The organism is Parachlamydia sp. AcF125 (assembly GCF_018342475.1).
GTDB lineage: Bacteria > Chlamydiota > Chlamydiia > Chlamydiales > Parachlamydiaceae > Parachlamydia.
Map to the genome: position 1 here is coordinate 1038086 of NZ_JAEMUD010000001.1, position 85372 is coordinate 1123457.

At 41.6% G+C, this 85372-nt stretch carries 68 protein-coding genes, 2 tRNA genes and 1 other RNA gene (1 of these 71 only partly in view); 40 read left to right on the top strand and 31 right to left on the bottom strand.

The genetic code is table 11. From position 1 onward, the window contains the following. Window positions 1-532, bottom strand: the beginning of a protein-coding gene (locus tag PARA125_RS09955) for a hypothetical protein (protein ID WP_213157418.1). 2000 nt of this gene lie to the left of the window's left edge; only the first 532 of its 2532 coding nucleotides appear in the window; the start codon lies at window positions 530-532; its stop codon lies off the left edge, out of view. A gap of 352 nt (window positions 533-884) precedes the next feature. On the opposite strand from PARA125_RS09955, the gene cdsZ reads away from it, so the two are divergent. Next, entirely contained in the window at window positions 885-1652 is a 768-nt protein-coding gene (gene cdsZ / locus PARA125_RS04045; RefSeq protein WP_213157419.1) for a zinc ribbon domain regulatory protein CdsZ, read from the top strand. Window positions 1653-1660: 8 nt separating this feature from the next. Beyond that, window positions 1661-2020: RNase P RNA component class A (rnpB, locus tag PARA125_RS04050), an RNA gene on the top strand. A 296-nt stretch (window positions 2021-2316) separates the two neighbouring features. Here rnpB and hemG read toward each other — a convergent pair. The 7 genes from hemG to PARA125_RS10070 all read right to left on the bottom strand — a co-directional run bounded on the left by hemG (window position 2317) and on the right by PARA125_RS10070 (window position 11755). Then, the gene (hemG, locus tag PARA125_RS04055; protein WP_213157420.1) at window positions 2317-3723 is read right to left on the bottom strand and encodes a protoporphyrinogen oxidase; all 1407 of its coding nucleotides are present in this window, start codon (window positions 3721-3723) and stop codon (window positions 2317-2319) included. Beyond that, a complete protein-coding gene (gene hemE, locus PARA125_RS04060) occupies window positions 3713-4732 on the bottom strand; it encodes a uroporphyrinogen decarboxylase (RefSeq protein ID WP_213157421.1) in 1020 nt (339 codons plus the stop codon). Before hemE ends, hemG begins: the two co-directional genes overlap by 11 nt. 13 nt (window positions 4733-4745) lie before the next feature. Then, a complete protein-coding gene (gene tkt / locus PARA125_RS04065; protein ID WP_213157422.1) occupies window positions 4746-6749 on the bottom strand; it encodes a transketolase in 2004 nt (667 codons plus the stop codon). 499 nt (window positions 6750-7248) lie between these two features. After that, entirely contained in the window at window positions 7249-8343 is a 1095-nt protein-coding gene (locus PARA125_RS04070) for a glycosyltransferase family protein (protein WP_213157423.1), read from the bottom strand. A 16-nt stretch (window positions 8344-8359) separates the two neighbouring features. Then, complete coding sequence (locus PARA125_RS04075) at window positions 8360-9958, bottom strand: hypothetical protein (protein WP_213157424.1); 1599 nt, start codon at window positions 9956-9958, stop codon at window positions 8360-8362. After that, window positions 9955-10623 carry a polysaccharide deacetylase family protein gene (locus PARA125_RS04080; RefSeq protein ID WP_213157425.1) on the bottom strand — a complete coding sequence of 223 codons (669 nt, stop codon included), beginning with the start codon at window positions 10621-10623 and terminating at the stop codon, window positions 9955-9957. Before PARA125_RS04080 ends, PARA125_RS04075 begins: the two co-directional genes overlap by 4 nt. Further along, entirely contained in the window at window positions 10601-11755 is a 1155-nt protein-coding gene (locus tag PARA125_RS10070; protein WP_213157426.1) for a glycosyltransferase family protein, read from the bottom strand. The genes PARA125_RS04080 and PARA125_RS10070 overlap by 23 nt, the downstream gene beginning before the upstream one ends. Window positions 11756-11974: 219 nt before the next feature. Here PARA125_RS10070 and PARA125_RS04090 point away from each other — a divergent pair, with 219 nt between their 5' ends. The 6 genes from PARA125_RS04090 to dnaK all read left to right on the top strand — a co-directional run bounded on the left by PARA125_RS04090 (window position 11975) and on the right by dnaK (window position 21857). Continuing rightward, window positions 11975-12736, top strand: coding sequence for a VIT1/CCC1 transporter family protein (locus PARA125_RS04090; RefSeq protein ID WP_213157427.1), 762 nt, complete (start codon window positions 11975-11977; stop codon window positions 12734-12736). A 1-nt stretch (window position 12737) separates the two neighbouring features. Beyond that, window positions 12738-14753: a heavy metal translocating P-type ATPase gene (locus tag PARA125_RS04095; protein ID WP_249274162.1), complete on the top strand. Its 2016-nt coding sequence runs from the start codon at window positions 12738-12740 to the stop codon at window positions 14751-14753. A 113-nt stretch (window positions 14754-14866) separates the two neighbouring features. Beyond that, complete coding sequence (locus tag PARA125_RS04100) at window positions 14867-17986, top strand: NAD-glutamate dehydrogenase domain-containing protein (RefSeq protein WP_213157428.1); 3120 nt, start codon at window positions 14867-14869, stop codon at window positions 17984-17986. Between the two features lie 75 nt (window positions 17987-18061). Beyond that, the gene (gene hrcA / locus PARA125_RS04105) at window positions 18062-19207 is read left to right on the top strand and encodes a heat-inducible transcriptional repressor HrcA (protein WP_213157429.1); all 1146 of its coding nucleotides are present in this window, start codon (window positions 18062-18064) and stop codon (window positions 19205-19207) included. A 45-nt stretch (window positions 19208-19252) separates the two neighbouring features. Then, the gene (gene grpE / locus PARA125_RS04110) at window positions 19253-19879 is read left to right on the top strand and encodes a nucleotide exchange factor GrpE (RefSeq protein ID WP_213157430.1); all 627 of its coding nucleotides are present in this window, start codon (window positions 19253-19255) and stop codon (window positions 19877-19879) included. Window positions 19880-19907: 28 nt separating this feature from the next. After that, entirely contained in the window at window positions 19908-21857 is a 1950-nt protein-coding gene (dnaK, locus tag PARA125_RS04115; protein WP_213157431.1) for a molecular chaperone DnaK, read from the top strand. A 124-nt stretch (window positions 21858-21981) separates the two neighbouring features. Here the strand turns inward: dnaK and PARA125_RS04120 are convergent, their stop codons facing one another. From PARA125_RS04120 to gap, 3 genes are all read right to left on the bottom strand, one after another. Beyond that, window positions 21982-22869 carry an MORN repeat-containing protein gene (locus tag PARA125_RS04120; protein WP_213157432.1) on the bottom strand — a complete coding sequence of 296 codons (888 nt, stop codon included), beginning with the start codon at window positions 22867-22869 and terminating at the stop codon, window positions 21982-21984. A 326-nt stretch (window positions 22870-23195) separates the two neighbouring features. Continuing rightward, window positions 23196-24335: a hypothetical protein gene (locus tag PARA125_RS04125; RefSeq protein WP_213157433.1), complete on the bottom strand. Its 1140-nt coding sequence runs from the start codon at window positions 24333-24335 to the stop codon at window positions 23196-23198. Between the two features lie 134 nt (window positions 24336-24469). Continuing rightward, on the bottom strand, window positions 24470-25495 hold the full coding sequence (gene gap / locus PARA125_RS04130; protein ID WP_213157434.1) for a type I glyceraldehyde-3-phosphate dehydrogenase: 1026 nt from the start codon (window positions 25493-25495) through the stop codon (window positions 24470-24472). A gap of 333 nt (window positions 25496-25828) precedes the next feature. Between gap and PARA125_RS04135 the strand changes: the two genes are divergently transcribed. The 4 genes from PARA125_RS04135 (at window position 25829) to PARA125_RS04150 (ending at window position 31389) form a co-directional block, all read left to right on the top strand. After that, window positions 25829-28798: an insulinase family protein gene (locus tag PARA125_RS04135; RefSeq protein ID WP_213157435.1), complete on the top strand. Its 2970-nt coding sequence runs from the start codon at window positions 25829-25831 to the stop codon at window positions 28796-28798. A gap of 121 nt (window positions 28799-28919) precedes the next feature. Then, window positions 28920-29002 (top strand) — tRNA-Leu (locus tag PARA125_RS04140). Window positions 29003-29359: 357 nt separating this feature from the next. Beyond that, window positions 29360-30502 carry a phosphodiester glycosidase family protein gene (locus tag PARA125_RS04145; RefSeq protein WP_213157436.1) on the top strand — a complete coding sequence of 381 codons (1143 nt, stop codon included), beginning with the start codon at window positions 29360-29362 and terminating at the stop codon, window positions 30500-30502. A gap of 14 nt (window positions 30503-30516) precedes the next feature. Further along, entirely contained in the window at window positions 30517-31389 is an 873-nt protein-coding gene (locus PARA125_RS04150) for an N-acetylmuramoyl-L-alanine amidase (protein WP_213157437.1), read from the top strand. Between the two features lie 302 nt (window positions 31390-31691). Here the strand turns inward: PARA125_RS04150 and PARA125_RS04155 are convergent, their stop codons facing one another. From PARA125_RS04155 to PARA125_RS04170, 4 genes are all read right to left on the bottom strand, one after another. Then, the gene (locus tag PARA125_RS04155) at window positions 31692-34343 is read right to left on the bottom strand and encodes a hypothetical protein (protein ID WP_213157438.1); all 2652 of its coding nucleotides are present in this window, start codon (window positions 34341-34343) and stop codon (window positions 31692-31694) included. A 121-nt stretch (window positions 34344-34464) separates the two neighbouring features. After that, window positions 34465-34698 carry a hypothetical protein gene (locus tag PARA125_RS04160; RefSeq protein WP_213157439.1) on the bottom strand — a complete coding sequence of 78 codons (234 nt, stop codon included), beginning with the start codon at window positions 34696-34698 and terminating at the stop codon, window positions 34465-34467. A 29-nt stretch (window positions 34699-34727) separates the two neighbouring features. After that, on the bottom strand, window positions 34728-35024 hold the full coding sequence (locus PARA125_RS04165) for a metal-sensitive transcriptional regulator (RefSeq protein WP_213157440.1): 297 nt from the start codon (window positions 35022-35024) through the stop codon (window positions 34728-34730). A gap of 475 nt (window positions 35025-35499) precedes the next feature. Continuing rightward, complete coding sequence (locus PARA125_RS04170) at window positions 35500-36720, bottom strand: cation:proton antiporter (protein ID WP_213157441.1); 1221 nt, start codon at window positions 36718-36720, stop codon at window positions 35500-35502. Between the two features lie 341 nt (window positions 36721-37061). On the opposite strand from PARA125_RS04170, the gene PARA125_RS04175 reads away from it, so the two are divergent. Continuing rightward, entirely contained in the window at window positions 37062-38420 is a 1359-nt protein-coding gene (locus PARA125_RS04175; protein ID WP_502920493.1) for an amino acid carrier protein, read from the top strand. Here PARA125_RS04175 and PARA125_RS04180 read toward each other — a convergent pair. Continuing rightward, a complete protein-coding gene (locus tag PARA125_RS04180; RefSeq protein WP_213157442.1) occupies window positions 38417-39220 on the bottom strand; it encodes an inositol monophosphatase family protein in 804 nt (267 codons plus the stop codon). The two genes, PARA125_RS04175 and PARA125_RS04180, sit on opposite strands and share 4 nt — an antisense overlap. A gap of 464 nt (window positions 39221-39684) precedes the next feature. Here PARA125_RS04180 and PARA125_RS04185 point away from each other — a divergent pair, with 464 nt between their 5' ends. From PARA125_RS04185 to rpsJ, 10 genes are all read left to right on the top strand, one after another. Beyond that, on the top strand, window positions 39685-41232 hold the full coding sequence (locus PARA125_RS04185; protein ID WP_213157443.1) for a glycine--tRNA ligase: 1548 nt from the start codon (window positions 39685-39687) through the stop codon (window positions 41230-41232). Between the two features lie 741 nt (window positions 41233-41973). Further along, window positions 41974-42648 carry a TIGR00153 family protein gene (locus tag PARA125_RS04190; RefSeq protein ID WP_213157444.1) on the top strand — a complete coding sequence of 225 codons (675 nt, stop codon included), beginning with the start codon at window positions 41974-41976 and terminating at the stop codon, window positions 42646-42648. Further along, window positions 42648-44060 (top strand): inorganic phosphate transporter, encoded by a 1413-nt coding sequence (locus PARA125_RS04195; RefSeq protein WP_213157445.1) that lies wholly within the window; start codon window positions 42648-42650, stop codon window positions 44058-44060. Before PARA125_RS04190 ends, PARA125_RS04195 begins: the two co-directional genes overlap by 1 nt. A gap of 16 nt (window positions 44061-44076) precedes the next feature. Then, on the top strand, window positions 44077-44625 hold the full coding sequence (locus PARA125_RS04200; RefSeq protein ID WP_349305655.1) for a hypothetical protein: 549 nt from the start codon (window positions 44077-44079) through the stop codon (window positions 44623-44625). A 14-nt stretch (window positions 44626-44639) separates the two neighbouring features. Continuing rightward, entirely contained in the window at window positions 44640-45338 is a 699-nt protein-coding gene (locus PARA125_RS04205; RefSeq protein ID WP_213157447.1) for a hypothetical protein, read from the top strand. Window positions 45339-45598: 260 nt separating this feature from the next. Beyond that, window positions 45599-46912, top strand: coding sequence for an ankyrin repeat domain-containing protein (locus PARA125_RS04210; RefSeq protein ID WP_213157448.1), 1314 nt, complete (start codon window positions 45599-45601; stop codon window positions 46910-46912). Window positions 46913-47197: 285 nt separating this feature from the next. Then, the gene (gene rpsL / locus PARA125_RS04215) at window positions 47198-47569 is read left to right on the top strand and encodes a 30S ribosomal protein S12 (RefSeq protein ID WP_013924496.1); all 372 of its coding nucleotides are present in this window, start codon (window positions 47198-47200) and stop codon (window positions 47567-47569) included. 170 nt (window positions 47570-47739) lie between these two features. Further along, on the top strand, window positions 47740-48213 hold the full coding sequence (gene rpsG / locus PARA125_RS04220) for a 30S ribosomal protein S7 (protein ID WP_213157449.1): 474 nt from the start codon (window positions 47740-47742) through the stop codon (window positions 48211-48213). 15 nt (window positions 48214-48228) lie between these two features. After that, window positions 48229-50316 carry an elongation factor G gene (fusA, locus tag PARA125_RS04225; RefSeq protein WP_213157450.1) on the top strand — a complete coding sequence of 696 codons (2088 nt, stop codon included), beginning with the start codon at window positions 48229-48231 and terminating at the stop codon, window positions 50314-50316. A gap of 12 nt (window positions 50317-50328) precedes the next feature. After that, entirely contained in the window at window positions 50329-50664 is a 336-nt protein-coding gene (gene rpsJ / locus PARA125_RS04230; protein ID WP_213157451.1) for a 30S ribosomal protein S10, read from the top strand. 124 nt (window positions 50665-50788) lie between these two features. Here rpsJ and PARA125_RS04235 read toward each other — a convergent pair whose 3' ends face one another. Continuing rightward, window positions 50789-51229 (bottom strand): hypothetical protein, encoded by a 441-nt coding sequence (locus tag PARA125_RS04235; protein ID WP_213157452.1) that lies wholly within the window; start codon window positions 51227-51229, stop codon window positions 50789-50791. Continuing rightward, a complete protein-coding gene (locus tag PARA125_RS04240; protein ID WP_213157453.1) occupies window positions 51229-52371 on the bottom strand; it encodes an FtsW/RodA/SpoVE family cell cycle protein in 1143 nt (380 codons plus the stop codon). Before PARA125_RS04240 ends, PARA125_RS04235 begins: the two co-directional genes overlap by 1 nt. A gap of 93 nt (window positions 52372-52464) precedes the next feature. On the opposite strand from PARA125_RS04240, the gene PARA125_RS04245 reads away from it, so the two are divergent. Further along, window positions 52465-53196 carry a biotin--[acetyl-CoA-carboxylase] ligase gene (locus PARA125_RS04245; protein WP_213157454.1) on the top strand — a complete coding sequence of 244 codons (732 nt, stop codon included), beginning with the start codon at window positions 52465-52467 and terminating at the stop codon, window positions 53194-53196. Window positions 53197-53233: 37 nt separating this feature from the next. Here the strand turns inward: PARA125_RS04245 and PARA125_RS04250 are convergent, their stop codons facing one another. Continuing rightward, window positions 53234-53824 (bottom strand): hypothetical protein, encoded by a 591-nt coding sequence (locus PARA125_RS04250; protein ID WP_213157455.1) that lies wholly within the window; start codon window positions 53822-53824, stop codon window positions 53234-53236. A gap of 351 nt (window positions 53825-54175) precedes the next feature. Here PARA125_RS04250 and PARA125_RS04255 point away from each other — a divergent pair, with 351 nt between their 5' ends. Next, window positions 54176-54547, top strand: a complete 372-nt coding sequence (locus PARA125_RS04255; RefSeq protein WP_213157456.1) for a VOC family protein — start codon at window positions 54176-54178, stop codon at window positions 54545-54547. Here the strand turns inward: PARA125_RS04255 and PARA125_RS04260 are convergent. After that, window positions 54544-55587, bottom strand: coding sequence for a hypothetical protein (locus tag PARA125_RS04260; protein ID WP_213157457.1), 1044 nt, complete (start codon window positions 55585-55587; stop codon window positions 54544-54546). The two genes, PARA125_RS04255 and PARA125_RS04260, sit on opposite strands and share 4 nt — an antisense overlap. 226 nt (window positions 55588-55813) lie before the next feature. Between PARA125_RS04260 and PARA125_RS04265 the strand changes: the two genes are divergently transcribed. From PARA125_RS04265 to PARA125_RS04285, 5 genes are all read left to right on the top strand, one after another. Beyond that, entirely contained in the window at window positions 55814-56848 is a 1035-nt protein-coding gene (locus PARA125_RS04265) for a S49 family peptidase (protein WP_213157458.1), read from the top strand. A gap of 72 nt (window positions 56849-56920) precedes the next feature. Beyond that, window positions 56921-59593: a DNA polymerase I gene (gene polA / locus PARA125_RS04270; protein ID WP_213157459.1), complete on the top strand. Its 2673-nt coding sequence runs from the start codon at window positions 56921-56923 to the stop codon at window positions 59591-59593. Beyond that, a complete protein-coding gene (gene coaE / locus PARA125_RS04275) occupies window positions 59587-60189 on the top strand; it encodes a dephospho-CoA kinase (RefSeq protein ID WP_213157460.1) in 603 nt (200 codons plus the stop codon). The genes polA and coaE overlap by 7 nt, the downstream gene beginning before the upstream one ends. 84 nt (window positions 60190-60273) lie before the next feature. Then, entirely contained in the window at window positions 60274-61596 is a 1323-nt protein-coding gene (gene rho, locus PARA125_RS04280) for a transcription termination factor Rho (protein ID WP_349305670.1), read from the top strand. Between the two features lie 248 nt (window positions 61597-61844). Continuing rightward, on the top strand, window positions 61845-62687 hold the full coding sequence (locus PARA125_RS04285) for a PepSY domain-containing protein (protein WP_213157462.1): 843 nt from the start codon (window positions 61845-61847) through the stop codon (window positions 62685-62687). Here PARA125_RS04285 and PARA125_RS04290 read toward each other — a convergent pair. From PARA125_RS04290 to tsp, 6 genes are all read right to left on the bottom strand, one after another. Continuing rightward, on the bottom strand, window positions 62684-63082 hold the full coding sequence (locus PARA125_RS04290) for a thioredoxin family protein (RefSeq protein ID WP_213157463.1): 399 nt from the start codon (window positions 63080-63082) through the stop codon (window positions 62684-62686). The two genes, PARA125_RS04285 and PARA125_RS04290, sit on opposite strands and share 4 nt — an antisense overlap. A gap of 57 nt (window positions 63083-63139) precedes the next feature. Continuing rightward, window positions 63140-64150, bottom strand: a complete 1011-nt coding sequence (gene obgE / locus PARA125_RS04295) for a GTPase ObgE (RefSeq protein ID WP_213157464.1) — start codon at window positions 64148-64150, stop codon at window positions 63140-63142. A 139-nt stretch (window positions 64151-64289) separates the two neighbouring features. Further along, on the bottom strand, window positions 64290-64541 hold the full coding sequence (gene rpmA / locus PARA125_RS04300; RefSeq protein WP_213157465.1) for a 50S ribosomal protein L27: 252 nt from the start codon (window positions 64539-64541) through the stop codon (window positions 64290-64292). Between the two features lie 11 nt (window positions 64542-64552). Further along, the gene (gene rplU / locus PARA125_RS04305; RefSeq protein ID WP_213157466.1) at window positions 64553-64867 is read right to left on the bottom strand and encodes a 50S ribosomal protein L21; all 315 of its coding nucleotides are present in this window, start codon (window positions 64865-64867) and stop codon (window positions 64553-64555) included. Window positions 64868-65410: 543 nt separating this feature from the next. Continuing rightward, a tRNA-Phe gene (locus tag PARA125_RS04310) sits at window positions 65411-65483 on the bottom strand. Between the two features lie 105 nt (window positions 65484-65588). Further along, window positions 65589-67643, bottom strand: coding sequence for a tail-specific protease Tsp (tsp, locus tag PARA125_RS04315; RefSeq protein ID WP_213157467.1), 2055 nt, complete (start codon window positions 67641-67643; stop codon window positions 65589-65591). Window positions 67644-67785: 142 nt separating this feature from the next. On the opposite strand from tsp, the gene PARA125_RS04320 reads away from it, so the two are divergent. The 3 genes from PARA125_RS04320 to PARA125_RS04330 all read left to right on the top strand — a co-directional run bounded on the left by PARA125_RS04320 (window position 67786) and on the right by PARA125_RS04330 (window position 70799). After that, complete coding sequence (locus PARA125_RS04320; protein ID WP_249274165.1) at window positions 67786-68574, top strand: segregation and condensation protein A; 789 nt, start codon at window positions 67786-67788, stop codon at window positions 68572-68574. A gap of 3 nt (window positions 68575-68577) precedes the next feature. Continuing rightward, on the top strand, window positions 68578-69231 hold the full coding sequence (scpB, locus tag PARA125_RS04325) for an SMC-Scp complex subunit ScpB (RefSeq protein WP_213157468.1): 654 nt from the start codon (window positions 68578-68580) through the stop codon (window positions 69229-69231). 317 nt (window positions 69232-69548) lie between these two features. After that, window positions 69549-70799 carry an MFS transporter gene (locus PARA125_RS04330; RefSeq protein ID WP_213157469.1) on the top strand — a complete coding sequence of 417 codons (1251 nt, stop codon included), beginning with the start codon at window positions 69549-69551 and terminating at the stop codon, window positions 70797-70799. Here PARA125_RS04330 and PARA125_RS04335 read toward each other — a convergent pair. From PARA125_RS04335 to PARA125_RS04345, 3 genes are all read right to left on the bottom strand, one after another. Then, window positions 70796-72619, bottom strand: coding sequence for a hypothetical protein (locus tag PARA125_RS04335; RefSeq protein WP_213157470.1), 1824 nt, complete (start codon window positions 72617-72619; stop codon window positions 70796-70798). The genes PARA125_RS04330 and PARA125_RS04335 overlap by 4 nt on opposite strands. A gap of 82 nt (window positions 72620-72701) precedes the next feature. Next, window positions 72702-73862, bottom strand: coding sequence for a methyltransferase domain-containing protein (locus PARA125_RS04340; RefSeq protein WP_213157471.1), 1161 nt, complete (start codon window positions 73860-73862; stop codon window positions 72702-72704). A gap of 14 nt (window positions 73863-73876) precedes the next feature. Then, the gene (locus PARA125_RS04345; protein ID WP_249274166.1) at window positions 73877-74581 is read right to left on the bottom strand and encodes a pseudouridine synthase; all 705 of its coding nucleotides are present in this window, start codon (window positions 74579-74581) and stop codon (window positions 73877-73879) included. A gap of 161 nt (window positions 74582-74742) precedes the next feature. On the opposite strand from PARA125_RS04345, the gene PARA125_RS04350 reads away from it, so the two are divergent. The 5 genes from PARA125_RS04350 to PARA125_RS04370 all read left to right on the top strand — a co-directional run bounded on the left by PARA125_RS04350 (window position 74743) and on the right by PARA125_RS04370 (window position 78171). Further along, window positions 74743-75054: a hypothetical protein gene (locus PARA125_RS04350; RefSeq protein ID WP_213157472.1), complete on the top strand. Its 312-nt coding sequence runs from the start codon at window positions 74743-74745 to the stop codon at window positions 75052-75054. 177 nt (window positions 75055-75231) lie between these two features. Further along, complete coding sequence (locus tag PARA125_RS04355; RefSeq protein WP_213157473.1) at window positions 75232-75906, top strand: 2,3-bisphosphoglycerate-dependent phosphoglycerate mutase; 675 nt, start codon at window positions 75232-75234, stop codon at window positions 75904-75906. Between the two features lie 5 nt (window positions 75907-75911). Continuing rightward, window positions 75912-77075: a cysteine desulfurase family protein gene (locus PARA125_RS04360; RefSeq protein ID WP_213157474.1), complete on the top strand. Its 1164-nt coding sequence runs from the start codon at window positions 75912-75914 to the stop codon at window positions 77073-77075. A 10-nt stretch (window positions 77076-77085) separates the two neighbouring features. Next, window positions 77086-77871 carry a NifU family protein gene (locus tag PARA125_RS04365; RefSeq protein ID WP_213157475.1) on the top strand — a complete coding sequence of 262 codons (786 nt, stop codon included), beginning with the start codon at window positions 77086-77088 and terminating at the stop codon, window positions 77869-77871. A gap of 39 nt (window positions 77872-77910) precedes the next feature. After that, on the top strand, window positions 77911-78171 hold the full coding sequence (locus PARA125_RS04370) for a hypothetical protein (RefSeq protein ID WP_213157476.1): 261 nt from the start codon (window positions 77911-77913) through the stop codon (window positions 78169-78171). A gap of 74 nt (window positions 78172-78245) precedes the next feature. On the opposite strand, the gene PARA125_RS04375 is transcribed toward PARA125_RS04370, so the two are convergent. Further along, complete coding sequence (locus PARA125_RS04375; protein ID WP_213157477.1) at window positions 78246-78431, bottom strand: hypothetical protein; 186 nt, start codon at window positions 78429-78431, stop codon at window positions 78246-78248. 758 nt (window positions 78432-79189) lie between these two features. On the opposite strand from PARA125_RS04375, the gene PARA125_RS04380 reads away from it, so the two are divergent. Next, window positions 79190-79930 (top strand): hypothetical protein, encoded by a 741-nt coding sequence (locus PARA125_RS04380; protein WP_213157478.1) that lies wholly within the window; start codon window positions 79190-79192, stop codon window positions 79928-79930. A 710-nt stretch (window positions 79931-80640) separates the two neighbouring features. Then, window positions 80641-82722, top strand: a complete 2082-nt coding sequence (locus PARA125_RS04385) for a sodium-translocating pyrophosphatase (protein WP_213157479.1) — start codon at window positions 80641-80643, stop codon at window positions 82720-82722. A gap of 33 nt (window positions 82723-82755) precedes the next feature. Here the strand turns inward: PARA125_RS04385 and abc-f are convergent, their stop codons facing one another. Continuing rightward, the gene (gene abc-f, locus PARA125_RS04390; RefSeq protein WP_213157480.1) at window positions 82756-84681 is read right to left on the bottom strand and encodes a ribosomal protection-like ABC-F family protein; all 1926 of its coding nucleotides are present in this window, start codon (window positions 84679-84681) and stop codon (window positions 82756-82758) included. Window positions 84682-85372: the final 691 nt, after the last annotated feature.

Sequence of the window (85372 nt, forward strand, 5' to 3'; positions counted from 1 at the left end):
CGGTTGCACCGGTAGCTCCTTTTGGGCCAGTAGATCCAGCAGGACCTGTTTCACCTGTAGGCCCGGTAGGACCAGCAGGGCCGGTAGGGCCAGTCTCACCGGTTGCACCGGTAGCTCCTTTTGGGCCAGTAGATCCAGCAGGACCTGTTTCACCTGTAGGCCCGGTAGGACCAGTAGGGCCGGGTTCGCCTGTCGCGCCTATGGCACCCTTCGGGCCAGCAGGTCCAGTTGGTCCTATATCGCCTGTAGGTCCTGTAGGACCCGCTTCACCGGTTGTGCCGGTAGCCCCTGTTGGGCCAGTGGGTCCAGGAGCTCCAGTGTTACCCCGTGTGCCAGGGAGGCCTGTTGCACCAGTAGCGCCGGTTGGTCCGGTAGGGCCAGAAGGTCCTGTAGGCCCTGGAGGTCCTCTTTTAGGTTGTTTGCAGCTAGCTTCTAAATAGAATTGTAAAGGATCAGCTGTCTCTGCAAAATAATCGGCATAACTCAAATTCGAAAGCAGGCAAGCAGAAATCAGCAAAGTCAATTTTTTCATTTTTTACCTCTTTGGAAAGAACAAGTATCAGTAAAAGAATTTTTTAGTCAAAAATTTAATTGAAATTTTTTGTGTAAACCAGGAACGGCTAGAGAAAATGAGGGCGTATGAAAAAGGGTTAGATAGAAAGGATAGAAAATATTAAAAATTTTTTGCCTATCGGAATAAAGCCGGCTTCCGTTATAGAAAAATAATTTCTAAACTACCGTCGGTGTGGCTATTCTAATTATGGAAATCGTAAGCAGGAAAGCTTAAGTTTTTGATTGAAAATTATAAAGAACTGAGGTATAGTTCCTCTATAGTCAAAATTCTCTTTAGTATGATTCTATTATCTTAAATTTTAGGAATCCTCATGGCACATGCTCTTCATCAGATCTTAGATATCCAAGAACTGGATATGCAAATGATCCAACTTATGCGTTTAAAAAAAGAAAGACAAAACGAGTTGGCAAATCTGCAAGCAATAAAAGCAGATCTTCATAAAAAATCTTCGGTTAAAGAAGGCGAAATTATCGAATTAAAAAAAGCAATTCGCTTGGCTGAAGGGGAGATCTCCTTAATTCAAGATAAAATTAAAAAATTTGAGTCTCAGCAGCATTCCATTAAAAAAGTGGAAGAATTTAATGCTTTAAGCCATGAGATTTCCCAAGCTGAAAGAGAAAAACAAGCCAAAGAGCAGCGTCTAAGTGATTTATACGATAAATTGGCCGCTGAAGAAGATATGATGAAAGGCTTGTTAGAAAGTCTCAAGTCGACAGAAGAAAATTCTAAAGTGCTAGAAGAGGAGATTCGCGAAGGAATTGAGCGGATAAATGCAGAAGGAAAAGAGCTAAAAGCTGAAAGGGACAAATTCGTCGCACAAGCGGATCCTGAAATATTTAGCATTTATGAAAGGCTTTTACGCAATAAGCGAGATCGAGTGGTTGTGGCTATTGAAAATCGTTGCTGCAGTGGATGTCATATTATGTTGACTGCCCAAGATGAAAATCTTGTTCGCAAAGGTGAGCGGATTGTTTTTTGCGAACATTGTTCTCGCATTCACTATTGGCCAGAAAGCCAAGCTTTGGAAGGAACGGTAGCGGCTCCAAAACAAAGACGCCGCCGTTCAGTAAAAGCTTAATATTTATTCTGAGAAGACAAGCAATCGCTTTTACCTAAAGAGGTAAAAGAGGAAAGTCTGGACTTTACAGGAGAGGATGCCAGTGAAAGACTGGGGGCCGCAAGGCTACGGAAAGTGCCACAGAAAACAAACCGCTGCAGGCTTTGCTTGCAGACAGGGTGAAATACCTGCTTTAAGAGCACGGTCTTACCTAAAGAAATTTAGGAAGTGGTAAACCCCATCCAAAGCAAGACGGAAATAAAGCTATACAGTGCTCCGCTGTGCTTTTAAAAAGTCGCTTGAGGGTTTCGGTGACGGCGCCCCTAGAGGAATGATTGCTCGTTTGCTGTGCAAACTGACAGAATCCGGCTTATCGTCTTCTCAGATCTTTTTATTTGTTGGTGAATGTTAGGGGTAAGAGTAGTATTTCCTAAAATGTTCTTTAGCACAAGTACGTGATTCTTTCTTTTTTAAATCATTTCTGAGCAAAGTTTCTAGATTCCCATTAAGGCTTTTTTGGTTTTATTGTCCGGCTTTGCACGCTCATCCCCAAAAAGAAGGGGTAGTTAATCGATCTCTTTCGAAATCTTTTTGCTTGCTTTTCGTTCAATAAGGCGACAAAAGAAACCGATTGAAGAAGTTCTATTTTCAAAATCAAATGGAGCGCAAAGCTTCCAAACTATATTTAAAATGAACAGATAGATAATGAAGAAGGTTGAAAACTTTCGGCTATTTGCACCGACTGTGCGATACAGTCATTAAGGGAGACCCCAAAAAAGGAAGACCCTATAATTTGAAAAGGGGAGCGCATTTGGGAAACGATATTTTGTATGGTCTCTACTTTTTGATGGTGCCCTACTAAATATTGGGGAATTGCTTGAGGAATAACTTTAACGACAGAAGTATCTGGAGGTTGAAGAATGTTCAAATATTTTTTTAGGGCTTTGATAGCAATAGAGTTAAAGAGAGAAGTGTCGAGGGTATTAAAAAGATGAGGGCAAAAATGCGCTCCTCCTATCATGACAGTTAAACGGGTTTGACTAGGATGAGCATTTTGGGAGGGGAATACAGAGGAATCCCAGACTATGCCTAGAATTTGTTCTTTTTCACTAGAAGGAATTAAGAACCCAAATCCTTGGTGACTTAAAACAGGTTGATGCCACCCTAGGTTAACCACAGCAATAGGTGTGTGAGGGATAGAATTTAGCTGTTTAGCTAACTCTGGATGAGTGATTAACTTAGCTAAGGCATAAGAAGGAAGGGTAGAAAATAAATAATCCGCTTCTATCATAGGTTGGTTGTGAAGGTGGATTTTTATTTTTTTTTGACTAAATTCTAACGCAGCAACTAGGTGATTTAATTTAAGCTCTGAATTCAAATAGCCTGAGAGAACTTTAGGAAGCGTTTCCATCCCCTTTTGAAAGGAAAAAAGACTTGTTTTTTGCATTTTCTCTTGAAAATCGGTGAGGTTCTTCCTTTTCTTTGGAGAGAATAGTAAACCTTTTCCAACTGAGCCATATGTTTGCTCCCATTGGTATAAAAGGGGAAAACATGAACGGATAGAAAGCTGGTCGATATCTCCTGCATAAATGCCGCTAACTAAAGGATCGAGCAATGTTTTAGCTATCTCTGAGGAGAAGCGGCGACTAAAAAAGGAAGAAATACTTTCATCACAAGAAAGAGCTTTTGGTTTTAAAAATTCCCGCACGATTGGCCATATAGTTGTGCGCGTCAGAGGAGAAGTGAAGAAAGAAAAAAAGCTTGAGGGAAAGGGGTGTAATTTTTGATTTTTCCAAAGATACCTTTTTTTAGCCAGGGGGCTTTCAGCAATCACTTCCTCTTCTAATTTTAAGGCTTCGATAAGTTTGAGGGTTTCTAGTCCTGTTCCAGAGGGTCGACAACTTCGAGGGCCGTATTCAAATAAAAAACCATCTTGATGATGGGTGTGTATCGATCCTCCGGTCCGATTTCCTTTTTCAAGAATAGTCATTCTTATGCGGTTTCCAAAACGTCGTTTTAAAGACCATGCGAGAGTCAATCCACTAATTCCTGCGCCTAAAATGACAATATGGGAAGAATTTTCATTTACCATTTTGTACACACTCAACTAAAGCATACACCGATTCCATGGGGGTATCAGGATGAATGCCATGGCCTAGATTAAAGATATACCCAGGGTCCCGTTGCATGCCCTTAAGCATCTGCGAAACTTGTTGTCGTATTGCGTGGGGAGAGGCATATAAGATATCGGGATCAAGGTTGCCTTGAAGGGCAATCATAGATGGAAGGGTTTGGCGTACTGTTTTTAAGTCGCTATTCCAATCCAGGCTGATAGCTGCGGGTTTTAGAGATGCTAAGGAAGAGGCAAATACGGAAGAACCTCGGCAGAAGAGGATGATAGGGATCGTTGCTGAGGCAAGTCCTTCTAAGATTTTTTTAAGATAATGGAGAGAAAACTCTTGAAAATGACGATAGCTTAAAACATGGGCCCAAGAGTCGAAAATTTGAATGGCTTTTACCCCTGCCTCAATTTGTAGGAGGAGATACTCAATGGTTAAGTTTGCAAGACGATTCAAAAGTTGGTGAAAGCTGGAAGGTTCTCGAAGCATCCACTGTTTTGTTTTTTTTAAATTTTGACTTGCCCTTCCTTCTATAAGATAGCTGGCGAGCGTAAATGGCGCGCCGCTAAAGCCAATCAAAGGAACCTTTAAGTGAGGTAAGACGGTTTTGATTGCTTGAGAGACATAATCGAGGGCTTCAGGAATATGGACATCGGGGAGATTGTGGATATCGTTTAAGGTATTCAAAGGTCGCTCGATAATAGGGCCTTTAGTTTCCTCAAATCGAAGTCCTACTTCAAGGGCTTCTGGAATGACAAGGATATCGGAAAAAAGAATGGCTGCATCCATGCCAAACGTTTTAATGGGCATTAAGGTGACTTCTGCTGCCAGTTCTGGTTGATGGCACATCTCTAAAAAGGAGTATTTTTCCCGCATCGTTCGATATTGTGGCATATAGCGCCCCGCTTGGCGCATAAGCCAAACGGGTGGACGATTTTGATTTTTACAGTTTAGAGCGTCAAGAAGAAGGGAATTGTACATTAAGTCCTTCAATTTAAAGAATTTGTTCTAAAATTGCGTTGACCGTAAAGCCAAACTCAGTTGCTAACACACTTGCAGGGGCCGATGCTCCATAGCTCTCTATGCTAATGGCAATGCCAGACCTTCCAATGTATTTATGCCAACCTTGCTCCACACCGGCTTCAATGCTGACTCTTTGGCCTAGATCCCCCCCGAAAATAGAATCTTTGTATTCGGGATTTTGTTTTTCAAAAAGCTCCCAGCAAGGCATCGAGATGACCCTTACTGATTTGCCTAATTTTTCTAGCTCTTTTGAAACATCTAAAGCTAGTGAAACTTCTGAACCAGTAGCCACTAGAGTAAAGTTTGGAGGAGAAGATGCTTCTTTTTTAAGGATATAGGCACCTCTTGCTACCCCTTCCATATAGGAGACATTCGTCGCCTCTAAAGTAGGAAGATTTTGCCTGGATAGGATAAGGGCGGTGGGGCCTTTATAAGTGAGGGCTGCAATCCAAGCCATGCGCACTTCATGCGCATCTGCAGGGCGAATAACGTGCAAGTTAGGCATTGCTCGCAAAGCTGCTAAGTGTTCAATCGGTTGGTGCGTAGGGCCATCTTCGCCAAGAAAAATAGAATCATGGGTAAACTGGTAAATCACTTGTTGTTTCATCAAAGAGGCGAGCCGAATAGCATTTCGCATGTAATCAGAAAAAGTTAAAAACGTGCCAATGAAAGGAATAATCATCCCCGTTTGAGACATCCCCGTGGCCATGGTGGCCATTCCAAATTCGCGGATACCAAACTTGATATTGCGCCCTTTAAAATTTCCGGGAGTTATAAAAGAGAATTGTTTGATCATAGTCAAATCTGAAACAGACAAATCTGCAGAACCTCCGTATAAGAAGGGAAGAAGATCGGCCAACTTTTCCAAAACCTTTTGTGAAGCTTTTCGGCCAGATATAGGACTTTTGATTTCTAATCCCTTGAGCTGTTCTTCTAGATTTTCTGGGAGGTTTTTATGGGCCATGCTTTCCAGCTCTTCTAAAAGCTGAGGATTTGCTTTGCCCCATTCTCCAAATACTTCTTTCCACTCTCCTTCCAATTGCTCTTGATGCTTTTGCCTTGCCTTAAAAAAATCATAAACAGCTTGAGGGACAAAAAATGGTTCTTGGGGGATCCCTAAAGCAATCTTAGCGGCTTCCACTTCTTCTGTTCCAAGGGGAGATCCATGAGCGTGGGAGGTGCCAGCCTTATGGGGAGATCCTTTTCCAATAACTGTATGAGCAATAATTAAGGTAGGCTTGGTTTGATTTTCTCTTACATGGAAAATAGCGGTATGCAGTTCATCTAAATTATTGCCATCGATTTCGTAAACATCCCATCCATAGGCTTTATAACGTTCAAATGTATTTTCGGAGCACGACTCTTGGATGGGGCCGTCCAAGGTCACATAATTAGAATCGTAAATAACAATCAAATTGTCGAGCTGCAGATGTCCAGCCAATGAAGAGGCTTCTGCAGTCACTCCTTCCATCGCGCACCCATCGCCCATTAGAACAAAGACTTTAGGCGAGAAAATTTTTTGTTCAGGTGTATTAAAGCGCGCCTCTAGTAGCTTTAAGCCTAAGGCTTGTCCCACTCCGTTTCCTAGCCCTTGGCCAAGAGGGCCAGTTGTTGTCTCCACACCTTCCGTCTCAATGGATTCGGGATGCCCAGGAGTTCTAGAGCGAAGCTGCCTAAATTTTTTGATATCTTCAAGACTTACATGATAGCCTGCTAAATGCAAGCAGGAGTAAAGGAGCATAGAACCATGGCCAGCTGAAAGAATAAAACGGTCCCGATTCAACCATGTTGGATTTTTGGGATTATGTTGAAGGGCATGACCCCATAAGTAAGCCCCAATTTCTGCGCATCCCATGGGAAGACCTGGATGGCCGGAGTTCGCTTTCTGAACTGCATCCATGGATAATCCACGGATTGTGGTTGCAATCTTGCTGAGGGTTTGTCTAAGGGCGGGGTCTAAAGTCTTTTTATCCATGGGGGCTCCAGCTAAGTGAGTATAAGTGAAAAATTGTTAAATGAGAGTAATTCCTACACTGTAGCTGCCTTCTCTAAATCCGGCAAGTACGTTTTTCTTTTTGAAAGGTTCATAATTAAGGGGGCAAGCAGCCATCTTAAAACTAAAGGTAGGGAGCTTAGAAAATTTATGGGATTTAAATTTAATTAAAGAAGAGGGATAATTTTTGCTATTTTAAACAGAATGGGGCTTATTGAGAAAATATCTTCTTGCGATGCAAAAATTGTCTATGTGGATCGCAAAAGCTTAATTAAATGGCTAAACCGCCATAAGCGTGAGGTACCAAATCAAGTAGAAATAGTGAATTTGGAACAGCATAAAACCATCCGCTGCTATTATGCCCATTTTCCGTATAACACTGGAATGGGAGGCCGTGGAGAATCAATTTTACGCAACCCACTAGTGATGGGGTTCAATTTAAAGAAGGCTCTTTCTCAAGTAACTAGTGATTAAAAAGGTCCTATGTTTTTAAAAGTTTTTGGATACCCCTTCGCATATTCTCAGCCCCATTTAAGTTGATCTCTATGGGTGGAAAAGGAGAACTCAAGGTTTTTTCAATGATGGTACGGAAACGATGGGGGGCTAAATCAGGGGGAGAAATGACCTGTACGATACCTTTTGAGGCAAACTGTTCGGCTCTTTGACGTTGTTTGCTGAACTTAGAAGGATAAGGATAAATAATTCCTGGGGTTTTAGTTTCGCATAAGTCAATAATCGTGCTTCCTCCTAAGCTAATCGAAAGAGCGCACTGTTGCAATTCTTCGGTAAAATTGGGTAGAAAAGGCACAAGGCGGATATTGCTTCCTCCTATCTTTTGAAAGAGGTGCAAATCGTTAGCCAACTTAGGGGAAGATTGGGGCCCCAAAACTAGCATAAATTCATAATCGGGGAAAAAAATAGATACTTCTGCAGCTGCTCGGAGTAATTCCTCACCTACCGATCCTCCTCCCACAGTGACGAGGATTCTTTTGACACGCTCAGAGGACGGTCGAATCAACTTTCCACTGGAAACATAGCCTGTATAAACCAGCTTATCTCCTAATTTTTGGGCAAGGACAGACGTCTCGTGAAGATTGAGGATTTGGGGATCGCAATGAATGAAAACCTTGTCATAGTACCGATCGAGAAGGGGATAAATCCATTCGATGTGTTTAGGGTCGGTTGGCACATAATCTAAACAGGAGCACACCACCAGGCAAGTGGGATTAATTTTTTTCACTCGCGCAATGATATTTAAGACCTCATGAGTAAAATCATGCTTTCCCATGGGAAATGATTGGGACACGAAAAATTGGTAGGGGAGAGTTAAGAAAGAATCCAAAAAATCGTGCCGTTTTTTTAAGATTTCCTCATAGGATTCTGCCGGATTTAAGAGGTGGGAAAGGGGAGACAGAGGAATTTTATGGAAGCGAGGGGAAGAGAGTACTTGATGCACTTCTCGCCCTCCTTGAAGAAAATCGATCTCAAAGTCTTGAATAAGACTTTGACACAGGCGTAGCCCCCGTACTAAATGCCCAATTCCCAAAAGATACTGACACCAAAAAAGCCCACGCATGGATGATTCCTTTTTGCTAAGAAATAGGGATGACTTTTAAAAGGTTGTCATTGACAAGTACAATCTTCTTCCCATCGCAATATTCTTCTCTGAAAAAGATAAGTACTTGCGAAGCAGGCTCTTGCCCTTCAAAGGGCGGAAGCTGACCCCAATAGTAAAACTGTCCACCAGGAGCTTTAAGCCAGGGGGGAACGACACGTTTCGGCTTTCCTGCATTCAAATTCGTAAAGAATTTCTTGATATAATCGTCATGGGCTTTTTCGAGCTCAGGATGGTAAACATAATACCCACATTTTTCTCTAAGGAGGTCGATGTGTCTCGGATCTCCATTGGCGGCGATAATGGCATCCCGCAATTTGGGAGAATTGACTTCGCCAAGGTGGCCGTGAAACATGAGATGAGGAATTAAGAAAAAAGGAGTATGCCGTCCAAAAAATCGTTCATGTGGGTCCAAAAAATTGTTGTAAAGCTCATACCGCTTGCCGCTTTTCCCTATCACGTACCAGTGAATTCTTCCGGCAAACGGGGAATCCCACCACGCCAGTTTTTGTGCCTTCCACAAAATGTGCCTAGGCAAAAGAAAAACTAAGAGGATGGCAAAAATTAGAGCGTTCCACCCATTAAACAACGCCTGTGAGGTCTCGAGAGGAAGAAAATAAAGGACATTTAAAAAAATGAAATGTACGCAAATAGACTGCCAAAAAAAAATTCCCGACAAAATAAAAACCAGGGAATGAAAAAAGATCCCTTGGATACACCACAGTTGAGCTAAAATGGGCGAATATCCGCATATGAGCCACCCGCACTCAAAAAATAGGGCGGCAAATTGAAAAAGACGATCATAGGGGGCGATATGTTGAATCCATTGCATCCTTGTTTGCGCGTTTTGCTTGCGCATCCATCCCCACAGATAAGCTGAAAGCGCTAAGTAGTGAATGCGGTTATCTAAAGCCCAGCTATACCAATGTTTGCCTAGCTTCATTTTAGCCACACCTGAATAAAAATAATGGGCCGCAATCACCCACAAAAATAGGAAGAGGGGAACTGCTAAGTGAGGTGGATAGGGAGTTTGTAGAGAAAACTGCCCTAGGCTGGCTAAAGCGGTTATAGCAAGTAAAGAGGCAAACATTTGTAGAATGCGTAGAGCCATCAGTTGGTGATGATACCATGAGCGGCAATAGTGAATAGCCAAGAATAAAAACAAAACGATAAAGCCAGGATACACATACACGCCGCAGAGGGTGGCTAATAAGGCAATCCTAGAGGGAATGCTTGGCTTATCAGTGACAAGATCGCGATCTAATGAGACCGCTTTCCAAGTGATCATTCCGCAGATAAAAACAATGAACCCTCGCACAATTCCTGTAGTGTCAAAGGTATTCCAGTTTAAATAAGAGTGAAATAGGCTGCTAAGAGCGGTTAAAAAAAGGGGAGGGATCCAACGGCTATAGAAAATCTGGTCGATTTTGGCCAGTTGTTTTTCAGTCTGCATTCTAAAAAGGTCTGATTCGGAATGGAGTTTTGTCAGGTCGCCCGAAAAGCAAAGGATCCCCCTATTGACAAGGGGGAATAGCACAAAAGAAGAGAGAAGAAGAATATAATCGATTGGATTCATGTTTGAAGCTCGCTAAAAAAGTAAGCTGTTATGCGTCGTTCTTGAAATTTTTTGAGTAGCAGATCGAGAAAAGAAAAGTCTAAATCATCCATCATCGCATGGTGTAAGAGGATACCGTAAGGTTGTAAGGAGCCTTCTCTTTTTTTTATTTCATCTAAGATAAAGGTATGGGGGATATAGAGCTTGCGCTTGCTCGAATGTAGGCTCAGTGAAACATCCAGATTTTGGATATCTAAGGCAGGCGTTGTATGAGAAACATCGCTTCTCGATAAAATTTTATAGCCTGTTTTAAGCAAGGCCGGTACAAATTTGTCTGGCAAATTGTTCCAAGGAGGCGTAAAAGCTGGAAAATAAAGGTTTGGAAATAATTTTTCCAAAATTGTTTTCCCCGCTTGCATTTCTTTTTCCACCTCTTCGCATGAGCGTGTTTCATCAAATTCGCACCGTTTACCGATTTGAATGCGGTTGACATGTGCATAACCGTGTGTATGGATCTGGAGGAGACCTTGATATTCTGCGAAGGTTTTGGGCAGATAAAGTTCTAGGCAGCTTGTGGGAATCGCTGCTACATTAAGCTTAGTGTGGTGGGAAGCAAAAAGATTGAGCAGCTTTTGAAACCGTTCTCGATCCCATCCTAAATCATCATTGCGGAAGAAAACTTTCATTTTTTCTTAAAAGCTCAATTAATAGATTAGCGGTATTTTCGGCTCCATTTGCGTTAATTTGGATATCAGGAAAAGGGGCGGCGATACGATCCCGAATTAACTTAGTCAATCTTTCCGGCTTTAGATCTTCCTTACTGAGCATTGTCACAACCCCTTTTTCAGCAAATTTTTCGGCACGAAAAGGTTGTTCGCGAGTTTTTGGAGAGATGTAAGGATAAACAAGTCCAGGTGTCCTAGTTTGGCACATATCAGCTAAAGTACTTCCCCCAAGGGTGATGAGCAAAGCACTCCGGCTTAAGTGCTCTGTGAAGTTGGGTAGAAAATGGGAAATCCGGATATTGGAAGGATGAAGCATTTTTTGCATCATTTTTAAGTCTTGATCCAATGTTTTGGGAGAATTAGGACCTAGCACAAACCAAAATTCGTAATCAGGAAAGTAAATGGTCACTTGGGCAACTGCGCGTAAGAGCTCCTCACATACTCCGCCGCCGCCTGCTGAAATTAAAATTTGCTTAGTTTTTTCGTGGAAAATCTTTTCAGGGGGAGGAGTGGCGACATAGCCTGTATAAGTGATCATATGTTGGGATTCGCGAGCGACACTTGAGGTTTCTTCCAGACGGATAAAATTGGGGTCAGAGTGAATAAATAAGCGATCGTAGTAAGCGTGTAAAATATCCACAGCTTCTTTACAGTTTCCCCCTAGATTAGAGCTGACATCATTCACTGAGCTAATCACTAAGCAAGTTGGATTAGCTTTTTTGAGAATGTCTATAATTTCCAAGATCTCTTCAGTGAAGGCGAGCTTTCCCAAAGGAAAGGAATCGGTGAAAAAAAAAGAGTAGGGCTCTTCCGTTTTTTCAAGAAAGGAGCGAATTAAACGTCTCCTTACTTCAAAAGTGTTGAAGATATTGCGTTTAGAAGCGAGCACTCCTACAATCGGTTCTTGATCGTTATTTGAAACTGCAGGGAGAATGCATTTTTTAAAACGGGGAGATTCAAAAGATAAGTAGACCTCTCTTCCCCCTTGAAAAAAATCGATGTCAAAATGTTTGGTGAGTGCCTGACAGAGGCGTAGGCCACGGACGAGGTGCCCAATTCCTAAGACATATTGACACCAAAAAAGCCCTTTCACCGTTTATCCCTCATAGCTGTTTTTCTTGCTTGCCAATTAAAAACGTTACTTTGAGGATTGCAAATTTTAAAATCAAATTAATTTTAGCTAGAGGAGGGGGTGCCAGCTCAAACGCTTTCGCGGTTGGTAATCTAGCACATCTAAGAGGTTTCTACCAATTTATTCTATCGATTAGGTATATTCAAAAGGTGTGAAAATAAAATAATTAGGAATAAAAAGATGCCAGATAATCAGCCTCCCTCCCATTTTAGAGGAAAAGATGCACTTGATCATGTAGTGGAAGCCCAAGCTCAAGGCCTGATAGCTTCTGCTGAAATTCATGGGGTAGAAATGCCTGGATATTTATCAGCAGCCATAGATGCCGCAAGAGAAACAGCTCTTGTGCTTCTCCTGATCGAAATTGTGTTATTTAAAAATGGATTTTATCTAGCAACAGCTTGGAAGTTACTGCTCATTTTTGCTTTAGCTTGGGCCCTTTGGAAAGTTGGGCGGAGCGCTTGGTTGGGATGGTCAAGATTGGAGCGTTTACATCGCGTGCTCAAACAAGAAAAATGGGAGATTGAACACAATCGGGCTCAAGAAAAGAAAGAGCTTAAAGACTTATATGCCGCAAAAGGATTTGAAGGGCAATTATTGGAAGATGTGGTGGATGTATTAATGGCTGATGGCGACCGTCTTTTACGGGTGATGGTAGAAGAAGAGCTTGGTTTATCGTTAGCAAAAACGGAACATCCTTTAATGCAAGGACTAGGCGCCTTAATTGGGGTTGTTCTCAGCGCGATGTTTTGTTTACTGGCAGAATGGTTTGCACCTCAATATGGCTTAATTTGGGGAAGTTTTATTGTGGGCGGGGTCACTTCAGCTTACGCTGCCCATCAAATTGGCAATCGCTATATCCCCGCTATGATTTGGAATTTAGGTCTATTTTGTTTAAGTGCTGGCTTCGTCTATTTTCTAATCCCCTATGTTCTAGGTCCATAAAATGATGATTCCTTCTAGTTCTACTGAATCTAATTTAGCAAAACATCCTGTGGTATTTGATGACTTTTTTGACTTGGATGAACAAGAATCAGCAAGCCCTTTTTTGACCCCCCACTCGAGAGTTTGGGCAGTCAACCTTCCCTTAAAAGCCTCGATTTTTGCTGCGTGTTTGCTTGCCCTTTCTTTTATTTTCTCTTTTTTTCCTTCCCTACTTTCCCTCTCCCATTTTTTTCTCATTTCTGTGTATTTTTTAGCAGGCATTCCTGCCTTAATCGAATCTTTGGAAGATTTGGCCGTCCTGGATATTAACATTGACATCTTGATGACCCTAGCGGCTTTTTCCTCTGTTTTGATTGGAAGTGGAATGGAGGGAGGATTGCTACTAGTTTTATTTGCTTTATCAGGATCGATGGAGGAGGCTGTGACAACCAAAGCGAAAGGGGCGATGAGCAGCTTATACAAACTCTCCCCCACCTTGGCTTGTGTGATGACTCCCCAAGGAACTTTAATCGAGAGGTCGGTAAAAGAAATTAAGGTAGGGACACATATCCTAGTTAAAGCAGGTCAAGTTGTCCCATTAGATGGCAAAGTGGTCGAGGGGACTTCCTCTGTAAATTTAGTGCATTTAACGGGAGAAAATTTCCCTGTGATTAAAAAAGTGGGGGATTTAGTTCCTGCCGGAGCGCGCAATTTGGATGGCTTTTTAACTTTGGAAGTCTTTCGCACAAGCAACGATTCTACCTTAGCAAAAATTATTCAGCTTGTGACACAAGCTCAAGAAGCGCGTCCGCGCTTGCAAAGATGGTTTGATACAGTGAGTCGTCGGTATGCGATTACGATTATTCTACTTTCTTTGCTGTTTGCCACGAGTTTGCCCTGGCTGCTTAACCTCCCCTTTTTAGGAACGGAAGGGTCTCTTTATCGCGCCTTGGCTTTTTTGATAGCAGCTTCTCCTTGTGCCTTAATTATTGCCATCCCCATTGCTTATTTAAGCGCGATCAGTGCTTGCGCTCGCAGAGGTATTCTGCTTAAGGGAGGGCTTAGCTTAGATGCTTTAGCGTCTTGCTCTGCCATTGCCTTTGATAAAACCGGAACTTTAACGACTGGGGATCTAACGGTAGAAGCCATAGAACCTATCGGACAAACCGCTCATTCACTTGAAGAGGCTTTGAAAATAGCTTACACGCTGGAAATGAATGCCGTCCATCCCATTGCAAAAGCCATTTTAAAACACGGGCAACAAGCAAACATTACCCCGTTGTTATTGAGTGCTTTTAAAAGTATCCCTGGCTATGGATTAGAAGCGCATGTGGCAAGCTCGCAAGGAGAGGTGAAGATATATTTAGGGCGGCCCGAATATATGATGGCTCATTTATCCGCTGAAAAAGCGGAAGCCCTTCGAGCTAAGATCGAAGAATTTCAACAAAAAGGAGAGTTGCTGACAGTTCTTTTAATCGAGCAAGACCTATTTCTATTTCGATTTCGCGACACCCCTCGCAATTTGATTAAAGAAACTTTACAAAAGATTAAGAAAGAATGGAATTTAATTTTGGTCATGTTAACTGGAGATCATCGAGCCAGTGCGAAGCGTATAGCAGAAGATCTTGGTATTCTAGAATACCATGCAGACTTAACCCCTGAAGGTAAGCTTAGACATGTCTCGCATTTGGCCCAATCAAGGGGATTGGCCATGATTGGAGATGGGATCAATGATGCGCCGGCGTTAGCTCGCGCGACTGTGGGCATTTGCATGGGGAAAGTGGGGAGTACAAGTGCTATAGACGCCTCCGATATTGTTTTATTACAAGATAATATCGACCAATTGCATTGGCTTATAAAAAAAGCCCATCAAACGCAAAGAATTGTGCGTCAAAATTTAACCTTAGCTGGCTTGGCCATTGTATTGGCAAGCTTGCCTGCTTTATTAGGGGTTATCCCGCTGTGGCTAGCGGTTATTTTGCATGAAGGGGGAACCGTGTTAGTGGGGCTAAACGGCTTACGCCTTATGCGCGATTAAAGGGATGGAGGGCCTATTTAATTTTCATCGGACAGATTGAACAAATTGCCATGGATAACTATGATCCCAATTAGGATTAATCGTTAGAAAGACTCTCTGCTGCCGGAGCTTTTATGGAAAGAACAAGGCCTCTCACGCTAACTCATGAGCAACTCGAAATCGCTGTAAAGAACGAAAGTCAAAAATTTCAAGGGTATTATCAGTGGCTTGAACAGGCTATGCCTCATACCTTTTTTGAGGATATCAGCGAAGAAAATATTATGCTGATTACCCATAGTTTAATGGGATTTCACGTTCAAGAGTTTTTTTCCACTATTCAGTTAAAGCATGCAGCTATTGTGATGTGCCTAGACAGCGCGGATGCGGATTTACGTATCTTGAAAGACTATGCCCTTTATGGAATCAAAAATTACCAAACGTATGTCTCAAAAATGGCTCTCCCTTTTCCGGGCGTCTCCGCTAATTTGCGCGTTGCCTCCCTTTATTTTACCGAAGCCATTGAACCTGCTATTCCTGCTTATCCCCAAAAAGAAAAAGAAGAGCTGCGAGCGCTCGTCAAAGAACGCAACCCCCAAGTTTCAGATGAGGAATTTGAACGCCTTTTGTCAGGCATCAACAACCGCTTTTTAAGAGCCTTGCCAGTTGAGCGCTTAATTTTAGCACTCGGTATGTTTTTCCGGGCCAAAACGCGCGACAATTGCCAATATGAAGTGCGCTATAATGAAGATTGGCAAGAAAAAGGTGTGGCTTCGATGCAAATCGTCTTGGCATGGCGCAATACGCCCAAATACCACTTTTTATATCGGTTGGCACGCACGATTCAGCGGCATGGACTAGTGATGAAAAGCGTAAATGCCTGCTACATTGATCCTTACAGCAAAAATAGCATTTTATTAATGGTGTTAAGCTTGCATGGCAGCAATGGTGAGGCGGCGTGGGATGTGGCCGATATTCCTAACTTTTTAAGAGAATTTGTGACAGTTAAATACTTCCCTAGCTTCGATGAGATTGATCAGCAGTTGATTAGCAAAGGCGTGGTGACGGGAGCTATGGGGAATTTTCTTCGGGCTAGCGTGAGCTTCATCCATCAGTGTCTAGTTCATCTTGATGCACATCTTTATACTCCGGAGAAAATCGAAGAAGATTTATGCCGGCATCCAGAGCTCACACAGCAGATTTGCTTGGCTTTCAAGAATAAATTCGATCCGGATGATGGCAATCTGGAAGAGTATTTAAAAATACGAACGAAGTTTTTGGAAGATGTGGCCAATTTAGACACGGGACACGAAGAGAATGACCTGCGCCGGAAAAATGTGCTGCGGCAAGGCATGAATTTGGTTCATTACTGCTATAAAACGAATTTTTATCGAGTGAACTATACAGCCTTAAGCTTTCGAATGGATCCCCATTACCTCGATGAGATTCCTTTTGAGCGGCAAAAAAAATTTCCCGAGCTTCCTTTTGCTATTATTTTTTCAAAAGGAATGCATTTTTTGGGGTTTCATATTCGCTTCAAAGATTTAGCGCGGGGAGGGCTAAGAACCGTTTTCCCTTCCCAGGCTGAGCATATGGTTAGCGAAGGCAACAGAATTTTTACCGAATGTTACAGTTTGGCTTATACCCAGCACAAAAAAAATAAGGATATCCCCGAAGGAGGAGCTAAAGGGGTCCTTTTTATCAACCCTTATGAGCGTTTAGATTCGGAAACTCAAATTTTGAGAAAGGAACTAGAAGCTTCCCAAACAGACCCGGCAGGAATTGAAGAAAATTTGGCCCTTTATAGAAAGGAACAAGCGGAGGAATTTCTTTACCAAGCGCAGCGATCCTACATTGAAAGTTTGTTAACCATTGTGAATTGTCATCCGGACGGCTCTCTGCGAGCCAAGTATATTGTGGATTATTGGCAGCGCCCTGAATATATTTATCTAGGACCTGACGAAAATATGCACGACTCCATGATTCAATGGATTGCCGCTTTTAGCCGGAAATATGGGTATAAACCGGGAGGAGCTTTTATTTCAGGCAAGCCGATTGTGGGAATTAACCACAAGGAATATGGAGTCACCTCTTTGGGCGTCAATGTGTATATGGAAGCTCTCTTGCATTTCATAGGGATTGATCCGACAAAAGAACAATTTACCGTGAAGATGTCTGGGGGGCCAGACGGAGATGTGGCTGGCAATCAGATTTGTAATTTATACCGCTATTTCCCACATACCGCTAAATTGTTGGCATTAACAGATGTGTCGGGGACTATTCATGACCCTCAAGGGTTGGACCTCGCTTGTTTAGCTGAGCTTTTTAAGGAGCGAAAGCCTATTCGCTATTATCCACCAAATAAATTAAATGAGGGTGGGTTTTTAGTGGATAAAGAATCCAAGCGCAATCAAACAGCTTTTATCCAACAAGTGCTTTGCTGGAAAAAACAAGAGGGCAAATTGATAGAAGACTGGATTTCGGGTAGCGAGATGAATCACCTCTTAAGGCATAACGTGCATCAGGCAAAAACAGATGTTTTTATTCCTGCAGGGGGAAGGCCGAGAACGCTTAATCACTCCAACGTGGAGGATTTTCTGGATGATAAAGGAAGCCCCACTTCCCGTTTGATTATTGAAGGAGCCAATCTTTATTTAACTCCTCAGGCTCGACGTTTCTTAGAAGAAAAGGAAGTTTTGATTGTTAAGGACAGTTCTGCGAATAAAACAGGCGTTATTTGTTCTTCTTTTGAAATCTTATGTGGCTTAACCTTAACAGATGAAGAGTTCATCACCTACAAGAGCCAGCTTGCCGTAGAAATTTTGGAACGCTTAAAAAAATGTGCCTCTGAGGAAGCTCGGCTTCTTTTGCGCACACTTGAGGAGCAAGGGGGGTATTTAACGGATATTTCAGAGCTTATTTCCAAGCGAATCAACCAATTTACTTACCAGCTCTTGGATTTCCTCGAGGAAATTGAGCTCTCTAAAGACCTAAATGATCCTTTAATTCGCCGTTTTTTACGCTATTGCTTACCCACTCTTCGGCAAAGATTTCAACACGCTTTACTGCAAGAAATCCCCGAGCACCATAAAAAAGCGATCATCGCTTGTTCAATTGCCGCAGATTTAGTTTATTCGCGCGGGATTTCTTGGCTTCCTTCTGTCGTCGATGTCCTCCCTCTTTTGCTTGAACAGAAGGAGGAATATCTTTATCCCCCGAGAGGAAAAGCCCTGGAGGCGAAAGAAATCAGCACTTAAACCCTTCGAGTGCTAAATCAAGCTTGACCCGTTTTCTCTTTCCTTGTATACTAGTCATAAACAAGGAGAGCTTTGGTGAAAGTTCCAGCCACTTCAAAGAAAGGTCATAAATCTAACCGAGAGAGGCAGGTGCTGCTCGGATTAGTTGAATATTACTTGAATACAGGAAAGCCAGTCGGCTCGCATACGTTACAGGGGGCTGGTTTTGAAAACATTAGTTCCGCGACCATACGCAATTATTTTGCAAACCTGGAACAAGAAGGTTATCTTTCTCAACAGCATACTTCAAGCGGGAGAGTTCCGACCAATAAGGCTTTGCGTCTTTATACAGAAGAATATCTCAACTCGGCTATCATTGCTCCTGAAGATGAGAAAGTTTTACAGGCTTTGAGACAGGTAGAGACGCGTGAAATTGCTTCTTATTTACAATATGCTGCAGAAACCCTTTCCCAATTAAGCAATCAAGCTGTTTTTTTATCGGCTCCCCGCTTTGATCAAGATTATCTCGTTGAACTAAAGCTAGTTTCAATCGATCATTCCCGCTGCCTGTGCATTTTAGTGACTGGTTTCGGCATTATTCAAACAGAAGTTTTATATGTAAATAAAAAATTAAATGCTTTTACAATCAAAAGGCTTGAGCTTTATTTTCATTGGCGTTTGACAGGATTTGATAAACCTACTACTCTAAACAAAGAGGAAGAGCTTTTAGGCCAAACAATGTATAACGAATTGATGGTTCGTTATATTGTAGGCTATTCCAATTTTACGGATGAAGAGGTCTATCGCACAGGATTTTCTAAATTAGCCACGCATGCCGACTATCAAACGCCTGCTGCCCTAGCTATCAACTTAGCCTTGTTTGAAGATGCGCAGAGTATGCGGTTACTTTTGCGAGACTGCGTAACGCATAGTCGCTTAAAAGTATGGATAGGGGAAGATTTGCTTCCTTTTTCGTCCGAAATACCCACTTGTAGTGTGCTCGCTATCCCTTATCGAATCAATCAACACAATGTAGGTGCTATTGGGATTTTAGGCCCAGTGCAAATGCCTTATCGCAGACTATTTGGGATTTTAAAAGTTTTTTCCGAATATATTAGTGAAACGCTGACAAGACATGTTTTTAGATTTAAACTCAGTTTTCGTCAGCCTCACCGAACCATGTCAGAGAAAGAGCTTCCGCCGTTAAATCACGCTAGCTTTTTGTTAGAAGACAGGCGGTAGAACGTAAGGTATGGAAGAAAACAAGTTTTAGACAAGAGGTTAACTATGACAAAAGCCGATAACAAAAATCATGAAAAAGATCAAAGTGAAATGGATAAGGTGAATGCAGAATGCATGTGTTCCCACGAATGCACCCCAGCTCAAGAAGGAGAAGTCAAACCTCAACCGAATGTTGTTTCAATTGAAGAAAAAGAAATTGAAGCTCTTCGCCGAGATGCTGCTGACAATAAAGATAAATATTTACGAGTTCTTGCAGAAGCGGAAAATCAAAGAAAAAGACTGCAAAAAGAGCGGCAAGAGCTTATTCAATATGCTCTTCAAAATGTGATTGCTGATTTTTTGAATCCGATCGATCAGATGGAGAACGCTTTAAAATTCAAGGATCAGATGTCCGCCGAAGTCAAAGGGTGGGCACTTGGATTCGAAATGATTTTAAATCAATTTAAAGATGTTTTGGCCACCAACGGGGTAGCTCCCATGGTTTCTGTGGGCACATCCTTTGATCCCCATTTACATGAAGCGATCGAAATGGTAGAGACAGGGGAATTTGCTCCAGGAACTGTCGTAGAGGAAAGTTTAAAAGGCTATAAAATGGGAGAGAGGGTCATTCGACCAGCACGCGTTAAAGTTGCAAAAGCGGTCAGTGAACCAGCTCCTGAGCAAACCGAATAAAAAGAGCAAGAGATAAAAGGAGGATTATATGAATAAAAAGAAAGGAAAAATTATTGGAATCGATCTTGGAACTACCAACTCCTGCGTTGCTGTCATGGAAGGAGGGGTCCCAAAGGTGATTCCCTCAGCAGAAGGAACCCGTACAACACCTTCTGTGGTGGCTTATAAAGGAAATGAAATATTGGTAGGGATTCCTGCAAAACGGCAAGCTGTCACAAATCCGGAAAACACTATCTTCTCCTCGAAGCGCTTTATTGGGCATAAATACAAGGAAGTGATAAATGAAATCAAAACCGTTCCTTACAAAGTGACTGAAAATGCACAAGGGGATGCTGTTTTTGAAGTTCAAGGTAAAATTGTGACCCCCGAAGAGATCGGTGCCCAAATTTTGATCAAAATGAAAGAAACAGCTGAAGCCTATCTCGGCGAGAAGGTGACAGAGGCCGTCATCACAGTGCCCGCTTACTTTAATGATTCCCAGCGCCAATCTACCAAAGACGCAGGGCGAATTGCCGGCTTAGATGTTAAGCGTATTATTCCAGAGCCCACAGCAGCTGCGCTGGCGTATGGCTTAGATAAAGAAAAAACCGAGAAAAAAATTGCCGTGTTTGACTTGGGTGGTGGTACCTTCGATATTTCTATTCTCGAAATTGGCGAGGGCGTTTTTGAAGTTTTAGCGACAAACGGAGATACGCATCTCGGCGGGGACGATTTTGACCATGCCATTTTGAATTGGATGTTGGAGACTTTCAAACAAGAAACAGGCATTGATCTGCACAACGATAAAATGGCTCTGCAACGTCTGCGCGATGCCGCCGAAAAAGCGAAGATTGAACTTTCCGGTACACAATCGACTGAGATCAATCAGCCATTTATCACCATGGATGCAACTGGTCCTAAGCATTTATCTTTGAATTTGACACGCGCCAAGTTAGAAAGCTTAACCGCTGGGCTGATTGACCGTACCCGTGAGCCTTGCCTCAAAGCTTTAAAAGATGCTGGCCTTACTAAAGACGATATTGGGGAAGTTATCCTGGTGGGGGGAATGACCCGTATGCCTGCTGTACAAGAGGTGGTGAAATCCATTTTTGGAAAAGAGGGGCATAAAGGGGTAAACCCAGATGAAGTAGTGGCAATAGGTGCGGCAATTCAAGGGGGAGTTCTCGCAGGTGAGGTGAAAGACGTTCTTCTATTGGATGTAACCCCTTTAACTCTTGGAATCGAAACCATGGGAGGCGTGATGACTCCGTTGGTGGAAAGAAACACCACCATTCCTACCCAAAAGAAACAAGTCTTCTCCACAGCTGCCGACAATCAACCTGCTGTAACCATTCGAGTTTTGCAAGGGGAACGCAAAATGGCGAATGACAATAAAGAGATTGGAAGATTTGACTTAGCCGATATCCCACCTGCTCCACGGGGAGCCCCGCAAATTGAAGTGGCCTTTGATATTGATGCAGATGGGATTTTGCATGTATCAGCCAAAGACAATTCTACAGGAAAAGAGCAAAAAATCCGCATTGAAGCTCAATCGGGATTGCGGGAAGAAGATATTCAAAAAATGTTAAAAGAAGCGGAACTGCACGCTGAAGAAGATAAAAAGCGTAAGGAAGAAGTGGAAATTCGCAATGAAGCAGATTCTCAAGCTTTCCGGGCATCTAAAGCTCTTGAAGAGTATAAAGACAAGCTTCCCCAAGAAGTTGTCAGTGAGGTGCAAGGTAAAATTGATGCGGTGAAAAAAGCTCTTGAAGGGACAGATATGGCTAGAATCAAATCTGCTAAAGAAGACCTTGAAAAGAGTATGCAGCATATTGGCGAAGCGGTAGCGAAAGCTGGGGCGGCAGCGGGAGGTGCCCAAGCAGCTCCGGGTGGCCAGCAGCAATCTTCTTCTGGGCAGGCGCACCCTGAGCATCCTAAAGGGGAAGACCACATTCAAGAGGCAGAAGTTGAAATTATCGACGATAAAGATAAGAAGTAATCCTTCCACTTGATTGAATTAAGACGCTTAAGGCCCGCAAAAGCGGGCCTTTTTTATTGTTTAGGCAAATATCCAAGCCGAGTTTTTGAACCCATACTTTTCTAGGTGGGGCTGAAAATAGGTGTTATTGAGGAGGAACTTGCTTCATTGCAGCCAGCCTTTGGAGATAGCGCTTCCGCCCTTTTAAGGCAGCTTGAATTTCAAATAGATCTCTTTCTTCAACAATAATATCGTCTTTCCAGTGGGCGGCAAGCAGCTTTCCGTTTGCAAAAGTATAAATGCCTTTGCCATCTCTTTTCCCCTTGGCCCATGCTCCCTTATATCGAGAACCACAAGAATAAGTACGGGTGCCTAACCCATGGTAAGCGCCCTCAAAATATTGTCCTTTGTATCGGGTGCCATCCTGATAAGAGAATGTTCCTTCATCCAATTTACCTAAGGAAAATTTTCCTTCAAATTTATCTCCAGAAGAATAAGTTAAAATTCCTTCTGCGATATAATCTTTGTGAAATCTCCCTTCGTATCTTAAACCAGGCAATTTAAGTATCCCGTATCCTTCATAAAGGCCATTTTGTTTATGCCCTATATAAATCTCTTTGGAAAAAAGTCTTTTGGTCGTAGAAAAACCAGCTTTTAAATTTCCTTTCTGAATTGCTTGTATTTGCTCTACTATCGTAGAAGTTAAGTCTAGCTTGTCCATTTTTTTCTGATAGCAAAAAGCCCGCTTTGCAATTGAAAACCGTTTTCTTAAACTATTTGCATTTACTTTTAGGTAGCCTTCTTGGCCTAAAGGATCTTTAACTTTTAATAGGACTATTCTTCTTCTTTCAAAAAAATTAAGTTTTGGGGGAGCGTTTGAAATAATAAGCTTAGAATGTATGCGGATAAAATAGCGGGAATTGTTTAGGCCTTGAAATACGATTCTATTATGTAACTTGCCTAGGCTTCTTTCGGGATGAATAATCTTCTCAGCTGTTGCCAAGCCGAGAAATTCGATGGGTAAAATAGACATAAAATGGCCTCTTTGAAACGCTTACTATTATGTCAATCAAACTAAGAAACATGTAAATTTCTTAGGATTAAATTATTGCCAATTTTCTAAATTATTATAACAAGGGGGTATTTAAAAGAATAGCCTAGTTGCTATTCTCTTGCTTTATCTTAAAGAAACGGCGGGGCAAAATTTTCTAAAGTTCTAAAAGAAGAGTGTCTAAATTAAAAAAGGCCCTCTCACTTGCTTTTATGGCTTTCAGAGGGCAAAATTCTTTTTGAGGGGGGCGCTTCGCTTCATCCCAGCTTGTCGCCTAAGGATAAGCTGGGATGAGTTTTCTTCCTGTTTTATTGGCTGTCATTAGAAGCGGAAGAATTGTAATGAGGCTTATCTTCTGAATGTTTATCCTCTTTTTCTTCCTCTTCACCCGGTTCGACAGAAGAGTCTGATTCCTTACTTTCAGCCACATGTTCGGGACTCTCTTCTTCCAGAGAGCCCTCTTGAGAGTCATGAAGAGGGCTTTCTTCGGTTTCTTCTTCAGTAGCTTCCCTCTCTACTTCTACTTCTTCCTCATAAAATCCCAATTCTTCGTCCATGCCTTCTTCCAAAGGAGGAAAAGCGATTTCCAGTTGTTCCAAATCCCGAAAAGGATCTTTATCAAATTCGTTCTCCTCTTCTCCAAATGCTGCCTCTTGAGAAATCAAAGGTTCTGCTAAAGGAATTTTTTCTTCATCTGCATCCCTTTCTTCGTCCTCTTGATCTTCTTCTCCCTGATCTTTTTTAGGAGTGAAAAAAACATTTTTAAATAATTCGTTTTCTTTATAAAGCGCGATTGTTTCTGAGATTAGCGTAGGAGGTGGAGCTAATAAAGAGGAAAAGAGGGAAGTTGTAGGTGACCCTACGGGCTGAAGAGGAAGCTCTTCGGTCTCATCTGTTGCCTCCACAGGAGCAACCAGTTCAATTTTCTTTTCTTCCTTTTTAATTTCACTTTCACTGCCTTCTTCTTTTTCATCCAAAGCGTGTTCTTCTTTGCCTTCTTCCCTTCCTCGTTTGCGTCGATAATGACGTCTGCGTTCTCGCTTTTTATCTAAACGGGCTTCGCCTTTAACTGCCGCAGCTTCTTCTGCTTTTGCTTCACCGCTTTCTTCAGGCATTGGCTCGGTGATTTTCTCAATTGTCGATTCTTTAAGCGGTTTGGCAGCTTGCTCTTTGCCTCCGCCAATTTTAATCGAGCGGTCTAACCCTACACTTTTCAAGACCATGCGGGTTTCTCTAACTTCAAGAATTTCGTAATCAGTTGCAGGGACTAAGAAAGCCTTAGGTCTTTCAAGAGATCGAAAGAAAAATGAGCTTCCAAATGATACGACTTCTACTGCGTCAACAAAATATTCTTCCTGGCCCACACTTTTACTGCTGCGGACCACTATTTTGCACCCCTCACGCGGAGTAATGACTGTTTCTATAATAGGTTCTCGTGTAAAATCCACGTATGCATTCCATCCATTTTAAGGTTTGTATGATTCAGATTAGCGAGAGAATGATCAACAGGTTAACGAATTCTCAAGGTTCTGAATATGATAATTGTAACGTTCTTGAGCTTCATATTTGCCCTATCCTATCTTTACTTTTGGGCAGCTAAATGCTCTAGAGATGCTATATAAACTACAAGGTCAACAAGCCGGGAAGCGTATCCCATCTCATTGTCATACCATGCAATAATTTTATAAAAAGAGTCGTTCAAGGCTATGCCAGCCTCTTTATCAAAAATAGCTGAATAAGTACTGCTAATAAAATCACTTGAGACAACTTGCTCGTCGCAGTAAGCCAAAATACCCCGCATTTCGTTTTCTGAAGACCTTTTCATGGCTTGGCAGATTTCTTCATACGAAGTGGATTTGCTTAAGCGGACTGTTAAATCTATCACAGAAACGTCTGCTGTTGGAACTCTTAAAGCCATGCCCGTTAGCTTTCCTTTAACTTCGGGTAAACACAAAGCGACTGCTTTAGCAGCGCCTGTAGAAGCTGGAATAATATTTTGGCAAGCCCCTCGTCCGCCACGCCAATCTTTTTTGGAAGGCCCATCTACAGTCGGTTGGCTAGATGTCATGGCGTGGACAGTTGTCATTAAACCTTCTTCAATTCCAAAATTATTCAATAAAACTTTTGTAATAGGAGCCAGACAGTTAGTCGTGCATGAAGCATTAGAGATAATTCGATGGACGTCTGGCTTGTAATGCTGATGATTAACGCCCATCACAAAAGTGGGAATATCTCCTTTTGCGGGAGCGGAAATGATAACGCGAGAAGCTCCGGCTGTTAAATGCTTTTGGGCTTGTTCGGGGGCGGTAAAAAGGCCTGTGCACTCCAGCACATAATCGATTTTTAAGTCTTTCCAAGGCAGCTTTTCAGGATCTTTTTCGGCAAGCACGATTGTTTTCTTGCCATTGACAATCAGGTGTTCTCCCTCCGCGTAAACCTCTCCCTCAAACCTGCCATGAGTTGAATCAAATTTTAGTAGGTAGGCAAGATTATCAGCAGGGACCACATCATTTACGGCTACAATTCGCACATCGTTAAGTTTTGAGGCAATTCTGAATGCAAGCCTTCCAATTCGTCCAAACCCATTAACTGCAATATTTACAGACATGGCTTTCCTCCAGTTTCTAAAATTAATACTTTCGATTTGCCCTAGTTTGGATAAAAGAAAAACACCGACTCAAATTGAAAGTTTCGCGTTAGCTCGAACGGGTGATAACTCCAGTTTCAAGAGCCATTACCCTATGGAAAATAATAAAACACCAAGGTGCATAATGTAAAGGGAAAGATCGCCCCCATTTTTCCTTCCCGGTGCACTTTTTTATACGGGTAGTTGGTAAAAAAAGGCGCAATCTTCTAGCATTGCTATTTTCTTTATCCTCAAGGGTATTTATTAAAATTTTTTAGCTTTTATCAAGCAAACTTACCATCCATAAAGGTTGTTATGACATCTCTTCTTTCATTTGATACAGTGGGACAAAAATATTTAGATTTTGTGGTTACCAAAGCGATTCCCATCAAAGAAATTAATTGCAACTTAGTTGAGTTAATCCATACTCCCACAGGCGCGGAAGTTTTACACTTGTCTAACGATGATCCAGAAAATATGTTTTGCTTATCCTTTCGGACAATTCCCAAAACTTCTAATGGGATCGCACATATCTTAGAGCATCTCGTTCTTTGCGGCTCAAAAAAATTTCCTCTAAAAGATCCTTTTTTCAGCATGACCCATCGCAGTTTAAACACTTTTATGAATGCTTTCACAGGGGCGGATTTTACTTGTTATCCTGCTGCTAGCCAGCTGCCTAAAGATTTTTATAATTTACTAGAGGTTTATTTGGATGCGGTTTTTCACCCCAATTTAGCCTATCTGAGCTTTTTGCAGGAGGGGTATCGGCTCGATTTTACCGATCCTGCCGATCTCAATTCTGCTTTAGAATTTAAAGGCGTGGTATTCAACGAGATGAAAGGCGCCCTCTCTTCGCCGACAGCCCGCTTATCAGAGGCTATGTCAAGCGTCCTTTTTCCCACTTTGACTTACGGCATTAATTCAGGAGGAGATCCAAAAGTTATTCCTCGACTCACCTATGAGGAGCTTTGCCGTTTTCATGAGGAGTTTTACCATCCCAGCCGTTGTTTATTCTTTTTTTACGGCAATATGCCCTTAGCAGGTCACCTAGATTTCATTGCCAAAAATGCCCTTTTAAATAGCACCAAAAAAGAACCCCTTCCCTTTTTACCAAGAGAGAAACGGTTTGCAACGCCAAAAAAAATTGAAATGAGTTATGCAATTGGCCAGGAGGAAACGGAAGAGAAAAAGACCCTATTTGGCCTAGGGTGGTTGACCGCGCACATTCTAGAACAGAAAGAGTTGCTGGCTTTAACTATCTTAGACATCGTTCTGATGGATACAGATGCTTCGTTGCTTAAATTACCTCTTTTAAAGTCTGGCTTATGCACACAAGTCACCTCGTCTCTAGATAGTGAAATTAGCGAAGCGCCTTATATTTTAGTTTTTAAAGGGTGCGAAAAAGAAAATGTAGAACAGCTCATAGAGATGGTTCTGAAAGTTTTAAGAGAAATTAAAGAAACCGGGATTTCTTGGAATTTAGTGGAAAGTGCCATTCATCAACTAGAGTTCCATCGAACAGAAATCACAGGAAATCATGCGCCTTATGGACTTTCACTTTATTTTAGAAGTGCTTTAATGAAACAACATGGAGCTTCTGCAGAGGATGGTTTACTCATTCACTCTCTATTTGGGGAGCTTAGAGAAGAGTTAGAAAGAAATCCAAATTTATTGCTCGAACTTATGGAGCGGTATTTGATTAACAATTCCCACCGGGCTACAGTAATCATGACGCCGGATAAAGGGTTGACGGGAGCTGAATTAGAGGAAGAAAAAGGCGTTTTAAAAAAGATTCAAGAAAAACTCACACTAGAAGAAAAGCAGACAATTTCTAAACAAGCCAAAGATTTAGCCGCTTATCAAGAGAAAGAAGAAGAGGTAGATATTCTTCCTTCTGTTTCTTTAGCGGATGTGCCCAAAAAATCGCAGGTATTTCCGCTGACGAAAGAAAAGGTGGGAGCTGTGGAAGTGTTTTTTCATCCATGCTTCACCAATCAAATCGTCTATGCCGAATTAGTATTTCCTTTACCAAAGATTGCTCAAGAAGAGCTCTATCTGCTGCGCTTATTAACTCTTTTGATTCCTCAAATGGGATGTGGAGGACGTTCCTATGTAGAAAACTTGGAATATATTCAAGCTCATACAGGAGGGGTTGATACTATACTCAACTTTACCCATCACGTTGATCATTCAGCGGCCTTTACACCAAGTTTTTCGATGCGGGGAAAAGCACTTTCCCGAAAAACAGATAAATTATTTTCTCTTTTAAAAGAAATGGTGAGCACTATTGATTTAGCAGATAGAGAAAGAATTAAAGAACTACTTGCGAAACATTATACCAGCCTAGAAATGGGCCTTAACCAAAATGCTCTCAAATATGCGATCAACCTTTCGGCAAGTGGATTAGATATCCGTTCTAGCATTGCTAACTCTCTTTATGGATTGGACTATTACTGGAAAATCAAGGCGCTAGTTTCCCATCTTGATGAAAAAGCTGATTGGCTGATTGAAAAGCTGCAGGGTCTTCAAAACCAACTGATGGGAGTCAAAGGAGCTCATCTGATTTTAGCTTGCGATCAGGAGAAATACGAGGATTTAAGAAAAGAATGTTTTTACGGATTGGGTCAGCTTCCCGAGAAACCGCTTACTCCTTGGGATCATTCCTCTTATCAGTTAATTAAAGCGGATTCGCAAGGGCGTACGATTTCTTCGCCGGTTGCTTTCACCAGCATGATGTTTAAGACGTTAAACTACACTCATCCTGATATGCCAGCCTTAGCGCTCGTTGCGCCCCTTTTTGATAATTTGGTTTTACATCCTAAATTACGAGAACAAGGTGGCGCTTATGGGGGAGGGGCTTCATGCAATTCCTTAACGGGCAAATTTTATTTCTTTGCCTACCGAGACCCCAATATTGCCAGTTCTTTGAAAGCCTTTGAAGAAGCTGTCCAAAGCATAATAAAAGGGGAATTTGAAGATTCTGATTTGGAAGAAGCTAAATTTGAAATCGTACAAGGGATGGATTCTCCCGTGGCTCCGGGTAGCCGCGCAAGTGTTTCCTATGATTGGATGATTCAAGGAAAGACTCCGGAAATTAGGCAAGCTTTCCGGGATCGCTTACTGGCATTAACTAAAGAGGATGTGCAAAAAGCGGTGAGACTGCACATTCTCCCCAAAATGGCGGAGGCTACCACCGTCGTATTTGCATCAAGAGAGCTTTTTGAGCAGGAAAATCAAGTGCTTGCTAAAAATGGGCGAGCGGTCTTACCGGTTGAACCAATTTAAGCCCTTGAGAGTTAAAGCTATTCGAAAAGGGGTTTCTGGCGATTAGGGCGAAATTTGTCCAAAAGGCGAATTTGATTTGACGATTAATTGGGAAAACAAGTACCTTATTGTTTCTTCATCTGCTCGGATGGTGAAATGGTAGACACTAGGGACTTAAAATCCCTTGGGAGCAATCCCGTGCTGGTTCGAGTCCAGTTCCGAGCATCTCAAAAAGGGCTTAAGTCTTCATCGGCTTAAGCCCTTTTTGCTTTGCCAAATTCAAATAAAAAATTAGACTGGGAGTAGCTAGATTTTTTGGAAGGGCTATTTAGAAAAGATAAAAATCGCAATGTCTTTTTATTTTCAGTTGTTTACAATATAGGAAAACAATCGCATATCTTTATTGCCCTTTGCCACTAGCAGTTGCGCAAATCTTTAGGCGTAACATCCTGCTAACCTAAAAACGCTTCGCTCAAAAACCTACGGTATATTCTGAGAGGCTAATATAAAAATTGCCTTTGCCCTTAAGTAAAAAACAATATAAAAAATTGTGTTTTTATTTCTATTTTATTAGGAATTAAGATGAACAAAATCCTCCTGAAATTGCCCTGTTTTTTCTTTTGCGTATGCTTTTTCTTTTCTATTTTTGGAGTAGAGAAAGAGGTAAGGCAAGGTTTATCCTACGAACATATTCTGACGGATGTTCCTCAATCCATCCATATTTTGAAAGTCGATGCCTCATACTTCGAAATTATGCCTTCAAGAGCTCTTGATGATGGGATAGGCCGGGAAACAGTCTCTTCTTTATCTTCTAGGCATCAGGCAATTGCCGCAATTAATGGAGGATTTTTTCAAATAGGGGGGAATTTTGATGGCTTACCTGGGGGAATTCTTAAAATTCGAGAACAGTGGTTTTCTTTGCCTTATAAGCCAAGAGGAGCTATTGGGTGGACGAAAAATAACCATTTCGTACTCATAGACCAACTTTTAGCTTCTTGTTCGGTGGCGATAAAAGGAAGCACCATTCAAGCAGATGGTCTAAACCGGCAAAGAAAAAAAGGGGAAAAAATTTTGTATACTTCCGCTTTTCATCGCACCACCTTGACCAATCCTGAAGGGATTGAGCTGGTTGTTGAAAATAATAAAATTGATAAAATTTGTTCCCATCGTGGGAGCAATTCAATTCCTATAAAGGGAGTAATTTTATCAATTGGAGAAACTGAAGAGAATTTTTTTATCTCTACCTTTTCCAAAGATGATCCTGTGGAGGTTTCTTTTAATATCTTACCTCAAAGTAGCCCATGTTATACTTCTTCTGCCGATTGGGAAAAAATGGATTACATTGTAGGGGGGACTCCTATATTAATTAGAAACGGCAAAATAATCTCTGATTTTTCCTCTGAAAAAACTCTCGAAACTTTTCTCACAAACCGCCATTCCCGCACTTCTATTGGGTTACTGAAAGATAAACGGTGGGTGTTTGTGGTGGTTGATGGAAAACAACCAGGGATGAGTGAAGGAATGACGATGAATGAGCTTGCTCAATTTATGGCTAAGCTAGGGTGTGTAGAAGCATTAAACCTGGATGGCGGAGGCTCTTCAACTCTCGTGATCAACAAAGCAGTGATAAATCAGCCTCGGGGAGACGAAGATGAGGGAGAGGGAAAAAGCATCGAAAGAAGAGTTTCGGATGCCATTCTTATTTTAGAGAGAAAAGCTGATTAAAAAGGAGCTTATATATGACAGCATGCCTATCAATAGATCGAGAAACTTATCTTTCTCCTAATTATTCTGAGAGACGGGGAAATGTGTCTCCGACTATTTTAGTCCTTCATTATACAGCGTGTCCCATGGATGAAGCTTTAAAAAGGTTAACTTCAAAAGCTCAAGCTGTAAGTGCTCACTACTTATTGCCTACCGATGGAAATAAAATTTACAATCTTGTAGATGAAACTCATAGAGCTTGGCATGCAGGTGTGAGTCAGTGGAGAGGGGTAAATGATGTAAATTCGTTTTCAATCGGGATTGAAAATGTAAACTGGGGATATACCTATGGCTGGTTGCCAGCCGAGCCTACTAACCCTATTGTGCGATATTTCTGGAGTTCGATGATTCATCTAGAGCGGCGCTTGGGAGAATTTCTAGAAGCTAGGCAATTATTTTGTTTCCAAAAGCAATGGCATTATTTCCCTAAAAAACAAGTTGATACTTTGACCATTTTAGCAAAAGATATTCTTTCTAGGTGGCAAATCGATGCTGAAAATGTAGTGGGACATTCTGATATATCTCCCCAACGCAAGGTTGATCCAGGACCCCTTTTTCCTTGGGAAGCACTTGCTGAAAAGGGAGTAGGAGTTTGGTATGATCCTTTTGTAGATCGAGTTCATTCCAATAAACCAAAGGGAATAAGCGTGTCATGGATGCAAGCGGGCCTCCAAAAATGGGGATACTCTGTTCCTCAAAATGGAAAGTTAGATCCAGAAACAGAAAAGGTCATGCAAGCTTTTCAGATGCATTTTAGACCAGAAAATTATGGAGGGGCCATTGATGAAGAGTGCGCTAATATTTTAGATAGGCTTCTTTGTCAACGTGATAATAAAAAGGATCAGTAGGCATGAATGGGAAGAAATTTTCCGGCAAATCATCTCCAAGGCTTTCTGTGCTTGATGGAGTCAAATGGGAGCCATTTCAGTTTGATGACTTATTAAAACAGGCTGAATAGTAGGGGTGATAAAACCATCCAATCAGCCATGTTAGGAATTTAGAAGGGCTTGAAACCAGCCCTTAAAAAGTGCTGGTTAAGTGTGTGTAAGAGATAAGTAGCCAAGTTATAACCATGGTAGGGGCCCTATTTTTCTCTTTGTTTAAACCAGCCCTCTAAACCTAAATGTGCCTAAACCCAAAGCTGAAGAGGCTATGGCATTCTTGAGGGGAGGCGAGCCTCTTCGGAGGGCTTGAGCTTTTTGGCCTTTTTAAAAATTTGCTTTGCTAACACGGCGTGTAGTTTTCCTATTTTAGCTGGAATTCCGGGGTTAATTTTTGCTCCAATTTGCTCTCCACGTGCATTGGAGTTTTGTTCCGTATTGTTTTGGCTAGCAGAATATTGGTGGATGGCTGTGGCATAAGTCTGGAGCATTGCCGAATCTCCTTCGTTTGGAAAACGGCCATGCAGGGCTAAAAATACCAGATTCTCTTGCATTTTATCATCTATTCGCCCTGTGCGATCCTCTGCGCTTTTGCAGAAAAATTCATTAACATGCCCCATTTTTTCTTGAAGCAAGTTATAAGCAACTTGAAAATCCATCACATGCTCAGGTTCGCGAAATTTTCTATAGTGAAAGATCTTTTGAGCTTCAAAATGAAGGGTTAAAACTTGCTGTAAATTTTCCACTTTTGTGCGAGTTTCATCGGGCCATTCGGGATCTTTTTCCATTAAGATGCGCAAGTTCTGCTCAAGGGAGTACTCTTTATTTCGAAAAGCTTTTGTGCGAGCGTCTAATAACGCTTTATGGGTAGCATCAAGCTGTTTTTCAAGAGAACTAATTTCAGCTTGTATTTTGTTTATTTCACTTGTAACAGCAGGGGCATTTGAATGCAGGTATTGACTTTGAGCCATTTCCAGCTTTTCGTATAAATCGGAGAGCCTTCCATCTAAATCAGCTTGTAAATCTTTTTGTTTTTTTGATTTATCTTCAAAACCTTCTTGGTGAATGATATTTTCAAGCAGGGATAATACCTCTACTGAAACTTCTCCTTCAAGCTCTTTAATTTTTGCCGAAGCCCATTCGTAAACATCTTCTTCAAGGGCATTAAATCCCCGCGCATTGATTCCAGCTTGAATGGAAGCATCTGGCAGGATTCCGTGCAGCGATTGATTGGTGGCACCTATATTTGCTCCTAAATTCATGAAAGAAATATTGGGTTTAATCCAAACCTCTTTACCTTCAATTTCTATCTGCATCACTCGATTGTTGAATAAGCGAAGGGCTTGGGCTGATTCTTCTAGCTGAGTTGTTTCGCTTTCCCCTTTCCATTTTCCCATAATCCCATAAGATTTATTGCGCACAAAATCAAATTGTTTGGCTGTCAATAAAATCATGCTTCGTAAAGGAACTTCTAAGGGCTCTTCAGGAGAGGTTTTAATATCTGTGTTTTGCAAAATGTTCTGAGCGGCATCTATTAAACCTTGGCGCACATTTTGGGTAGCAATCGCTTGCCGTTTATAGCTATCGGCGATTGCAATAGGAGGATAGCTAGAATGCCGAATTCCGCTATATAAAACTTGCATGTGATGATTGGCGTCCAATACTCCAAATGAGGTTCGCACATAATTAGCAAGTCCCTCGCGGTCCCTGATGGTACTAGGAAGGGTTGTTTTAGAAAGGGGAGTTTGCATGCTGACAAATTGTTGAGCTTCTCCATTTCCCTTGTCAATATAAAAGGTGTTAATAATCGTGGGTCTTCCCCGCTCAAGTACCTGCTTTTTCTCATATTCTGCAAGTTTTTTCAAATTAAAAGCCGGCCGATTTGTGCCGGGGGGGATAGAACTGCGAATAATATAACTAATATCTGTGGCAAGTTGAGCGATTTTTTGCTCCGCAACCTTGTGTATTTCTTGATAGTAGGTATCTCCATGGTCTGATTGAATTTTATCCGGATCAATTTGACAATCTGCTTTGATGGATTCCACATATTGAGTTTCTAAGCGTTTAATGCGCTCCATAAGCTCTTCTTTTTGCTCTTTTGTAATCACGGGATCTTCACTGTATTGCTTTTCTTTATTTTTGCCGATGGTATAATCTTTAGTGCTAGTCATCTCGGTTAAATAGAGCTCAGCGGCTTCAGCCAGCAACTCTTGCCTTTTCAAAAATCCTTCCGTTTTAACGCCATGGTAGGCCCCTTGGTCAAATTCATTAATTTCAAACGGTTGGCCATTGATCGTTAATTTCCAGCTTGTGATCCCATATTTGTCTTTTTCGGGAATTTGATAGGCTTGTCCATTAAAATTAAGAAAAGTTTTTCCACCCACTTCAAAAGTCGGTTCTCCTTTTTCTTTAGCCTTTCGCAAGGTTTGAATAAAATCTAAGGCTTGTTTGGCCTCTAAGGCGCTTGCTTCTTTAAGCTTAGGAGACTCCCTTTGGGCAGGGGCAGGAGGAGTTTCGATTTTTACCGAGGAGGAAGTTTTTCCTCGAGAAACAGCAAAGTTGGGCATCAACCTTGAGAGAAAATTTTTAAACCTTTCTAAGTAATTTTTAACCATGGAAAAATTTCCGGAGACCTTATGTTCTTTAAAATTAACACTCTCATTATTTTCTAGCTTAAATTCCAATGGCTTAACTAAAGTCTGCGAATTTTGAATAAGGTCAGCCACTTTTAAAAGGGTCGCTTCAAGCTGGGTATGGGGATCAAAATGGGTATCGTGATAGGGAGTGATAGTGAGAGGAGGACGGCCATCTAAAGAAACTTCGACAGTACTAAAGGATGTTTCTTTTTGAATTTGGTGGATTTGAACTCGTTGACTAGATGAATCGAGAGGTTGAGGGGCGCGAGAAGAATCGATACTCATACTAACCCTACTTTATTAAAATAAATTAAGTTTAATTATATAACTTTATCATAACATAAAGTTTAAATTTTAATTAAACAAATTTATTTAATAAATAGGGTTAGAAAGTAACTAATTAATTTTAGCAGCCACAGATTGTGCCTTCACTTTTTTGCTCGCATTTACACGCTTCTCCCTCACACTTGCAACTTAACTGAGTCTCAGCCTCAGACTGCTGCTGGCATCCACAATGTTTTTGCGGGGTGCATTCACACTTTTCGCACGAGCAGGAGGTATTAACCGGCGAAGTAGGATGCGCGGACAAAAAACCGACAGTGATAAGAGAGGTGGATAAAAAACTTAAAATTTTTTGCATGATAGACTCCTTTTTTTTATCGTTAAAAACTATTCGAACCTTTTAATTAATTCCCGAATTTCGTCAATTTTTCTTTTTTGTTCCTTTTGATCGTTCGAGAGGCTTGCTTGTGTCACACAACTGGTAAGGTGGACATCCAAAATGCGCAGTTCAATGCTTTTAATGGCAGAACGAATGGCCCGCAATTGGGTTAAGATTTCGGGACAGTATCTACTTTCTTGGATCATCTTTTTGATCCCTTCGATCTGTCCGCTAATCCGGTTAAGATTAGCTAATTCCTTGAGATGAGAGGGGTGATGAGGGTTTTGACAATCTTGAGTACTCATGAGAATTTCCTTGGGTTAATCTTTATACTATACCCCCGTAAGGTATTTAAGCAAGAAATAAAAAAGGGCATGGAGACCATAAGTTTTTTCTTCCCAGTTTTTAGCTGTTTTTACTCAATTGAAAAAAATCGGCGCGAAGGGAAAACTCCTCTCTATTTCTACGAGTCACAACCTCGCCTTGTGGCTTATGAAGCCAAATTAAGAAAACCTTTGATTTAAAGTAGCCCGGATAAGTAAATTTTTGAGCGTGATGTTAACAAAAAAATAATATTATATGGTTTGTATGAAAAAAAATAGCGTTTTAACTCTTTGTTTCGCAGTCAAACACCATCGAAAGAAAATCTGCCTCTTTTTGGTTTTTTATTTTTTAGGTTGGGTGGTTCAGCGGGAATACTTTACCCTAAATCACGAGTGGTACAAAAGCTTAGCCAAGGTGTTAGTATTTTTTAATAAATAGCTTGGTAAAAGGCAAAGGTTAATGATCAAACTGCTCTTCTCCTTCATGTTCATCTGGTAAAGGAGTTTCGATCAATTTAAAAAGCAGAGGATTGATTGCGATGGAAATTAAAGCTGCCGCTACGATCACGTCGTAGCCTTCATCGGGAAGAAGTTTTAAACGCATCGCTTCCTCAGCTAAAATAAAAGAAAATTCTCCCACTTGGGCTAGGGCTAAGCCCACTACAGTGGCTGTGTAAAGGGATTGTTTAAAGGCAATTGCAATCAAAAAAGCGACTAAAGGTTTAATAATTAAAATAATGCCTAAAATGGAGATAAATAGGGGAAAGAATTCCCACATTGCACTGGGATTAAAAAGCGTTCCGACGGAGAGAAAAAAAGTTACGACGAAGGCGTTTCTTAGAGGGGCTGCATGCTTAAAAGCCAGATGCTTAACCTCTGATTGTCCTATGATCATTCCAGCCATAAAGGCCCCCATGGCAATCGAAGCTCCAAAAACTAAGGCTGAAGCGGTGGCTATTCCAAACGTAAGAGCTAAAATTGCAACTGTAAATAACTCTTTGGACTTTGTTTTTTCAATCGCAGACAAGAGGTAAATCACCAGTTTTTTACCAATTGTAAATACCAAGATAGTCAGAAGAGCGAATTTTGAAAGGGCGATTACGATTGGATAAAAGCTTTCTTTAAAGGAAAAATTCCCATTTTTTGAAAGAGTGGCGATGACAGGCAGCAAAATGAGCATGATCACTGTGAGAATGTCCTCCACAATTAACCATCCCACTGAAATTTTACCGTGGAGAGTGTGTAAAAGGTGGAAATCCGATAAAACGCGAACTAATACCACTGTACTTGCCACCCCAATCGCAAGTCCCAGAATAATGCCTGTTTGCAGGGGCCATCCTAAATAATACATTAAAAACGTGGCCACTATCGTTGCGCCCAGAGTTTGCCCAATTGCCCCGGGAATGGCTATCATTTTTACATTAGAAAGGTCTTCGAGTTTGAAATGGAGTCCCACGCCAAACATCATCATAATGACGCCAATTTCTGCCAACTGCTCAGAAACGTCAATTTCTGTCACAAATCCTGGCGAGTAAGGGCCAATCACATATCCTGCTAAAAGGTAACCTAGTAGCGGAGATAAGCGCATCCGTAGGGATAGATAACCTAGCAAGCCCGCCAAAGCGAACCCGATGGTTAGTACAAGCACAATTTTTAAGCGGTAAATTTCTGTATCCATATTTCCTTACTATACATGCCCCCAAATAACATACAACCTAAAAATTGAAGTTAACAGGTGAGAATTGAAAATAATCTTTTTGAAAACAGTCCTTGACTCTTAAGGCCAAAACGGTTATATTTCTTCCTTAATTCAAGTTAAATTTATCAAAATGAATTTTAATTTCTCAGCCTAAATTTAAACCTTTCCACTTTATTCATAAGTTAAATGGGTTTTATATTTTTTAAATTTCATTCGCAACTCAGCTAATTAAATAGCTGGTAAAGACAAATGTCGGATTAATAAGGGTGTTTTTTGATTGTAAAAGCGAAGAGTGTAGGAGCTTTTGAAGGATGTCGATGATAGATGCATTTTTTTATTATCTTAGCCAATTAGACAGTATTTTCTGGAGCTATATCGCTTTTGTTTTAGTCATGATTTTAGGGGCCTATTTGACGATTCACACCCGCTTTTTTCAGATTCGAGCCATTCCCTCCATTTTTAAAACTTTTTTAAGCTTTCTTTCTAAATCAAGCTCACAAACGACACGCGGAGTACATCCTTTGCGCACTTTTTTTGCTTCGGTGGGTGGAATGATTGGGATTGGAAACATTGTAGGAATTGTGACAGCAGTCCAAATGGGGGGACCGGGGGCTCTTTTTTGGGTATGGATAGCGGCGCTGGTCGGAGGAATTATCAAATACGCGGAGGTTTTTCTGGGGATTAAGCACCGGGTGACCAATAATCAGGGGGGGTATGATGGAGGGCCTAAATACTTTCTTCGTTCGGCGTTCAATAATCCGGGGATTTCCGTTTTTGTGGCTATTTTACTTTGCATCTATGGGGTAGAGATTTATCAGTTTTCAGTCGTGACAAATAGCCTATCCACCAATTTTGGAATTAATCGTTATGCGGTTATTGCCTCTTTGCTAGGAGTTATTTTGTATGCAGGCATTGGAGGAATTCCACGAGTAAGTAAGATTTGCAGCTGGATTATGCCATTTTTTATGGTGGTTTACCTGGGGATGAGTTTCTGGATCATTTTTAATGAAATCGCTTTCTTACCTGGGGTACTTCAAAGTGTTTTTATTTCTGCCTTTACCGGTCATGCGGCTGTGGGCGGTTTCGCAGGAAGCTCGGCTTTACTAGCCATTCAGCATGGAATATCTCGAGCTGCTTATTCATCCGATATCGGGATCGGATACGATTCCATTATTCAGAGCGAGTCGAGTACGGTTTATCCGGAAAGACAAGCTCGGCTTGCGATTTTGGGAGTTTGCATCGATAATTTGGTGTGTACCATGAGTATTTTGATTGTCTTGTTGTCTGGGGTATGGACGGCTCCTATTGAAGGATCTTCTTTGGTACAACAGGCATTGGGTGCTTACTTTCCTTTTATGCATGTGTTTATCCCTGTATTCCTCTTAATTGTGGGATATACGACAATGATTGCCTACTTTTGCGTAGGAATTAAATGTGCCCGTTTTCTAAGCCCTACCTATGGCTTTGCCGCTTACGTGGGATATGCGATTGGAGCTTTTCTTTTCTTTTCTTTTTTTGACCAAACGCAAGCTTTGCTCGTGATGTCTGTCGCTGGATCTTTGCTGTTAATTACTAATCTTTTGGGAATTTTTAAGCTTCGCCATCAGATTGTATTTTCTTTAGAATCGACGGAAAAAGGGATAACGGATCCCGCTCTCTCAGGGAATGGGCACGTTTAAAGGTTAAAGAATTGCAAAAGTTCTTCATGAAGCTTTCCATTAGACGCAAGTAGCGAGGCAGAACCTTCTAGCTTATACGAATTTCCGTTAGCTTGCGAAACAGTGCCGCCTGCTTCGTTAATCATTAAAATCCCAGTCGCCACATCCCAAGCTTTAAAAGCTCCACTGAGGCTCCAATAAGCATCTAATCTTCCTGCTGCGATATAACACATATTTAATGCGGTTGAACCAAAAGCTCGCATAGGTGAGCCTAAGCGTGCGATTTTGCTAAACACTTCAATTGAATGGGTGGGATGGGTATGGAGGTTAAAGGAAAGACTTGTGCCAATATAAGCGGCATGGATGGAGGAACTTGAGCTCACTTTTAAGCGTTTACCGTTTAAGTAAGCGCCTTTCCCCTTTTCGGCAATAAAGAGCTCTTCTAGTATGGGCGCATAAGTGACTCCACATACCACTTCATTTTCTTGGCAAGCAGCAATTGTGACGCAGAAAAGAGGGACATGATGCGCGAAATTCACTGTCCCATCCAGAGGATCAATCATCCAGCAAATGGATCCCTCTGGGTGGGGCATAGCGCCTCGCTCTTCACATAAAAATGAATGGGTAGGAAATTGATCGCTCAAGCGGGTGACGATCAATTGCTCAGAAGCATAATCATAGCTTGTGACAACATCATTTTTCATCCCTTTAGGGATGATGTCAAAGTCTTTTTGATAACCTGCTTTTAAAAGACTTCCTGCCTCTCTAGCTACGTGAAAAGCAGCGTGAGCTAAATCTGAAAAATGATTAGGAATATCCATTCGTCATTACAATTGGTTGCTTTTTGGAAAAAATAATAAAAAAAGGCTTTATCCTCAATGAGGAAATGATTAAAAAAGCATCACGGTAGGTTTTTTGTTTTTTTATGACTAATTAGCAATGCGCTGATGAGCCAATAGAAGGCTATTTTTATCCTTAAGCTCGATGAAAACTTGTAGGTTTGGCTTTATAGTTCGTTGGAGAAAGAGGGAACCTCAACACAACGTACTAGGCGAGGGATCCTCTCCTTCTTTTGGGTAAAAGTGTTTTTAAGAGCCATTTTAAAGAGTAAATTCTCGCATAAAAAAATTGAACAATCTCTTTCTGAGTAAATAGATCCTACTTTTTTGTCAAACCCTAGGATTGTCCTTTTCAAAGATCTGGCTGACAATTATAATCCTGCCTTAATTGTCTCTTACCTAGAGATGAACCTAGTGCACGAATTTCAAAAAAAAGAGTTTTCTTTATGTCAGAAGTCAAAGTTTCCAGCAAAATGGATAAATTGGTTGCTTTATGTAAGCGAAGAGGATTTATTTTTCAGTCTTCCGAAATTTACGGGGGAATCAATGGGTTTTGGGATTATGGGCCGTTAGGTGTGGAGCTAAAACGCAATCTTAAAGAAGCATGGTGGTATGACAACGTGCTGTGCCCTGATAAGGGGATTGATGGGAAACTTGTCGAAATGGTGGGATTAGATTCTTCTATCATTATGAATCCTAAAGCGTGGATAGCTTCTGGGCATGTGGGTGGCTTTAGCGATCCTATGGTTGATTGTCGCGAAACAAAAAATCGCTATCGAGCTGACCATCTCAAGTGTGCTGAATTGGTTGTTGTGAACCAAACAGAACGGCATTCTCTCGGTTGGTTAGCGGTAGTAGATACCGAGGATGCTGAAACTGTTTGGAAAAAAAAGGCGGAGAAGATTTTAAAAAAAGATAAAAGAGAATGGGTTCCTCCTATGCAGCTTCTCTCCTATACCGACTTGCCGCGCGATATCCAAAAAGTTATGACAGGTCCAGATACAGATAAACCGGGAACATTGACTGAGCCACGCCTCTTTAATCTCATGTTCAAAACCATGATCGGGGCGGTTGAAGATCCATCCGCTATTGCTTATTTGCGTCCTGAAACGGCTCAGGGAATTTTTGTCAATTTCCGCAATGTTTTAGACACTTCTCGCGTTAAAATGCCGTTTGGGATTGCTCAAATTGGAAAAGCCTTTCGCAATGAGGTTACGCCCCGAAACTTTACGTTTCGTTCGCGTGAATTTGAACAGATGGAAATTGAATTTTTTGTTCCCCCGCAAGAGGCTCGCGATTGGTATCACTACTGGAGGAAAAAAAGGTATGAGTGGTGGCAATCCATTGGAATTTCTAGTGAAAACCTACGGCTAAGAGAGCAAACACTCGATGAACTTGCGCATTATGCAAAAGAGGGTGCCGGCAGCAGCGATGTTGAATATAAGTTTCCTTTTACTGATCCTAATTTCGGTGAATTGGAAGGGATCGCCCATCGTTCAGACTATGATTTGAGGCAGCATGCTGAGCATGCTGGCCAAGGGGACCGCCTCAAGTATTTTGATCAAGAGAAGAACGAGCGTTATTTTCCCCATGTGATCGAACCTTCTGCGGGGGTAGATAGAGGAGCTTTAGCTCTTCTTTGCGAAGCCTACCATGAGGATTCAAGTCGTCCAAGTGGGGTGGTGATGAGATTTCACCCCCGTATGGCGCCTATCAAAGCGGCTATTTTCCCTCTTGTCGATAAAGAAGGGATGCCAGAAATTGCAAGGCAATTATTTGCCGATTTGAGAAAGAAATGGCCTGTTCAGCTAGATATCAAGCAAAATATCGGGAAACGGTATGCAAGGATGGATGAAGTGGGGACGCCTTATTGCTTTACTGTGGACACCCAAACTTTGCAAGACCAAACAGTGACGGTGCGCTATCGCGATACTCTCCAGCAAGAAAGGATCGGTTTAGACCAAGTCAAGCAGTTTCTCATGGATCACATTTAGGTTTGAAGGGCGCGCAGGTTGTTATAAGCTATGGCACAAAATGAGTCTATACTCGTTTATTCTGGACTTAAGTGCTTATTGGGAAAGGTGGAAGGAAAAAAAGCCTTACAAAAGCAAGGGTTTTTTTTCAAATATTTCCAGGCAGGCGAGTCCTCCTGGCATGATCATGCTTGTGAAGAACGCTTTGCCATTAAGCTCCTTTTTCTTTCTAAATATAGAAGCCTTGTATGTGGTTCTTGTTCGAAAATTTGCCTTGTTTTTTGGCGAGTTGAAGTAGTCAAACAGGTTCTGCCTTCTATCAATCAAAAGGTTAAAATTTTGTGAGTGGCTTTGACGAGGTTGCTTAAGTCCGTTTTATTTTATTGGGCGAACGTGTGGGGCTCTTTACTGTTAAAGTTAAAGTGCCGACTTTTCTCCACTATCCTCTTATATTTTCGACAAAAATTTGTAAATTTTGATAAACCATCATCCATCTGTTTTCTGTATTTAAAGCTATCCTCTTACCACGCACTGCCAATCTTTTTTCCTAAAAGTTAGGATAGACTTAGAGATGTAGACTTCCATTCGCTCGATCCTCTTCTTAATGTGGAGACGACTCGTGGGACTTTTATTGTGCCTAAGAAATACTTGATTTTAATGGGTGCTGTTAATTTTTTTTTCAATCAATCAGGAAAGTTTGAGTTTACAGAAACTCCCAGATCGTGTATTCAATAAAGCAGTTTTTGTAGAGAGATTGCATCTATGCTAACCATTCTCAACCTTTTTGGACGTTCTCCTTTTGCCCTATTAGAATCCCATATGGGAAAGGTCGCTTCCTGTGTTTATTTGCTGCGCGATTTATTTCAAGCAGTTCAAAATCGCGATTATCAAGCTGTGGAAAAAATTGCAGAGAAAGCTTGTGATTTAGAGCATCAGGCAGACATTGCAAAAAATGATATCCGCAACCATCTTCCCAAAAGCCTTTTTTTACCTATCGACAAAGGTCACCTTTTGGAAATTTTGGCTATTCAAGACAGTATTGCAGATAAAGCGGAAGATATTGCTATTCTTGCCACCTTAAAGGAGATTACTTTCTTAACTCCTTTGGAAAATCCTTTTCAAGAATTCCTCGAAAAAAATTTGGAGACTTTTGAAATGACTCGCCATATTATTCAGGAGTTACAAGAGCTTTTAGAATCTTCTTTCGGAGGTATTGAAGCAGAAAAAGTGCGCAGAATGGTTGATGAGGTTTCTTTTAAAGAACATGAGTCTGATCTCCTGCAAAGAAAGCTTCTTAAAGAGCTGTTTAAAATGGACGAACAAATTTCCTATGGAACATTTTATTTGTGGCAAAGTATTTTTAACTCTTTAGGGGAAATTGCCAACTTGTCTGAGAATTTAGCTCATCGAGTTAGGACAACTTTGGAATTAAAATAATGTCAATGGAAATCGCTTTGTTAATTCTTGTCCTCCTGGCAGGCATTTACATGTCATGGAATATTGGGGCAAATGATGTCGCGAATGCCATGGGAACATCTGTTGGATCGGGTGCTTTAACTTTAAAGCAAGCTGTCATTATTGCTGCCGTTCTAGAATTTTCTGGGGCTTTCTTTTTTGGCTCACATGTTTCTTCGACGATCCAAACGGGAATCGTAGATCCTGGAATCTTTTCTCATGACGCCCGATTGCTTGTGTATGGAATGCTCTCTTCTCTCATTGCGGCCGGAGCTTGGTTACAAGTTGCCTCCTACTTCGGATGGCCTGTCTCAACTACCCATTCTATCATTGGAGCTTTAATTGGATTTGGCGTGGTCGTTGGGGGGATTGATGCCGTTTATTGGTCTAACGTGGGCTCGATCATATCGAGTTGGATTATTTCTCCCTTGCTGGGAGGCCTCATCTCTTACGGGGTTTTTAGCCTATTGCGCAAGCAAATTTTTTATTCGTCTTGCCCCCTGAAAGCTGCTAAAAAATGGACACCTCTCCTTGTCTTCTTGCTCATTTTAATTCTGTTTTTAATCTTAATTCCTTCAGGATTGAAAAATTTGAATTTTTCTCCTTTGCAAACCCTTTTCATCAGTCTAATTGCGGGAGGAAGCGGAGCTTTGGTTAGCAAGTTATGTCTAAAGCGTTCATTTTCCCCCGAAGTATTGACGCGATCGATTGCGCTGGCAACCCTTGAGCAAATTAAAGAAATGGAAATTGCTAAAAGGTGCCTTGAACGCGTGCATTCCGCCTCTTCGGGCGAGTTGCAATTTCATCTAAGCAGCGTGGTAGGCGAAATTGAGGGGATGATTCACAAACAAAGTGAGTCCTATGAAAACATTCACTCAGAATATAGTGGAGTTGAAAAAATTTTTGGCTACTTGCAAATCATAAGTGCCTGCTTAATGGCATTTGCGCATGGGGCAAATGATGTGGCAAACGCCATTGGTCCTTTATCCGCTTCTGTAGCAATTTTATTAACGGGTGAAATCCCTTTTGAGGCTCCTGTGCCTACTTGGGCTTTAGCTCTGGGAGGGATAGGAATTGTGGCGGGATTGGCGACTTGGGGGTGGCGTGTGATTGAAACAATCGGAAAAAAAATTACAGAACTCACTCCCACAAGAGGATTTGCAGCCGAGTTTGGGGCTGCCACCACCATTTTGCTGGCTTCCCGTCTGGGATTGCCCATTTCCACCACACATACATTGGTAGGGGCTGTGATTGGCGTTGGGCTTGCACGGGGGATAGAAGCTTTAGATCTTGGAACAATGCGTGAAATTGTAATTTCGTGGATTGTCACAGTCCCAGCGGGGGCTGCAGTGGCAGTCTCTGTCTTTTATTTAATCGCAGAAATTTTTGGTTAAAAACATACGAGGAATTGTGAATAAAAAATTTGTTTTTTTAATTTGCCTATGTCTATGGCTAACATCGCTAGTTATGGCGCACGAAGAATATCATTCTAAAGCTCTTTTAAAAGGAGAAATTTTGATAAGACCGGTTGCTACAATGGATAACCCTTTAGAACAAATGCAGGAAGGGCAAATCCAAGCGGGCGTAGAAGTCTCTTTTAGTGTAAAAATTAAAAATTTAGGAAACCAACCGAATCCGCCCGGAAATTTGCAAATTCATTACAAATTTCCCTCTTCTCTTTCCCATTTATCCACAGCTTCTTTATTTGAAACGGAGATTCTTCCTTTGCCAACTTTAAATCCGGGTGAAGAAAAAATGGTAACATTTGATAAGAAGCAGAGAATGCCGACATTATATGATTTTGTTCGGGATGATTGGGGAAAGCGTGAATACCAAGCGATTGTAAAAATAGCTGGGCAAGAACACCTATTAAATACCGTGGCTTTGACTTTTTCGGCCTATTACTATGAAATTCCGGTTGCTTCAAAAATTGTGGCAATCCCTGTTTTTAATCGTTAAATCGAAAGCTTCCTATGCTCTTAACATTCCAGCCTTTTTTGCAACCTTCTTTTACCCGCCAACTGTTATTAGAGGTGATAGAAAGGCAGGAATTAGTGAAAAAAGAAAGTCAAGCCTCTTTTTTTGAAGCAATCAGGGTTAAAGCTGCCCTGGGAGCGATTATTTTATTGGGCAGCGGAAAAGCCCTTAGCGCTTGTGTCGCCGTGGTTGCTTTTAAAATTCTGGGGGCTTTTTCAGAAGAAATACGGGAAAAGGGCCAGCAAGAAACAAGTTTTTTAAAAGGAGTGGTTGTTGCTGTTTTGATTTCTGTGTATGCTTTAACGGGAACTAGCAGGGCTCATTCCTTAATCATTCGGATTGAACAGGCGGCTGATCGACAATTTGAAGAAATCTCTTCTAAAGGAATAGACAAATTTGAAGAGGCAATAGATCGGGCGCGGAAGAGGAAGGTTAAAGAATATCTTGTAAGAAAGGGAAACCCTACCGCATTTTTCCCCTCTACCTGGGACGACCAGGCCTCACACGCTAAAGAGGCTTTTGCCCGTTTTATCCAAAATCTCAAACAAACCTACCCCTCCCAACCTTCTGAAGGAAAATATGCCATTTTAAAAGAAGCTAGGGAGACAATTAAAGCTTTTATTAGGTCTATCGATCGATTTTCCTTAGCCGAAGAAGAGATTAAGCCCTCTTTCCCTTTCGATCAATGGAATTGATTTATTGTGAAAAGTTGAAGATTTCGTTGTTTTTATAGAGCCTTTTTTGTTTAATTACGTTTGCAATTTTGCCATAACAAGCTTTTCAGTGTTTGGAAAGCTAAAAATATTAAATATATTAGATCTCTTTCAAAATGCTTACTGTTTAAAAAGCGATTCGAATGAAGGGTTTTAATTATTTATATTAAAATTTAAACGTTTGCTAAAGCACTTTTTATTCAATTTTAAGTCAGTTGAAATGTCTTAACTAAGAGGGATTTATGGTCGCTGGAATTCGCCAATCAGAACTACACGCTAAAATAAATGCTGCCTATACCGCGTTAGTTATTAAAGACGAACCTAGGAGGCTTTTATCGACGAGGTTAGAATTAAAGAACAGTAAAACGTGGGGGGATAAATATCCTGTTTTGCATCTCATTTTTCGCTTATTGAGAATCCCTACTTCCCGCACCCATGCACTTGAGGTAGCACAAGTTTTGCAATCAATTGCTACGGCAAAACAATATACTCTCAATGATGAGTACAAAGCTAAGCTTGTTAAATTGATTGAGAAATTGAAATGCAAGGCTTTGGAAAGGGAAGCTAAAAAACAGGTAAAAATCAGGGAGCAATTTGAAGTTCTTCAGAAAAAAGTAGGTCTGCCAAAAGTTGCCCCAAATAACGAGCTTGAACAATTAGGCCTACAGGGTTGTAAAGAAAAGCCTTCTCAACCCCTCGCATTGGAAAAGGAAGCGGACCAGAGCGAGGAAACTGAACAAAGAGGGAAGAAAGCGGGGGCTAAAGAAAATTTTTCCAGCATAGAAAGCTTGCCAAAAGCAGAGCGAAGGAATTCGGAATCCACTCCCGAAGAAATGGATACAAAAGCTAAGGCAGAGGCTTTAGCAAAAAAAGAGCTAGATAAAAGCGAGCAACTAGAAGCTCAAAATGGCTCCGCTTTTGTCGCTCTACCACCCCCTCCGCCGGCTCCTCCTTCTCCCACTATGCCGGGAGTGACTGCAAATAGCCGGCAGCCGAAAAGCGCAGATAAGGCAGAGCGCCCAATCAGTATGAGTGGATCATTCACCATTAGCTTAGCTGAAGTGCGTGCGGCAAAAAAGGGTTTAAAAAAGAGTTCTGGAGAAAAAAAATTGGATGTGAAGCGGGATAAGAAGAGAAGGCGTTACACGCTTCCGCCAGTTCTTCCAGGAAAAAGTTCGCTTGTAAATCAGGAAAATTCGTCTGCTAAAAAGCTAGGCTCCTCGACTTCAAAAGTTAGCAAGGGGGAAGCAAAAATTAATACACGCTTGATGGCTGCTTTGGTGCGGGGAGGCGTAGCAGAATTGGATCTATTTTTTGCGGAGCTCAGTGCTGAAGAAATTCGAAAAGCTCTTTCGGCTGCAAACCATGAAGGAAATACGTTTTTACATCTGGCGATACGAGCCAATGTGACTTTTATTCAAACGTTGATCGAAAATGGGGCTGATCCTTCTAAAATGAATAACTCGGGAAAGAAGGCGCTCGATTTATACAACGAAGAATTTGGTTCTGATAGCAGCGAAGAAATACGCGCTTTGTTAACCCCTCAGATGGTCTAAAATCGAAAGCAAAACCCTGGAACTTGCTAAGGGGTTTTGCTTTCTTGTGTTAAGAAGAGAAGGGCATTTTTTTTAAATTTAAAATTGCTTTTTTGATGTGTCTGCTTTTTATCTTTAACTTCCCTTTGCAAAAAACTTTCTTTTCTCTATACTTATTCCATGTCTTCATAAGAGAGTTAAAATTTCTGCGACGGCTATTTCGTTAAATATTATTTCTTAAGTTTAACAAAATCAAACAGTATAGCACTTGAAAAAGAGTGTGGAAAGTATAAGGAGAAGGCAAAAATGCCGACAATTAATCAGTTGGTTCGAAAAGAACGACGACCAAAGACAAAACGTAGTAAATCTCCTGCGCTGCAAGCATGTCCCCAAAGACGTGGGGTATGCCTGCAAGTCAAGACAAAAACTCCCAAAAAACCTAACTCAGCTTTACGTAAAGTTGCTTGGGTACGCTTGTCTACAGGTCAAGAAGTGATCGCTTACATCGGTGGAGAAGGTCACAATCTGCAAGAGCACAGCATTGTTCTTGTGCGCGGTGGGCGTGTAAAAGACTTGCCTGGTGTGCGCTATCATATCGTACGCGGAGCATTAGACTGCGCAGCAGTGAAAGATCGTAAGCAAGGAAGATCTAAGTATGGGGCAAAACGTCCTAAGTAACGCTGGGATTCTCCCGAATGAGTATCCTAGTTCGTGATTTGTGTTTTAGAGGATTAAAGCATAAATCACGCACAGGCTGACAGTTATGTCAAGCCAGGTGAATTCGTTGAGGTTTTCCTATTCAGGCTTTATAATACCTGTTTTAAGAACACAATTTTATTGAGGAAATTATGTCAAGAAGACATCGCGCAGAAAAGCGAGAAATTCAACCAGATCCCCTTTACGGGAGTGTGCTACTCGCAAAATTTATTAACAAAGTGATGGAACAAGGTAAAAAATCTTGTGCGCGCAGAATCGTGTATGGTGCATTGGATGAGTTTGCAAAAAGAGTGAAATTTGAAAGCCCCTTAGAAGCTTTCGAAGAAGCCTTAGAAAATGCAAAGCCTTCTCTCGAAGTTAAATCCCGTCGTATTGGTGGAGCAACCTATCAAGTCCCCATCGAAATCTTGCCTCACCGCCGCACTTCAATGGCAATGGGCTGGATTATTGAGAATGCAAGAAAAAAACCAGGTCGTTCAATGAAAGATGCGCTTGTTGCAGAATTAACAGACTGCTTTAACAAACAAGGAAGCACCATTAAGAAAAAAGACGACACTCACCGTATGGCAGAAGCTAACAAAGCCTTTGCTCATTATAAATGGTAAAAGGAGAATGATGCAATGGCAAGAGGTGAAAAGAATCAGTTAAAAAATATTCGTAATATCGGAATCATGGCTCACATTGATGCTGGTAAGACGACGACAACCGAGCGTATTCTCTACTATTCAGGTCGCGTACACCGTATGGGTGAAGTGCATGAAGGTGCTGCGACGATGGACTGGATGGAACAAGAACAAGAGCGCGGAATTACCATTACTTCTGCGGCAACGACTGTATTTTGGAAAGAAGCAAAAATCAACATTATTGATACTCCTGGACACGTGGACTTCACGATTGAAGTAGAACGTTCTCTCCGTGTTCTTGATGGTGCCGTTGCGGTGTTTTGTTCCGTGTCTGGTGTTGAACCTCAATCAGAGACTGTATGGCGGCAAGCAGATCGCTACGGCGTTCCTCGTATCGCATTTGTAAACAAAATGGACCGCGTGGGAGCTGACTTTGGAGATGCTGTTCGCACGATGCGCGAAAAGCTACATGCAAATGCCATCCCCGTACACTGCCCCATTGGTGCGGAAGCAGATTTTAAAGGGATGGTAGATCTCATCAGCATGAAAGCGCTTTATTTCCACGATGAGACTCTCGGGGCTCAGTGGGAAGAAGCAGATATCCCCGCAGATCTGTTGGAAAAATGCAAACAAATGCGCTCGGAGCTTTTAGACGAGTTGGCGACAATTGACGAGAATGATGATGCATTCATGACAAAAGTTTTGGAAAATCCAGATGCTTTGACTGTGGATGAAATCAACGCCGTGGTCCGAAAAGGAGTCTGCGCCAATAAATTCAATCCGGTCCTGTGTGGATCTGCTTTCAAAAACAAAGGGATTCAGCAGCTGCTAGACGCGGTTGTTAATTGGATGCCTTCTCCGTTAGACCGAGGAGCTATTAAAGCACATGACTTGGACTCTGGAGAAGAGATTGCTTTGCAACCCTCAGATGAAGCCCCGTTCTCTGCGCTTGCATTCAAAATTATGACAGACCCTTATGTAGGCCGTTTAACGTTTATTCGTATTTATAGCGGTATGTTGACCAAAGGGATGAACCTGATCAACAGCACAAAGGATAGTAAAGAGCGTATTTCTCGTCTGCTTGAAATGCACGCAAACAAACGGGAAGAAAGAGAAGAGTTTTACACAGGAGACATCGGAGCTTGCATTGGTCTTAAAAAAGCAAGTACAGGAGATACCCTTTGTGAAGCAAGCCGTCCTTTCATCTTGGAAAAAATGGAATTCCCAGAACCGGTGATTTCTATGGCGATTGAGCCAAAGTCCAAAGCTGATCGGGAAAAACTGTCTGGCGCGCTTGCTGCTTTATCAGAAGAAGACCCCACTTTCCGCGTGTCCACTAACGAGGAAACTGGCCAAACAATCATTGCAGGGATGGGAGAGCTTCACCTAGAGATCCTGCATGATCGCATGAAGCGTGAATTTGGCGTGGAAGCAAACGTGGGTAAACCGCAAGTATCGTACAAAGAAACGATCACCATCCCAGGAGCTGCTCAAACGAAGTTTGTGAAACAGTCTGGTGGACGAGGACAGTACGCGCACGTTGAGATCGAGATTGAGCCTAATGAAAAAGGTAAAGGAAACGAAGTTGTTAGCAAAATTGTCGGTGGGGTGATTCCTCGTGAATACATTCCTGCTGTGATTGCAGGTATCAATGAAGGTCTGGCAACAGGTGTATTGGCTGGTTATAACCTAGTTGATGTAAAAGTTGCGATTGTTTTCGGATCTTATCACGATGTTGACTCTAGCGAAATGGCGTTTAAAATTTGCGGTTCCATGGCGGTAAAAGACGCTGCACGTAAGTGTAAGCCGATTATCCTCGAGCCTATCATGAAAGTAGACGTCACCACTCCTGAAGCTTCTTTAGGGGATGTGATCGGAGACTTAAACCGCCGTCGCGGGAAGATTTTAGGACAAGAGAACCACAAAGGATCCGTCATCGTGAGTTCTGAAGTGCCTTTGAGTGAAATGTTCGGATACTCAACGCAATTGCGTTCGCTATCTTCAGGACGTGCAACCTATACGATGGAACCAAGTCACTTTGAGAGAGTTCCAACTAAAATCCAAGAAGAAATTACTAAGAAGTAAGGCTTATCCTATATGGCAAAACAAGAAAAACATACTAAGCAAACTAGGCAAAAAATCCGCATTCGGCTCAAAGGATATGACCAGCGTTTGCTGGATCGTTCAACCGCTGATATTGTGGAAACTGCTAAACGAACTGGTGCGGGAGTGGCTGGGCCAATCCCTCTTCCCACACGTTGTGAGAAATTCACGGTGCTTCGCTCTCCAAACATTGACCGAAAATCTCGGGAACAGTTTGAGATTCGCACACATAAAAGATTGATTGATATTCTACACCCCACAGGTAAAACAATCGATGCGCTTAAGACATTGACATTGCCTGCAGGGATTGATATTAAAATCAAAGCTTAAATCTCTTTTAAGGCTGTTTCCAAGTGAGACAGCCTTTTTATCTATCCTTATTAGAACCTTTTTCAACGCTTCTCTACCTCAAAGAAAATAGCTGGCGAAAAGTTTTAGGGAAAAGTGCATCTGTTTAAGTTGTTTTTTTCCAAATTCTCCCTTTGATGATCGTTCTAAATTCCGCAGTAGATGAAAATTCTGCATGCAGATGATATTCATCTTGTTTTTCCAGATTTAAAGCGTAAACTTCAAACCCTTCTAGGGGATTGTTTCGAAACTCCCAAGCGATTTTGCCGGGTTCAATCAGGCCTCTGCCAGTTACTTTTCCCATCGCTTCGTTTTCAAGCTCTACTGAAAAGGTGGTGGGCGTGATCTCAAAAAAACGGAAATGATTGCGCATTTGTTCGGGTGAACTTTCCATTTCCACTTGTTGAAAAGCATGTATTTCCTCCTGAACGAGAGGAGAAACAGTCCATTTTGTAAAAAATCGAAGTTTTTCTGAGGAGGCATTAAAAGAAAGCGTTCCTTCGCCAATCCAAAGGCCTGGTTGAAAAATAAAAAGTTGCTGAGACATTAAAACATAAACCTCCGGCTGTAAATACTCTGTAAAATTCCTAGGGCTGCCATCGTGGATAAAATAGAAGAGCCGCCATAGCTAACTAGAATTAAGGGCACCCCTGTGATAGGCAAAAAACCGCTCATCATGCCGATATTAATTAAGATGTGAATGGCAAGATAGACGGTGATGCCTGCCGATAAGAGTCTCCCAAATGGATCTTTAGCCACTGCGGTGGTCTGAAAACTTAAATAGATCAGGGCGTAAAAAAGGGCAATCAAAATGACAAGGCCTATGAAACCAAACTCTTCTCCAAAGGAAGGGAAGACAGAATCTGTATAAGGGAAAGGAAGCCAGCCACCGCGCGTGTAATCGCTATTGCGCCAGCCCGTTCCTGTTAATCCTCCTAAAGCGATGGCAGTCGCAGAGGCGCGCTGGTGATGGGTACGGGGATCGAGGCGATTAAATTGGTATTCTTTCATGACAAGCGTCGCATACGAACGTACAGATTCATGAGGGACGATTTCCAAAAAGATTAAGGCCACAATTGAGAGCATAAGCGCTCCTCCCCAAGTCATGATGCGGATGACCCATGGCTGAATATTTCCAAAATAAAACATCACTAGAGTGATGGGGTAAAGGACAAGAGCTGTTCCTAAATCAGGCTGCTTCAAAATAAGAAAAAAAGGAATCCCTACAATTAAAAGGCCCCCAAAGGCTGTATTCCAGGTTGAAGATTGATGGCTTTTTCTCTCTAAAAACCAACTGAGGGCAATCACTACGACTAATTTGGCACATTCCGACGGCTGAAAAGCTGCATTGATAATAGGCAAACGATACCATCGATGAACTTGCTGAATAGAATCTGTAAAAAATAAGCCAAATAAGGCAACAAGCATGCTCCCATATAAAATCCAGGCCCATTCGCGCAGTTTGTTATAGTCAAATCCTGCAAAAAAAAGATAAATCCCCCAACCTAATAGAAAACGTTGTAGCTGGTTGGCGACAACCGGAGTAAAAAAGGGCTCGTCAGCTGCATCAGGAGGGCCCGATAAGCTATATGAGGAAATAATCAAAATGCTGACAAACATTAAGCTTAGAATCACCGGAATGATTCTAAAGTCCATGCGTGTTAAATAATGATAGTTCCATATTGTCATTTTTTTATTTTGATTCTTTTAATCGCTAATTTTAAATTGATTGAGTTTGTTTGGGGCATAATGCTATTCTACATCGCAGAGGATTTTTGAGTTATGAAAATTGTCCAATACCGTTTAAATACTGTTTCATCCACCAATACGTGGGCTAAAGAACATCTCCATCAGCTTGATCGAGAGGGGGTTACTTTAGTTACGGCCGATGTCCAAACAGCTGGAAGAGGGCGATTGCAAAGATCATGGTTTTCTCCCCCTTCTCAAAACATTTATGCCTCCTTTTGTTTTTTTATTCCCCATTCTTTACGTGCTTCTTGTTGCTGTCTTGCGCAAATCAGTGCCCTTTTTATAGATGAATTGATTCAAGAACAAGGCTTGATTGCAACGATCAAATGGCCGAACGATTTACTGATCCAATCAAAAAAAGTTGCGGGCATTTTAGTGGAAACTTGCGTGGAAGAAGCTCACTTGATGGTGATCTTGGGAATTGGCCTAAATGTGAATATGTCTGAAGATGATCTGCTGCTAATTGGGCGACCGGCGACCTCTTTAAGAGTAGAAGCTAATAAAACATTTGATCGAGAAGGGCTGTTGCAAGATTTGCAGGCAAAATTTTTAAGAGACTATGATTTATTTTTAAAAGCAGGCTTTTCCCCTTTTTTTGAAAAGTATGCTAAAAAAGTTCAAGGGTTAATAGGAAAAGAGATGACCTTGAATCAAGGGCACGAGCAGTGGAGAGGCGTCATAGAAGCCTTAACAGAGGTTGGCTTTTTGCAGGTCCGTCTTGCCGACGGATCCCTAAAGGTCGCCAGCTCTGCAGAACTTTTGTGAGCGAGAATTTGATGTGAAAAACGATAGCCAGTACACCTTATTTTTTAGTGGGCATAGGCGCATCTTTCATGGATTCGAGAACTAGCTGTAAGGGCACCACTCTTTCAGGTTGAAAGAGAGGACCTTCGATAATGACTACCTGCCTAGTTTTTTCTTTTTCCCGTAGCTCTGCTAAGAGGGGAGGAGGAAAGGCTCGGTTTTGAATATTATATTGCTCTGTATAGGCATTCTGCATAGGAGCAATGCGATTAACAAGGTTAAAAACAGTCCCATCGCGATCAGAAACGAGCGTAATTTTGTCTTGATGAGTTTGAATCTGTCCACGCACTGTTAAACGGATAGTGCTTAAACGGGGGCCTACCGTTCTCATGGCTGCATTAATCGGGGCAAAAGAGAAGGGAGTATGGGGCTGCCAATTAAGTTGTAACTGCCCTGCAGCTGCATTCATAGAGGCTTTTTCTACTCCTTGAACTTTTTGAAACTCTTTTAACAAAAGTTCAGCGCAGGTAGGGGGGCATAGGGCATTTTGCCACGTGAGGGTCACATTTTGTATTTCTCCTTGTAAAGAGAAGTAGCCTACTAAAGTACAAAAAGCAAATAAGGAAGGAAATAAGTACAAAAGCTTCATGGTTTCTCCGTACTTTAGAAGCATTTATTAAGCAATTTGAGGCTCCCTTTGTTGCGAGTCATAAACCATCCAAAAAATAAATTCCAGCAAAAATAAAGCCCATCAAAACAATGAAAGGGTGCGGTAAAAGTCCAAATTTATTTTAAGAGACCTTTACATCTTGCAAAGCCCTTGCTTTAGCCTTTTGTTGTTCTCCGGTAAAATTCTCCTCCCCCATTTAGCTAGAATTTAGAGCAGGGGAATCTTTTGTCACTCCACTAAGGCATCCTTTCCTTAGGATTTAAATGATTGCTTCAAAAAAATACAAAGCCTATGGTGTTAGCATACATCTTAATGTAAAGGAGGAAAAAGATGAAAATTCAAGCCATTAAATTATGCTGGGTGGTGGTTTCCGATCTTGAGCAAGCGATTAAATTTTATCAAGAGTGTTTAGGTCTTCAGTTGAAAGAATGGAACAAAGAATTTGGATGGGCTGAATTTGAGGGGTACGAAGGGGGAGGGCGCCTTGGAGTTAGTCAAGCCAATGAGTATACGCCTCTTTCGGCGGGATCAAATGCTGTTGTGGCTTTAAACGTGGAAGATATTGAAAAAGCAAAAGAGGATTGCCAGAAGAAAGGGGTGACTTGTGTAGGAGATGTAATAGAAGTGCCCGGCCAGGTTAAACTACTCACCTGTCGCGATCAAGATGGAAATTGGTTTCAGCTGGCGCAACCGCTTTTTTAAAAAACCTCTGGAGGTCTTGTAGGGATGATTATTTCAACACTTTTTCTCCCTGCAGCCCAGTTGAGTTGATCTTTATTCGCGGCGCCTCCCCATATTTTAGCAAGTTCGCTGATCCTTCCCGAAGCTGTTAGCCCCTGCATTGGAGGAGTTTCGGATTGTGACACAGGAGTATTAGATTCCAAGATGCATGGAGGATCCGCTGAAATAAACCTTGAGCCGCTCTCCTCTTCCTGGCTAAGAGTTGTGCTCGGGTAATAAAGGTCTTCAAAGTTATTCTCCTCTTCTTCCCATTCGTCTGAGCCGCACACATTGCCTTTACCAGCTTCGATTTCACGGTTTCGATCGCTTACCACGTGGGTCGGAGTGGTAGGGGGGGCTTGTTGCGTGATTCTATTTCTGAAAACAGTTTCCACATCAGACCCTTTAGAAGAGGGTTCGGGAACGTGGTTGAGACTATGCCTTTTATTTTTTAAACATTCTCTGCTTAACCAAATAGAGGATGAGGAAGTTCGGATTGCAAGAGGGGAGGGGGGAGCAGGTGGAGGAGGAGGGAGTGATAGGAACTTTTCTTTGGGAAGGCAAGTCCCTGCAGTTTGTGCGGCTTTAACCGTATCATAGCGCGTCTTTTGCACACCCCAAGTAGAAGTTTTGAGAAGGTTGTCGAGTCCTAGGTCCACTTTTGTGCCACTGAAAACCTTTTTTAAGATTTGCATTTGTTTATACGAGCTCTCAAAAGCTTTAATATGCTCTGCTTTGATTTCGGTGAGGCTAGAAAAATCTTTCAATTTAAGGTTAAGTTGCGCGGCGCATTCTTTTTGAAGGCACTCTTTAACAGCACGGGTTTTTATAAATTGAAAATGCTTAACAAAATGGATAATACGGCGAATTAATAAGGAAAAAGGAGTTAAAATGGAACCTTCTCTCAAGGGAATATAACGGCGAATTTCTTCTACATTCTTTAGGTGATATTTTTTTACTAAAATTTGCAAAACGGCATTTTGAGAAGCAGAAGTGGTGTTGCGAAGCACTGCATCTGTCATACTATGTCCTTAGTTTGCTGTTCAATAAATAAATGACTTGTTTTCTCTAAGAAGCTTTTTGAAATGGTAAATTGCCCCAATTTTAACCGTAAGCAAAATTAATAGGTAGGTTTTTTTAACCGCTTTAACGCCTCTTTTAAAAAAAGAGAGAGGTAGATTTTTATTGTCAATCGAGCTATGAAATCGTACTATCTTGTCAAACGAATGTCATGAATAGGAGTGATACATGCAAGAATCTGTTTTCGTTTCGGGTTTCCGGACCTTTGTTACCGCATTTTGCAAAATCTTTGGCGTCTTATTAGGTATCCTTTTGGCCATTAGCGCTTTTTCCTTATTTGAATCGAAAGGAAGTGAAATTGAAAGCGAGTATTCTTTAGAAGTAGCTCCTAACGCAAAAAATGTGCGTACAGCGCTGTCTAGTACCGCGCCTGTGATTCTGGTTTTGCCTATTGATGGGGTGATCGGGGGGGAAGGATTAAATGCCAAAATGATTCGGCAGCAATTAATCGAATCTCGAGAAGGTACGCTGCATAACAATCGCGTTAAAGCGATTTTTCTAGAGATCAATACACCTGGTGGTGGGGTTTTAGATGCGGATGCCATTTACCGGGCGTTAAAAGCTTATAAAAAAGAATATAATGTGCCGGTATATGCCTATGTCGATGGGCTGTGTGCCTCAGGAGGGATGTATGTGGCTTCTGCAGCAGATAAAATCTATGCGAGCGATGTCAGTTTGATCGGCAGCGTGGGTGTAGTTACCCCTTCTCGTTTGAATCTTTCTCAGCTTTTAGATAAAATTGGAGTGCAACCCTTGACTCTGTCAGCTGGTAAGGGCAAGGATGAGCTAAACCCTTTGCGTCCCTGGAAACCTGGCGAAGAAGATAAAATGCAAGGCTTAGTTAATTTTTATTATCAACGTTTTGTGGATGTGGTGACGGCTAATCGTCCCCAGCTAAGTAAGGAAAAGCTGGTAGATGAATATGGAGCTGCTGTTTATCCTGCAAATGAAGCCTTTGCTAAAGGGTATGTTGATGGAAGTGGATTCAGTCGAGGGGAAGCGTTAACAGCTCTACTTAAGCTCATTGGAATTGAAGACGATTTTTATCAAGTGGTGAAATTCCAAGGAAAAAGTTGGTTCTCTCAGATTTTCAATGAGAAAAATGCTTTGACATTTGGGTCCATTCAGCTTAAGCTCCCTCAAGAATTAGATATAAAATTTTCTAATCAACCCCTTTACCTTTACCAACCTGGCGCCCAATAAATAACTTCAGATCTTTTTATCCTCCAAAGAGCTGCTTTGGAGGATAATCAACGAATACGTGGTTCTTAACATATGCATAACCTTTACGTTCTAGATGCTTCAGGCTTTTTATATCGCTCCTATTTTGCCATCCGAAATATGACTAATAAGCAGGGAGAGTCGACCAATGCCCTATTTGGTTTTATTCGCTCAGTATTAAAGTTATTCAAAGATTTCAACCCCGAGCATTTAGTCGCCGTATTTGATGGACCGAATAATGCCAAGAAGCGGGTGGCTTTGTATTCCGCTTATAAAGCGCATCGCTCAGCGATGCCCCCTGACCTACGTTACCAAATTGGCTGGGCGCAAGAATTTTGCTCTTTAATGGGAATTCCCTTTCTTTCTGTTCCCGAAGTAGAGGCAGATGACACGATGGGAACGGTTGCAAAGTGGGGGGAACAGCAAGGGGCAACTGTTTATCTTTGCACAAGCGATAAAGATATGGCCCAACTGGTAAATCCACATATTTTTCTTCTCAATACCCATAAAGACAATACTCTGTTGGATGTGGAAGGAATCGAAAAGGAATGGGGGGTGCTTCCCCATCAAATGATTGATTTGCTTGCCATGACCGGTGACGCCTCAGATAACATTCCTGGCCTTTCAGGCTTTGGCGAGAAAACAACAGTAGCTCTTCTCAAGCAATTTGGTTCTTTGGACTATATTTTAAGCCATCCAGATGAGATACCGGGGAAGAAAAAGCAAGAAACCATTCGAGCAGAAGCTGATTTGGCCCTTATAAGTCGAGAATTAGTCACGCTTGATTTGAGTGTTGACATCCCCAAGGAAACTTCATTCTACCGGAAAACTTCCCCCGTTATGGAGCCTTTGAAGGTTTTTTATACGCGCATGAATTTTAATTCGTTATTGCGCGAGCTTGGGCAAGAAGAGCCTGCGGAGATCCCCGCTGAGCTGGGAAAAGAAAACGTTGAATATGAGCTTATTGATGAACCAGAGGCTTTTGAAACCCTGATCAAAAAGCTTTCTGCCGCAAAAGAAATTTGCTTTGATACAGAAACGACCCATGTTCAACCTTTAAAGGCCGAAATTGTAGGAATTGGTTTTGGGACCCGTCCTAAAAAAGCTTGGTATGTCCCGCTGAATGGAAAGCTTGGAAAACAAAGAGTTTTGGAAAAAGTAAAGCCTCTTTTTGAAAACCCTTCCATTGGCTTTTATGGGCATAATGTGAAATATGATTGGCACATTTTACAAAATGAAGGCATTCATATTCAAAACCTTTGTTTTGACACCATTTTAGCCTCTTATATTTTAAATGCACATAGCCGACAACACTCCTTAGAAGTCTTAGCTTTAGAATACTTTGGAAAAGTGACCATTCCGATTAGCGATTTAATTGGAAAAGGAAAAAATGTATTGAGTATGCAAGAAGTTCCCATTGAACGGGTTTCAGAGTATTGCTGCGAAGACGTAGATTTTACCTGTCGCTTAAAGGAAGTTTTAGAAAAACAATTAGAGGAACGGGGATTACAGTCGCTGTTTCATCAAATTGAACTGCCCTTACTGCGCGTATTAGCAAAAATGGAGCGTAGAGGTATTTATATAGATATCCCTTATTTGCAACGGCTTTCAAAAGAGCTTATGCAGGAGCTAAAAGTTTTGCAACAATCCATTTATGCCGAGGCCGGTGAAGAATTTAATCTCAATTCTCCCAAACAAGTGAGTGAATTATTATTCATAAAATTAGGCATTCCTGCCCCCAAAAAAACGGCTACGGGTCTCTCAACCAGTGCCGAAGTATTAGAGTTTTTGAAAAACGACTATCCCTTAGCAGGAAAAATTTTAGAGTACCGATTATTAGAAAAATTGCGCTCCACGTATGTGGATGCACTTCCCTCTCAGTTAGATTCTAAAACTCATCGCATTCATTCCACCTTTAATCAATCTGTAGCTGCTACAGGGCGTCTTTCCTCTCAAGATCCAAATTTGCAAAATATCCCTATCCGGTCAGAAGAAGGGCGTAAGATTCGCGCCGCTTTTCGACCTGAAAAAGAGGGGTGGAGCTTTCTTTCTGCTGACTATTCCCAAATTGAATTGCGCCTTTTAGCTCATTTGAGTGAGGACCCCGTATTAATGGCGGCTTTTCAAAACAATGAAGATATTCACTCCTACACAGCAGCTTCGATGTTTGGGGTTCCTTTAGAGCAAGTTTCAAAAGAGCAGCGCTATCAAGCAAAAGCGATTAATTTTGGAATTATTTATGGACAGCAAGCTTTTGGACTAGCTAGGGAGCTAGGGATTGAGGTCAGGCAAGCTTCTGCTTTTATCGCCATGTATTTTCAGCGGTATCCAAAAATTAAAGAATATCTGGAGAAAAGTAAAGAAGATGCTCGCGTCCAGGGCAAGGCGATCACCTTGACAGGCAGAGAAAGAGTTATACCTGAAATTTTAAGTAAAAATATGCAAATACGCGCAGCTGCAGAGCGTTTAGCTATCAATGCCCCTTTACAGGGAACTGCGGCAGATCTCATCAAAATTGCCATGTTGAAAATGGATGAAGAAATCGAGAAGAGACATTTGAAAGGTTATATGATTTTGCAAATCCATGACGAGTTAATTTTTGAAGTCCCTGATGAGGAAATTCCTCTTTTTTCTCAACTAGTTCCAGAGGTAATGCAAGGGGTGATGCGATTAAATGTCCCTTTAGTTGTTGACATCCATATTGGCAAAAATTGGAAAGAATGTTAGGATATAGAAAAATAGCTGTAACAGGCGGTCTTTCTTCTGGCAAATCGTCGGTTTGTCGTTTCTTTAAGGACCTTGGCGCATATGTGGTCAGCGCCGATTTAATAGTCCACCAACTTTTATCTCCAGAAACAGCCCCAGGTCAAAAAGTCATCCGTCTTTTGGGGGAGGAGATCTTAGTTGATCGGCAGATCGATCGTCTTAAAGTTGCCCAAAAGGTTTTTAATAACCCGGAGCTTTTAAAATCATTGGAAAAAATTTTGCACCCAGCTGTTTTGGATGAAATTGAAAGAAATTATCAAACTGCCTATCGCGAGCAGAAAACCTCCCTTTTTATGGCAGAAGTTCCTTTACTATTCGAAATAGGAGCTGAAAAGAGGTATGACTGTGCGATCGCGATTCTGGCAGATCCTAAAGTTTCCCAACAACGTTTTATGGATGCAACAGGATTAGATGCTATAGCTTACGATAAACGGATGGCCCAACAGCTATCTCCTTATGAAAAAGCCTATAAAGCGGATTACGTGATTATCAACAATGGTAATCTAGCTGATGTGCAAGAGATGGTAAAAATACTTTTTGATCAATTAACCCAATAACCCTTCACTTAGGAGTCTGATTCTTTCATGAATCCCGAAAATACTCAAGAAGAGGCCTCGCCTGAGATCGTCTCAGCCGAGAAAATGACTATAACTGAAAACTCTCAACCCGAAGTCTCTTCTTCAAAAGAACAGGAGCCTGTCGCTGGAGAAATTACGCGTATTGCAGATATTCAGCGCATGAATATCGATCAGCTTAATCAATATGGGAAGAAAATTGGATTAAAGCATTTAGGCTCTTTGACAAAATCGCAAATGGTTTTTGAGATTGTAAAAGCCATTTCCGAAAATCCTCATGAGGTTCTTTATGGCGAAGGTGTCTTAGAAGTTTTACCTGATGGCTTTGGATTTCTCCGTTCAACAAATTACAATTATCTCCCTTCGGCAGAGGATATCTATGTTTCTCCAGCCCAAATTCGCCGTTTCGATTTAAAAAAAGGAGACACCGTTTGTGGGACAATTCGCCCTCCGAAAGATAAAGAAAAATACTTTGCCCTTTTAAAAGTCGACAAGATTAATGGAAAATCTCCTGAAAAAGCGCGTGAAAGAATTTTATTTGAAAATTTGACTCCGCTTTATCCAAACGAGCGGATCGTCATGGAGACCACCAAAGACAAGCTTTCTACTCGTGTCTTGGACCTTGCGGCTCCCATTGGTAAAGGGCAGCGGGGATTAATTGTGGCGCCTCCTCGTTCCGGAAAAACCATGGTTTTACAATCCATGGCGAATGCCATTGCCACAAATAATCCTGAAATTGTTCTGATTGTTTTGCTGATCGATGAGCGTCCAGAAGAGGTCACAGACATGCAGCGTATCGTGAAAGGGGAAGTGATTTCCTCTACCTTTGACGAACCGCCAGAGAGACACGTTCAAGTGGCAGAAATGGCTATTGAGAAAGCTAGAAGACTGGTGGAGCATGGACGGGATGTGGTGATTCTTTTAGATTCGATCACCCGTTTAGCAAGAGCTTATAACACCATTCAACCTCATTCTGGAAAAATCTTAACGGGCGGTATTGATGCGAATGCTCTGCATAAACCTAAACGCTTTTTTGGAGCTGCGCGCAACATTGAACAGGGAGGGTCGTTGACTATCATCGCCACAGCCCTTATCGAGACCGGATCCCGCATGGATGAGGTGATTTTCGAGGAATTTAAAGGCACAGGCAACATGGAGCTTGTTTTGGATCGTCGCCTAGCCGATCGTCGTCTTTACCCCGCTATTGACCTGATTAAGAGTGGGACTCGTAAGGAAGAGCTTCTTTACCATCCAAGTGAGTTAGAGAAAATTTACCTGCTGCGCCAAGCTGTAGCAGACTTAGCTGCAGTCGATGCCATGAATCTATTGCTTGGACGTTTAAAGAAAACAAACAGCAACGTCGAGTTTCTTCTTTCCATGAAAGAATAATTCAAATTCTTTTAAGGCTTCATCTAAGGGTGAAGCCTCTTTCACAAAATTCTTGATTTAGTTTACCTTATCGAATAACAATAGCCTAAGGAGCCTGAGCTTTAAGTGTTGGTTAGGATAATTCAGGGTAGGACATCGCACACTCAGGTTGCTTGTAAAAAAGAGCCTGTCAGCTAAATTAAAAGTCGTTATAGAAAAAATAAAGCTCAGGTTAAGTAAATTTTAATCACATGAAATGTGGGTTTAAGATGCGTTCGTTTGGGATAGCAGGTCTTGCAAGTGTATGTATAATCGGAAGCTGGTGGTTTTGGAATTACCATGAAGATATGCGTAACTTAGTCACCCAGTATGTAGAAAATGGGGAAATTGCGACCTTAGAAGCCCGTTTTACCCCCCAGCAAATTATGGATTTGCACCGAGAGAGCTTGCTAGGCGATGAGCAAAGAACTTTTCGCGATCCAGCCTTAAGGTTTCATCCCTATTTGTTTATGGAAGTTAAATTCACGCAGCTAGATAAAAAATCCCGCGAAGGGGTAGTGTTGTGGAGTCTTATTGATGGGGAAATGGTCATGAATACTCAGACCTGGGAAAAAACCCACGGTTTTGAAGATTCAATTAATGCAGGAGCTACGCGAGAAGATTTTAAGATCATGAACGCTTTAGCGCAAAATAGAGGGGTGTTGTCTCGTGAAAAATTGCGCCAAGTTTTAAACTTAGAAGAGGAAATTATCGAGCCATGGATCGATAGTGCGCGCCAAAAGCATCTCATTATTCAGCGGGGGAATGATTTACAGCTTCATTTTCAAAATCCTAAAATTTTAGTTTCCCCTCAAACAAAAATTTTTCATCGCCTTGTCACGAAGCCTTATGACCACACGCAGCGTGTGAGCCGAAAATATAGCCAAAGACAAGTTGAAAAAATCGCTCAAGCTGCCTTTGGGCAAGATTTTGCGATCCGCACCATGAAAGAAGTTTATTTGCCTGTTTATCGGATAGAAGTGGCCAACCCGGATGGATCTACCATGACTTCCTATTGGAACGCGTTGACAGGGCAGCAACTCGAAGCCTCTTATTTGGCAGATATCATTTAAAAATTTGCAAGGATGAATTCTCTCAAAGATTCCTCGGCCATTTCGCTGGCATGCCGGCTGGCTTCAATGCCACCTCTGAAAATAATTAAAGTGGGAATATTTTCCACTCCGTATTGTTCTACGAGACTCCAAGACGTATCAATATCGACTTTGTAAAATGTCACGCTTTCTTGCATATCTTGAGCGACTTTTGTAAAAATAGGCTCGAAAGCTTGACAAGAGCCGCACCAGTGGGCAAAAAACTCCACTACCACGTATCCCTTCTCAATTTTGATGGAAAAGTTTTGTTCGCCAATTTCTTCAATAGGGCTTATCGTTTTTCCTTCGACGCTAAATGCCTTGGGGGAAATGTCGCTTGCAAAGTTGACCGTTCCTATCATTAAGAATAAAGCCAAAAAAAAGCCCCTAGCATGCATTTGCTTTCCTTTTTAAAGAGAGCGTTTTATCTCAAGTTATTCGGGTAGATTTAAAGCAGAAACTCGCGCGACAATGGCTTCTTTAAGTTCCGCTATTCCCAATTTTTCCGTGGCAGAAATCTCAAATAAATTATTTGAAGGTAGGGAATATTCCTGGTGGAATTTTTGTAGGTGTTCTTCCGATTCTACCGTATCGATTTTGTTGAGGATCACCAAGTAAGGTCTTTTCAAAAGTTCTGGATTGTAAGCTTCTAATTCTTGGCGAAGCACGCGGTAGTCATCGACAGGATTGCGTCCATCAATTCCTGAGGCATCTAGGACAAAAAGCAAGAGTTTAGTGCGCTCGATGTGGCGCAAAAATTCAAAGCCCAAGCCTCGGTTTGCATGTGCGTTTTCAATAATTCCCGGAATATCCGCAATAAAGATGCGTTTATAATCGGGAAGCTGGATGTAGCCGATATTAGGGTGTAAAGTAGTAAAGGGATAGGGCGCGATTTTTACGCGCAAGAAAGTAAGAGTAGAGATTAGAGTGGATTTACCTGCATTGGGATATCCGACTAACCCGACATCCGCAATTAATTTTAGCTCAAATTCAATTTCGCAGGCCTCACCTTTTTGCCCTTCTGTGCAAATATTCGGAGCGCGATTGGTGGGCGTTTTAAAGCTGTCATTGCCTCGTCCCCCTTTTCCTCCTTTGCATAACACAATTTTTTGCCCATTTTCTTTGAGGTCGTGCAAAACTTCGCCCGTTTGAATATCTTTTACAAGCGTTCCACAGGGGACCTTAAGAATGAGGTCCTGCCCGTTTCTTCCTTTTCGGCAGTTTGCGCCCCCTTGTACCCCGTTTTCTGCTTTTAGGATGCGTCGATTGCGAAACCATTCAAGAGAGGATAATTGAATGTCGGCTTCTAAAATAACAGAACCTCCATTGCCGCCGTTACCGCCGCAAGGTCCTCCTTTGGGGATATACTTTTCTCTGCGCCAAGCAATAACGCCGTTGCCACCTTTGCCTGCAGAAATATTGACAACAACACGATCAAAAAACATAAGGGTATAGTTCCTTGTATAAATTAAATTTAATCCTGCAATGGGAAGAGTGGAAAAGGACAATAAAAAGAGGGGAGTGAGCATAATCACAGAGTTCAGCGGTGATCATGGACGCTGCCCTCTGTGATTGAGCCTGTTCTTAGGCGCCTGTTTCGATAGAAACAAACGTTTTATAAGTCTTCCGAAATGTCACAATGCCATCGGCAAGTGCAAATAAAGAGTCGTCTTTAGCACGCGCCACGTTTTTGCATGGATGCCATTTTGTTCCTCTTTGTCTAACTAGGATGCTGCCTGCTTTAACTAGCTGACCAGATCCCACTTTAACTCCAAGACGCTTTGAATGTGAGTCGCGTCCGTTACGGGTTGACCCCTGACCTTTCTTATGTGCCATGTTTTCCTCCGTTAAACTGCTGCAATCTGGGTAATGCGAATGCGTGCATATTTTTGTCTATGCCCAAATTTTCTTCTCTGGTTTTGGCGCGGTTTGTATTTAACACTTACCACTTTTTCACCCAATACAGTTTCAAGGTATTCCCCTTTCACAACGTAATTGGGAACGTGTGGTTGGCCAACCGTTGTAGAAGCGCCATCGTTTACGAGCAAAACTTCTCGAAATTCTACAACACTTCCTGGAGTTGCGTCGAGCAGTTCAACATCGATTGTAGCGTCTTTGGCAACTCGATATTGTTTCCCGCCGGTTTTAATAATTGCGTACATTTTGATCTCCCTACAGTCTTCGACCGATTTTGAATAGAAGCTCAGTTACCTCTGGGCAAAAAAATCGCCTATTTTTTTGGATATTTCCTTCGGAATATAAATGAGCCTTTTAAACATAATGCTACACTATAGCTGAAATCTCGTTTGAAATCAATCATAAAATCGGTCTAATTTTAAGCATAAAGCTTTAAGTAGAAAAATCAAAAAAGCACGCCATTGAGGAATACTGTCCTTTTAACACTACGGCTTAATTGTGTTAGGTTCTATGGGAGATAAAGGAAAAAATAATTAAGCCAAATTAAAAAATCTTGTGATCTAGCGCTAAATTGGGCTAGGAGATTAAAGGGACGAGAGGAAGGCAGGAGGCCGTGGGTTTAGTTGTAACCTGGGCTTTCTTCACCGGCTAATTTGGGGATCGATGGACCAAATAAACAACAGGAAATAGGGGGGGCAGGCGCTTTAAGGAAACCTTGGCTCAGGGCAATAAGAGATTTTGAGTAGTTAAAAAAAAAGCAGAAAAAGCTGAAGCTTTTTCTGCAAATGTGGCCAGAACTGGAATCGAACCAGCGACACAAGGATTTTCAGTCCTCTGCTCTACCGACTGAGCTATCTGGCCGGATAGAAGGAAAAACATAGTCGAATTGCAATTATTCTGCAATCCCTTAATTGTGTTTTATTTGGCAACTTTCATGCATCCTTTTAATAGACAATGACATACAAATTAAAGCCCAGATGCTATTTTATCTCCTTTAGGAGGAACTTTTGCAGGTTTTGACAAACTTTGGAGGTCAATCATATCTTTCAAAATATTGAGCCCTTCCACCAATTGAAGATCTTTTGCATTAATGGGCGGTATTTTGCTATCAGAAGACAAAGTGGTCACTTTCGAAAGGTCATCTTGGTTGGTCAAAAATTTTTGGTATTGGGAGTTATGGGCCAATCGTTGGGCACTATTTTTTCTCAAAACAGGGAGCATGGCACGCCAGGTGCGGATTTTATGTTGCAAGGTCGGAGAGTAATAGCGCAAATACCATGGCTTTAAATTGGGATCGATGTCTTCTAAAAGATCGTCGTACACAGAGGAGATCGTATCCTGTGTGAGGGGGTGTTCAAGAAATTCTTCCCCGATGTTTTCTTGACTGAATTGGCTGGGAACAAGGATGTCTGCTTTAACTCCTTGAATCTGAGGGGTTTTCCCCGATACTGTGTAGTATTTCCCTACCGTAACCTTAAAATAAGAAGAGCCTTTATTATCGGTGACCGTTTGGCTTTGAATGGTGCCTTTTCCATAAGTTTGTTCATCTCCCACGACAAGCGCCACCCCATAATCTTGCAAGGCTTGAGCGACAATTTCAGCAGCTGAAGCTGTAGCTTTGGAAGTCAGCACGATTAAAGGGCCATTGTAATAAGTTTTCCCATCCATGTCGCGATAAAAGCGTTCTTCTCCGCTTGAATACTTAGAAATGACGACCACCCCATTGGTAATAAAAAGGCCTGCGACTTTGACTGCTTGGTTTAAAAAACCGCCGCTATTTTCCCTTAAATCTAAGATAAGTCCTCGTAATTTCCCTTGTTGGGAAAGTTGATTCAAAGCGTTTCGCATATCGTGTTCGCTGTTGATTCCATGAATCCCTTGATAAAACGAATTTAAGGAGATGACCCCGATGATTCCATCCTTGACAGCTTCATAAGAAGTTTCCGCTCTTCCTTCGTCAATGGAAATCGCCTCGCTCGTTAGAGTAACAGGGTATACAGAGCTGATGTAATTGTTATCGGGGGAAGCAGGTTTCTTTAAAACCATTGAAATGGCGGTCCCCGGTTTAGCTTGTAGGCTATGCATCACTTGATCATAGGATTGATTGGCTATTTCTTTGCCATTAATTTTGATAATTTGGTCATCTAGCTGAATCTGTCCGTGCTTGGCTGCTGGGCTATTTGGAATAATGCGAGCCACAATCATGCCGTCTTCTGTTTCTTGAGGCACAAGGCCGACCCCAATGACCCCTTTTTCAAGACGCATTTTCATCTCATAAGCTTCAGCCGCATCATAAAAGGTGGTATGGGCATCTAGGCTACGGGATAAGGCTTTTAAAATATGCGTGACCAGAAGATTTTCTCTCTCGGCTTTTGTAAGATCTCGGCCAGTCGTAGTTTGAAATAAATACTTTTCTTCTTTTTCTCGTAACTTGCTTTCATAGAAGGCGAGCACAGCTTTTTCATTTTTCTGAACTTTAGCCGCTCCATAATGATGGATTTCGCTGTTAATAAAGCGGATGATATCTTGCTTTAGGCGATTAGCCAACTCCTCTACCCCTTGGGCAAAAGAACGCTTTAGATCGGGATCTTCCCATTCGCTTTTAGCCTCTTCTGTATGTTGATAGAGAAAGAGTTGTTTGGGATTTTCCATAAGATTTTGGCGGATCTTTCGAGCCCTTAGAATAGAGCTTTGAATGACTGCATTTAGGCGGTAATAAGCGCTGAAATCATTTTTATAATAGTTTTGTAAAAATTGCTGGGACTGTTTATCGCTGAGGTTTAAAAAAGGATTGCTCTCTGAGCCAAGTAGATAAACCCGATCTGGGTCAAATTGATCGATATAGACTTTAAAGGAAGCTTTAAGGATTTGCTCAGACATTTTCTTTTGAGAAACATGCTGTTGCAAAATATTTTGCATGACTTTATTGACATCTGTTGCTTGAAGAAGCTCATGGTCGGTAGAAAAGAGGGGGGAGGAAACAAAAATAAGCAGCAAAAAAAATCGGGTGTAAATCGGCATATAAACCCTCCGGGATTGAGATATCGCTATTCTTATTTTATAAATAATTCTTTTAATAAAAACAATTATCTAATGTTTATATTTCAAACTAATTTAAAAGAAGGGCCAAATGAAATTATTTCATCTTCTAAAGCAATGATTTATGCTAGGCGAAGAAATCATTCTCAGCTATGCTGATTGTTTGGTTTGTAGGGAGAGAATCACCGTGAGTCAAGAAACATTTGAATTTGAGAACTTCACTGGATCTTTGGAATTTCTTTTACACTTAATTCAAAAAAACGAAATAGACATTTGTGAAATTTCGCTACGTCATATGACCTCCCAGTATTTAGGAAAAGTGAAGGATTGGCAAGATACCCAAATTGATCGAGGAACAGATTTTATTGCGACCGCAGCTTCTTTACTATGGATGAAAAGTAAAACGCTCTTGCCTAAACATGAGCAAGCTGAGGAAGAAATTCTTGAAATCGAAGATCCCCACTTTGAAATCATCCACCATCTCGTGGACTATTGCCGTTTTAAAGAGGCAGCAAAAGAGCTGGTGGAAAGAGGAGAAGCCCAACATGCTTATTCTCGTGGGGCAGAGCCCTCAGAAGTAAAAAAAGGGATGGGATTAGCTCACCTTTCCTTAACAGATTTAGCTGCTCTCTTTCAGCAAGCATTAACCAAATTCTCAGCCCAAACCAAAGTTGTACAAGAAGAAGTTTGGCGTGTTTCGGATAAAATTCGGTATTTGCGCATTCAACTAAAAGAGGTCGCCCGCTTTTTGTTAGGAGATCTTCTCGCATGTGCGCGTTCCCGAGAGGAGTTAATCGTCACTTTTTTAGCGGTATTAGAACTCATGAAGCTAGGAGAACTAGCCGTTTTTAAAGAAGTGGAAACAAATTTAATTATTATGAGCTCACCTTCATCAACCCCAGATGTACATTGACTTATGACGAATGAAATTAATTTATTCGAACCCACCCTAGAAAAAACCTGCATAGCTCCTATTACCCCGCGAGCAGAAGCTGCAAAAGCTGCTGAAGATAAATACGATCGGGAGCAGCAGTTGCACATGCGCAGGAAAATTAAGCAGATTGTAGAGGCTTTATTATTTGCCTCAAGTGAGGCCATCTCTTTTAATAAGATGAGAGAGGTTTTGGAGAGTTTTTATCCTATAAAGCCTCGGATGCTGAGGGAAATTATCGAACAACTTCAAGAAGAGTATATTTCCCAGGGAAGGGCTTTTAGACTGGAGGAGATCGCCCAAGGGTTTGTTTTGCGCTCTTGTGAGGAATTTGCACCTTATATTCAAATGTTATTTCGGCATAAAAGATCGGAAAAACTCTCTCAAGCGGCTGCGGAGGTTTTAGCGATTATTGCTTACCGGCAACCGATTACACGGCCTCAAATTGATGCTATAAGGGGGGTCGATTCTTCAGGGACTCTTGTTAATTTGCTTGAAAGGGAACTGATCGAACCCGTAGGGAAATTAGAGGCGCCTGGACGGCCTACTTTATATGCAATCACGCAGCATTTTTTGACTTATTTTGGGTTACGCGATTTAAAAGATTTACCCCAATTGGATTTAGACGCAAAAAAATAAACGAGGGGTTGGATCTTCCATCGTCTTCCAGATTCGCTGCCTGTATCCTCCTGCAGGTAGGGGCCACTTATCCTTAGGTTTTGAATTCCCAGAAAGGATATTTCAGTTTGAACAATATTTTCTCTTAATCAAGTAAAGCCTATTCAAGGCTGTTCGAAAATGCGTTCCCTCCAGGCATTCGGCCGGTTTATCAGAAAGCTTAGGATTTTAAAACAGGCAAAAAGAAGCCTATCTATGATTGCACCTTTAGTTAATCTTTGTTGCGATGTTTTAAGTAAATGGTATAAAATAGGCTTAAAAATTTTTAAGAAATTTTCATGAATTTAATTTCCAACAATCCGCTTATTTATGCCATTGAGACCCGTAAGGCTTTTATATGGTCTCGATTGTTGAGAACTCCTTTTTGGGCGATTTATTCTCTTATCCCTTTTATTCTGTATCGCGATTTTCATGCTACTCCTCTGCAAATAGCAGCTGCGACAGCCATTAAACCCATGGCTTCTCTGCTTTCTGTTTATTGGAGCTTCTCCATCAATCAACGGAGAGATCGGTTGCGAGCCAATATTATTTGGGCAAATATTTTAAGCGTTTTACCTTTCTTTTTATTTCCATGGGTAAGCAGCCCTTGGTTAATTATCGCTGCATTTGGCTGGTTTATGTTTCTTCATCGAGGGGTGATGCCTGCATGGATGGAGGTCTTAAAGCTAACTCTGCCGGGCGTGTCGCGTGAGCGGCTCTTTGCGTATGGAACCACGATCGGGTATGTAGGAGATGCTTGTCTCCCATTCTTGATTGGGGGATTACTAGATGGATATGAGCAAGCATGGCGATGGATTTTCCCGTTGACAGCTTTTATTTCTTTAGCCTCGGTTATTTTCCTCTATCGAATTTCCGTTCCTCCTGAAAAAATAGGGAGGCCGTTGCAGCCGCCTGTTCCTATTACTAGAAAGTTAGCGGAGCCTTGGATTCATGCATGGTCGTTGGTTTGCCGGCGACCTGATTTTCGAGATTTTCAGATTGGATTTATGCTTGGAGGGGCGGGGCTGATGATTATGTCGCCGACTTTTCCTATATTCTTTATGGATATTCTCCACCTTTCTTACACTGAACTAGCCATCGCGGTTGCTTTTTGCAAGGGGGTAGGAGTGGCCATGACTTCCAGAATGTGGGCCGATTGGATGAATAAAGTGGATATCTACCGATTTAGCGCTTGCGTGACATTTATTGCGACGCTTTTTCCGCTTTGTTTGATTGCGGCTCAATGGCACATTGCTTGGTTGTATTTTGCTTATGTGATCTGGGGGGTTATGCAAGGAGGCAGTGAGCTGAGTTGGAATTTGTCGGGGCCTATCTTTTCTAAGGATGAGGATAGCTCTGCCTATAGCAATGTGGGTGTGTTAGCGGTTGGATTGCGTGGATGTATGGCACCTTCATTAGCTGCTATTTTATGTAGTTTGTTTAATCCCCTCTTTGTTTTATGCTTGGGCGGATTATTCTGTTTGGGCGCAACTGAAAGAATGTCTGTTTTCTCTCGCAAGTATTTTCATACGGCGCGAGAAAATTCTTAGGATTTTTGTGAAACGTAGCGCCACTCAAAGTATTTGCTGAGCTCTTCTACGATAGGGAAATGGGGGGGAGGCTCTGCAGCAGAGAAAAGTTGAATATCCTCCAATAATCGCTCTTTTAAACATTCATATATCCTGTCTTCTTCGCCGTTTTGAAGGGAATCTTTTTGTAGCTCGGCTTGAAAGGCAAGTGCCTGTCGATAAGTGGCCGCTTGAATTTTTTGGGCAAAGGTATCCAGGCAAGGGGGGGCGAAGTTTATGATCTCTGAGAATTCTTGCAAAATAATTGTGGCAGAGGGAACTGCCAGAAGGGGGCCTAGCACACCTATAAAGTCTAAAACCGCTTTTTCCATTTCCGTATCTGTTTTTTCTGCTTGAAAATGCACTTCTTTGGACTTGAGTGCAATTTCTCTTTCTAAAATCTGCTGGGCGGATTCTCGGGAATTGAAAACAAGTGTGCCATTTTCTATCCAAGCATTTTGCAAAGCTAAATAAGGCTTTGTGACAAATTGTTCCATCAGCAGGGAATAGCTCTCCGAAAGGCAATCAAAAGGAGTGGGGTGATTCTTCAGAGTGGCAAAATAATGTTTCACCTTTCTTTTTTTGAGCTCACATTCTAACAAGCTATTTAAAAGAGAGAGACTCAGGGATTCATGCAAAATTAAAAAAGTTTCAAGATGTTTCTCAAAAACTTTTTTTCGTAGGGAGTAAATTTGTTTTGCTTTCACAAGGCTAGCTGCCTCAAGCGTCAAACGATTGGCGGTCTCATGCTGGTTTTTTAAAATCAATGAGACAGTCGGAAGTAAATCTAACCGATGCGGACACTTAGGAATTAGCATTTCGCTCAAAGCCCATCCTGTGTATTGGGAAGCATGGGGAAAACCTGTCTGGGTGGGAGTCGAAGTCATAGAGAAGCTATTAGGGATAGGGATTCCTCGCCCAGTTCCTTGGGTGGGCTTGATGAATTGCCCTACAACCACATATTTCTCTCCAGGAAATGGGTTTATGACTTGCCTCATTTCTAAAATCCACTTTGCTCCTTTAGAAGTCAAAGTTTCAGAGATGGGGGATTGCTTAATGCAGGCGAGTTCCTCTTCAACGGAATTAAAGTAAACATTTTCCTTGCGAAGCAAAGAAAGAGCTTTCATCCAGAATAGTTCTGTATCTTGCTGATGAACAAACACCTTTTTGCTTTGAAATATATGGGAGACCCTGTGAGTGGTCGAGGTTTCAGATCGGATTTGGAAACGTTTGCTAAAAAGTTTAAGTGAGGATTCATCCTCAAAATTTTTACGATTAGGTAGAAGGATTTTATTGCAGATCACTTCTTGTGTTACCGAAAGCCCGCCAATGCGGCAAAGATAGGAGCGGATTGTATGCCATAAATTGCCGTTATTTTTTTGGGAAGCATGAGGGGAATTGAGATCTATTAAAGCATTAAAGTTTTTAATAGTGGAAAAAAAGCGTTGGGCTAGAGCTTGGTGAGTGGGGGAACCTTGCTCAAATTTATAAATGTAAGGATAGTGTTTTTTCAAAATGCTAATGGCGTTGAGCAATTCGTCTTGCTTTTCTTTTCGAATTCGATTGTGCTTTTTTCGGATTTTTTCGGAAAAAATCGAAGCAATGCAGGAGCTAAGCAAACCCACTTGTTCTTTGATCCGATGCGTTCTCCCTGCGATGAATGGGGGAGGATCTAAATGGTAGACATGGGGGAATGGTTCTTGGGCATTTTGAGCCGTAAACTCTTCAAGTTTAGTCAAAGCTGCATCGACCGCTACAGCGGGGTCAAAGGCTGGAGGAGGGCCTTCAAATCTTTCACTCATCGTAAATCTTCCATAAAGTTCAGCAGAAATGACTGCCTTTATTAAATATCAAGTTTTGATTAAGCTCAATAAAGGAAAAAAATTACGTTTCCAGTTCAGGTAAGGGTTTTCCAGCTGGGGCTTTTAGTTTTACGGATGTCCCTGAAACAATTTCACAGGAGTTTTTAACTTCAAAAGCATTTTCGACAGAAATCAGGTCCCCTCTGCGCAAAAAGTCAAAGGCCCTCGATTCTGCGGGATGTTCTGTTAGGCGAGAAGAAAGGGATTTTTTTCCTCCTGTGCCACAAAGATAATATTTTTTCCCTTGAAAAGAGTCAACTGGGGGGCTAATAATGCGATAAAGAGCGTGTTCTGTCCCCAAATTAGGCCATGCTGCTTGAGGGCTTCTCAAGATAAGATAAGACATTTTAAGTGAGCTTAGATTAATTTGAGCCGCACGTTGGAGTTCTTTAATGAGATAAGGTTTTTCAAATTCTCGCTGGGCATAACAAGGGCTATTGCTCGTTTGCAAAGCGGGACATTCCCCTTGCCACACACAGGGAGCTTGAATAGGAACTCTCTTCTTTACCATGGAATCGCGGATTTGAAGAATACGGTTATTAGACTCTCCAAAGGAGCTAGCTGCGATTAAAAGATATCCTTGAGGAGTTAAGAGATTGAGAAGAGAATCTAAAAATTGATGCTGCTTTTCGAGGCTCCCTTTGATAGAGATAGGAAAAAGCTCCTCTAGACAATGTCCCAAGATAATGCAATCAAACTCCCCGGAAACAGGTAAAGAAGAGGGGCATTCCCATTTGCGAATTTGGATAGGAAATCCGTAGCGTCCAGCAATTTCGCCAGCAAGTTGTAAAGCTGTTTGATTTTGATCTAAGGCAAAAACTTCACTTGCTCCATGCTTCAAAGCTGCAAAAGCAAAGGGGCCTGGTCCGCTGCAAAGGTCCAAGACGCGCCGTAGAGAAGTAGGGAATTCCCCCATTAAGGATAATGCTTGCTGGTAGTGTACCACCCATTGATAGAGCAAATACGCCCCCAAAAGCTTGGGCTCTTCAAAATAATGCTTTTTAGAAGGAGTACCTGCGTTGAAAGCTTCTTGTAAATTTGCAATTGCCTCGACGACGCTGCGAAATTCTCTTGTTTGTAAGCGATCAGAAGGTCCGGCAATTTTATGAAAACGGCGCCATGTTCCAATTAAAAGAGGAATTAAAGTTTCGAGATCAGCTTTTGGAATAGGTTTTCTTTTCATAGCTTTGGGTCCGTTTATTCAAAAAGGAGGGCTTGCTCGCGAGCGGTCATTTCCCTCCATTCGCCGGGATGTAAGGAGCCAAGGCGAAGCTCACCGATCCTAATCCGGGTTAATTCTAAGACTGGAAGCTTTGCAGATTCCATTAAAAGGCGAATTTCTCTTTTTTTTCCTTCCGCAATCGTAATTTTTAAAGTGCCACGCCTAACTTTTGTCACTCGGATAGGGCGGACGAATGTTTGCTCGACAAGAGTTCCGCTTGATAAGGCGCTTAAATGTTCAGCTTCTACCTCTACATTTGTCCTAACTAAGTATTCTTTGGGGATATTTGCAGACGGATGAATGACTCGATTAGCGAAGTGGCCATCGTTGGTGACAATAAGGAGCCCTCCTGTGTCTTTATCTAGCCTTCCGACTGTAAAGAGTCTCTCTTTGACATCTTTGAATAAGTCCAACACAATTTTAGCATCTTTGTGCCGTCTATTAGAGCAAATATAGCCCACTGGCTTATTTAAAATGTAGTAAACCTTATTTTGTTTTTTGCCGATGGTGTGTCCTTTGCAAATAATGACATCGTTTTCATCGACTAAAGTTTGAGGGATTAAAGTGATCTGCCCATTGACCGTCACGCAGCCCTCAAAAATTAAGGCTTCGCAAGCTCGCCGAGAGGCAACCCCGGCAGCTGCCATCACTTTACTTAATCTTTGCTTTGTTTTATCCATTGAGAAATCTTTACAATAATGGTTAAATAAAACAATAAAGAAGTTCTTAAAAAAAGTCAAAAAGTAAAAAAAAATAAGCAGTTCGTTTGTTTTACCTATTTTCTTGAATTTTTCACGAACGAAACTAAAGAACGAGAAAACGAGAATCCTAAGGAGGACTCATGAAAAGGCAAGCTATTTTGTGCATCACTTTTTTAGGGGTGTGGCAAAATTTGGGGGCTTTACTCTCTCCATTAGCTCAAAGTAGTGTGGAGATCAAAGCCATTCTGGATGATAAAAAATTTTCTGAATGGGTCGGTGCAGGAGAAAAAATTGAAAAAATTAAAAAGAATAAAGAGGGCTATCAAGTGGAAACTTCCCATTCCAAATTCTATGTGCGCGTGGTTTCCATTCCCTCTCACAAAATAGGTCCCCAGCAATTTCAATTGGAGTTTGAAGAATTAGAGGAAAAAAGTAAGTTTAAGACTTATTAGCTCTCTTTCGGGTCCTTTTTTGCTGATCTTTTTGTTCTCAAATGGGAACAAAGCTTACGAGATCTAAGAGAAAAAAGGGGCGAAAGAGGCTTATTTATTTATCGAGCTTATCTCCGATTACCGCTTGCTCGTTATAGTTTTTTCCCGTTATTCTAAAAGTTTAAAAGGGAGCAAACAATGAACAAGCTGATTTTAATGCGTCATGGGCAATCTGAATGGAACCGACTGAATCTGTTTACGGGGTGGGTTGATATCCCGCTCTCGGGTCAGGGAATTAAGGAAGCTTTGGCAGGAGGGGATCGGATTAAAGATATCCCGATCGACATTATTTTTACCACCTCGCTTATGCGGGCTCAAATGACTGCCATGTTGGCGATGAGCCGTCACTCCTCTGGCAAAACCCCTGTCATTTTACATCCTCAACAAAGCAGGCTTAAAGAATGGGGAAAAATTTATGGCAAATCTGCAGAAGAAGCGTGCATTCCTGTCATCTGTGCCTGGGAATTAAACGAAAGAATGTATGGGGAGTTGCAAGGGCTGAATAAAGCGGAAACTGCGGAAAAATTTGGGGCAGAACAGGTAAGAATATGGCGTAGAAGTTTTGATATCCCTCCCCCCAATGGGGAGAGTTTGAAAATGACAGCTGCTCGCTCCATCCCTTATTTTGAAGAAAATATTTTGCCTTGCTTGCTAGAAGGAAAGAATGTTTTTGTTTCTGCTCATGGGAATTCTTTGCGTTCCATCCTGATGTATTTAGACAAGCTATCGCCTGAAGAAGTTTTAAACCTTGAATTAGCCACAGGAGAGCCTATTTTTTATACGTTCCAAAATGGTAAAATAGCTAGAGAGTAAACGATATGCCCGGTGGAATTTATTTGGACAATAATCTTGTGACGCGCCCTTCTCAAAAAGCTGTCAGCGAGATGCTTCCTTTTTTAACTGATCGCTGGGGAACCCCTTCGGCTCCTCATCGAATGGGGCAAGAGCTTTTTCCCGCAATGACTGAAAGCTATAAAGCCTTATATACTTTAATGGGGGCAAAAGAGGTAGATGACATTATTTTCACGTCGTCAGGAGAAGAAGCAGTTAACCATGTTTTCATGTCGGCTTTTCACGATATCGTTTTGCCTACCGGTAAAAACCAACTCATTTGCGCCTCTCAGGATGAAGCACCTGCTCTCATGTCCATTAGCCGTTTAGAACAGCATGGGTGTGTGGGTAAATTGGTGTCCCCCAATTGCGAGGGAAGGGTGACAGTTCAAGAGGTTGCGGACCATATTACGCCCAGAACGGCTTTAATTTCTCTTTCATGGGCAAATGGATTGACGGGGGTGGTAAACCCTGTGCATGAAATTGGGGCTTTATGCCAGCAAAGGGGGATTAAATTTCATCTGGATGCCACGCATGTGGTAGGAAAGTTGTTTTTTAATTTAGAAGAGGTGCAAGCCGATTTTATTACTTTCAATGGCGATCGCTTTCATGCTCCTAAGGGAACGGGAGGGTTGTACATAAAGGCTGGGGTAAAATGCAGCCCCTTTATTTTAGGGGGCCTTGAGCAAGCTGGACTGCGGGCTGGCAATTTAAATGTTCCCGGATTAGTTGCCCTTGCAGAAGCGGCAAAAGAAGCGATTGAAACAAGAGATCTTATGTGTACAGAGATCGCGCGTCTGCGCTGTAAGCTGGAAGCAGGAATTAAAGAAGGTTATCCCGAAGCCGTACTTTTTTTTGAGGAACAAGAAAGGCTTCCCCATACCACTACCCTGGCTTTCCCAGGGATCTCTAACGAAGCTTTACTTTATGCTTTAAATCGACAGCTTGTTTTTGCAAGCATCGGGGGGGGCTCTTTCCAGCAAATTGGTTTGGTTTTAGCTGCTTCAGGAATTGATCCCCTCTTAGCGCATACAGCTCTGAGTTTTAGTTTATCGCGCGAGACGACCGAAGATGAGATCGATCGAGCCACCTGGATTATTACCGAGACAGCTAAATATCTTAGACGAGCGTCTCAGAAAATTTTAAAATAGAGAATGAAGGATGAGCCTTGCAGCTTTAACTACCCCTTTTCCTTGGAGCCGTTACAGTAAAAAATTGGCAGCCAAAATCGATCTTCCCCGCTCAATTGGTTTTTTCACAGCGGAAGAATCGGAAGCTCGCTGCATGTTTTTAGCTGAAGGCACAGAAGGGGCGTTGGAAGAAGGAAATTTAGTGCACTTTTATTGGCTAGTGGATACAGACGATGGGATTATTGTGGATGCGAAATTCCAGGCATATGGGCAATCAGTCTTGATCGGGGCCGCCGAAATTGCTTGTGAACTGGTAGTAGGAAAAAATTACGATCAGGCGAGGCGGATTAGTGTCGAATTGATCGATCGGCATGTGCGAGACAAAGCGGAAGAATCGGCTTTTCCAAAAGAGACCTATCCGCATCTTAATTTAATTTTAGGCGCAATTGAGGATGCTTTTGAAAAATGTGTGGAGATCCCTGTCGCAGATAGCTATATCGCTCCTCCCGTACCTTCTGAAATTGGGGAAATTGTAGAAGGGGGATATCCAGGATGGAAAGACCTTACGCTGAAAAAAAAGATCGCTGTCATCGAAGAAATTATGAACCGGGATATTCGTCCCTATATAGCCTTAGATGGGGGAGGCGTTGAAGTATTAAATGTGTTAGAAGATAGAGAAATTGTGATTGGTTACCAAGGCAATTGCACCTCTTGCTATTCCTCCATTGGCACAACTCTTTCCTATATTCAGCAAGTCTTACGGGCAAAAGTATACCCCGATATTGTTGTAACTCCTGATACTTCTCTCTTTAATTAAGGAAGTGGCAGAGTAAAGCTTCAATAAAGGAGCACAAACATGTCAGAGATTTTTTCTATTAAAAACAAACATGAGGCTGTTAGCTGGAGTAAAGAGATCGTTACGGAGAATTTACAAAAAATCAGCCAACTGGATAAAAAGGGGAAATTGAATGGAAAAAAAGTGATGGTTAAGAAAGGCCTCTCTTTACAACTTCTCGGGAAAGTTAAGCAGTTTTTTTGGTCCATTTTATCCCATACCGGGTGGGGGCTCCGTTTGTTTGGTGTTGACTACGCTCAAAATCGCGCTATTTTTGACTAAATTAGGGTAAGGTTAACCCCTAACGATAAAGAGCTAGAAGAATTATTTAATCGAAGCGTTAAAGGATATAACAGTTACCAAACAAAGGTTGTGGTAGAAGAGTTAAGATTAGGCCATCCAACCTCCTCCAAACCTGTGGAATTAACAACGAAAGAAAAACCAGACGCATCGATCGCTCCGCCTTTAGCTAAGGTATCGAAACAGGTGGTTGAAGCACCTAAAGTTGCTCGGATGTCTGAAGCACCTATAGATACCTCCAAAAAGCTTGGCCCCCTAATAAAGCCATAAAAGTTGACGCCAAGAAAATCGAAACTTTTTTGGGGGATACTAATTTTGTGAGGAAATAAAAAGAGTAAAAGAGATTCGCCTGATGATGGTTTGGGCGCAAGAGTGGGAGGCTTATAGCCAGCTTCCAGAATTTAGGGTGGCTAACTGATTTTTTTTAACATGTCTACTTGTGCCAAACTTTTTATTTTTCTTTAGAGGACTTTATCAAGCCCAGACAGTTTGTTTTTCTCGGCGTAGATTTTTTATCGAAGGAGAATACCGAATTCTGGCATGCGGCCGACATTTCCCTGTCTTGCAGTCATGGCGTGAATGATTGGATGGTAGGCAATCCCAAACCCTCTAAACCTATGGCTTTCCAAAGGAAAGAAAAGCTATCTATGCCAGCCAGTTCGGCCTTAGCTCAAGCTTTCAAAAAGGTGGCGGAAATGCCTAAAGTTGTTTGGATATATGGATTTCCACAAGGCTTGCCCCTTCTCTCGCTATTAAAATTTCTGCTTTTTATCGTATCGGTTGCTATAAAATATTTACCATCCTGCTGGATGTAGGTCGCTTAATCCCGTTAAGAAGACGAAATTCTTTCTCGTTTAAGTCCTTTTTCTATTTCAACTTTCATTGCATCTCGCTCACCTAAAATGAAGCGAATATACTAAATCAACTTAATTTCAAAAAACCTCTATTGTTTATAAATACTTTTTTAGGTATTATTCTTTTAATAACAAAAGGATTATTTATGAAAATAAGATATGTGGAAGAACCAAGCAAATTGCCTAGAGACCTTATTTGCGATAAGCAGGCAAGAAATCTCAAAGTCCAAGAAGGATATTATTGCTGGGGTTATAAGGAAGAAAAAGCTTCTTTTTTGCAAAGACACTTAATTTATCGGGTTCATCGCATTTTAGCTCGCATGTTTAGTCATAAATATTCAGAAGAAGAGAGAAGACTTCTCAAGGAAGAAAGGCAATACGCTTACTATTGTCTTCCAAAAGATGCCAAGCGGCGTGGGAACGTTCCTGCAGAGGAAGCGCTGTTTTTTTGTAGAGGAGGAATACAAATCCAAGAAAGGCTAAGAACCGGCTTCTTCAAGCAGATGCAGGGAAGTTATTTATATTCTAAAGTGATCCTTTTAAACAATACAAATGCCGGCGGGACATTTTTCAGCAATGTGGATGGGCCTTTTCCATCTAATTCTGAAGCTCAGCAAGCTTTTAGACAGAATCAGGGGGGATTTCTCCTTTATTTTTCTGATTTTAACAAGGTGTCAACCGAAAAATTTCTAAGAGATCATCCGGAATTTAGAGGTAACAACGCTCTTTACAGAGGAGCTATATGTGGGGTACTTAAGACTGAAGACATGCAATGCTTGAGGCCCCCCTATCAGGGTAAGTTTTCTAGGGAATTTATCCACTTTCTAGAAACAGGAGAAGAGCTTGTCTCTATAGGTTTTAGGCAAAGTTATTTTGGCGTTGGCTAAGCTAGCCTCATAAGGCAAAGGGGACTCTCGCACGAGTCGTTGCTCATCTGTTAAACCTGTAAAGTGGCCTCTCATTTTTACCTCCCTCCTAATACATAGGAAAACCTATGCTTAAAACTTTAAGTTGCCGATAGGTTCTTTTATTGTTATCTTTGAAGTGAGGTTTTTTCTTGATAGTTTAAAAGACTTACTGGGTGTAAACGTCTACTTTGGCAATACAGCACGATGCGGTGGCGCCAATCTATATAATAACCTTTTGACCATCAAAGTTCGTGAATCCTAGAGAGTTTTATTAAGCTTTTGTTAACCAGGCTCTTATTTGATTTATGCAACAATCTCTCTGTTGTGGGCAAACTGACTCGTCATTTTTGCAAGGAAACCAAAGGGATAAAAGAGAGATTCGAGCGATGATGTTTTCAAGTTAAGAGTGGGTAAGATACGGTCCCTTTTTCGCATTTGTCTTTGCTAAACCGCTTCTTCTCCGGTGTATTTATTCTGACCCAATTTTTTATTTTTTCATGAAAAAATTTTGCCAAAAAACCTAGATGATGGCTCCCTGAGGTATGATTTTTTATTGTAAGAGAAACTTAAATTCTGGCATCCTGGGGGTCATTTCGTTATTCAGTATTGCAATCGTTAAGCAAGATTTCGATGGTTGACGATATGAAACACACTCTTCTTATGACTTAAATTATTAAAAAGGATGAAATATGACGCCTTATGAATATGGATTGATCGCCTGCGGCCTAATCGGTTTGCTTTATGGGGTGATAACGATTCAATCAGTGCTTTCTAAAAATGCAGGAAATGAACGGATGCAAGAAATTGCAGGTGCCATCCAAGAGGGGGCAAGAGCTTATTTAAACCGTCAGTATATGACTATTACGATGGTAGGTATTGTAGTTTTTGCTTTTTTAACATGGTTTTTAGGATGGCACGTTGGCCTAGGTTTTGTGATAGGAGCTTTTTTATCAGGGGCTGCTGGATATGTGGGAATGAACATTTCAGTACGCGCAAATGTTAGAACTACAGAAGCTGCTCGCAACGGCTTAGAACCAGCGCTTGATGTGTCATTCAAATCCGGGGCTATTACTGGAATGCTTGTTGTGAGCTTAGGACTCTTAGGAATTACGGGTTATTACCTCTTTTTGAAAAACAGCCATATTTCACTCAATGCTCTTTTAGAATCACTCGTTTCCTTAGGATTCGGAGCGTCACTCATTTCGATCTTTGCCCGTTTAGGAGGAGGAATCTTCACAAAAGGTGCAGACGTGGGAGCCGACCTGGTAGGAAAAATCGAAGCAGGAATTCCTGAAGATGATCCCAGAAACCCAGCTGTTATTGCCGATAACGTCGGGGACAACGTGGGGGATTGCGCGGGTATGGCAGCAGACCTATTCGAAACCTATGTGGTGACAATTGTGGGAACCATGCTTTTAGCTGGGATTTTCTTCACAGGTTCCACCATGGAAACCATGATGGTATACCCCTTGGCGATTGGCGCGATTTGCATTTTGACTTCCATTATTGGAACTTTCTTTGTCAAGCTAGGCAAAAACCGCGATATCATGAAAGCCCTTTATAAAGGCTTTATCGTAACTGCTGGGTTATCTGCAATTGCCCTTGCATGGCTAACTAAAAACTTGGTTGGATTCGACCATCCTTTTACTGTCAATCAGACAACTTTCACTGGTTTGAATCTTTTTTACTGCGCTTTAACAGGTTTAGTGGTAACGGGTTTATTAATGTGGATTACAGAATACTATACCTTAACCAAATACCGACCAGTCCAAAGCATTGCGCAAGCCTCTACTACAGGGCATGGAACAAATATTATTCAAGGGATTGCGGTTTCGATGGAAGCCACAGCTCTGCCAGTGATTGTGATTTGCGTGGGTATCCTAGTCTCTTATATCAATGCTGATTTGTTTGGGATTGCAGTGGCAGCGACAAGCATGCTGGCTTTAGCAGGAATGGTTGTGGCATTGGATGCTTATGGTCCTGTTACTGACAACGCAGGAGGGATTGCAGAAATGTCTAATCTCCCAGCTGAGGTACGCAAAACCACGGATGCGCTCGATGCGGTGGGGAATACTACTAAAGCTGTGACAAAAGGTTACGCGATTGGTTCAGCTGGCTTTGCCGCTTTAGTTCTTTTTGCAGCTTTTATCGAAGATCTAGGGCGTTATTTCCCCGATTATCAGGGAGAATTCCTTCTTGAAAACGCCTATGTGGTGATTGGATTGTTTATAGGTGGCTTGCTGCCCTATTTGTTTGGAGCTATGAGCATGATGGCTGTAGGCCGGGCGGCTAGCTCTGTGGTGGTGGAAGTGCGTAATCAATTTCGGGAAATTCCAGGGATTATGGAAGGAAAAGCAAAGCCAAATTATAGCCGTGCAGTCGACATGTTAACAAAAGCCGCCATTAAGGAGATGATTCTACCTTCTCTTTTACCGGTAGTCGCTCCAGTATTGCTCTATTTAGTGTTAAGCTATGCGGTTGGACAATCAGAGGCATTTATTGCACTAGGCTCTATGCTTCTGGGTTCAGTGGTGACAGGCCTTTTTGTAGGTCTCTCCATGACTTCTGGTGGAGGTGCTTGGGATAATGCTAAGAAGTTAATTGAAGATGGCCATTACGGTGGAAAAGGTTCTGAGGCTCACCATGCAGCTGTGACTGGGGATACCGTGGGCGATCCGTACAAAGACACGGCAGGCCCTGCCATTAATCCGATGATTAAAATTATCAACATCGTTGCATTATTGCTCTTGGCAATCTTAGCAACGCATTAAAATCGAAAAAAGACTAAAAAGCCATTTGGCTTTTTAGTCTTTTTCAAGGTGTCCAAGCTCTTGATGGGCGTTTTCCCAATCTTCTAATGCTTGATTAAGCTCTGTTTCAAGGCGAGATTTTTCAAACAGAAATTTTGCCTGTTCTTCTCGAGAAGTGCGTTCGTAAAATCCTTCCGAGCTCATGGCCTCATCTATTTCCCTCATATTTGTTTCAAGCCGCTGGCAGAGATCCTCAAAACGTTTAACCTGTTTTTCAAGCTGAGAGCGCAAATTGCGTTGTTTCTTTTGCTCCTCATAAGAGTTTTTATTAGTCGATTCTTTAGTTGTTTGGGGCCCTCGTCGGGCTGTTTTGTCTAGATGGTCCACCTCTCGCTTTTCCAAATATTCAGCATAAGAACAGGAGAAATCGTGAATGCCGGTCTCGTTAATTTCTATGATTCTTGACGCTAGACTGGATACAAAGTGTCGGTTATGGCTGACAAATAGAACGGTTCCAGAATAGTTTTTCAAACTTTGAATAAGCGCTTCAATGGCTTCCATATCTAAGTGATTTGTAGGCTCATCAAAAATGAGAAGATTCTGCTTTGCCAGCATCATTTTTGCCAAAATGAGCCGAGCGGCTTCTCCTCCACTTAAAACTTCAATGGTTTTGTGGACGTCCTCCCCTGAAAATAAAACTTGAGCAAGCATTTGGCGCGCCTGTTGTTCATGCACACTTGGTAAGGAACCGCAGAGCCAGTCAAGTAATGTATTTTTTTTATCAAATTCTTTAGCATGATCTTGCGGAAAGTAAGCAAACTCCGCGGCATGGCCCCATTCAAAAGAGCCGGCATCTGGAAGGATGCGTCCGGCTAAAATTTCAAGCAAGGTAGACTTGCCAATTCCATTAGGACCCAGAATGGCAATTTTTTCTCCTCGATTCACTTCAAAGCTCACATTTTCTAAAACTTTTTTTGCTCCATAAGCTTTTTGCACTCCTGAAATTCTTAAGGGGACGATTCCAGAGGGGCGAACCATTTGAAACTCAAGCTTTGGAGATTGTCTTGAAGAAGGAGGAAGAGAATACTCTTCCATGGCGCTTTCTAGTTTTTCCACGGCTTTTAGCTTAGACTGTGCTTGGCGGGCCTTAGTCGCTTTCGCACGGAACCGATCGACAAATTCTTGCAAGTCTTCTTTCTTCTTTTCTTGTTTGGCAAGCTGGTGTTCTTTTTGCTCTAAATCCCAAGCTTTCGATTTTTCAAACTGGTCATAGTTTCCAGGATAAATTTTAATTTTTTCATAATCTAAGTCGATCATATCTGTGGCAATTCCATTTAAAAAACTGCGGTCGTGTGAACTGACGAGAGCCATTCCTGAAAATTGCCGAATATAATCTTCTAGCCACTTGATAGAATAAAGATCTAAGTGGTTGGTCGGTTCATCTAAAATTAAGACATCCGGCTGGCTAAATAAAACTTGAGCTAGTAAAACACGCAACTTATATCCCCCGGATAAAGTTTTTAAAAGTTGAGTGTGAGTATTAGCTTTTAGCCCTAAGCCTTCCAGTAATTCTCCAATCTGACTCGTGGCAGCGTAACCTTGTTGTTCTTCAATCACTTTTTCACAATGAGCAAGTTGGTGGCAATTTTCCTCACTTAAGTTAGGTTCTTGAAGCAGCTTTTCTTTTTGTGTAAATGCATTCCATAAAAGAGGTTTTCCCTTTAAAACAGTATTACGAAGGGTTTCATTTTCGTATAGAAAGTGATCCTGTTTTAAAGTGCCTAAACGAACTGAAGCAGGCATGAATATGTCCCCTTTTTCAGGAGTAAGGGCTCCGCTAAGAATCTTGATGAGGGTGGACTTTCCCGATCCATTGGGTCCCACTAAGGCATAGTGACGGCCTGGATTAAGTTGAAAATTGGCGTTGCGAAAAAGAATCTTATCGCCGTAACGCATGGTGAGATTGACTGCAGAGAGCATAAAACCTGAAAAATAAGTTGGAAATTTGGTTGAACTCTCTGAATATAACTGCTTTAAAAATAAATTACAATGCGTAGGGAAGGGGGATTCAAGGGAACAGCCTAAGTATTCAATCGAAAAAAAATCTTCTGTAAGTAAACGTCTAAACTAGAATCAGATGGGTTAAATAGAAAAAACAGAGTGTGTTAAATATCCTGTTCAAAGGGGATTCTAAAGCGTTTTTTTGTAAATATTAAGTAGGTTTATGTAACTGAAAAAAAGAAAAATAAAAACAGAACAAAATAACATTATATGAATACCTTAAAGTTTAAAAACCCCCTTAAGCGAGATTTAAGGGGCGTTTTATAAAGGAAATAAGTTTAAAACTTTTTTATTTAAACAAATAGGGTGCAACCACAAAAAAATCGAGGAAAGAAGAAAGAGGGTTGCGGAAATAATGGGCCATCTGGTATGTTTTTAGTTTCTTTCGCAAATAAGCGAGACGAAAAGCAAAGCCAAAGAGCGATGCAAAGTTTTTTGACAGTGAAGAAAAGACAATGTGCAAGCAAGATAAATTATAGAGCTTGTGTGAGGAAAGTTAGCGAAAGCTAACGACCCACATATTTAGAATATAACAAATACTCAAATTTTCAAAGTTTTTTTACTTGAGAATTTGATCTTGGTTCAGATTGAATGCTGACGGCGTGGATGA

What these genes read in the sequence shown, in the direction of transcription:
- cdsZ (WP_213157419.1), top strand. Translation starts at nt 885, where the DNA reads ATGGCACATGCTCTTCATCAGATCTTAGATATCCAAGAACTGGATATG.
- hemG (WP_213157420.1), bottom strand. Translation starts at nt 3,723, where the DNA reads ATGGTAAATGAAAATTCTTCCCATATTGTCATTTTAGGCGCAGGAATT.
- hemE (WP_213157421.1), bottom strand. Translation starts at nt 4,732, where the DNA reads ATGTACAATTCCCTTCTTCTTGACGCTCTAAACTGTAAAAATCAAAAT.
- tkt (WP_213157422.1), bottom strand. Translation starts at nt 6,749, where the DNA reads ATGGATAAAAAGACTTTAGACCCCGCCCTTAGACAAACCCTCAGCAAG.
- PARA125_RS04070 (WP_213157423.1), bottom strand. Translation starts at nt 8,343, where the DNA reads ATGCGTGGGCTTTTTTGGTGTCAGTATCTTTTGGGAATTGGGCATTTA.
- PARA125_RS04075 (WP_213157424.1), bottom strand. Translation starts at nt 9,958, where the DNA reads ATGAATCCAATCGATTATATTCTTCTTCTCTCTTCTTTTGTGCTATTC.
- PARA125_RS04080 (WP_213157425.1), bottom strand. Translation starts at nt 10,623, where the DNA reads ATGAAAGTTTTCTTCCGCAATGATGATTTAGGATGGGATCGAGAACGG.
- PARA125_RS04090 (WP_213157427.1), top strand. Translation starts at nt 11,975, where the DNA reads ATGCCAGATAATCAGCCTCCCTCCCATTTTAGAGGAAAAGATGCACTT.
- PARA125_RS04095 (WP_249274162.1), top strand. Translation starts at nt 12,738, where the DNA reads ATGATGATTCCTTCTAGTTCTACTGAATCTAATTTAGCAAAACATCCT.
- PARA125_RS04100 (WP_213157428.1), top strand. Translation starts at nt 14,867, where the DNA reads ATGGAAAGAACAAGGCCTCTCACGCTAACTCATGAGCAACTCGAAATC.
- grpE (WP_213157430.1), top strand. Translation starts at nt 19,253, where the DNA reads ATGACAAAAGCCGATAACAAAAATCATGAAAAAGATCAAAGTGAAATG.
- dnaK (WP_213157431.1), top strand. Translation starts at nt 19,908, where the DNA reads ATGAATAAAAAGAAAGGAAAAATTATTGGAATCGATCTTGGAACTACC.
- PARA125_RS04120 (WP_213157432.1), bottom strand. Translation starts at nt 22,869, where the DNA reads ATGTCTATTTTACCCATCGAATTTCTCGGCTTGGCAACAGCTGAGAAG.
- gap (WP_213157434.1), bottom strand. Translation starts at nt 25,495, where the DNA reads ATGTCTGTAAATATTGCAGTTAATGGGTTTGGACGAATTGGAAGGCTT.
- PARA125_RS04135 (WP_213157435.1), top strand. Translation starts at nt 25,829, where the DNA reads ATGACATCTCTTCTTTCATTTGATACAGTGGGACAAAAATATTTAGAT.
- PARA125_RS04145 (WP_213157436.1), top strand. Translation starts at nt 29,360, where the DNA reads ATGAACAAAATCCTCCTGAAATTGCCCTGTTTTTTCTTTTGCGTATGC.
- PARA125_RS04150 (WP_213157437.1), top strand. Translation starts at nt 30,517, where the DNA reads ATGACAGCATGCCTATCAATAGATCGAGAAACTTATCTTTCTCCTAAT.
- PARA125_RS04155 (WP_213157438.1), bottom strand. Translation starts at nt 34,343, where the DNA reads ATGAGTATCGATTCTTCTCGCGCCCCTCAACCTCTCGATTCATCTAGT.
- PARA125_RS04160 (WP_213157439.1), bottom strand. Translation starts at nt 34,698, where the DNA reads ATGCAAAAAATTTTAAGTTTTTTATCCACCTCTCTTATCACTGTCGGT.
- PARA125_RS04165 (WP_213157440.1), bottom strand. Translation starts at nt 35,024, where the DNA reads ATGAGTACTCAAGATTGTCAAAACCCTCATCACCCCTCTCATCTCAAG.
- PARA125_RS04170 (WP_213157441.1), bottom strand. Translation starts at nt 36,720, where the DNA reads ATGGATACAGAAATTTACCGCTTAAAAATTGTGCTTGTACTAACCATC.
- PARA125_RS04180 (WP_213157442.1), bottom strand. Translation starts at nt 39,220, where the DNA reads ATGGATATTCCTAATCATTTTTCAGATTTAGCTCACGCTGCTTTTCAC.
- PARA125_RS04185 (WP_213157443.1), top strand. Translation starts at nt 39,685, where the DNA reads ATGTCAGAAGTCAAAGTTTCCAGCAAAATGGATAAATTGGTTGCTTTA.
- PARA125_RS04190 (WP_213157444.1), top strand. Translation starts at nt 41,974, where the DNA reads ATGCTAACCATTCTCAACCTTTTTGGACGTTCTCCTTTTGCCCTATTA.
- PARA125_RS04195 (WP_213157445.1), top strand. Translation starts at nt 42,648, where the DNA reads ATGTCAATGGAAATCGCTTTGTTAATTCTTGTCCTCCTGGCAGGCATT.
- PARA125_RS04205 (WP_213157447.1), top strand. Translation starts at nt 44,640, where the DNA reads ATGCTCTTAACATTCCAGCCTTTTTTGCAACCTTCTTTTACCCGCCAA.
- PARA125_RS04210 (WP_213157448.1), top strand. Translation starts at nt 45,599, where the DNA reads ATGGTCGCTGGAATTCGCCAATCAGAACTACACGCTAAAATAAATGCT.
- rpsL (WP_013924496.1), top strand. Translation starts at nt 47,198, where the DNA reads ATGCCGACAATTAATCAGTTGGTTCGAAAAGAACGACGACCAAAGACA.
- rpsG (WP_213157449.1), top strand. Translation starts at nt 47,740, where the DNA reads ATGTCAAGAAGACATCGCGCAGAAAAGCGAGAAATTCAACCAGATCCC.
- fusA (WP_213157450.1), top strand. Translation starts at nt 48,229, where the DNA reads ATGGCAAGAGGTGAAAAGAATCAGTTAAAAAATATTCGTAATATCGGA.
- rpsJ (WP_213157451.1), top strand. Translation starts at nt 50,329, where the DNA reads ATGGCAAAACAAGAAAAACATACTAAGCAAACTAGGCAAAAAATCCGC.
- PARA125_RS04235 (WP_213157452.1), bottom strand. Translation starts at nt 51,229, where the DNA reads ATGTCTCAGCAACTTTTTATTTTTCAACCAGGCCTTTGGATTGGCGAA.
- PARA125_RS04240 (WP_213157453.1), bottom strand. Translation starts at nt 52,371, where the DNA reads ATGACAATATGGAACTATCATTATTTAACACGCATGGACTTTAGAATC.
- PARA125_RS04245 (WP_213157454.1), top strand. Translation starts at nt 52,465, where the DNA reads ATGAAAATTGTCCAATACCGTTTAAATACTGTTTCATCCACCAATACG.
- PARA125_RS04250 (WP_213157455.1), bottom strand. Translation starts at nt 53,824, where the DNA reads ATGAAGCTTTTGTACTTATTTCCTTCCTTATTTGCTTTTTGTACTTTA.
- PARA125_RS04255 (WP_213157456.1), top strand. Translation starts at nt 54,176, where the DNA reads ATGAAAATTCAAGCCATTAAATTATGCTGGGTGGTGGTTTCCGATCTT.
- PARA125_RS04260 (WP_213157457.1), bottom strand. Translation starts at nt 55,587, where the DNA reads ATGACAGATGCAGTGCTTCGCAACACCACTTCTGCTTCTCAAAATGCC.
- PARA125_RS04265 (WP_213157458.1), top strand. Translation starts at nt 55,814, where the DNA reads ATGCAAGAATCTGTTTTCGTTTCGGGTTTCCGGACCTTTGTTACCGCA.
- polA (WP_213157459.1), top strand. Translation starts at nt 56,921, where the DNA reads ATGCATAACCTTTACGTTCTAGATGCTTCAGGCTTTTTATATCGCTCC.
- coaE (WP_213157460.1), top strand. Translation starts at nt 59,587, where the DNA reads ATGTTAGGATATAGAAAAATAGCTGTAACAGGCGGTCTTTCTTCTGGC.
- rho (WP_349305670.1), top strand. Translation starts at nt 60,274, where the DNA reads ATGACTATAACTGAAAACTCTCAACCCGAAGTCTCTTCTTCAAAAGAA.
- PARA125_RS04285 (WP_213157462.1), top strand. Translation starts at nt 61,845, where the DNA reads ATGCGTTCGTTTGGGATAGCAGGTCTTGCAAGTGTATGTATAATCGGA.
- obgE (WP_213157464.1), bottom strand. Translation starts at nt 64,150, where the DNA reads ATGTTTTTTGATCGTGTTGTTGTCAATATTTCTGCAGGCAAAGGTGGC.
- rpmA (WP_213157465.1), bottom strand. Translation starts at nt 64,541, where the DNA reads ATGGCACATAAGAAAGGTCAGGGGTCAACCCGTAACGGACGCGACTCA.
- rplU (WP_213157466.1), bottom strand. Translation starts at nt 64,867, where the DNA reads ATGTACGCAATTATTAAAACCGGCGGGAAACAATATCGAGTTGCCAAA.
- tsp (WP_213157467.1), bottom strand. Translation starts at nt 67,643, where the DNA reads ATGCCGATTTACACCCGATTTTTTTTGCTGCTTATTTTTGTTTCCTCC.
- PARA125_RS04320 (WP_249274165.1), top strand. Translation starts at nt 67,786, where the DNA reads ATGCTAGGCGAAGAAATCATTCTCAGCTATGCTGATTGTTTGGTTTGT.
- scpB (WP_213157468.1), top strand. Translation starts at nt 68,578, where the DNA reads ATGACGAATGAAATTAATTTATTCGAACCCACCCTAGAAAAAACCTGC.
- PARA125_RS04330 (WP_213157469.1), top strand. Translation starts at nt 69,549, where the DNA reads ATGAATTTAATTTCCAACAATCCGCTTATTTATGCCATTGAGACCCGT.
- PARA125_RS04335 (WP_213157470.1), bottom strand. Translation starts at nt 72,619, where the DNA reads ATGAGTGAAAGATTTGAAGGCCCTCCTCCAGCCTTTGACCCCGCTGTA.
- PARA125_RS04340 (WP_213157471.1), bottom strand. Translation starts at nt 73,862, where the DNA reads ATGAAAAGAAAACCTATTCCAAAAGCTGATCTCGAAACTTTAATTCCT.
- PARA125_RS04345 (WP_249274166.1), bottom strand. Translation starts at nt 74,581, where the DNA reads ATGGATAAAACAAAGCAAAGATTAAGTAAAGTGATGGCAGCTGCCGGG.
- PARA125_RS04350 (WP_213157472.1), top strand. Translation starts at nt 74,743, where the DNA reads ATGAAAAGGCAAGCTATTTTGTGCATCACTTTTTTAGGGGTGTGGCAA.
- PARA125_RS04355 (WP_213157473.1), top strand. Translation starts at nt 75,232, where the DNA reads ATGAACAAGCTGATTTTAATGCGTCATGGGCAATCTGAATGGAACCGA.
- PARA125_RS04360 (WP_213157474.1), top strand. Translation starts at nt 75,912, where the DNA reads ATGCCCGGTGGAATTTATTTGGACAATAATCTTGTGACGCGCCCTTCT.
- PARA125_RS04365 (WP_213157475.1), top strand. Translation starts at nt 77,086, where the DNA reads ATGAGCCTTGCAGCTTTAACTACCCCTTTTCCTTGGAGCCGTTACAGT.
- PARA125_RS04370 (WP_213157476.1), top strand. Translation starts at nt 77,911, where the DNA reads ATGTCAGAGATTTTTTCTATTAAAAACAAACATGAGGCTGTTAGCTGG.
- PARA125_RS04380 (WP_213157478.1), top strand. Translation starts at nt 79,190, where the DNA reads ATGAAAATAAGATATGTGGAAGAACCAAGCAAATTGCCTAGAGACCTT.
- PARA125_RS04385 (WP_213157479.1), top strand. Translation starts at nt 80,641, where the DNA reads ATGACGCCTTATGAATATGGATTGATCGCCTGCGGCCTAATCGGTTTG.
- abc-f (WP_213157480.1), bottom strand. Translation starts at nt 84,681, where the DNA reads ATGCTCTCTGCAGTCAATCTCACCATGCGTTACGGCGATAAGATTCTT.